A 115,343-nucleotide genomic window follows, 5' to 3' on the forward strand; every position below is an offset into this window, starting at 1 on the left:
CATTGTAAAAAAGAATGGGATATTCAATACTGGTGATGGGAAACATACTTTAACGGTTACCGATACATTTAACGTGAATGTTCAATATCCATGATTGAAATCATTTACTAGAATAAAATTGTAAAAAGCATTATAATTTTCCCTGATAAGATTTCTAGTAAAATGTAAAAGATATGGACCGAAATACGGTCCTCTTTTTTTCGAATATTGCTTTTCATGTAACGAAGGATTAAGATGTAAATTATGGAATCAATATGTATAAGGATGATGGGAAATGAAAAGAGCAAGGTTGATTTACAACCCGACTTCGGGCCGGGAAGCCATTAAGAAGAGCCTGCCAGGTGTGCTAGCAAAACTTGAAGAAGCTGGTTATGAAGCTTCTGCACATGCGACGACCGGTGCCGGGGATGCGACGAAAGCGGCTAAGATAGCGATTGAACGCGGCTATGATGTAGTTATTGCAGCAGGGGGCGACGGTACGATTTATGAGGTTGTTAATGGACTGGCCACTGCAGAGAAACGTCCGAAACTAGGAATCATTCCGACGGGAACGACCAATGATTTCGCCCGGGCGCTGCATTTACCGAAGTCGATCGAAGGGGCGGCCGAAATTATTGCAAGTGGGCATACAATGCCGGTCGATATCGGGAAAATGAACGATAAGTATTTCATCAATATTGCTGGCGGGGGCAGATTGACCGAATTGACCTACGACGTGCCGATCAAGCTGAAAACCATGCTTGGTCAGCTAGCGTACTATATTAAAGGAATTGAAATGCTTCCTTCAATTAAGCCGACGGAAGTTTCTATTGAATATGATGGAAAGCTTTTTGAAGGAGAGATCATGCTTTTCTTGGTGGCTAACACGAATTCGGTCGGCGGCTTCGAGAAACTGGCCCCTGACGCCTCTTTGAATGATGGGATGTTCACGTTGCTTATTTTGAAAAAGGCAAACCTCGCTGATATTGTCCGTGTCGCAACATTGGCAATGCGCGGTGAACATATCCATGATAAAAACGTCATTTATGAAAAAGCCAATCGAATTAAAGTACATGCCAAAAAGGACATGATGCTTAACTTGGATGGGGAATTTGGCGGGATGGCCCCAGCTGAATTCGTAAATCAGTACCGCCATTTTGATGTATTTATCCCGCAAGGAATACTGCCGGACGATCCGGCAAATAAATAGGTTGAAGAGGCCACTGAATCTGGTGGCCTTTTCAGTTTAATGAAGCAAGGAGAATTACAAACATGTATATCAGGAAAGCGACACCGGAGGATGCGGAAAAGGCAGCCGTATTGACCCGGTTAGCGATTAAGGAAATTGCAGAGGTTTTGACAGGTGAAACGGAAGAAGAAAGGATACTTTCCGTTCTTGCCGATTTGTTCAGGAAAAGTGGGAATCGGGTCAGCTATGAAAATACGCTTGTCAGTGAACATGATGGACAAGTATCTGGATTGATCATTGCTTACCATGGCAAGGATGCCGAAAGCTTGGATGAACCGATAGTGAATCAATTAAGGATGAAGATGAAAGACCCAAGCGTTACGATCGATAAGGAAGCGGAAATGAGAGACTTTTATTTGGATACAGTATCCGTCGACCCGGATTTTCAAGGAAAAGGTATTGGCAGTGCACTGATTCAATATGTTGAGGGATACGCTAAACATAAGGGATATCCAAGGGTTTCTTTAGTCGTTGAAAAGGAAAATGAAGCGGCGAATCGTCTCTATGGCAGATTGGGGTATGTGGAAATTAAAACCATTTTGATTAGCGGCCATGAATTTCGCTATATGGTAAAGGAAATAGAAGAACCTCCTGTTTAACAGGGGGTCCTTTTTACTCATTTGAAATTTGGCACTGTATGCGATTACATTTGCTGTCCATTCATGGCGGCCCAATCAGCGTAAGCACCGGTGCCATTACAGCCGGGACAGTCGTGTATATCGGAAAAATGATATTCCGTAGGTACGAAGGAGCTGTATCCACGTCCGTAACAATCCGGACAGAGGCCTTTTTCCTCCATACTTGCACGATGTTTCTCTAACCTTGTAGCATTCCAGGCCGATATAGAGTTAAATAAACCCATTTCCTCACCTCATCTGTTTTTCCTTATTTTTCTTTTTTTAGTGAACTTTTATTCATGGAACTATGAAAAATCCGTAATTCCTTCCACTATATTTTTATGAAAACCAAGGTAAATTGGTGAGTGGTTTTGTGACAAGGCCTCTATTGTGGTAAAATACAGGCTAGCATAAAAAAGAAAAGAGAAGATGATATGAAAAAAACAGCACCAGTTGCTAAAAATGATATTATAGAGGTTTTATTTGAAGATTTAACACATGAAGGGGCTGGCGTCGCTAAAGTCGATGGCTACCCGATCTTTGTTCAGAGCGCCCTTCCAGGTGAAAAAGCAAAAATTAAAGTGATGAAAGCTAATAAGGGTTATGGCTTCGGCCGCTTGATGGAGATTATCGAAAACAGTCCTTACCGTGTTGAGGTCACGACCGAAGATTACCCTAAATACGGTGGTTGTCAGCTTCAGCATATGAGCTATGAAGGACAGTTGGAATTCAAGGAAAAGCAAGTGCGTGAAGTGATGACACGCATCGGGAAACTTGAGGATGTGAAGGTTCACCCGATCATCGGGATGGAGAATCCAACTCATTATCGCAATAAAGCGCAAGTGCCTGTTGGTGAAAAGGATGGCAAGCTAATAGCAGGGTTCTTCAAACCGCGGACACATGAAATTGTTGAAACGAAAGAAAGCATTATCCAAAATGAAGTGATCAATGAAGCCGTTCAAGTTGTTAAAGAGATTTTCAGTAAACTTGGTATCCCTGCTTATAATGAAGAGGCACATAAAGGTGTTTTGCGGCACATCATGGCCCGTTATGGCAAGCAAACAGGCGAATTAATGATTGTTCTTGTTACAAGAACGAAAAGTATCCCTTTCATCGAAACCATCGTGAAGGAAATCGTTGAACGTCTTCCACAAGTGAAATCCATTGTACAAAACGTGAATTCCAAGAAAACGAATGTTATCTTGGGCGATAAAATGACTGTACTATGGGGCGACGAAGTGATCCATGATATGATCGGTGATGTGAAATTTGCGATTTCAGCAAAATCCTTCTACCAAATCAATCCAGACCAAACGAAAGTCCTTTATGATAAAGCTCTTGAATATGCAGGGCTGACCGGTGAAGAAACGGTGATAGATGCTTATTGCGGCATTGGAACCATCTCTTTATTTGTAGCTAAAAAGGCGAAAAAAGTGATTGGTGTCGAAGTGGTCGAAGATGCGATTGAAGACGCACGCCGCAACGCTGAATTGAATGAAATCTCAAATGCAGAATTCATGGTCGGTGACGCAGGTAACGTTATTGCTGAATGGTATCAAAAGGGCAACACTGCGGATGTCATCGTTGTGGATCCGCCTCGCAAAGGTTGTGAAGAATCCCTTCTGAATACGATCATCGAGATGAAACCTAAAAAAGTCGTATACGTATCATGCAACCCAGGCACTTTAGCGCGTGATCTTCATATATTGGAAGAAGGCGGATATAAAGCAGTTGATATCCAGCCTGTCGATATGTTCCCAATGACGACACATGTTGAAAATGTAGTGTTATTAGAGTTGAAATGATTGAGTGTGGGCCCGGTCTAATTGACTGGGCCTACAGTTTTTTTATGGCTTGTACAATTTGGACGTTGATTTCCGTTCAAGGCACTCGCTTTCCGCGGGTCTCCCTAGACTCGCTTTTCCCTACAAACTGTGGTCCCGGTCTAAATGACCGGGACCTTTTTACCGTAATTAGTTTGAAGGGAAGGGAGGGAGATTTTTTTTTTGCATGTTTATTCTTGACGCTTTGACTTGGACATATAGTAAGAAATATATGAATTGGGAGGCAAGGTGATTTTATTAATTTTCAAAAAGCGGTGGCTGTAATCGTTGGTAGCTTTTTGGTGGGCATTGGAATCAATGGTTTTTTAGTTCCCCATCATTTAATAGATGGCGGCGTTATTGGGATTGCACTTATCCTTCATTATTTCTTTGGTTTTCAAACGGGGCTATCCATGTTGATCCTTAGTATTCCAATATTTTTATATGCCTGGTACTATGAACGGTCTTTTTTCTATAGCAGCGTTCACGGATTGCTTTTGACATCCCTTTTTATGGATTGGCTTAATCCATTGAAAAAGGTCTTTTCCATTTCGATACTTACAAGCTCTTTGATTGGCGGTGCCATCATAGGGATGGGCATAGGACTCATGCTTCGATATGAGACAAGCAGCGGGGGAACGGATATGTTAGCTAAAATCATCTCAAAATCTACCTCCATGGATATTGCTTTGGCGATTATCGTCATAGATACACTAATCATTTCAGCTGCAGCATTCACCTTAGGTATCGAAATATTTCTTTTTTCATGTGTGACGATCGTCATCATTGGACTGATCACTTCGCTTATGAAAGTGAGGAAATGAAAAATATAATCAGTTCCTTAAGATATGGGCTACGTCATCTATTGCCCTTTGCAGCTTTTCGCTATTTTTGCTAAACATCTCTTTAGCTTCCTTTGATTCAGTTCCAAGGGCAAACAACTCTAAGTCCGCTTGGCATTTTTTCAAGGTCGCGAGCAAAAGAGGTTTTTCTTGAGGGGAAGGAACTTTAAGCTTATCATCATAAAGGTCCACAGTTAATTCTCCGTTAGAATTAGCTTGACCAAGAAACACATTTTCTAGGAGTACACCCAACTTATCCAGTTCAGTATGAAGCCAATTTCGGTTCAGACCAATCGTGGAAAGTGGTTCATCAAGTATGCTGCCGTCCATAATGATGGTTTGTGGCTCCTTTACTGCAGCTACAGACAAGTTAAGGTCCTTGGCTGTTATAGGTTGATTATGCTTCTTTAACATGACTGAAAAATCCCCGTTGGCTTCCAATAAGGCAAACTCAACTTCAGAAATATTGAAGACATCCTTCTTCCGGAGCAATCCTAACAATTCATCGATGGTATATTTCTCTTTTTTTAAATTATCTTCCATGACTTTCCCATCTTTGATGAATACCGTTGCTTTTCCTTCAATAAGGTCACGAAAAGTTTTACTTTTTAAGGATATTAATCCTGCAATGAAGGGTGCTATGGCAAAAACGAGAATGGACAGTACGCCATGTATAATATTGCCTTCCACTTTTGTAGCTAATTCTGCCCCAACATTACCAATGGTTATGCCCGTTACATATTCAAAAAAGGAAAGCTGGGACAATTGTTTTTTTCCTAACACTTTAGTGATCAAAAAAAGAACAATTAAAAAGAATAATGAACGTAAAACAATTTCTATCCAATCCGGCATTACCAAACACCCCCTGATTGATCATGGTTATTAAAAACCTTTATATTGCGGTTCTTCCCTTTCTAACTCGCCTACGCGCTTCTGTACATCCTTAATAACTTCATTCACCACCAGCATCGTTTCATGCAAGATGCGTTTAGATTCATCATCTTGTGTCCGTAGTGCTAAGCTGGATAAACCTGCTTCAACTCCTTTTAGGCTAGAGACACATTGTTTGACATTGGAAGCTATCGTCATGCAGCATCCTCCTAATCTTTAGGTCTATGGGTCGGAACACTCCAGGCTGTTATCCAGGCACTGGTTACTTCAAACATGCGAGCGACAACAGCCGAACAATCCATTCTTTTCCGCATCCGCTAACGCTTCCGAAACAATCTCCGCAGCCAAGAATGTTCATCCAGTATGAGCAGGCGTCTGGTTGAATACTTCAAACATTATCTGTCCCGTTACACAAGTAAATCATGGTTGTGGTTCACTCATATTCAATCGATACGGCATGGGCAATGCATGGTATCGTCTCACTTTGTTGAAAGGAAAGGGGAGATAATAGAGCACCTGTAGCCACGACGAGCAATCGTTTTATTTCTCCCTTTTTCATGCGATTTAATAAGTGGCCATAAACGACCGTTGCGGAACATCCTGGGCCACTTGCCCCGGACAGGACCGGTTGACCATCCCTGTATATCATTAAACCGCAATCTTTATATTGCGCTTCTTTAATCGGCGTACCGTGTTTATTAAATAATTCCAAAGAAACTTCATGTCCAATCTTTCCTAAATCCCCGGTCACTATTAAATCATAATAAGATGGATCGAGGTTTCTTTCTCTTAAATGGGCTTCAATCGTATCAACGGCGGCAGGGGCCATGGCACCTCCCATATTGAAAGGGTCAGTGAGGCCCATGTCGATGACACGGCCTATGGTAGCCGAAGTGACCCTTGGGCCTTCCCCGTCGCTGCTTAATAAAGCCACGCCGGCTCCCGTAACGGTCCATTGGGCTGTTGGAGGTTTTTGCCCCCCGTATTCAGTTGGGTAGCGGAATTGTTTTTCTACTGCGGCGTTATGACTTGATGCTCCTGTCAATAAGTACTCTGCTCCTTTGGTATTGACAAGGTAAGCACCAAGCGCCAATCCCTCCATGGAGGTGGAGCAGGCGCCAAATAAGCCGAGATAAGGTGTTCCCAGTGTTCGGCAGGCAAAACTAGTAGGCGTTATTTGATTGATAAGGTCACCTCCAAGGAAAAATTGAATCTGTTCCTTCTGAAGACCAGCCTTTTCGATTGCTTTTGTGCTCGCTTCTTCCAATAAGACTTTATGTGCCTTTTCATAGGTATCTTGATTTATCCATAAATCGGAATGGAGAAGATCGAAATCATCCGCAAGCATACCGTCTGCTTCAAATGGACCGCCGACAGTTCCTGTGGAGACGATGACAGGCTTTTGATCAAACACCCATGTGCGATGCCCCGTAAGCATTATAAACCACCCCAATGTATGAGTATTGTCAGTGCTAAGGTAAAACCAAGTAATAACATAAATGCTTCTGCCAATTTGACTATATTGGTCCCATTCCCTCACGGATATAGCTGCATTACCACCAATTCAATACACCACAAGTCCGGTAAGGACGGAAAAACGCTTGATACAGAAAAGAAATGAATGGATATAAAAAAAGGCTGGTTGCCTTAACCAACCTTTTTTATATGAATGATTATTGTTTATATTGAGGTTCCTCGTTTTGTATCTCTTCTATGCGAGGAGTGATGCTGTCCACAATCGTTTGTGTTTGTTGGGCAGCTTGCTGGTACAGTTGTTTGGCTTGCTCGTTATCTGTTGAAAGGGCGAAGGTTTCAAAGCTCGCTTGAGCACTTTTCAGCCCGGCTAAAGTTGTTTTGACATCATTTATTACCGTCATATATGAACCTCCCTAGTTTGTAACTGCTTTATTAGAGTAAGGAAAATATGATTAAATATACCTTCCAAAATTTCTCTAGGAAATGAAGTGTAATTTCATTATAAAACTTAGTTCTTCAATCTCATTCCATTAATCAAACGTTTGATTAATGAAGGGGAACAGGCAGAAGTGTTATTAATATTATCCGCGCCTTTTAGTTAAGCAAATCGGTTTTATTGTTTAATTATTGACTGAATTCAGAATTCTTAATATAATGAGAAAACATAACGTGATTACGTGAGGTGATATGACATTTATATTCGTGATGATTTATATAGTAGGGTTGTTTTTGAAATTTCATCTGAAGAAGTTGTAAAAGGACTGCTATTCCACAAAAGCAAACAAGAGTCGGAAATTGAATCGATCAAAGGTAAAATTCATAAATATGAGCAAAAACGGAGAGCTGAGGAAGCTTGGTATCAATCCCTATCACCATTTAAACGTTTTTTTACAGGGCGTGCCCCAAGTCATCACCAGGCAGTTGAGCATTTGGTGAATGTTAAAGATAGATATAAACAAATCGAGAAAATAAAACAGAAGGTCGCTTTTTTAAATGAGATGATCGGTTTACTTGAAGCTGAACCGGAAAAACGGGAAATGAATTTACCATCAGACATCATTAAAGAAATAATGGCCTGGCAGAAAGCGGAGGGAACACCAAGATGACTCTAGAAACGTTAAACGCTGGCTTGGATACGATTTGGGTGGTTCTGACAGCAGCCATGATTCTATTGATGGAGGGCGGGTTTGCTTTACTGGAGGCAGGGTTCGTCCGTACGAAGAATAATGTGAACATCATCATGAAGGTTTTTGCCGATATTACGATTGGAACGCTTTGCTATTTCGTCGTTGGTTTTGGCTTAATGTATGGAGCGGATGTATTTGGTATTATTGGAGCAAGCGGCTTTCTGCTGAAAGGTGATTTGTCGCATATCGACCTTACGATTTCCATCGATGCATTTTGGTTATTTCAAGGGGCATTCGTCATCGCCGTCATTTCCATCGTTTCGGGAGCCGTTGCAGAAAGGATCAATTTTCGGGCGTATCTTATTTTTGTCGTAATGATGACGGCATTCATCTATCCGATTGCCGGTCACTGGGTATGGGGTGGTGGCTGGTTAAGCGGGTTGGGCATGCAGGACTTCGCAGGGTCTGCGGTCATTCATGCACTAGGCGGTTTTTCTGCACTTGCGGCTGCCATTGTTATTGGGCCGAGAGCAGGAAAATTCACTTCACGGGGGACTAGCTCCATTTCACTGCCGAGCAATCTCCCACTGGCATCAGTTGGGGCATTTCTTTTATGGTTTGGCTGGTTTGGGTTTAATGCAGGAAGTACCTTGCAAGCTACTGATGGACGCATTGGCCATATTGCCATTGTCACGATGCTCTCAGCTGCATCAGGGGGAGCGGCGACCTTGCTTTATACACTTTTTAGATATGGACGTTCGGATGCACCTTCCGTCATCAATGGCTCACTTGCAGGTCTTGTCGGGATTACGGCTGGCTGTGCATTCGTTAGTGATTTGGCGGCATTGTTGATTGGTGCAGTTTCTGGAATGTTGATGTTAGCTGCGACGAATTGGCTGGAAGCCCGAAAAATCGATGATCCGGTTGGTGCCTTTCCTGTTCATGCGGCATCAGGGATGTGGGGTACGATCGCGGTAGGGCTTTTCTCCACTGAAAACGGATTGTTCGCCGGTGGGGGATGGCATTTGCTCGGAGTTCAAACATTAGGATTAGCGGTGTTATGTATCTGGGGCTTTTCATTGACATGGCTCGTTTTTAAAATTATAAATGTTTGGCTGCCTATTAGAGCCACTGAAGAAGAAGAAGAACTCGGATTGGATATCAGTTATCATGGCATCATGGCCACACATACCTCGCCGGAGTTCATCAAGGTAGAGGACTACTATAAGCAGGATGAAGAATTGACAAGGTAATGACTATAATACAAGATAGAATCAAGATAAGTAAGAGGTGAATTTTAAATGGGTGCATGCAATCTTAATCATTCGCAGCAAGATGTCAGGCTGAAATTTGAGAGTCAAAAGACATTTTTACCAAGCGAAATAAGTCAAACATTAGATCGATATCTGGAAAAAGGGAATTCGCAGGAAACATTGAATGAACTTTTTCATCTATTGAAGAAGTATGACTTGTCTCCCCAGGAGGAACAGGAATCAAGAAACGAAAAGTTGAAACGGATAATGTTGTAAACGGGAAAGAACGGGAGTGCAAGGATGACTTCCGTTCTTTTTTTGTTTTTTTTCTTATTAAACGATTTAAGGGATTGGGCGCGGGAATCTGACTCCTATTTACTTTTTATTCAGTGCCATTTTTAAAGAAGATAGCAGGAATCACATTTAAGGCAGCGAAAACATGATTGTAAACGAAAAGGTGTTCTTTTAAGAGTTTAAGTAACGCGGACAAGGGTTTAGCGGACCTTTAAAGATTTAATCAATCGTTTGATTAAATCTCATGAACTGACTACCACCTTCAATAAAAGCATGGAAAAAATAAAAAAGCGGGAGCCCATAATGAGCTCCAGCTATCTTTAAAAACCATCATCTGTAGCGGTGAAGGGGATGTTTAGGTTTCTTTCCACTGCCCGAAGTCTTTGATTAAGCCTGTTTAACCTATTCGTATGTCGCTGGTCTGCTTGACTTAGCCGGGAGATTTCTTGGTTAATGCGGTTCACTTCCCGGTTTATCCGCGTGATTTCTTGGTTTTGCCGATTGAGTTCCCTCGTTTGACGCTCATTTTGACGCTCAAGTTCCCGGATTCTTCTTTCAAGTTGTTGAGGCTGCCTTTCAATATCGAATTGCTCAGGCACCTGGCTATATGGATTTTCTTGTACCTGCTGAAAGTTCCAATCTTGCTGTGGCATATAATCAAATCGTTCAGGCTGTTGGAAATATGGGTTAAAATTAGGCTCAAAGTACTGATGATTTCCATTTTGTTGTGGATAAGGATAAAATCCGTATGAATTCATGGTCAACTCTCCTTTTTAAAATCAGGATGGATACCTTATAACTTATGTCAGTTCCGGTGAAGTGACTAGGCGTTAGCCCATATGAATGGGAAGAAGAGGTAATTAACAGAAAAAATTTCAATAAATTTGCAGAAACCATCCGGTTCCTATATCGTTTAGGATAGGAGAAATTCTTTTATCCATCTTGAAACCAATTCCAAGGATAATCCGTATATAAAGAAAAGAGTGTAAGTCAGGAGTGTAATGATAATGAATCGATTTCTTGCTGATTTTGTTCCGATATTGATTGCATTTCCAATGGTTTTGCCGGTTTGGATGATTAGCTATTTTGCATTGAATCAACCGTTTGCCCTGTCCGTTGTCATATCTTTAGCAGGAGGGGTACTTGCATACTGGCTAAGTTCCGTTTATTTTTCATCAAGATACCTCAAAAAACATGAATTGACGAGAAAAGAATATCAATATATAAAGAAAAATTTAACTGAAGCAAAACCGAAGATATGGCGGGTGCAAAAAGCACTAATCTCTGTCAGGCATATCTCTTCTTTCAAACAGAGGAAAGATATGATTAAAATGATCAGGAAAATATATAGTCTGACGAAAAAAGAACCGAAGCGGTTTTACCAGGCGGAACAATTTTATTACTCTCATCTGGATTCCGCCATGGAGCTTGCGGAGAAATATGTTTTTTTAGCACAGCAGCCAAAAAAGAATAGGGAACTCGAACTCTCCTTAACGGAGACTCGTAAAACCTTAAAGGAGCTCACTAATACGATAGAAAAGGATTTATATAAAGTGATTGCCGATGATATCGATAATCTTAACTTCGAATTGGATGTTGCTAAGCAGTCCATTAAAACGAGAAAAGAGTCACAAGTAATTGATGAAAGCAGGAGGTTAAAATGAATAACAATGATCCAAACCTGTTGAATAAAACGAATAATGCCAGTTTGATCGATGACCTTTTAGCCAATCCATTTGATGGGGTGCAGGAGCTTGAGAAAGTATCTTCCCAGGAAGCGAAACCGGTTAAACTGATTGATGTCATTCCTGAAGAGAACAGGGCAAAGGCTTATCAGCTTGCCGAACAAATCGACCCAACGAATCATCAGGCGATGATATCCTATGGTACACCCGCCCAATCAAAGCTCCTGACCTTTTCTAATTCGATGCTTGAGCATGTCCAGAAAAAAGATGTGGGTGAAGTGGGCAACATTATCAATGATTTAATGAAAAAGTTAAACGAGCTGAGCCCGGATGAGTTAAAACCGGATAAGCCCTCATTTTTTGCGCGTATGTTCGGGAAGCTCTCGGGATCTGTACAGGAGGTGCTATCCAAGTATCAAAAAACAGGGGCCCAAATTGACCGAATCAGCGTAAAACTCGATCGGAGCAAGAATATCCTGTTATCGGATATCGTAATCCTTGAAAAGCTATATGAAACGAATAAGGAATATTTCCAGGCATTGAATGTATATATTGCAGCTGGGGAAATCAAACTCGAAGAAATTCATGAGAAAACGATTCCGGAGCTAAGGAAGTCCGCTGAATCAAGCAATGATCAAATGAAGTTTCAAGAAGTCAATGATATGCTGCAATTTGCTGAACGGTTGGATAAAAGGCTTCATGATTTGAAATTGAGTCGTGAAATCACGATTCAAAGCGCACCGCAAATCAGGCTGATCCAAAACACGAATCAGGCACTAGTCGAGAAAATCCAATCTTCGATCATGACAGCGATTCCGCTTTGGAAAAATCAGGTTGCGATTGCATTGACCCTAATCAGGCAAAGGCATGCTGTAGAAGCACAAAAACAGGTTTCCAAGACTACAAATGACTTGTTATTGAAGAACTCCGAGATGCTGAAAACGAATACCATTGAAACTGCAAAAGAAAATGAGCGCGGACTTGTCGATATTGAAACATTAAAGAAAACTCAAGCTAACTTGATATCCACGCTTGAGGAGACCATGCGGATTCAAGAAGAAGGAAGGCATAAACGCCGGCAAGCCGAACAGGAATTGGCATCAATGGAAAATGAACTGAAACAGAAACTATTAGAGATAAAGGGATAAGGGGAGATAACATGGAAACTATCGAAGCTATAAAAACGAGAAGAAGCATTGGAATCGTTAAGCAAGATCCGGTACCTAAGGAAATGATTGAGCAAATCATTGAAGCTGGAACGTATGCACCCAATCATCATCGAACGGAGCCTTGGCGTTTTTTTGTATTGACTGGAGAAGGAAGAAATAAACTTGGCCAGGTATTCGAAGAAATCACAAGAATGGAAAATGCGGATGATACCCCTGAAATTTTAATCAGCAAGCTCGAACGGCAAAAAAAGAATCCATTAAGGGCTCCAGTCATCATCGCGGTGGGCATAGAGCCTAGTGATAAGAATAATGTCCTTGTGGCAGAAGAATATGCGGCAGTGAACAGTGCCATCCAAAACATGCTACTTGCAGCACATTCTCTAGGTCTGGGAGCAGTATGGAGAACGGGGAAAATAACGTATCATGAAAAGGTCCGTGATTTTTTCAATTTATCCTCTAAGGGAGAGGTATTGGCTTTCATATACTTGGGTTATCCTGACATGGAGCCGAAACCTGCCAAGAGAACATCGATTGATGAATTGACCACATGGATCGGATGAAAGATTGAGAGGGCTGCATCAGTTTATAGATACTGATGCAGCTTTTTTTATTGCCTTCAATATGGCTTCCTTAAATCTGCATTTAATGAAAGCGATTTGGCTTTGTCAGGCTTCGTTTCAAGTGACGATTGATGAATTAGGTTGTACAATACATAGGAAGAATAAATTTTGATGAATTAGGATGTGTCTATAGATGAGAACGATTGATCCATTTGAGATACTCGATGGAAAAGCGATAAAATATTTGGATGTATTTGGCGTTGAGGATGGCATTGCTTTAAAGAGTAAGTACGAAGATAAATCGTATTGGATATATGATTATTATTGCATGCATCAGACTTGTGATTGCCAGGAAGTATACCTTGAATTCGTTGAGGAGCTTAAAGGAAATAAACAGGCGGGACAGCATTTTGGAGTGAGGGTTTCTTTCGGGGATAATCAATTTGTCCTGGAGGATTATAATATTTCCAAGCAAAAGGCGATGGATATCGCGGAAGATACGCTGAAGCACAGTAAAGGTGTAATGGAGTTATTTAAACAGCGGTATCAGCAAATGAAGGAAAAAGGCACGCAAATTATCATGGAAAGTGCAAAGGCAGCTAAAATGCCGCATGTTCATGCAGAACCGATCATTGGCAGAAATGAACCTTGTCCATGCGGAAGCGGGAAAAAATACAAAAAATGCTGCGGTGCAGCTTAACATTTTGGAAGCTGACTCGATTCGGAGTCGCTTCTTTTTTAATTGGAAAAGCGCATGCTTGGAAAAAAACTGAATAATGAATAAAAAAACGTGGTATTTATAGAACGTTTGTTCTATAATAAGAGTACCAGATAATAACACAAAAAGAAATAAAAACTAGTTATTTAGACGGAATTTTCCGAAAACTTCTTTTTTATTTTCATAAATCTGGTATATATAAGAGAGAAGAGTTTTTTGATCTCATCTCTTTCAACGGTAGACGGCAACCAGACGGGATGAAAATCCCAACACTGATGGCAGTTTAACTTATTGAACGAAGGAAGGGGTAATCAAATGACAAGAGAAAAAAGATTAATACCTTACAAAGTTCTTGAAGTAATGGAAACGGTGAAAGAGAAGATTCCTGAGGGTGTCGAACTTGTGAAAGCACCGGCGATTTGGGAAAAAAGCAGTTATGGTGAGGGCGTGGTAGTTGCCGTCATCGATACAGGCATTGACAAGGGACATCCAGACCTCAAGGAAAGAATCATTGGCGGGAAGGATTTTACCAATACCGGGGATTATCAAGATGATAACGGACATGGGACACATGTCAGCGGTACGGTTGTGGCTGCCATTAATAATGCTGGTGTAGTAGGAGTGGCTCCGAAAGCAAGCATATTAGCGTTAAAGGCCCTAAATGGTCAAGGACAAGGCGATATAGATTGGATTAATGGGGCTCTAGAGTATGCAATCAATTGGCGGGGACCTAATGAAGAAAAGGTTTCGGTCATTTCACTTTCACTTGGCGGACCTCCGGATGAGACTGAACACAAACTCATTCAAAAGGCCCTTCAGAACGATATCCTTGTTGTTTGTGCAGCTGGAAATAGCGGTGATGGGCGTCATGAAACGGATGAATTGGATTATCCAGGAGCATATCCCGAGGTAGTGGAAGTCGGAGCTGTGGATTTAAGCAGAAATTTAGCGGATTTTTCAAATACAAATGATGAAATTGACTTGGTGGCGCCAGGGGTTGATATTCTCTCTACGTATCCAGGAAATAAATATGCCAGGTTGAGCGGAACGTCAATGGCTACGCCTCATGTAAGCGGTGCAGCAGCTCTCTTGAAAGTGATTGCTGAAAAGGAATTTGAGCGCAATTTAACTGAAGCGGAATTATATGCACAGCTGGTGAAAAGTACGGAAGATCTGGGAATAAGCAAAAAAGCACAGGGAAATGGATTGCTTAACTTAACGATAACGGAACAAAGAGCTGAAAAATCAATTAAGATTACGATAGAATCAGAAAACCTTAAGTTACCGAGTAAATCGGTTGTCATGGAATATTAGAAAAGAAAAAGGTGCCTCAATAAATTGGGGCACCCTTCCATAATGATTATTTTTTAGTTTTCCTTAGAGCTGCTAAAAGCGCTACAATGGAAAGGATTAGTGATATGACAGCCAGGGTGATGATCAGCGTTTGGTTGCTATCACCTTCTGTTGTTGCTGACTCCTTTGAATTGTCAGTTGTCGTGGAATCATTAGTGTCAGCTTCATCTTTGTGACCATGGTCCGCAGGTTCTGCATCAGCCTTGGGCGCAACCGTAATTTCCGTTACAGAATGCGGTAGGTCTGAGCCTTCTTCACCGCTCCATTCAACAATTTCACCATCTTCGTAATATTGAAATGCATCCCAGGCAACATTCGTTTCTTCTTTAGGATTTTGTGCTACGAAAGAGAATTGCTGGAATTGTCCAGCTGCTATTCCTTCGTCAGTTGCTGCCCAAGTTACCGTTTTTACATGCCCATCTTTGTCACCTTCTGTCGTTACTTTCCATCCCGGTACAGGCTGATAGCTTTCAAAAGTAACTCCTTCAGGTACTTTTAAAGTCACCTTTGTAGTGGCAGTTTCTTTTTCGACGGGTACTTTAATTGTATAAGTTTCCCAAGCCTCAGGTGCTGATGAACTAGGCTTGACTGTAACGTGAGCATACGCTGAACCGGAAAAAATGAATAGTGCAGCAAATGTAAAAATAAGAAGCTTTGAAATGTTTTTCATTGGTATTAATCCCTCCTGTTATGAATTTCCTATGAAAATTATAAAATCAGCATTGATTGAATCCAGGCTTTCAGTTAATCCGTGAACATGGATACTCCACTTTCCTGGCATGGTTAATAAAGACTTTGATGTAAATGTACCTGTGTTTTTCTCCTTCATCTGCAGCTTTATTTCACCATTTTGCGTATCCAATGGCTGCATTGTGATTGTAAGCTGCTCTATATCAGCAATTGGCTTGCCTTCATTGGAAAGGTTTACTTGAATCAGGTTATCCCCGACTTCATTGGGGGTCACCATTAATGTAACCTCATTATTTTCTTCAGTCAGTAACTTCTTTTCGATGGGCCCGGGAGATGACATGGCAGTTTGGACATTTGTCAGCAGAGCTGCAACGACAAGTATGACGATCCCTAAACCAAACTCGATTCCCACACTATAACCAAGTTTTTTCGTTTGCTTTCTCCCTCGGAGAAAATGAAGGCCTCCTAAAACGATCATGACTAACATGAGACCGATTTTCGCTAGTAACAATTGACCATATGTTGTGTTAAACAATGAATGGATAGTCGGTATATGCTGTAAACTGCTATATATCCCGCTGACAATCAGTATGATTACAAACAGAAATGACCATTTGGAAAACCTTGAAATGATCGACCAGTAAAACGTTCTCTTATCTTCTTGGACTGCCTGACGATTAGCTAGCCCAGGCAAAATCACCAATAAGGCCATAAGGCCACCGAGCCATAAAGCCATGGACAATAAATGAAGGAAATCCATCAAAACGGCCAGAACCTGATTAGGAACGGCTGCTGTATGTCCAGTTAAAGCCTTACAAATCATCAAGCAGGCAATTATGATGAAAGAAAGGTAAGGTAGTGATTTATTCAGGGTGTTCTCGAGCATGAAATAAATCACTAAAAATAGAAGCAGCAATATTAGAATTTCAATGATCCAGACCGATCCAAAGTTTGTAGCATTCAATACTTCTTTAATATAACTAACTTTAAATGCATCAGTCCAACCTACGCCAGCATCAATCGTAACTTTTAAAGGCAGACTGCAGAAGATGGAAAATGCTAAACCTGCATATGAAAGCCAAAGGTATAGACGAGTTCTTCTGCTAGCTTCAAAAAGTCGAGAATCCTTCATTAACGATAATCTGAAAAAAAGGATTCCGGTTAGGGCAGCGAAGCATATGTATTGAAGACTTTGCAGGATTACATTGATGGAATTCGGAAAACTTGCACTCACTTCGGAATTTTCTTGGTCTGAAAGACCAGCTGAATCTCCGAATTGAAAGGGTATTGTTCCTTCGATGGGATGGCCATCACTCGAAACCACTCTCCATTTAATGTAGTAAATCCCTTCATCGATAGTGTCCTGCCACTTAGCTTCCAGTACTTTTTCACTTTGTTCCGAGATTGCACTGTCTTGGATTTGAATTTTGTCCCCATCTTGGCTGAATACCTCAAGCGAATGGAAGGCTGGTTGTATATTCTCACTGAATTGAATGCTGATTTTTTCAGGAAGAGCATCCATTGCTTCATTCGGGCTAGGATTAGAGCTTATTATTGTAGCATGACCAAAAGCCATTGCCGGGTTTAAAAGCAAAACGAACAGGCTGACTACCAGCCAAAAATATTTTTTCATCTTGGTGTGCCATCATCCTTTCATCAAATTATGTAAGCTTATTATAAAAGGAAAATGTGAAAAAACAGTGAAAATAAATTAGTTATCTAAAGGCAGTTTAAGAGGTTCGCTAGAAAAGTGATAACAATAAGGTTAGATGACCTGCCTCCCTCCCTCCATTATAACCATAGTATTGGTTGGGGATTCCGCTTTGCACCAAAGCATTAATAGGTATCCTCCGAAAAATACATTAAGAAATAATTAAGGTTCCTTTGGTAACCTGGCCCTATCATGTTTGCAGGAATTATAGGAGGGATAGGCTTTGCTAAAGAAGGGGTTAAAAGAAAAAAGCGTTAAGGTGATCTTGGTTGGTTCTCTTGTGGGGATGGGGACATCCACTTATATGCCCGAGGCATGGGCGGCGGAAGGCGCGTCTGTCATTCAGGAAGAGGCACAAACGGTAAATAGTCTTTCAAAGCTAGAAATAGAAGGGATAGAACTGGATCAAAAATTTTCGGAAGATGTACACGATTATAGTTCGGCAGTGGGGGATGATGTGGAAAAGATCACATTGCTTGCAGCAAGCCCTAACGAGAATGCAGCCATATACGTGAATGGGGTAAAAATGACAGATGGTAAAGTGAAGGATTTAACTCTTCAAACAGGTCTGAATACATTTGAAATCACTGTCAGCGATGGGGAAAATGAAACGGTTGCCTATACTCTCAAGGTCGAAAAACTTGAAAGTGATGATAACCTTTTAACATCGATTGGATTATCAAAAGGCTCATTAACATTCGATTCTAAAGTGACAGCTTATAATGCTTCAGTTGAAAATGAAGTCCAGTCCGTTACGGTAACTCCGACATTGAGTGACAGTACCGCAATTGTAAAGGTGAATGGAAAGGATGCTACCGGTGCCGGTGTAAAGGTTAGCCTTCCAGTCGGTAAGACAACGGTGAAGATTGTCGTTACAGCAGAAAATGGAGATGGAAAAACCTATACGCTTACGATTACACGGGCTGCAGCCAAGGAAACCGAATCGAATGATGCTCCTAAAGAGAGTGAAGTTCAAAAGGAGCCATCAACAGAAACAAGTAAAGCTCAACCTTCCTCGGATAAGGGGAATAAATCATCTTTAACATCAGCAGAATCCTCGGATAAGGGGAGTAAATCACCTTTAACATCAGCGGAATCCTCCAATAATCTAAAACAAAGCAGTGGTGTCAGCCAAGTGCCGAAAGCACAGCAAATTGAAAGTAATTCAACACAAAAACTTAAAACGGATTCTATAGAGAAGGTAGCGTCAGCAGATTCTTTAGGCGAGGAAGGCAATAATGCACCAGTGTTGAACAATCTGACTGTATCAACCGGAGTATGGAACAAATCTTTTGAATCTAATGAGCATACCTATCATATCGAGGTCGATAATGATATTTCTTCAGTCGAAATGGATGCATCGACAAATGCCAGCGGAGCAACGATTGAATATGACGGTGAGAGCAGTAAACAAGTGAAGATCAAGGATAAAGCGAAGACGGCCATTTCCGTTACCGTATCAAAGGATGGGGAGCGCCGGACTTACGTCCTTGTTTTCGAAAAGGATATGGAGGTGGAGATGGATGAGGAAGAAACCGTGGATGATGTCAAAACAAAAGAGATGGAAGTTGAGCCAACACAAATGAGTACGGCTGGCAAGAAAGTGAGCGATACATCCAATGATACAGAAGGCCGGGTTAATGTGAAACAGCCTGTCGAGACTGTGTCATTCTTTGGGAATATAAAGGATTTCTTCACCTCCCTGTTTAAATAGGATCGTTCTGAATCCTGCAAAAAAGGACAAGGTTTAGGCTTGTCCTCGGATTCATAATTTTATGGGCAACATGATTTGGACCTCGGTTCCATGGTTTAGTTCGCTGTTAAAGCGGACCTTTCCCCGATGCGCCTCGATGATTCGGCAACTGACTGTCAGTCCTAATCCGGTTCCTTTTTCTTTAGAAGAATAGAAAGGTTCTCCAAGATGCTTTATCCGGTTTTTTTCAATTCCGCTTCCATTATCTTTGATGGTGATGGAAAGGTTATTGTCCATGCGTTCGAAATCAATCCAAATGTGATCGGCGGATGCCTCCATCGAATTCTTGAGCATGTTTATGAAAACTTGTTTTAATTGGTTTCCCTCACATAAAAGAAGTGGTATTTCGTTTTTAACAGATATTGATATTTGGGTGGGGTACGAGTCCGCCTCTGGTTTCAACAAGGTTTTGACATCATTCATCAGGTCGATGATTTGATGTTTGCTGAATGGAAGTTCCTGTGGTTTTGCCAGAACGAGTAACTCGCTTACAATAAGATTGATCCGGTCCAACTCACTTAACATGATTGTGTAGTATTGTTCATAGGGATGGTCGCTCTTTTTAAGCAGCTGGACGAAACCTTTTAAAGAAGTCAGCGGGTTTCGTACCTCGTGGGCCACACTTGCGGCAAGTTCGCCGACTATCGATAATTTTTCGGTTCTTCTTAAGCGTGCTTCGGTTTCCCGGATTTGAGTGACCTCTTTAGCATAAGTAATGATTCCGACTAAATCCTCGCCAACCATCATCGGAACAAACGTACAAGAAAGTAAGATGGACTTCCCGTACTTCGTCAGGAATTCTATATCTTTCCCTTTTTTGATCCCCTTATGGTTTTCCATGACATATTGGCAAGATGTACGGATCAATTCCGCGTCTTCTGCTGAGAAGTTCAAATTAATGAATGAGGCTCCATGTATTTCTTCCTGTTGAAAGCCTGTTACCGTTTCAAATCTAGGATTCACGGTCGTGATCATTCCGTTTAAATCAAGCATCAGCATCGGATATGGGTTGTGTTCAAACAATGATTTATAGCGTTGTTCACTTTCGAATAATTGATTCTCCGCGACAACCCTTTCAGAAATATCCCTGCCAATGACGACTAAGCCTTTTCGTGAACCATCCTCATTGAACAGGGGAACTTTGATCGTATCAAATGTCTTGTGATTGCCATCGGGAAGAGGGATGATTTCCTCACACCGTGTGATTTCCCCTTTTAGCCACGTTTCTTCATCGGAAACTTCACAGTAGATCAACGACTCTTTATAAAATTCCGAGTATTCTGCGAGCTCACTGTCTCTTTTTCCCTTATAATCTACATGCTCCAATTGAAATAATTGCAGCCCGAAAGTATTGGATTCAAGCCATCGGCCATCACCATCCTTGAAGTTAACGAAATCCACCATTGAATTGATGAGTGTACGCCGACGTTGTTCCGCTTCTTTTAATCGTTTGAATTCTTCCCTTTTAGCTAAATAAAGATATAAGACCAAGCCTATTGATAAAAGGAAAACAAAGCCTTCCACTCTTTGAAGTTGAATAAAAACCTCTTTATTTTGGATATTTGTAGTTAAAAAATAGTCGAACACGACTAATGTAAGAATCCCGGATAGGATATATATTGCTAAGATGGAGCGTTTGGACATGGAGATTCTCCCTGATTTTAAGACATTTCAAAGGTAAAATTACATACACATTTTAACAAACTATCGGAAAAAAATATATGCAGAATCCTAAATAAAAAAACAGGGCCAATGTGGTCACCTGTTTTTTCTGAAGAAGGTAAGTTTCTTTTTCTTTTTTGCACGCTTATAGATAATGAAAAATAGTAAGAAGAGGAGTGCGAGTGCAGCTAGCGTATATTGGTTCATTTCAACAGATAGCAGTCCATAGGGAATCAGCGATAGGAAGAAAAAGTATATAAGGTTGCCAAGCCCCGTCGCTAATAAAAAATCCTTGAACGTGACAGTGCTGACTCCAGCTGCCAAGTTAATTAAGCTTGTTGGGATAAGCGGGAAAATCCTGCCTGTAAAAACGTACATGAAGCCATGCTCCACAACGGTTTCTTGCCACTTTTCGCCAATCTTCTTTAAGAGAAGCTCCTGAAACCAGTTTCTTGCTGCATAAAAAATGAATCCTGAGGCAACAACACTTGTAAACCAACTCCATAGATAGCCATATATGAATCCGAATATCGTGACATTGATAGTCAGGAGCAAAATTAAGGGGATGATTGTAAAAGAATTTTGTACAAACATCAATACGAATGTCACAATAAATGTAAGCAAAAGGTTTTCCTTCAATATGCTAATAACAGAATCTAGGTCACTTTTCCAAACTAATGTGAACAGCTCTGCATTAGAGTATATAAATATTGCAATTACAAGTAGACCGATTATGGTCAGGACTTTTTTCAAAGGGCCACCACCATTCTTACTAATAGTTTATCATTTTCGAGTTCATTGGTGAAAAAAAAGAGCTGCCGCATCATGCAGACAGCTCTTTTCCATTATAGTGGCTTAACGGCGCGAAGATTCCTTTTAAAGCCACTTTTCAAACTGAATTCTTTTGTTCATTCCATAAATGATTGGCGCTCCAATCAGGAGGACAACGAACTCACCGACAGCTGTAGTCATCCAGCTTAGCCAGAATGGCAAGCCAAAGGCAAGGTTCAGTTCAATTGCAATTAAAAACATTGTGAACGTGAAAAAGATAATCGTGGCGATCATCCGTCCTTTAATGCCTTTTATGAAACGAGATACATAAATGACAAGCAATAAGGCGAGCAGGGATTGCCCCACCCCAAAAATCAAATCATATGGTACCATCGGTGAAAAGAGCAGATTCGATATGAAGACTCCGCCAACGATACCGTAGATATACTTTTTATTGAATACAATCAGATGATTCAACATTTCCGGTACACGGAATTGGAACATCTCAAAAGCTATTGGTTTAAACACCAATGAGACCGCCACATACAAGGCAGCCAATAACCCGTTTATCACGAGTGTACGAACATTCATTTTACTCTCTCCCTAGTTTTTTATCGTGGGATGGTTACGAACCACGTGTAGGCGTTTACCCGATGTTTAATAGTATCTCATGTAAGCTTGTTTCGTCAATTTGTAAAGAATGGTTTTAATTTATTAGTTTCCAAGCAGGAGAAGTAGCACAATAGGATTTTGATTTATTGCAATGAAGGATGATATTATTTCAATATGTACGTCAAAGGAGTGAATATAATATGTCGATCGAGAGTGTAAAAAGCCATTTTAAAAAATGGAATCGGGAAGGCGACGTAAAGGAGTTTGAAACATCGAGTGCTACGGTGATTGAGGCAGCGGAAACCATCGGTGTTATCCCAGCGCGGATTGCTAAGACTCTTTCCTTTAAAGGGGAAGGTGAACACGCGATTTTGGTAGTTGCCGCAGGGGACGCCAAAGTGGATAATAAGAAATTTCGTCAGACATTCGGTTTCAAGGCACGAATGCTTTCGCCTGAAGAAGTGCTTGCACAGACCGGCCATGCAATCGGAGGAGTTTGCCCGTTTGGTCTGGCAAACGATTTAGCTGTTTTTCTTGATGTATCAATGAAGCGCTTCGAGTCATTGTTCCCGGCTTGCGGCAGTGCGAACTCTGCAATAGAACTTACACTCGCTGAATTGTTTGAATATTCAGGTGCGAAGGATTGGGTGGATGTTTGTAAGGGTTGGGAAGAAAAGGAGAATGAGGAAACGGCGGTAGGCAATACAGTTGATGGCATTTGATCAATGGGTGCCAAAAAATTAGATTAACATGATTGGGATTGAGTCCACTGCAGTGGACTTTATTTGTGGGGGCCGCATGCATTTCTATGATTAAAGCGGAAAACGGGCAGAAAGTGTTCCTGAGCGGAGGTTGAAAGATGTTAAATGGAAGCGAAAGAAAAAGCAATAGCAGCTATCTTAGTCTTAAAACTCTTTATGAAGAAAATATAACGGTTAAGAGCATTGCCCAGGAGCTTGAGTTTTGCCATAAAAATGATCTGGCTCTGGATATTCAGAAAGCATTGGAAAAAAAGAATTTTGATATATTGGCAGTCAAAGATCAAGGGGAAATCATCGGGTATATCGAAAGGGAAGAACTAGGTGAAGGGAGTATTTCTGAATATTTAAAAAGCTTTTCACCAAGGGAAATGGTTTCGGATTCAACCCCTTTGATCCAGCTTCTCCATATTTTCAAGAATAAAACAAGGGTGTTCGTATTAGAGAATAATTCAATTAAAATGTTGATTACCCATGCCGACCTTCAAAAGCCTCCGATCAGGATGCTGATATTCGGATATATTACCTTATTGGAAATGAGGATGAGTGATATCATCCTGGATAGATTCGGCGATGGCAGCTGGTATCCAATGATCAGCGAAGACCGTTTAGAAAAGGCAACCGAATTATATAGAAGGAGAATCGATAAAAATGAGGATATCAATATAATAGAGTGCCTGCAAATCAGTGATAAATTCGATATTATACATAAAGATAAAGAATTGAGGTGCTTCTTCCAAATCCCTTCGAAAAGTAAAGGGAAGAAGGATGCGAACGCCATCCGGAAATTACGGGATAAGATTTCCCATGCTAATGAACTGGGTCTGGACATGTCATGGATGGAAATCATCGAGGTTGTCGAGTCCTGCGGCCGACTGCTCGAAATCTCTGAATCCTATCCTTACGAAAAATAAGATCCGGCTAATCATGCTGGTTCTTTTTTAGCTCATCCAGACAGAAAAAAACTGCCCATATCAGGCAGTCTCCCCGAAAATTCAAAACTCCGGCAGTTGATCCAGGTTATTTTCCTTTATCCCATCGGGCTCACTCCGCAATATGTCACGTCCATATTTATGAAAGACGTCAACATTGGCCAGGTTGCCAGCCTTTGCTTCCGCAAGGGCTGTGGGGTAGTCGAGTTCGCGGCCGGAGTTCGTCTTGATGGCGATAATATTGTCCTCTTCATTTTTCCTTACGGCGATGATTTCTTCTTTTCCTGCTGAATCAGGTTGGTTTGCTTGCGGTGTTCCCTGCTGTTTATATGATTCATAGGCTTTTTCAAATTGGTCCATGTTTTGGACACCTCCTATTTATAGGGTGAGCCATTTTTTCTGCAATATACAAACCGGATTTCGTCCAACTTGAGCCGTTATTTCGTCCAAATGGGCCGATTTTTCGGCACTTTTTTTAAGTGAATGCTGTCTTCTTGGCCTGTTTGCAGTGGCATGGCACTTGCATCTATTTTAAGTAAGTAGTAGCAGGTTTAAGTAGTGCAAGTTTAAGTAGTAGCAAGAAATAATATCCACTGGATTAAGGGAGGAAAATGAATCATGAATGTAAAACAAGGGGCAAGCACTGTAAATGCAAAACAACAGGTTAAGACAATGAAAGCGGCGGTCGTCAATGAATTTAACCAAAAACTTGAGATTAAAGAAGTACCCATCCCGGAATTGGAGTATGGTGAGATATTAGTGAAAATTAAAGCCTGTGGCGTGTGTCATACCGATCTACATGCGGTCCATGGTGATTGGCCGGTAAAACCCAAGCTTCCGCTTATCCCCGGACATGAGGGTGTGGGTATTATAGAAAAGGTGGCAGAAGGCGTAACTTCCTTGAAAGTGGGTGACCGTGTTGGGATCCCATGGCTTTATTCGGCATGTGGCGATTGTGAATATTGTCTGACTGGAAGGGAAACGCTTTGCTTGGATCAATTGAATGCAGGTTATTCCGTGGACGGCGGGTATGCGGAATATTGTAAAGCACCTGCCAAATATGTGGTGAAGGTTCCTGAAGGGCTTGACTTTGCGGAGGTATCACCGATTTTCTGTGCAGGTGTAACGACTTATAAGGCGCTTAAGGTATCAGAAGCAAAACCTGGTGATTGGGTAGCGATTTATGGAATTGGCGGATTGGGACATGTTGCCCTGCAATACGCAAAAGCGATGGGCTTTAATGTTATTGCTGTCGATATTCAAGATGATAAGCTTGATCTGGCAACGGAACTGGGGGCGGATTACACGGTTAATGGGCTTAAGACCGATCCTGTACAGGCCATAAAGGATAAGGTTGGCGGTGTGCAGGCATCCATTTCTGTGGCGGTTACGAAAAAAGCATTCGAACAGGCTTACAGTTCAGTCAAGAGGGGCGGCACACTTGTCGTAGTCGGATTGCCGAATGATGAACTTCCAATCCCGATTTTTGATACAGTGTTAAATGGGGTAACTGTAAAAGGGTCCATCGTTGGGACGAGAAAAGATTTACAGGAAGCTGTTCAATTTGCGGCTGATGGAAAAGTCAGAACGAATATTGAAACAAGAAAGCTTGATGAAATCAATGACGTGTTTTCCATGATGGAAAAGGGAGAAATCAACGGACGTATCGTATTGACGCTAGAATAGGAACAGAGGAGGAAGCCCTGGAACGGGGCATCCTTCTTTTTATTATGTCTGGCTCTTCTCATTTAATATATAGCGCAATTTCCTTATGGATATCTGCAAGCGTTTGGCAGCTTCATTCCGGTTGCCGTAGGTTTTTTGCAGTGCCTGCATGACGAGCTCCTTTCCAATTGTCGATTGAAGCTGTTTGATTTCCGTAAGGATTTCTTCAAGCATCAGTTCATCCTTCTCATTAAAGTCAGCCACCAGCCTTTTTCGCCACTCTTCAAGAAGGTTTTCAGTTGACTGAATCCCATTAGGGGCCACATTTTTGTCAGGAGTGAACTGGTTGTTGGATAGAGAGATATCATTGGCGGTTATTACCGACTTATTGTCTGCAAGAGTTAGCGTGCGCATGACTACATTAGAAAGTTCGCGTATGTTGCCTGGCCAGTTGTATTGCTGTAATTTTTCAATGGCTTCATTCGAAAAAGAAATATCTCCATGACCATTTCTCTCAACCAAGTGACGGACAAGCAACGGAATATCCTCTTTTCGGCTCCTTAATGGCGGGATATCCAAAGTCACGACGTTCAGTCGGTAAAATAGGTCTTCCCGAAATTTATTCTTGTCCACTGCCTGCTGCAGATTTTCATTGGAGGCCGCCACTAACCGGGCGTTCGTCCGTAATGTCCCGCTGCTGCCAACCCGCATGAATTCCCGTGTTTCCAAAACCCTAAGCAATTTGACTTGAATGGCGGGACTCGCATCCGCAATTTCATCAAGGAAAAGCGTCCCGTTCCCTGCAATTTCGAAAAAACCCTTTCGTAGCTGGGTCGCTCCTGTGAAAGCTCCCTTTTCATGACCGAATAATTCGCTTTCCAGCAGGGATTCAGAGATCGCTCCACAATTGATGCCGATAAAAGGTTCATGGTTCCGGGGACTGGCAATGTGGATGAAGCGGGAAAGCACTTCTTTACCGCTTCCAGTTTCTCCTTCAATTAATACATTGACCGATTTTTGGGCCACCTTGAAAGCCGTTTCAATCAAATTCTTCATTAAAGGACTTTCACCGACAATGAGTCCTGAATCCTCGGCTAGCTTATGGATGAAATGCTGATTCAAAGCTTCATTTTCATTCAATAGGTTGTCAATCTGCCTTTCCAGTACTTCAATATCCACGAAGGGTTTTTCCATGTAATCACTCGCACCGAGCTTCATTGCATCAACAGCGGTCTTGACGGTGCTGTATCCGGTCATGATCAGTACCTTGCACCGCGGCTGCAGTTGTTTTAGATGCTGAAGGAGGGAAAGCCCATCACAATCCGGAAGCTTCAAATCTATCATTGCGACATCAAAACGCTGCTGATTCCAATCGATCTCATGAAACTCCTTGCCGCTATTCACAACTTGTACGAGGTAACCTTTCATCGTAAAAAGGCGGGATAGAAAAGTCCCAACCTCTTTCTCATCGTCTACCACAAGTAAATGAACCACCTTATCATCCCCTTTCCTCTCCTTGTAAGGGAAGCCTCAGGAAAAAAGTGCTTCCTTGTCCTGGTGTGCTCAAAACGTCGATCTTTCCGCCATGGTCTTTGGCGATGCCGAGGCTTACAGACAGCCCCAAACCTGTACCTTTTTCACGGTCTTTAGTCGTATGAAAGGGATGGAATATGAAGGGCAGGCGTTCAATTTCAATCCCCGTTCCGTTATCAGTCACCTGAACCACCATGAACTTGTTTTCTGTATAGGTAGTGATCGCAATCGATTTTTCCGTTTGGGCGGACTCATCCAATGCGTCCTTGGCATTCAATAGCAAGTTGATGATGATCTGTTCTATCTGCGGCTGGCTGCCCTTTATGAAAGGAAGGTCTTCCTGAAGGGTAAGATGGAGGGAGATTTGCTTCTTCCCAAGTTGGAACTTCAATAGGTTCAGAACCTGGTGAATGGCTTCGTTAATAGAGTAATAGTGGAATCTATACTCATCCTGCCTTGAAAAGGTAAGCAGGCTTTTCACTATTTGCCTGCATCGGTCCCCACAAATCTTGATATCGTCCAATAGCATATAATCCGGATTGGCCTGTGGGGTTTTCCGTAATAAAATTTGCGAGTTACCAAGAATGGCCGTTAATGGGCTATTCAATTCATGGGCAATCCCGGCTGCCATTTCACCAATCGCCCCAAGTTTCCCGGCATGCAATAGCTGGACTTCCATCTGTCTTCTTTCGGTGACATTTTTATAATAAGCAATGACCCCATATACTTGATGCTCCTTATTCTGAATCGGGTAGGCATGCATTTCCAAGATGGTATCATGCTGAAGGAGAATTTCCTGAAACCCTGGCTTATTACACGTAAAGGTATCTTGAATCAGAGATTGGGATTTTTCAATTAAAGCAAGCAGGTCGGAAAAGTCCCTAGCTGAATCATTGGATTGATAGACCGTTCCTTTGTGATCAAAGACGATGATCATATCCTCAACTGCCTTGAATGTATCCTCCCACTCCTGTTTGGAATGAAGAACTTCCTTATAAAGCTGGGCATTCTCCAAAGTTAACGCAAGCTGGTTGGATAGTTGCTCAAGAAATTCGAGTTCATCTTCATGCCATGTTTTCTTTTTCTTCCTGCCGAAAGTCCAAATTCCGATTTTTTTACTTTTTCCGTATAAAGGGACTAATAGAAGTGATTCGATTTCAAGGGATAATAGACGTTCCTTTTCTGGGAATTCCGGTAGCCGTTTAACTTCCACCTGAATCGGCTGTTTGTCCTTCAGGGCCGATGAGAAATCCTGAAAAGGGTGTAACAAGTTTTTGGGATCCATTTCAAGTTCGCAGTGACCATTAGGGCAAATGTGAAGCAGGGTAGGTTCTTCCTCATACAATATGACAAAATGACTGTCATCGAAGGTAATGAGCTGCTTAAGTTTTGCAATAACATTTCGGAGAATCTCTTGGATGTCGATGTCCATATTCATATTTTTAGTGATGTCATTCATGATTTCAAGCTGCATATTCTTCTTCTTCAGCTGATCCACGGTTTTCTTAAGTTCCGTGTAATACGTTTTCTTTGAAGATTTAACGCCTGTCATTAAATCTATCATTTCAAGTTTGTTCATGCTTTTCACCTCTTATAGGGCTGTAAGAAGCAGCTGATTTATCTGATCTAATGACATATCACGAGGATTTGTGATCATGCAGGCATCCTCAAGAGCGGTCATCCCAATGGGATCTATCATTTCTTTCGTAATGCCGACATCACTTAAAGTTTTGGGAGCCCCTATATCCTGTGATAATTCCCTTACGAAGCTAATGGCTGCCATTCCTGCTTGCTGCTCGGTCAATGCCCGTGTATCGATACCCATGATGTCGGCAATCTCGCGGAATCGCCTTGGTGAGGCAATTCGATTGAAATCCATGACATGGGGAAGGAGTATCGCATTGATTTCACCATGCGGAAGGAGGTACTTGCCGCCTAGGGCATGTGAAATGGCATGGGCAGCCCCCAAAATGGCATTGGAAAAGGCCAGTCCAGCCTGCAGGCTCGCCATCGCCATCGCTTTTTTTGCTTCCTCATTATGCCTGGATGCAACAGAGGGGCGTAAGTGACGGGAAACGATGGAAAGCGCGTTTTTAGCTTGTACATCTGTCAAAGGTGTCGCAGCGATTGAAACATAGGATTCAATGGCGTGGGTTAAAACATCCATTCCCGTAGCTGCTGTCAAATCCGGTCCCAAGGTGGTTAAGGTACCAGGGTCGACTATTGCAATATCGGGGACGAGTGATTTTGAAATGATCGTCATTTTTTTCTCGCGGAATGAATCGACGATCACCGAAAACTGGGATACTTCCGAACCCGATCCAGCAGTGGTCATGATCATCACCATGGGCGGGAGGGGAGAGTGGACTTTATCAACCCCTTCATAATCACTGATGATGCCGCCATTCGTTACTAAAAGGGCAACCCCTTTGGCGACATCCAAAGCACTGCCTCCACCCAACCCGATGATGGCATCACATTCTTGTTCTTTAAATGCCAAACAGCCAGCCTCGATCTCCCTGTCCTTCGGATTGGTCGTCATTTCAATGAAGGTAGCAAAAGCAAGGCCTGCATCTTGGCAGGATTTAATGACTTTATCTAACCAGCCAGCATTGGCAACCCCGGAGTCGCTTACTATCAGCGCCTTTTTGGCACCCAGCCGCAAGCAGGCCTCGCCAGCTTGTTCAATCGAACCTTTTCCAAAAATCACTTCCGGCATCACGAATTTAGTTATCGGCATCTTTGCGCCTTCTCCCTGTAGAAATTCTATCTCTTCTGTATTATTTTCCCGAAAAAGAGCGAAAATCCTGTTTGGATTACAGGTATTTTTATATAATATGACAAAATATCGAATGATAGGGAACTTTCGGCATGAGTCAAACATCCTGTTAATTTCTTTTATTTGTAAATTCGTTACTTTAGACATGCATGAATAGGGATAAACCTACCTAGTTAGTATTTTCTATGTATTGTAAAATTATGGAGGAATCTATTAAACTGGGAGGCAATCTATGAAAAAACAATTTCTGTCGGTAACCTTAATCGCAGCATTGACACTCGGGACAGCCGGGGCAACCACCGCATTAGCAGCGCCACATTCATCGCCGGTGCTATCAGCGCCACATTCATCGCCGGTGCTATCAGCGCCATCCACGGACAAGCAAGTCATTAAAAGAATCGATGCCGATAAAATCTACAAGAATATTGAATACCTCTCACAAACACCTCGGGTGGCCGGTACGGATTCTGAGTATAAAGCCGTCCAATTCATCAAAAAGCAATTTCAATCTTATGGCTATAAAGCCGATATTGAAGAGTTCAATTTTTTATCTTATACAGACCCAAATCTGGTCGAACTGTCCGTTGCCGGATTTGATGGGGAAATCCAAGCGAACCATTTAACCTATTCAGTTAATGGGGACCTATCCGGTGAAGTGGTATATGCCGGTTTAGGAACGAAAGAAGAGCTTGAGGAAACCGACGTTGCAGGGAAGATTGCCCTTATACAAAGAGGAAGCCTCACTTTTGCAGAGAAAGTATTGAATGCAGCGGAAAAAGGGGCAGCGGGAGTCATCCTATTCAATAATGCAGATGGGGAATTAAACGGGACACTCGGAGAGGATAATGACAAGTATATTCCATCCGTCACGATCACCAAAAAGGATGGAGAAGCCCTTCTGGAAAAATTGAATGCTGAAGTCAAATTGACAGCATCATTAAAAATTGAAGGAGCCTATTCCGGAGAAAAAACCTCTTATAATGTAGTGGCAACGAAAAAAGCAACAAAGAACAATAAAGCAACAAAGAACGATATCATTTATATTACTGGCCATCATGATTCCGTCGCAGGAGCACCCGGAGCGAATGATGATGCATCAGGAACATCCGTCACCCTTGAACTTGCCCGTGTTCTGAAGAATCTTCCTACAGATACGGAAATTCGCTTCGTCACCTTTGGGGCAGAGGAAAATGGATTGCTGGGTTCAAAGCATTATGTGAGCAATCTCCCTGATGATGATATCAAGCGGACCATTGCCAACTTCAATCTCGATATGGTGGGAAGCAAGGATGCCGGAGATTTGGTCATTTTGACTAATGATGGAGAAATGAACCTTGTAACCGAGCTTGCCCAGGCATCAAGTACAAGACTGAATGGTGAGCCGACTCCATATGGACAAGGCGGGAGAAGTGACCATGTATCCTTTTCTGAGGCTGGGATTCCCGCTGCTTTATTCATCCACAGTCCATCAGAGCCTTGGTATCATACTCCTGATGATACCATTGATAAAATCTCAAAAGAAAAGCTTCAAGATGTTGCTGAAATTGTCGGCACCGCTGTCTATGACCAAGCAAAAATTGAAGCTAAAAAACCTGATCTCAATCATAAAAAAGGGAAAAAGGTGAAAGTTCCGCATTTATTTGACGAAAAGGAATTCAAATAATGCAGTAAATATTCAGAGGGTGCAGCATGCACCCTCTTTTTATGTTTAAAAATGTTAAATTAGGGGTAAAAAGTCTAATCTGGAATTGGTGCGTGTGGGATGAATTCCCTAAACACTTAGCATAAATAGCTTATTTATCCCTATTTAACTCTAAGACTATAATCCTTATAATAAAAATTATGAAAAATATGACAGTCTACATAATGAGAATAGTATGTTTGAGGTGATTTTTTAAGTGTATGCAAATTCATTGAGTGAAATTCACTCAGCCCTTTCCAGTAAAATGTCCGATGTGAATGAAAAAATCAACCGTTTGGAGCAGGCAAAAAGACAAATCAAAGAAGAACAGAATGCTTGTCTTGGTGAAATCGCTAAAATTAAAAATCCGGACTTGGCAAAAAGCTGGACTGGAAACCGTGCAGAAGACTTTCAAGATTCCCGCAGTGATGCATACAAGGCAATGTCAACGATCATTCATGATGATTATGACGACTATCAAGAGAAAATCGACGGTAAAATCATGATGCTTAATATAGAGAAAAAGGCTCTGAGTGCAGCAGGTACGATAGCACATGAAGCGGATGTTCTTTTAGGCAAAGGAGAAGCCTTCATAGATCAATTGGAAAGCAAAATATCATATTTAAAAGGGTGGTTGTTTTAATGACGACAATCAAACTGAATCATCCTGCCGTAATGAAGCAAGTCGATCAGGTGAAGACGGCACTTGGTACAGTCAAGCTTGGAAATTTGCGGGCAGGCGAGCTGGGCAGCAATAAATTGGAATTCACTTCGAAATGGATCGACCGCGAAACGAACCTGGAGAAGGTCTTCGAGCAATATATCAAAATCGTCCAGAAAAACGTGGAAGATACCCGTGCCAACATTGACTTATTAAAAGAACAGGATGAAGCCATCGCCCATACGTCTTCACATGGGTATCAGCGATGAAGATATATGAAGCCGAGACATTGACGGCCGCAACAAAGTCGCGTGCCAAGCAATATGAAGACCTAAAGAAGGAAGTCGCAGCCCTGAAAAAGGAATTTCAGGGCATTGTTGGCCTTGATAACGAGTTTCAGGGAGCCGGTGCTACCGCCATCAAAAGCTTTTATGAAGCGCAAATCGAGGTGGCGGACGCCTGGATGGAGCTATTCACGACCCAAATAAGTTTTTTAGAAGGCATTCCAGCCAGTCTGGAAGAGGCGGACCTATCCGGAAATACGGTGGTTGAGGTTCCCTTTTTAGATGGCGAAGTCTCAAACGGCATCAACCAAGCGAAGTCGCTTGTCGATGAACAAGCGAACGGTCTTCAATGGATCCTGAACAGCATTGACGATATCCTGCCTCTTGATATGTTCGACCAAAAGGACTTTAATGAAAAAATCACGCTGGCCGGGCATAGACTGGATGACACCGTGACAAAGGTCGAGAATGTCGACCGGCAATTGGTCGAGGAATATGATGTGTCCATCGGGCAGGAAAACGTGGCCGTTGGCCTCTTCCGTGCCTTGCTTGATGCCACCAAACAGGACGGCCACGTTTCGCCGATGACATTCAATCAATCGGCATTCAAGAGCAGTGATGTCTATCAAGTGAAGGATGAAGTCGCCGGTCAGATGAAAGACTATCAAACCTTCAAAAAGCAGCAAGCAGAAGCCCGGAAAATCGAACAAGAAATGGAAGAACTCGAAAACCGCCCATGGTACGAAAAAGCCTGGGATACGACAAAAACCTTTACAGGGGAATTCACGGGATATTATGATTCAATCAGGGCCTCGACCGGAGTCGATCCAGTAACGGGCCGCAAGCTGTCCGATGCCGAAAGAATCGCCGCAGGCGCCATGGCAGCCGCTGGATTCATCCCCGTAGTCGGCTGGGCCGGCAGGGCCATCAAAGGCGGCAGCGCCATCTACAAAACGGCCAAAGGACTCAACGCAGCGAACCACGCGCTCGATGCCTATAAAACGACAAAAGGCTTTAGCCTCCTCCAGAAAACCGAATACGGTATATACGGACTCCTCGCAGCCAACGGCCTCGGCGAAGCAGCCACCGGCAAGGACATGTTCGGCAACCAGCTAACCGGGGAACAGCGCCAAAACGGCCTGTTGATGGCACTTGGAATCGGCGGTGTGGCAGGTGCGGCGAAAGTCGCCGATAAAGTAGCGAGTGGTACAAAGTTCGTCCCTTACAGCAAGGAATTTGCGCAAAAGCAGGTTCAGAAGGTTCAAGCCACAATAACAGACATAGCGAGATCAGGAAAAACCACGTTAAAAAATATAGGTGAAGAACTAGGTAAAAAGGAAATTCCTAAAAGTATAAGTGTGGAACAAGTATCCCTCGCAGGAGGTCCAAACCTTCCCCACGTTGTAATGGAAAAGCAGACAATTAAGGAAGCCTATCAGAAATTCACGGTGAAGGATAGCAAAGTAGAGGGTGTTTCAGGGGAGAGTTTTTCTAAGGGGATAGACAAAGGCAAAAATATTAAGGACTATAAAAAGACATTCTTTGATGAATACCCAGACCTTAAAGGTAGTGTAGTAGTTCATCATGCTATAGAGCAACAAATTCTAAAAAGGCACCCGAATTTATTTTCACTTGAGGAAATACATGCTCTAGAAAACCTGAGAGGTATACCAAAAGAAGTAAACAGTGATATACATTTATCAAAAATAAGAATAGATTGGAATAGATTTTATAGAAATAACCCTAATCCCACAAAAGAGGAAGTAATAGGCTATATGATTGAGTTAGATCAAAAATATGGTGAAAATTTTAATCCGCCAGTGAAAAGGTGAGAATGTGATAGGAAGGATGTTACTAATGAAATTATATTTTTTAGAACCAGAAGTATCAGGGGGTCATGGTGAACATACCATTTATGGAAAAGAAGAAGATATTGCAACTGAAGGTATTTCAGGAAAGGTAAAATATTTACATTATGAGTTTGAAGGATGGCTAGGAGATGACCTGTTAGAGTCAACACCAGCCTTTATTGTGTCAAGTAAACTTGAAACAGAATTAAAGAATAGTGAATTTAAAGATTACAAATTAGAAAAGTGTTTAATTACTACATCTGATGAATTTAAAGAAATGTATCCAAATAAGGAATTACCTAAATTCAGCAGATTTATTCCGCTTGGTAAAGTTGAAGTAGAAGGAGAGAACTTCAAAAATTGGTCAGGACATCACTTCTGTTTATCACCAAAAGGTGAGTTAGTTGTAACTCAAGAGGTTATGGACTTTTTTAAAAGAGTTTTAATAGATAATTGTTATATTACAACCCTAACACAGGAATAAATAATAAAACCTTAGAGATATCTAAATCTCTAAGGTTTTATTATTTGAAGGGAGAGCCGAATTCTTTTTTATAGTATTGAGATTAACCTATTGTTAGACCTACACAGCATTTTAAGAAGATATAAAGCCGTACTTAAAGTTAAAACGTATGTACAATATACCTTTTTTACTATGCCGTAAAAGGCTACTCTACCTTAATTAATTTCTGAATGTCGATGTCTAATACTTTTTTTCCTAAGATTAATAGAAAAAATATAAAGCTAAGCCTAGAAAACCGGCCATGGTACGAAAAAGCCTGGGATACGACAAAAACCTTTACAGGGGAATTCACGGGATATTATGATTCAATCAGGGCCTCAACCGGAGTCGATCCAGTAACGGGCCGCAAGCTGTCCGATGCCGAACGAATCGCCGCAGGCGCCATGGCAGCCGCTGGGTTCATCCCCGTCGTCGGCCGGGCCATCAAAGGCGGCAGCGCCCTATACAAAACGGCCAAAGGACTCAATGCAGCGGACCACGCTCTCGATGCCTATAAAACGACAAAAGACTTTAGCCTCCTTCAGAAAACCGAATACGGGATATACGGACTCCTCGCAGCCAACGGCCTCGGCGAAGCCGTCACCGGCAAAGACATGTTCGGCAACCAGCTGACCGAGGAACAGCGCCCGAACGGGCTGTTGATGGCACTCGGAATCGGTGGTGTGGCAGGTGCGGCGAAGGTCGCTGATAAAGTAGCGAGTGGTACAAAGTTCGTCCCTTACAGTAAGGAATTTGCGCAAAAGCAGGTACAGAAGGTTCAAGCCTTCGGCAGGGAAATCGGTAAAGTGAAAGTGCCTCTCCGTATAAGGGTCGAAGAATTAGCGACGGCCTATGGAAATAACTACAAGCATGTTACTTTTGATAATACGACGGTTAAGGATATTGTACAGAAGTTTGCGGTGAAGAGTGATGGTGGTAAGGGTGTAAACTATCAGAAGTTCATGGTGAAGGATAGCAATGTAGAGGGTGTTTCAGGGAAGAATATTACTAATGGTATAGATAATGTTAACTTAAAGAACATTGATGAGTTCATTGCAGGTACTAAAACTTTTGAAGATGTTATTAATGATTTTGCAAAACTATACAGTGAAAAAATTCTAACAAATAAAACTTGGTCATGGAATAAGTCATTCCATGGTGGAGAATATTTGACTGCTCGCCAACGAAAATTGATAAAGGAAAAAGCGATTGAAAATGGCGTGATTCCTAATGTAAATGTTATTAAAGTTGAGGGAATGAGGTATGGTTTTGCAGATTTCAAGACTGCTGGAGTTGTTGTTGAGATTAAGGAGTTACCAGAAAGGCTTTGGTTATCATCGGACGATGAACAATTTGATTGGCTGGATAATGCAATAGGTGGAAGACCAGAAGGGATGACATGGCATCATACTGAAATACCGGGTAAGATGGAGTTAGTTCCTTTTAAAATACACAATATTACTATTCACAATGGTGGTAGATCTACTGGAATGTGGGCAGACGCTCCGAGATAGTATAGTAAAGAAAGGGTAAAACTATGAAAATAATACAGGACACTATAGTAAAACCATTACCTTCAGAAGAATTAATCAAAAAACATGAAAAGTTTTGGCGACTAACATTACCAGAGTCTTTCTTAAACTTTATTAAAACGTATAATGGAGCAGAGGTTAAGGAAGCTACATTTGAGAGTAACAATCGTAGTTATGCGTTAGAAAGGTTTTTGTGTATGCTGGATGACATTGAGAATAATCCGAAAGGAATCTATGATATAGATGTTGTATTTTCGCAAATAGGAGAAAGGTTATCTGATAACGAAGATTTATTAGGTGCAGATGTATTGCCAATAGCTAGTATATTTGCAGGTGACTTTGTTTGTTTAGATTTTAGAACCAATAAAAATAACCCATCTGTAAGTGTATGGTCACATGAAGAGTCGGGTGAGTTTGAACCTGTTTTTTACAATGTTGCAGATAGCTTTAATGAATTCTTAGAGTTACTAGAATAGAAACAATGAATTTTGATTGGGCAAAAAACGGATAATTACTTTGTAAATTGAGAATCCATGAGTTGGACCATCGAAGCTATAACGATATTTATTTAAGAAAATAAGAACGATAACTAGGCGAGATGACATTTTAAACGATTGAAGTATTGTCACAGGGAACAATCAAAAAATTAACGAGATGAAACAATCTCGTAGGTTTAAACATAAGATTAAGCACTTGTTTGTCTTTTTGGCAACAAGTGCTTTTACATTTTACGCTGAAATTTTTCCCCCTACCAGTAAGAAATATATACAAAAGCAGGTACAGAAGGTTCAAGCTACAATAACAGACATAGCGAGATCAGGAAAAAACACGTTAAAAAATATAGGTGAAGAACTAGGCAAAAAAGAAATTCCTAAACGGATAAGTATGGAACAAATCTACCTCGCAGGAGGACCAACCCTTCGCCAAGTTGTGATGGAAAAGCAGACAATTAAGGAAGCCTATCAGAAATTTACGGTTAAGGATAGCAAAGTAGAGGGTGTTTCAGGGGAGAGTTTTTCTAAGGGTACGGATGATCTAAAGTTTAAGAATGTTGGGGAGTATTTTAATAGTATCAATAATATTGGAAAACGAGATGATTTAACGAGTGAACAGAAGCTTGTAAAGATTCACGAAGCATATGCCGCATTAGAAGTAAAAGGTGATGTTACTGTTGTTAAAGGCACAAAATTCCTTCGTCCAGAAGGGTTTGGTCGAAATGGTAGAATGATTGTGGATTGGCCAGATAAAATGGGGTTTGTAGAAGAATCCATCCAGCCAATTGATAGAAATAGTCCGTTACCAGAAAGATGGGATAGAGTAGGTGGAAAAGGTGGAGAGAATTTCACCACTTTACCTCATAATGGTATTCCATACACATATGATCAAAGTGCAATACCGTATATAGAAAACCCTGCTGCAAGGCACGTTGGGCATTTTAATAATGAATCTTATTTTGAATCTATTGATGCAGTCAAAAGTGGAAATCTTGAAGAGTTAAATCGAATTGTAGTGGCCAATGGAAGAAGAGCAATTTCTGATTCAGAATTTGCTGATTTTAAGGCTTATTATGACGATTTCCAAGATAGAGTACAAAAATTTATTGGAAATACAGATACTACTTACGGAGTGAAAGGTACTGCTGCTTCCTGGACTAGTAGCTCTACAGGTGAGAAGTTAATGAATGGTGGAGCAGAACAAATTGTAACGCCATTAAATGGTGAGATGCTAGAGATTATAGGAGTTATACCTAAATACTAGGAGGGCTAGACGTGACAAAACAAGAGTTCTTAAATAGATATGAAGCTGAAAAACTAAATATTGGTGAATATATTATGGTACTAGATACTATAACGGATGAGTCGCTAGTAATAGGATGTGCACATGATCAAGGAGTGTGGAAAGTTTATAAAACAAGAGAGAGAGGAGGTCACTATATAATTAAAGAAATTTCTAGTGAAAATGAAGCATTTGATTTTCTTTATGAGTTAATATTAAGTAGACATAACAGAATTAATAATTAAAATTTGCATTAGCTGGGAAAGTGTAAAAACACCACTTATTATTCAATTTATATTTTGCATACAGGAATGACCGAACTTGTAGCAAAACATGTACAGGTAATTGAAAAACAAAGCATATTTGAAGTGTACAAAAAAAGAAAAGGCCATTTTGAAGAATCGACTCTATGATGGTTGTACCATCATAAGCTAGTGTTTGCACCACCATATTCTGACAAGATAAAATAAGACACACGAGCTTAGGCGAGATGACATTTTATTGTATGGCGGGTACAAAGACATGGAATGTATAGTAAACTAACGAATGCACACAAGCTCGTACGTTTTAAAAGTATTACTTGTCAGGAGACACAAAAGCTGTCATACTTTTTTTACAATGCAATGAAACTTACAAACTTAAAACGAACATTGAAAATTATAAAATTTACAAACTTAAAGCACTTGATTGTCACTTATGGCAACGAGTGCTTTTTTGCGTTTTGTTTTAGAAACAAGTAGGTACACGTATAATTTTATAAGTGTACTAAGTGTTAAATTTATACACTGTAATTGGCTTTATACAGTGTACGACACTACTAGAGAAAAAACGATAAAAAAAATTAAGGGTTGTATTATTTTTTGAAGTCATCGTACAGTACGTTTTAACGGATTTACGTTACGAACACGTTATCCGCAAAAAACGGGTAAACGTTACAGGGACTGTAATTGCTGTAACGGAATGAGAGAATAACAACTGTTAAGGACCAAAATGGAATATTTGAGTGGATTGTTGAGCCGACCAAAGGAGTTACACATAGAAGATTTATTCCTAATGGGCAAATTACAGGTTCTCCAAATCAAAGACCATAAAGTTAAGGTGGTTCAAATGGATATTTCTGTAGATATTTTCAAGAAAAACAAAATAAAGTACGATTGGAGAACACTATATGTGGGATTAGAACTTAATCTAATAGAATATAGTGACATAGTTAATTATGCAGTTGGATTTTTAGCTAACCATCCAGAAATTAGCAATCAAAACATTATTCAGCTAGCTTGGGGTGTGGATGATTTTGATTACGAGAATTTACTAGTAGATATATTAAAAGAGTCACATATCAATTATTTGAACCTGGACGCCGATGTTTGGCAATTTTAAAAAAGAAAATGGAGATTTGGTATACTGGCTTATTTAAAAATGAAACATCAAGATGATTACGAGGGATTATTAAACAAGGTTGCTGAAGTGTATGCTGATTTTAATTATCCCGAAGACATGGATAGCTTTATTAATTATCTGGAACCAAAAGACGGCTTTAATCCTTCACAATACTCGAAAGAAGAGAATGTAGTCAGATTAATAAACTTATTTAATGACTTTCTGAACAAAGAACACCAATATTTACAAAATGATAATACCTTTTAGGCTTTTGACCTTGATTAGCAAAATGCTAGTCAAGGTTTTTTTATGATTTAATCATTTAGGTTAAAAGCCTCATATTTGATTCAAAAGTTCATAATGGTAAATAGACTTACGAGATTGGTTGTAGTGACATTTAAATAAATCAACCACACTAACTACTCGATTTATATTTAGAATGACAAAGCTCGTAATATACTAAAGGTAATAATATATAGGCGAATAGGCAAGTTAACACAAAATTAAATATGTGGATTTTTTGAATGGAACAAAACGAAAATAATTTGTTTGAAAATTGAGACATCATAAAGGTTGTACCATCATGAAGTTTTGTTGAAATACTTTGATTGGGTTACAGGACCTTAACTTAATTTTTATTGGAGGAGAAAACTAATGAAAGATTGGGAGAATAATGAATTATTTGATGCAATTCAGGAGACATATGAAGAGTTGTTAGATGAAGATAGGGGATATAGGTATGCTATAGCAAAACTAGCTGATGAATTTGATACGAATAAAAAAAGTAATAGAAGGACTAAGAAATGCAGAGGTTGATTATAATTCCTCAGCAGAATAGCATGTGAAAGAAAAATATTTAATGATGCAGTGTTAACCTTGAGTGTCTAAAGCCATTCAAGGTTTTTTAATAAAATGGACAGTTTTAAATCTTTGTATGATACCTACGATGGTTAGCAGGTAATTTGGAAATGCGAAATGATTTTGCTCTTGTATTTAATTGGAAAGATATTATAGTGGTTGTAGTATAGGTGTTAGCATACATAAAAACAAAGTATGAATTTAATCAATCAGTAGGGCAATTGTTAAGCAAGGGTACTGAGAAATGGTACTTAAACAAAAAGTAGGTGTAATGAATGGTAGGCAGAAGAATGGTAGACAGATGGGAAGACGATAACAAGATTTTTATGAGTTTAGCCATTAAGAAAAGATTATTACCGAGTCTGTATGGCGGTAATATTGGCGACATGCTTGGTGTCCCAGTTCCCAAAAAGGGGAAACTGCAGAAAGTTTTGGGTCAACAGGAGGTAGAATAAAATCCGTACTTTTGTTCTACTTAGGAGGAATAGTATGAATATAGATGATGCTAAGAAAATAATTCAAAATGAAGAATTAGAAAATTATTGTTTTTTTTGTAAGGAGACTTCCAATGAAGGTGAAGTAGTTAGTGAAAAAGATGGTCATGAGTGGAGGGTATACGCAAACGACGAGAGAGCAACAAAAACAGGGGAGAAAATATACAAAGCAGAAATTGAAGCCTTACATGATTTTATCGAGAGGATAAGAGGAGACAAAGCAATGAGAATGTACTTTAAAAGTTTATTGTAAATATGAAAAGATATTAAAAGAGGCTCCAAGTGTTATTAAACAATTTCAAATTAACTAAAGCTGAACATAGTGAAGCGATGAAATGCTGATTTATTTTTGAAATGAGGATTCGCTAATGAATAACTTGAATAATGGAATATTGATAATAGAGGGATTTGAAGTAAAACAAGCTACAAATTTAGATTTTTTTGAGAAGTCATTTGCAACAAATCCTAATTTTGAGGTTAGGAAAAGGCAGTCTGATGAAGCAACTGTTGGTTCTTTAAGGCCTATACAGTTGGGAAGTAAAAAATTTTCTGTTAGAATATCTTTCGAAAATAACATAATACAGGGAATACGTTTAAAAGTTAGTGATCCATCCATTAACCAATGGGACTATGAAGAAAAACTATCTCAGCATGGTGAATGGCTTACAGAGCAAATTGGGTATCCAGAAGGTATATTGTCTGAAAATGTATTTGAATGGGGTAAGATTACCCAATGGTATGATCCAAGGTCATGTGATGCAGGAATCAGCATAATTTATTTCCAAAGATAAACTGAAGAAAAGTGTATAACTGAAGCGTGTAAGAATATAACTCGAATTATTTCTTCAAAGTTGAGCATAAAAAAGAAAATGTATAATAAGGATAGGGGAAAATCCGGTCATACTAAGCGAGGAGATCTTAACAAATTACTGTTAAGGTCTTTTTGTTTTTAGTCTCGAGAAAAGAAATCTTGCAATTGATAATTATTATACTGGAAACAAAGCAAAGTCTAGAGAGTTGATAATACGTACTATAATGCAATTTTATAAATGATTTTTGTATTGATAACCCAAGAGGTTCTGTAAACAAAATAAATTCTATTAATCAATTTAAAAAAAGTAGGGAACAAGCAATCCTCATAGTACTGAAAATGCTATTGCTAATTGGTATTCTCAATATAAAGCTTTTCAATCAAAGCCTGAATTGGTTGCTTTATGCAATGAAATAGGAATGGCTATGGTGTTATAAAATACTAAATGACATTGCTTCTAGGCTTGGAGAGAATACAAAAGCTAATGGGGAAATTAAGTTATTTACAGAATTAGATACTTGTGACAGTTGAGGTAAAGTCATAGCAGAGTTTGCTGGCTAAATTTAAAAATATTGAATTAGAAGTCATACACAACAATGGTAATAGAATTATTTCTTAAACTTAATTTTTATTGGAGGAGAAAACTAATGAAAGATTGGGAGTATAATGAATTATTTGATGCAATTCAGGAGACATATGAAGAGTTGTTAGATGAAGATAGGGGATATAGGTATGCTATAGCAAAACTAGCTGATGAATTTGATAACTTAGGCAAGATAGAAGATGTTATTGTTGATACAGCTATTGGAGAAATTGCAATCGGCCATGAAAAAGTTTTTGTTGGGCGCATTGAAGGTATAACAAAGAGGTTAAGCATGTTTAACCCACAAGAAGCAGAAGATGAGTTAACATTAGAGGAAATAAAAGACTTATCGAGACGAATAAATAAAGTAATAGAAGGATTAAGAAATGCAGAGGTTGATTATAATCCTTCAGCAGAATAGCGATATTTATTAAGGATTGATTACATTAGCGGGTTATATAAAAGTAAAAAGCTCATGGTGGTTGAACCATCATGGAGTATTGTGTGCAATGATAGAAAAATCATAAAATTCTGAAATCTCCTTTGAAGAATATAGTAAAATAATGAATTCAATTAAATGAAAATGAGGTGTTTAATTTGGATGGATTAACAGGTGATATTTTAGTGAAAGGAAAAATACTTAATGGAAATACAAATAAACAGGCTTTTTGTATAAATTTTCAAAATGAACTACTATCAAGCGATATACTGAATGCTATGTTTGTTTTTAAAGACGCAATTATGTTAGATGGAATTTATTTTTGGGTTGTAGTTAACTTTCAAAATGATAAAGTTTCTCGTATTGAACTCGACAATGCTGATGAAAGTTTGAAAAATATTTACAATAATTGGTCTGATTATAAAGCTAAAAAAAAGAAAGCGATACATGATAAATGGGTAGAAGAGATATTAGGAAAACCAGATATTAAAAAAGGAGACTCATTAATTTATAATAGAACTTGGGGAGAAGTCACTTCATTTGAAGATAAGAAAAGTGGACAAGTAGAGATCTGGATCAGTTATAAAAAATGACACAGAAAACTGAATCTAGCTATAATAAAATAAAACCTTGAGTGGCCAAAGCCATTCAAGGTTTTTTAATGAATTGAAATGATACTCCAATTAACGTGAAAGCCCTGGAGGATATCAGGGATATTACTTAAATAAAGGAGGTTGGTAAAATGACACGAAATGAATATGAAAATAAGATAAAAGAGTTAGGTATAGATTTGCAAGAACTTAATATTGTTATTGGAAGAAAAACTAATGTACCATTTTCAACAGGTTGTTACTTTGAAGATGGAGATTGGATATTGTGTGATGTGGACGAAAAACAAAATATTTCAATTATCGAAAAGAGTAATGAGGATCGAATTTTCAAATATTTATATATGATAACGTTGGGGAAAATAGGGAAGTAGAATTATAGGTGATAACAAATATTAATTTTAATCCCTAGTCTAGTCTAATCATCCCAAAGCTCCAATTGCATGGGTAAAGGATTCAAAGAGAACATGAGCTTTGAATCCCTGGGTTATAAGACAGATGCATATCATTTAAGCGAAATAAGGCGGTATCGTTCCTGATATTTATTTACAATCTGATACCTTTATTTTTAAGGCATCAGAAGCTACAGGTCAAGATGGTAAACATATATAAGAGATTCTGATACTGAATATAAAATTCTAAATGATATTGCTTTTAGGATAGGTGATAATACTCAGGTTTCTGGGGATATAAAATTATTTACTGAATTAGATACTTGTACTAGTTGTAATAGAGTTATTGCGGAAGTTTCAGCTAAATACCCTAATATAAGTTTAGAAGTTATACACAACAATGGGGAAAGAATTAAACCATAAAAATCAATTTTTATAGGAGGGATTTGAGTGGAAGATTGGGAGTACAATGAAATATTCGAGGTAATTAATGAGGACTATAATGACTTTTTATCCCTAAATAGAGGATATGAATATGCAATTGCAAGGACGAAAAATGAGTATGTAAACCTTGGGAAAACAGAAGATTTTATCGTTGATACTGCTGTAGGTGAAATATTGCTATCACAAGACAAGGTTTATATTGGATATATTGAAGGTATTACAAAAAGGTTAAGCATGTTTAATCCACAAGAAGCAGAAGATGACTTAACATTAGAGGAAATAAAAGACTTATCGAAACGAATAAAAAAAGTAATAGAAGGACTAAGAAATGCAGAGGTTGATTATAATTCCTCAGCAGAATAGCATATGAAAGAAAAATATTTAATAATGCAGTGTTAACCTTGAGTGGCTAAAGACATTCAAGGTTTTTGAATAATGGACAGTTTTAAATCTTTGTATGATACCTACGATGGTTAGCAGGTAATTTGGAAATGCGAACTGATTTTGCTCTTGTATTTAAATGGAAAGATATTATAGTGGTTGTAGTATAGGTGTTAGCATACATAAAAACAAAGTATGAATTTAATCAATCAGTAGGGCAATTGTTAAGCAAGGGTACTGAGAAAGGGTACTTAAACAAAAAGTAGGTGTAATGAATGACAGGCAGAAGAATGGTAGACAGATGGGAAGACGATAGTAAAAGTTTTTTGAGATTTAATCTAAAAAAAAGAATGTTACCAAGTCTGTATGGCGGTATTGTTGGAGACTTGCTTGGTGTTCCAGTTGAATTTAAAAAAAGAGGGACTTTTGCTATTAATGGTATAACGGGATATGGAACCTATAATCAGCCGCCAGGCACTTGGTCGGACGATACTTCATTAACTTTATGTTTAATTGAAAACTTAATTGAAGAAAGCGATTCAGCAGAGCTAATGCAAAAATTCGTTCAATATATGGAATCTGGCTATTGGACACCACATCATGAAATGTTTGATATTGGCAGAACGACCAGTGAAGCCATAATCAAGTTTAAAAATGGAACGCCAGCGCCAGAATGTGGCGGAAATGCCATGTTTGATAATGGGAATGGGGCGTTGATGAGGATCGCTCCAGTGGCATTTATCCTCTTTAATAACTTTAATTTCATTGAAAAAATCCAAACCATTAAAAAATATATGGAAGTTACACATTCTCATCCGCGTTCTGTGGTAGGTTCCATTATTTATGTCGAGTTTTTACTTAGACTTTATTATAATAATTCTCCTGAAGTTTCAAAAAGGGAGATAAAAGAACTTTTTGATGAGAATTTTGAAAAAGATCATATATACCAAAAAGAGCTGCAATCCTATTCAAGAATTTTTGAAGAAGATTTCTTTTCATTACCACAAGAAGAAATTCAGTCAGGTGGTTATGTCGTTCATACGTTGGAAGCAGCCATTTGGTGCTTAGGAAATTCAGATTCGTTTAGCGATGCCGTTTTAAAAGCAGTGAATCTAGGGGATGATACGGATACAGTAGGTGCCATTACGGGAACATTGGCAGGTATGTACTATAAAATGGACGACATTCCTAAAGAATGGCTTGAGAAAATCACCAGAAAAGAAGATATTGATCAATTAATCGAGAAATTCCTTAGTTTTTGTGCAGATAAAGCAATTAAAGAAGAGTATGGGGATTGATGTAAATCACCCACCCTATAAAAGTCCTTTATAGGGTTTTTTTATGTCCAGAGTCCAGTTTATGCTATGTTAAACGGGAAGCGAAGCAGTTTATTTTTGGTGATGGAAAATTAATAATGGAGTGGGAAAATGATAAGAAAAGGTGAGTATACGATCTATAATGGGAAAGAGTATAGATTCATAGAATCTGATACAGTGGAAGCTATTGAATTAATTAGTAATGATAAAAATGAAATGAACAATGGCTTTACTTATTACAAAAATAATATATACACGAAAATAGTAGGTGTAGATGAAGTTAAAGAATTATATTCTATTAATCCCTATGCTGTATATAAGGGAGAGATCTTTCCAGCATCTGAAGAAAGAAAAAACGGAAAATTATTGTTGGATACAACAAACACTGAACTTGCTAAAAAGATGGGGTTTGAACGAACCGATAAATATATGTACTCCAAATCTGTGGAACGGGATGAAGTGGAGATAATCGAGGAGAGGAAACCCTATTCATTAGATTAGTTTCCTCATTTCAAACACGATTAATATTTATTGCACTATACCCTCTAATGAGCTTTGGAACTGTTTTGTTAAGGGTCTTCTTTATAGGCGAGTAGATAGGAGGATAAAATGGATAAGAAAAAGCAGTTAATCGATCAAATAAAAGTTGTAATATATAATCTTGAAAAAGAATTTTGTAATGAAATTACTAGCGGCGTTTTACAACTTATATTTAAAAGATATAAGAATGCATTGGATGTAATGGAGAATAATGAAGATATAAGAGAATTAAATATTATTGGTGGCGTGAGGGCTTATATGGATAGTTATAGTGACTATCAAAATCCGTTATTAGGAGAATTACATAAAGCTGAAAAATTAAATATAGAATTATTTAATACTTGATAAAGTTAATTAAAATTAGTTTATAGGTTGAATCTATGATCCGTGAGTTGACAATTTTAAGGTTGTAAATAGAATAACAACTTATTATATAAGTAGTTGTTAGCTGCTTACTTTTGAAAAATTAGTGAATTCCCTGATGAGGCCGAATTACTTCTCAATGCAGGTCAAGAATTGTTCATTAAAGAAGCGTGAAGATGCAAATGGTATGCATCTTATACTAGACTTTATTAAAAAGTAGGTGTAATGAATGACAGGCAGAAGAATGGTAGACAGATGGGAAGACGATAACAAGATTTTTATGAGTTTAGCTATTAAGAAAAGAGTATTACCGAGTCTGTATGGCGGTATTATTGGAGACATGCTTGGTGTCCCAGTTGAATTTAAAAAAAGAGGGACGTTTACTATTGATGATATAACGGGATATGGAACGTATAATCAGCCACCAGGCACTTGGTCGGATGATACTTCGTTAACTTTATGTTTAATTGAAAACTTAATTGAAAAAAGCGATTCAGCGGAGCTAATACAAAAATTCGTTCAGTATATGGAATCTGGTTATTGGACACCACATCATGAAATGTTCGATATTGGCAGAACGACCAGTGAAGCCATAACCAAGTTTAAAAGTGGAACGCCAGCGCCAGAATGTGGCGGAAATGCAATGTTTGATAATGGGAATGGGGCGTTGATGAGGGTCGCTCCAGTAGCATTTATCCTTATTAATAACTTTAATTTCATTGAAAAAATCCAAACCATTAAAAAGTATACGGAAGTAACCCATGCACATCCGCGTTCTGTGGTAGGTTCCATTATTTATGTCGAGTTTTTACTTAGACTTTATTATAATAATTCTCCTGAAGATGCAATAAGACAAACAAAAAAACTTTTTGATGAGAATTTTGATAAAGATCATATATACCAAAAAGAGCTGCAATCCTATTCAAGAATTTTTGAAGAAGGTTTCTTTTCATTACCACAAGAAGAAATTTTGTCAGATGGTTATGTCGTTCATACGTTGGAAGCAGCCATTTGGTGCTTAGGAAATTCAGATTCGTTTAGCGATGCCGTTTTAAAAGCAGTGAATCTAGGAGATGATACGGATACAGTAGGTGCCATTACGGGAACAATGGCAGGTATGTACTATAAAATCGACGACATTCCTAAAGAATGGCTTGAGAAAATCACCAGAAAAGAAGATATTGATCAATTAATCGAGAAATTCCTTAGTTTTTGTGCAGATAAAGCAATTAAAGAAGAGTATGGAGATTGATGTAAATCACCCATATTACATAAAAAAACCCCTATAAAAGACTTTTATAGGGGTTTTTTATGTCCAGAATCCAGTATATGCTATGTTAAACGGGAAGCGAAGCAGTTTGAATTTGGGTGATAGAAAAATTAAATAATGGAGTGGAGAAATGATAAGAAAAGGTGAGTATACGATCTATAATGGGAAAGAGTATAGATTCATAGAATCTAAAAGCAAAGGATTTATAGAACTAATAAGCAATAACAAGGAAGACATGAACTATGGATTTACCCATTATAAAAAGAATATTTTTACAAAAGTTCTTTCTTTAAATGAAGTAGAAAAGCTATTTTTAATTCATTCTTTTGCAAAATATAAAGGAGAATTATTTGGAGCTTCTAATGGTGGAAATGGGAAAATTATTCTAGCAACTCCTCATTTAAAACTAGCTGAAAGATATGGCTTTAAACGTACAGATAAATATCTTTATTCTAAAAATGTAAATTTAGATGAAGTTGAAATAATAGAAGAGCGAAAACTGTTTTCGTTAGATTAAAAATAAATCGTAACAATCAGTAAGACTTACGAAGAGATACAGGATACAAGTGTTATCAAAATGAAAAATTTAAAATAACTTAAGAATAAGATTACAGATCAAAAAAATTTCAATTTTTTGGAAAGGAACGGAAGGGGATTAAGGGATGAGTAATCTGAAAAAGGGAGAGTTAGAAATAGAAGGTGTTTTTATTTTTCCTAACTGTAAATTGGATGATATAAAAACAAAAGAATCTTCAAGTATGTTTAAATCTATAACCCTTGATAGTCATAATAAATCTTTAAGGTTTTTAAAGGCACCTAAATTAGGTAGCAAATATTTTAATGTCCGATTATCATTTGAAAATAATTTAATATCGGGAATTAATTTGAAAGTAAATGATCCATCCATTAACCAATGGGACTATGAAGAAAAACTATCTCAGCATGGTGAATGGCTTACAGAGCAAATTGGGTATCCAGAAGGCATATTGTCTGAAAATTTATTTGAATGGGGTAAGATTACGCAATGGTATGATCCAAGGTCATGTGATGCAGGAATCAGCATACTATATTTTCAAAGATAAAAAGAAAAAGGTGTATATCTGAATCGTGTAAAAAGATAACTCATTTTATATTTCTTGAGGTGAAGCATCTAAAAGAAAATGTACATAATTTGAGGGGGAGGAAAGCAATTTGAAAAAAACAGAATTGGAGAAATTATTAATTAAAGATAATGTTCCAAAAAATCTATATAGCCTTAATGGTGGACTACCTAATGAGGTGCTTTGCTTAAATAAAAGAGATAATATTTTGGAAGTCTATTATAGTGAACGTGGGTTGAAATCACATTTAAAGAAATTTGATACAGAAGATGAAGCATGTGAATATTTTTATAAAACAGTTTTGGAACTTCTGAATTAATATTCATTTTTCAATACAAGATATTAAATGAGAACAAGTTAGACGAGGTGAAGCTAAAGATGAAATATGCCATATATAATCATAAGGATTACCTCTTGAATATCCGTAACGACAGGTTAAGACTAAGAACCCATGAACCTGAACAAGGATTTCGTGAACTTATTGATCAAACAGGGAATATGACAAATCTGTTTATCAAGGATGTGACTAAAGAGGAAGTTGATTTAGTTTATGAACTAAAGTTTTTGGTAGCTTACAAAGGTAAAGAGTTTGAGCCATATTCATTGGGCAGGCATATCTTGGATGAAAATGAGATTTCGTTATTTAGTATGGATAGTAATGATGTAGACTGCTATGGATTCGAAAAGCAAGAGCAATTTGTTTTTAAAAAGGACGTGCCTCTTGACGACATAGAAGCGATTATTGAGATGAAAAAACCAATATTAATATTTGAAGATTTACCTGAAACCAGGAAGGTTATACCAAGGGGAGAAACTAGAGACTATATAATGAAGCTGGATAGTTTATACAATGGAAATTCCTAAAGAACTAATATAAATAAGGGTCTAGCGGGCTTATTAAGCTGGAATCTATTCAGGTGGAGAGAATCAAATTTTTGTGTCGGAACCTTGGGAAGTAAGTATTTAAAAGTGGTGGATGAAGTTCCAATAAAATGACTGTATTATGGGGGATAAACTTGGAGCAAACATTATTAGTTATTAAAGATGCTTATGTTCGTTTGGTGAAAATATTAACAAAAGAAAAAAAAGATTTAGAACATATAATACGACAAGCTAAAGCCTCAATTGAGTTGATTGAAATATGCTTATTGGATTGTGAATCAGCAGAGCAATATCGTAAAACTATGATGGAATTGAGTGGCATCTATCATGATATAAATAAACCTAGAGTGGGTTTATCTGATTATTTTATTTGGGATGATAACTATGACAAGAGAATCGTTGCTAATAACGAATTAGATGGAATAAAAGATATTTTATTAAAAGAATTTAAAAGGGACAATTAATTTTATCAAGAGTATTTCCCGCTAATAAAAGACTTTAACATAAGTTGAAATGATTGTTTCCCGATGAATGAAATGCAATTTAATTTTGATGATAATTACTACCTCAAAATGGAGGAACCTATGATAAGAAAAGGAAAGTATGCAATACATAATGGTAGCGAGTATAGTTTTAGTCTACTGGAAGATAAGTCTATAAAGTTAATAAGTAATAAACATGCTGATCTATCTCAAGGTTTCAAACATTTAGATGAAAAAATCTATATAAAAAATGTTTCTGTAGAAGAGGTAGAAAATTTATTTAAGATAAATTCGAAGGCAAAATATAAGGGAGAGATGTTTCAAGCATCTGAAGATAGAAAAACAGGTAAAGTGCTTTTGGATACCACCAACACTGAACTTGCCAAAAAGATGGGGTTTGAACGAACAGATAAATATATGTACACCAAATCTGTGGAATGGGATGAAGTGGCGATAATCGAGGAGAGGAAACCCTATTCATTAGATTAATTTCCTCATTGAAAAGCCCTTAAGGTTAAGGGCTTTTCAATGAGGGGTATCAAACTACAGGCAACGAATCAGCCCCAGTTGATTTGGTAACGACAGTATACTGCAGTTACCAAATCGCCCGAAGGTGCCTGGATTATAATAGCCTAAGCAGAGCCTGTGCACCTGTTAGGATAAGCCCTATTATAAAACCGCAGACCGCTCCGTTCACCCGAATCCACTGTAAATCTTTTCCTACACCATTTTCCATCATATCAATCAGCGTTTCGTTGTCTAGCTTATCTAAATTTTCTTGTACAAGATTGCCGATCTGCGTATGATTATTTTCAATGAGAACAGTAATTTGTTTCTGTATCCAATTATCGATGTGGGTGCTATTTTCCTTTATGTTGTCCAGTACGTGATGAATCATTGGAGTCAGATAAGTATCCATGAAATGTTCATCTTCGACGAAATCCAATGCTTCTTGTTGAATTTGTTGTAGACTTCCCTTTATTGTCGCCTCAGGCTCCCATTTTGTCAGAAGTTGATTTTTCCATTTTTCAACTCCTTCTAACAGTTCCGGGTTATGGTTAATGCCTTGTATCTCTTTCCTGATATATAAGATTAAAGCCTCTCTATTTGGTTCTTTCTCGTTTTGTAAATTATTTACGACACTTAATAATAGGTTTTGTATGATATTCCCAAGTTTCTCTTCGTTAAGTAGACTTTGAATGGACTTAACGGCGAACTGAAGCATACCTTCCAGTTCAATCTTACTGAGTACATCCATGGAAACAGTGCCAAGTCGGTGACTGGTTTCTTTTTTTCCTAACCAATCTTCAGCTTTTTTCAAAACATGATCCAAAGCCTTCTTATCAAACTCTTCGTTAAGTAACTGTGAAGTTACTAAATGTAGCAACTTGCTCATGTCTATGCTAGAAAGTGATGATTTAATTTTTTTTGCAACGAAAGGTGTAATCTTTTCTATATCTATATAACCAATCATTTGCTTGATTAGTTTAATCAGGACTTTTCTAAAAGTATCACTTTGAATCTCTTTTCCTAAAATAGGGATCAATTTTTCAGTAAAAGAAATATGTTTTACTTTGTCCTGAATGCTTTCCTTAGAAAGCCAGTCGTTTTTTAACATCGAAACAAGTGCATTTGTCATTCTTTTACGATTGTTGGGCAAAAGCGCTGTATGGGGGATTGGTAATCCAAGCGGATGGCGGAATAATGCAGTGACTGCAAACCAATCTGCCAATCCGCCGACTAAACCAGCCTCAAACCCTCCATGTAATAAATCTAAAGGCAATGAACCTTGAAATGGAGTGGTTGCAATATAACCCGCCCCCATGATAATTAGTGAATATCTAGCTATTTTTCTTGAAGATTTTATTTTTGGTGACATTATATTCCCTCATCCTTAAAATGATAGTCAATTACTATAACCCGAATCATTAGCAAATTTTATAACTTACTTTCATCTAGTAGTATAGCAGGTAGTTCAAAAAAATAACCACAACAAGGCAGTAAGTTCATTAATTTTGGGCATTGAATATTTGTTATTTTCCCTTGAATGTTCAATATTCAGATGGTTAATGCACAAAAAAAGCCGATTCACTCAATCGGCTCAATTTACTAATTTAATTAAGGAGGCAAAAAACTCTCCGGATTATTTGTTTTGGTTCATCTCCAACATATTATGATGCGTCTGTTTTTATCGAATTATTTTTAACGGTCCCTACTTTTTTCTTATCTTTCATGCGACTGAAAATAAAGGCTAGAACGGAGCCTGATATATTATGCCAAACACTGAAGATGGCACTAGGTACAGCGGCCAAAGGCGAGAAGTGGGCTGTGGCTATAGCTACACCTAAACCAGAGTTCTGCATACCAACCTCCATTGCAACAGCTTTCTGTTTGGCTAAATCCATTCCGCATAAACGAGCAAAGAAAAAGCCGAGTAAAAAGCCAAGAACATTATGAAGAACGACTACTGCAAAAATCAGCAAACCTGTTTTAGCCAGCTGAGCTTGGCTGCCAGCTACTACGGCAGATACAATCAGGACGATTGAAATGACTGATACTAGAGGTAAAGCCTTTGCACCGGCCTCTGCTTGTTTGCCGAAAAACTTTTTAACGATGAATCCAAGCAGCAGTGGGATGATCACCACTTGAATGATCGAAATGAATAACGACCCAATACTGATATTGACCCATTTACTTGCCAAGAGCAGAATAAGCAGGGGAGTTACGATAGGTGCTAGAATAGTGGAAACAGAAGCAATGGCAACTGCAAGCGCAACATTTCCTCTCGCAAGAAACACCATGACATTTGAAGCTGTTCCACTAGGGCAACATCCTACCAAAATAACACCAACAGCCACTTCTTTGGGCAAATCGAACCCTATTGCTAATACAAATGCCAATAAGGGCATAATGATAAAATGTCCTGCTACCCCTAGTGCGACTTCTTTCGGCCGTCGGAATACTTCTTTAAAATCCGATGCTGATAATGTAAGTCCCATGCCAAACATGACAATTCCCAATAATGGAACAATATAGGCTCCAATCCATATAAAATGATTAGGTAAGATATACGCAATAACTGCAAATAAAATGACCCATAAGGTAAACGTTTTACCAGCAAATCCGCTGATTTTCTCTACTACTCCCATAGTGACCTCCTAGATGTTTTAAAATAAAACAATTATAATTTATATTCAGAATATTTAAAACCCTTTTGGGCAATAAAAATATCATTACGGCTGAACTAGTATGAATATGACGATTTACTATAGGAAAAAAGCGGACAGGGTTTTTAGATTCTGTTCGCTTTTTTACTTTATCTTTTTAAAAAAATAAGAGGGTGCTGTATATTAGTGGCAAACTAGTTTATAAGGAACTGAGTTAGAATTAGTATTTGTTGTTTTACATGTTTAATTATTGCTATTGTATGTTTAGCCAGGGCTATAAAAGAAGTGGAGATGTGGTTTCTTTGATACATATATTAATTGCGGATGATGATCGGCATATTCGGGAGTTGCTTAAATTTCACTTGGAAAAGGAAGGGTACATGGTATTCGAAGCGAAGGACGGGAATGAAGCTTCCTTGCTACTGGAGAAGGAACGGATCCATCTGGCTGTTGTCGATATTATGATGCCGTATAAAAACGGACTGGATCTTTGTAAGGAAATCCGGGATCAATATGATCTGCCCGTAATTTTATTGACAGCTAAAGATCAACTTATCGATAAGGAAAAGGGGTACTTTGCAGGTACGGATGATTACCTAGTAAAGCCGTTTGAGCCAAGGGAACTTCTATTTCGGATAAAAGCGCTAATGCGAAGGTACCGTCTGGTGAATTCTGAATCGATATCATTGAATCAAACTGTGATTGACCGTAAAAGTTACGAAGTGCGAATAAAGGGGAATACGCTGCTCCTGCCGCTTAAGGAATTTGAGCTGCTGGCTCAGCTGGGGAGTTTTCCAGATCAGGTCTTTACGCGTGAGCAGCTTATTGAACTGGTTTGGGGTGCTGATTTTGCAGGGGATGATCGAACGGTTGATGTCCATGTTAAACGGTTGAGGGAACGTTTTGCCGGGCGGACCGATGACTTTGTCATAACGACTGTCCGTGGATTAGGTTATAAACTGGAGGTCAACAAGAAGTGAAAACACTCTATTTCAGGATAGTTATTCAAACCATTTTGATCATGGTGCTTGCCAGTGTCATCGCTTTTTTAATTTCCAATGTTTATTATCATCAGGTTCAAAAACCCAACAATGGTGAGAAAATAAGCAAAGTCGCAAGTGAGATTGTCTCCTTATATGAGGAGAATCCTGATCAGGATATTGATGCGTATTTAAACCATATTGCAGGTTTGCACTATCAAATGTATCTATTTAATGAGCAGGGTGAAGGAACTTTATATGGTGAGCCGTTTCGGGAAGCGAGTTTGGATCGCGACACGATATCAGGAGTTTTGAACGGGAAAACCTATCAAGGGATCGCCAATTATAATAATGGGTTATTTATTACCGGATTTTTTGAAGATGTTTTAATTAATAGCATTGGGGTCCCAATTAATGTGGATGGCGAGAAATATGCCTTGTTTGTAAGGCCGAATATAGAGCTGCAGTTTGGAGAGTTCCGCTTTTACCTTTCTGTTTTGCTCGTACTTACGCTCCTGCTCAGTTTTTTATTTGTTATTATTAACACGCGTTTCATCGTTAAGCCAATTACGAAATTAACAGAAGCTACAAAGAGAATCGCTGATGGGGATTATAGTAGTGAATTGAATGTCACCCGCAGTGATGAAATTGGGGATTTGGCTCAACATTTCTCGAAAATGACTCAAAGCATACAGCGGTTAGATGATATGAGACAGGAATTCGTTTCAAATGTTTCTCATGAAATTCAATCTCCGCTTGCATCCATCCAAGGTTTTTCTCAAACCCTCCAATCGGAGGAATTAACAAAAGAACAAAGAAATCAGTACTTGTCCATCATTGAAAAAGAAAGCAGGCGCATGTCATCGTTAAGCAAACAGCTGCTCATGCTTGCTTCGTTGGATAAAGCAGAAGATCCGCTGCAACGGACAAATTTTGATTTAGCGCAGCAAATCCGGCAAGTGTTGTTGATGCTGGAATGGAATTGGCGGGAAAAAGATATGGTGATCGAAATGGATTTGCCGTCAACCGTCATTTCTGCAGATGAAAAACTTTTAAATCAAGTTTGGACGAATTTGATAACCAATAGCATTAAATACTCGGAAAGCGGCAGTTCGATCGATATTCGGATTAAAAGAATAGGCAGTGCTGTTGAAGTGATTATCGCGGATACGGGCATCGGAATTCCAGAAGAAGACCTCCCTTATATCCTTGATCGCTTTTATAAAGTCGACAAAGTGAGGAACAGGAGTGAAACCGGAAGCGGCTTAGGACTTTCGATTACGAGGAAGACGGTTGAACTTCATGGGGGAATGATCGAAGTTCAAAGCGAACTTGGTAAAGGGACCACTTTTTATATACGGCTGCCCCTTATGTAATCAGTTGTTCATCTTCCATTCATATTGATTGTTTACAATCGGGTCATACCGATTCAATGATCGGTAAACAAAAGGAAAGGGAGATGAAATGATGTTTTTGGCAATACGTGAACTAAAGCATTCAAAATTACGTTATCTGCTGATTGGACTGATCATGATATTGGTCGCTTTGCTTGTGTTTATCATTTCAGGATTAGCTAATGGACTTTCTTCAGATAATGCTTCATCCATACAAAACATGAAGGCCGACTATTTTGTTATGGAGCATGACTCTAAAAATAAATTGAACCGATCGATCATATCGATGGAAAATCTAGATGAAATCCGGGCTTCTTCGGATGTTAAAGCAGCCGAAGGACTTGGGCAAATGATGATCACATTGAATAAAGTCGGCTCTTCGGAGAAAACGGATGTCACGATTTTTGCGACCGATGCCAGTGGTATTTTAGCACCGAAGGTCATAGAAGGAACGAGCTATGACAATAAGAAACAAGGTGAAGTCGTTGCAGATCGTTCTTTGAAGGAAGTCGGTTATAAATTGGGTGATTCACTCAAAGATGACCTATCTGGTAAGATTTTCACCATTGTTGGTTTTACTGAAAAGCAGTCTTATAGCCATACACCGGTAGTTTACATGAATGTTACGGGGTGGCAGGAGATTAACCCAGCATTGAAAAATCAAGGAAAAGACTCAATCAGCACAATAGCCGTGCAAATGGATTCGAAGTCAGAAGAGAATGTACGTGAATCATTGCCTGAAGGCGTAACGCTCATTTCGAAAGAAGAATCACTTCAAAGTATACCAGGGTTCAAAGAGGAACAGGGCACATTGACGATGATGATTGTCTTCTTGTTTGTCATTGCAGCTTTCGTTTTGGCAGTATTCTTTTATGTGATTACCTTACAGAAGACGAATCAATTTGGTGTCCTTAAGGCACTCGGGGCAAATACGGGCTACCTGGCAAAAAGCATCGTTGGTCAAGTAACGCTGCTTGCCGTGACATGCATCGCCATCAGTGTTGCACTGACATATGTCGTCACTTTAATCATGCCAGAAGGAATGCCATTTGAATTGAGTACCGACTTGGTCATTAAATACTCCGTGTTACTTTTGGTTGTATCCATATTGGGTTCGCTGCTATCACTATACCGAGTAGCGAAGATAGATGCGATCGAAGCAATTGGGAGGGTATCATGATGGGGGATAAACTATTATTTGAAAACGTCAGTAAGATTTATGGGGAAGGCGTTAATAAGGTGATAGCCCTTGATAATATTTCCCTGAATGTGAGAGCGGGGGAATTCGTCGCCATCGTGGGTCCTTCAGGCTCAGGAAAAAGTACTTTCCTATCAATAGCAGGTGCGTTACTATCCCCGAGCAAAGGTCGCTTACTGCTGAATGGTGGGGATATTACAACACTATCCCCAAAAGAATTGACTCGAGTGCGCCTTGAAAAGATCGGGTTTGTATTCCAATCGTCGAATCTTGTGCCATATCTCTCCGTACGAGATCAGCTTCTGCTACTTTCTGAACTGATTGGCAAGCGAGATAAAAAAACTGTGAAAAAAGCGGACGAATTGCTTAGCCACCTTGGACTTGGACATCGGGCAGATCACCTGCCAGAAGCACTGTCGGGCGGTGAGCGGCAGCGTGTAGCCATCGCCCGTTCGCTGATGAATGATCCAGAAATCATTTTAGCGGATGAACCAACGGCAAGTCTTGATTCCAAAAGAGGCAGGGATGTTGTTGAAATGCTTGCACATGAGGTGAAATCAAGAAATAAAGCGGCCATCATGGTAACGCACGATGAAAGAATGTTAGATTTATGTGATCGAGTGGTCAATATTACAGATGGCAAGGTATTTGGATGAAGTTATACGTAAAAGGCCGCCGCCTCTCCAAAGGAATTAGGAGTGGCGGCGGCCTGAATTGCTTGAAGGGAATGGTTAATACAGTAAGCGGTTGGAATACTAGTCGTTACCTTTATATAAACGATTTGCAATTATGTATAATACTTTGCTTGTATCCCAGATGGTTATCTTCGGATTAATCATGTTTTTTTATTTTAAAAAACAAGCAGTGATAGGTTGCTTTCACACCTGATTGATTTCGGTATTGTGTGTCGTAAATGTTGATTAACTCTCGAAAAAAGGAAGGGCGCTGGCAATAGTTTTCTTTGTTGCTGTTAGCAGCACCAATCTTTTTAATTGAAGTGAAAAATTCACGTACTGTCTGAAAGTACTCCAGTTCAAGCTTTTCTATTTTTGTTATCTCGATTGGGACTGCTGATGAATAGGGGATTGCAGCTTCACAAATCTGAGATAATTCTTCCAGAGTGTAAAACATTTGGCCTGGTGAACTATCCATGGAAAGCTGAAGCTTTTCCTTCGCATGTTCATATGACCTATGAAGCTCTTGAAAGGTATCTATTCCGAACGTTGAAAATATCAGGTTTCCTTCGGCCGTTAATCGTGTAAACAGTTTTTCAAGGGTTGCAGGAAGAGCATTCAGCCATTGAAACGTTGCATTGGAAATAATCAAGTCGTAATTTTCATTAAGCGCCATTTCTTCAATATCCGTACATAAAAATGTAACACGGTCCTCCTTTGTCATTCCTTTCGCCACTTCAACCATTCCTGGTGCAATATCAACAGCCGTAATGGCGGCATTAGGGAATGTTTTGAGGAGTAACCTGGTTAAGTAACCGGTGCCGCAGCCGATTTCAAGAATATTGATTTTATGATTGGTGTTTTTTTGAGGAAGCAAATCCACTAATTGTTTTGCCATGTTTTTTTGAACATTGGCATACGCATCATATGTTTTCGCGTGTTCACTGAACCGCTTGCTTAACAATCGTTTATCAATCATGAACGTACTCCTTTTGAATAAATGTTTTTATATGCTCCATACATTCCTGAGGTTTTGTGAGAAATGGAATATGGCCAGCACCTTCAATAATATGAAGCTCGGCTTTCCCACCCAGATTTTCTTTAATGAAGGATGAGGCTTCAAGTGGACAAATTTTGTCTTCCCTCCCATGAAGCAATATAAAGGGGGCTTCAATCCGGTCGAGTCTTGCTCTAGCATCTTTCTGAAGTAAATAATCCAGACCAATCAGAAGCGAAAACACATCATCTCCATGAAACTCGCGTTGAATTGTGTTGATGAATTGATTATGAAAACCTGCTTCTTTTTCAGCATCGGAAAACATTGCTTCATAGAAGGAAGACAAAGTCTTCTCTTTATTGCGCTGCAGTTGTTTCTTCATGCGCTCGACCATTCGTGGATCCCAGCCAAATGAATAATTTTTTCCTGTAGTGAACCGACTGGTTGCGCCAAAAAGGATAAAACCGTTTATTTTTTCTCGATACGAACTTGAAAGTTCAAGTGATACTAGTGATCCTAATGACCAACTCAGTAAATAAACAGGACCATCGAGGGAAGCGATTGAGTCCATGACTCGTTCTTCAAAGTCATTTAGTGCTTTCATATCTCTCCAATCTATAAATGAAAGGTGAAATATTTCTGACAGCGGTTTGATTAACGGTTGAAACGCATCTTTTTCCATTCCCCAGCCAGGAAGCACGACTAAATTCGGCTGTTTCATTCAACAACACCCATTTCTTTTCCAATGATCGAAACTTTTTCAACTGCCCAATCAAGATCTTTTTTATCGTGGAGAGCCGTTACGGTAAACCGGATTCTCGCTTCATTTTCAGGAACGGTCGGCGGCCTGACAGCGATAGCGGCAATTCCTTCTTTCTGCAAACGTGCGGCAAATTCCATCGCTTTTTCGTTTTCCCCGATGACGATAGGAACAATTTGTGATTGGCTTCCGCAAATATTAAACCCGTAATATGTGAGTTCTTGTCTAAAGTGTTCTGAGTGTGTTTGGAGCAGTGAGCGGCGTTCTGGTTCTTGCTGTACAAGTTCAATCGCTGTTTTTATAGCACCGAGTATGGCCGGGGGGAGTGCAGTTGAATATATGAATCCGCGCATGCGATTTTTTAAATAGTCGATGAGCCATTTTTTCCCGACAACATAGGCCCCGAATGAACCGAGCGCTTTACTGAATGTTCCCATTTGGATATCTATTTTATTTTGAAGATGGAGGTGACCGGCATAGCCTTCACCGTTTTTACCGTAGATGCCGCTTCCATGTGCTTCATCTGTCATTAACAGTGCGTTATAACGTTCCTTTAACCGAACAAGGTCTTCAAGAAAAGCAAAGTCACCATCCATACTGAAGACCGTATCCGTCACGATTAATTTACGTGCTTCAATCGGTGATTTTTTCAAAGATGCTTCTAAGTGGTCTAAATCATTATGACGATAGCGTATATGCTTTGCACGGCTTAAAAGAGCTCCATCGACAATGCTTGCATGATTCAATCTATCGCTATAAATAATATCGTTACGGGACAGCAGGGTGGAGATTATTCCAAGGTTCGCGTTATATCCACTGTTGATGATGAGTCCTGCTTCGGCTTTCTTCCAATTGACAAGAGCTTGTTCCGCCTGCTCGTAAAGAGGATGATTGCCAACAATTAAACGTGAAGCCGTTGCTCCTGCACCATATGTAAGTACTGCATCAACCATAGCCTTTTTCAGCCGCTCATCTCCTGCATATCCTAAATAGTTATTAGAAGCCAGATTAAGCATCCTGCACCCGTTGATCGTAAGCCAAGGCTGCTCGGCACATACGGTTGATACGAGTTCACGCTTTTGCGAAATCTCTTCTAAATGAGCGAGTTCTTTTTTTATTTTTTCTTCCCAACAAGGTAATTGTTTTTCACTGTACATGGCCATTCTCCTTTTTTATATGTCAACTAAAATTGATATAAGTTAACATATAAAACATTCTAATCATGACTCAATGAAACTGTCAAGCTTTGAAAAGGAGCATGAGAATAAATTAATAATCCATTAATCTCGGAGAAATCAAGGGTCAAAAAAAGCTGGTTGGTTATTTTGATCCAAGCCAGAACATTTAAGGAGAATCGGGCAGCGGCTTTGTTAAGCTAATGAATAAAAAAGCTTAGTGAAAATAGTGACTTTGTATGTATTAAGCTCGTTCATTGAAGATAATCTAACTTACTAGGTAGTCTTTTTGTTAAACCTTCAAATCTTTGAAGGATTAAATGGAATTCCATGTTACTATAGAGCAGTGAAATTAACGGAATTCACATTAACCATTAGATAAAGGAAGGGTAATAAATATGAAAAAGATTTCTTTGGATGTTTTCTTTATATTAATAGGAGCTTTTATTTTTGCTTTGGCAATAAATCTTTTCGTCATTCCCAATGAGCTTGGTGAGGGAGGAGTCACGGGGATAACCATCATTTTGTTTTATCTTTTTGAATGGTCACCAGGGCTGTTAAGTTTGATCATTAACGCTTTCCTGCTCATTGTCGGTTATAAATTTTTGTCGAAATTAACAACGGTATATACAATCGTAGCCGTTGCATTTAATTCACTTTTCCTTCATTTAACCGAAAGTTGGACGATATCTTCAGATGAATTGGTCATCAATGCAATATTTGGCGGGGTTTTTGCCGGTGCAGGAATTGGCATGATCATTCGTGTTGGGGGCACTACTGCCGGTACGACGATCCTGGCCCGAATTACGAATAAGTATTTGGGATGGAGCTTAAGCTATGGACTTCTGTTTTTCGATTTAATCGTTGCGTTCTCATCTTATTTCATCATTGGTGCAGAAGGTCTGATGCTCACTATCCTTATGCTTTATATTGGAACAAAAACGATGGAATTCATCATTGAGGGATTGAACCCGAAAAAAGCGATTACCATCATTTCAAATGAAGCGGACCAGATTGCAAAACAAGTTACCGAATTGATGGACCGGGGGGTCACTGTTTTTAGCGGTCATGGATACTATACAAAGGCATCCAAGGATATTTTATATATCGTTATAAGTAAGCAAGAGGTGCTAAAGTTAAAGAGAATAGTGCAGTCAACGGATAGCAATGCTTTTATAGCCATACATGACGTTCGGGACGTATTTGGTGAAGGATTCCTGGATATCTCGAAGTCCTGATGCTAGTAAGGTATAAGCGAAATGAAAAGGCCTAATTAGGCTTTTTTATTTTGCATTGCGAAAAATCTGTAAATTCGGAATAATTTGTTATATTATGTAAGTAAGAAACCACACACCCTGAGGAGTGCAGCCATTAAATGTGGAGGTGTCCAAGATGATCCTTTTAAAAGTGGATGACAGAAAGTTTGGGAATAGCAATATCAAGTACAGTGTCGTTGATAAGGAAACAAATGAATTGATCATTAGCGGTGTGTTTAAGGAATTTGGACAAGCAAGCGATAAATATTATGAATTGAAGGATGAATACGGTCCTTCCAATGTGAAAATGATATTGAAGTGAAAAGAGGGGGACCGACGGGTTTCCCTTTTTTCGTATAATGCCAGGAATGAAAATGGCCCGTACGATAAATAATCGGATAAAGGAATAATCAAAGGTTTCTGAATCATATAATTAGATTAAGAGAGTTCTTAACATCCTTTTTTTACAATATACTACAATTTTATTGTAAAGTATGGAATTTGGTGGTAATATTAAGCGCATAAATGTAAACGTTTGCAACGTTTTTTTGTGAGGAGGTGATGTAAAAGAAGTACGCTAGACTATGAATTTTATTGAATTAAAGGCTTTTATTTTACTAATTTTATGCAAACGTTTTCTTAAAATTGCATGAATATTATGAGAAAAAGGGAGAGTGGGTAGGCATGAGGCGTAAAAAATGGTACGGGGGAATTCTTACTGTTTTATTAATTTTTAGTGTGATTTTGGCTGGATGCTCTTCTTCAACTGGCGGAAACAGCGACTCAAAGGATGTCGTGACGCTCGATATATTTCAATTCAAGGTAGAATTCAAGTCGCAATTCGAGACATTGGCAAAACAATATGAAAAAGAAAATCCAAATGTGAAGATCAAGGTATCGACAGTCGGCGGCGGAAATGATTATAAATCTGCCATAACGGCAAAGTTCGCTTCAGGTGAGGAGCCGGCGGTTTTTAACATTGGCGGACCGGTAGATGTCGCACAATATAAAGATAGATTAACAGATTTAAAGGACACGAAGGCTGCTGCTGCAGCGCTTGACGGTACTTTGGATGGCGTGGAAGAGGACGGGCAAGTCCTTGGACTTCCATTTAACCAAGAAGGATACGGCTTGATTTATAACAAACGAATATTTAAAGAAGCCGGAATTAATCCTGATGAAATTACAAGTTATGAAGCCTTAGAGGCGGCAGTTAAGAAAATCGATTCACAAAAAGACAAATTGAAAATCGATGCAGTTTTCGCATATCCGGTAAAAGAGAAGTGGGTGACAGGAAACCATTTATCCAATGTATTCTTATCACCGGAGTTTGATGGGAATGTGTTAGAAGCAAGTAAGGCACCAACGGTTAAATTCACGGATGGTGACAAGTTTAAGCAATTGGTCGATATCCAAAATGAGTATTCCGTCCAGCCGACAGCAAGTCTTGATTACTCCCAACAAGTGGAGGAGCTGTTCTCGCTTGAAAAGGTTGCAATCATTCAGCAAGGTAACTGGGTGTATAACACAGTCTATGATATGGACCCTGAGTTAGCTGAAAAGGGAATTGGCATCATCCCGATTCCAAATGGAGACAATGCAGGCATGCCGGTCGGCGTACCGAACTATTGGGCAGTGAACAAGAAATCGGATGAAAAGGTACAGGAAGCGGCGAAGAAGTTCCTCGACTGGATGTATACATCCGAAGCAGGGAAAAAAGCCGTTTTGGAAGATTTTAAATTCATTCCTGCTTATGAAGGATATGATGTAGAAAAAATTGCAGATCCAATTTCAAAAGAAATTTATAAATACTCTCAAGAAGGAAATACGATTGGTTGGGTGTTTAATGGATATCCGGTCGGTTGGAACGATGATCTTGGTGCAAGTGTCCAAAAATACGTAACTGGTAAATTGACTTGGGAGGAACTTGTCCAACAGAACATTGAAAATTGGGAGAAGATTCATAGCAAATAAGTGTTGGGAAATGCAAGTGACCAATCGGCATGAAAAACGTGTCGATTGGTTGTTCCTTATTATAGAAAAGCCGCTGAGGTAATTTGCCTCAACAAGGGATACATCAAATAACACAGTCATGATCTAAACCCATTAACTATTAAATCATTTCAAGGAGGTCGGTTTCGTTGAGAAATCGGGATGCCGCATATTGGCTGTTTTTGACACCTGTTCTTGCTGCACTCATTTTGGTTGTGATCGTGCCGCTCATATACGGATTTTATTATTCCTTTACGAACTGGAACGGTTTAGGGACTCCGGATTTCATTGGTCTTAAGAATTATATAGACTTGTTTACGGATAAAGGGTTCCTTGATACATTTTGGTTCACCATTAAATTTTCCGTAGCGGCAATTGTGGTAATCAATATCATCGGATTAAGTTTGGCCCTCATCGTGACTTCGAAAATTAAATCAAGCAACATATTGCGGACGGTTTTCTTTATGCCCAATTTAATTGGCGGCTTGATTCTCGGCTTTATTTGGCAGTTCATTTTTATTAAGGTCTTCGGTGCGATTGGTGATTTGACTGGGATCGAAGCATTTAATGGGTGGTTATCAACGACTGATACAGGTTTTTGGGGATTGATCATTTTAACGTCTTGGCAGATGGCCGGATATATCATGATCATTTATATTGCCTATCTGCAGGCTGTTCCTGAAGACTTGATAGAAGCGGCAAAAATTGACGGAGCGAACAGCTTCCAGCGTTTTCGCCATATAACTTTTCCACTAGTGGCACCTGCTTTTACCGTCAGTTTGTTTTTGACGCTTTCCCACTCGTTCAAGATCTATGATCAAAACCTTTCTTTGACGAATGGAGCTCCCTATAATTCAACTGAAATGGTTGCGATGAACATTGTAAAATCCGCCTTCACCGAAAACGATATGGCATATGCACAGGCAAAAGCCGTTATCTTTTTCGTAATCGTGGCGGTCGTTTCGCTGACACAAGTCTATTTCAATAAAAAACGGGAGGTTGAGCTGTAATGAGGGGAAAATGGAAATTGTGGCTGATTGGATTCATCGGATTCATTTTGGCCATATTATGGCTCACTCCGTTTTATTTAATGCTTGTCAATGCTTTTAAAATGAAACGGGATATATTTGCCGATACACTGGGACTGCCTGAAACCTGGACATTCGAAAACTTCACTCAAGCATTCGAGCAATTGGATTTCCTTCGGACTTTATTCAATTCTTTATTGATATCGGGCGTCAGTGTAGTCATCATCATCATCTTTTCTGCGATGGCAGCATACGCTCTTTCCCGAAACAAAAGTAAAATAAGTTCCCTGCTTTTCTTTGTGTTTGTAGCAGCCATGCTGATCCCGTTTCAGTCTGTGATGATACCGCTCGTTGCCCAATTCGGACAGCTGGGGATGTTGAACAAGGCCGGACTGATTTTCATGTATTTAGGTTTTGGCTGCAGTCTTTCCATATTCCTGTATCATGGTACTTTAAAAGGGATTCCCCTCTCACTTGATGAGGCAGCAAAGATTGATGGTGCAAACCGCTTTCAAGTATTTTGGTATATCATATTTCCATTATTAAAACCGATGTCCATTACAGTTGGGATCTTGAATGTCATTTGGATATGGAACGACTATTTGCTGCCATCCCTTGTTATTGGCGGCGCAGGATCGGAGACCATCCCACTTAAATTATTCTTCTTTTTCGGTCAATATACGAAGCAATGGCATCTTGCCTTGGCTGGACTTACCTTATCCATCATTCCAGTCATCATTGCGTACTTTTTTGCTCAGAGGCAAATTATCAAAGGAATTGCAGATGGAGCAGTTAAATAACTATTTAAATATAGGGAATATTAAACCATGTGCGGTTAACGGGGAGTGTTGATGAATTTGTCTGTTACTATAAAAGACGTTGCCAAAAAAGCAAATGTCGCTCCATCAACGGTATCGCGTGTAATCCATAACAGCCCGACAATCAGTGAAAAGACAAAGCGTAAAGTACGCAAGGTATTAAAGGAAATGGGCTATCATATGAATGAAAATGCCCGGAACTTAGTCACGAAGTCAACTAAGGCCATTGGGATCGTCATGAAAAGTTCGGCAAGGGAATCACTTTATAATCCCTTTTTTCCAGAAGTGATCCGAGGCATCGGGGATTTCTGTAATAAAGAAGGGTACAGTCTTTCCCTGACAACCGGCGAGACGGAGGATGCCATCTTTGAGGATGTCGTGAAAATGGTTCAGGGCAGAAGAGTGGATGGCATGATTGTTTTGTACTCTAAAAAGGACGATAAAGTGGTGCCGTATTTATTAAAGCAGGGCTTCCCGTTCGTTTTGATCGGGAAGCCAAGTACGAACATGAGCGGAATCACGTTCATTGATAACGATAATGTTCAAGCGGCCAGGGAAGTATCGGAGTTTGTAATAAGTCTTGGACATGAGCGAATCGCCTTTTTAGGGGGCAGTCCCGAGTTTGAGGTGATCCAGGACCGCTTGACAGGTTTTCAACAAGCGATGGAACAGGCCGGGCTGGATGTGCGACAGGAATATATCAAATTGATTCCTTTAAATCGAACGGATGGAATAAATGCCATTGACGAATTGCTGGAATTGAAAGAGGCACCAACCGCATTTTTGGTTATGGATCTTTTATTGGGTGTTCTCTTGCTTGGAGTGTTAGCTGAAAAGAACTTGAAAGTGCCGCAGCAAATAAGCGTCGTCTGTTTTAACCACTCAGAATTCATAGAATTTTTAAGTACGCCGCTGACAACGGTTGATATCCATACGTATCAGTTAGGGTATGAGGCGGCAAAATGCGTGTTCGATCTAATTGCAAATCCGGAAATGATGGAAAAGAGTATCAGTATTCCTACCAAAATCATAAAGCGGGAGTCGCATTTTGTTGCCGAAAAGGAAATTAAATGAAAAATGTAGAAATGTTTTACCAATTAAAGCTTGATTTTTGCTAACATAAATTTACAATATAGATTATCACTATTATTTTTGAAAATTCATACTTACTGAAGTCAATAAGTATGTTCTTATATTTTGATCACACCTAACGCAAACGTTTGCGTTATGGATAAAGAGGTATAGTTAAACCATGCAAAGCAAGTTGCCGTGAAATGAATCTTGAATGGAGGAGGTTGTTCATGAGAGTCCTGGTATGGAATGAGTTTCGCCACGAGAGAACAAAGCCTGAAGTAGCCAAAGTATACCCAGATGGTATCCATGGTGCAATTGCCGGCTTTTTACAAAGTGAGCAGGTCGAGGTGAGGACCGCTACTCTCGATGAAGAAGAGCATGGATTAACGGAAGAAGCACTGGAACGAACCGATGTACTTCTTTGGTGGGGGCATGTTGCACATGATGAAGTTCAGGATGAAATCATTGCAAGGGTCCACAAGCGAGTACTCGAGGGCATGGGTCTCATCGTCCTCCATTCCGGTCATTTTTCAAAAATCTTCAAACGACTTATGGGCACGACTTGCGATTTGAAATGGCGGGTCGCGGATGAAAAGGAACGGCTTTGGGTTGTCGATCCCAGTCATCCTATCGTTGATGGAATCGGAGAATATATAGAGCTTGAGAAGGAAGAGATGTACGGGGAACATTTTGATATTCCTGCACCAGATCAATTAATATTCGTCAGTTGGTTTGAAGGCGGGGAGATATTCAGAAGCGGCTGCACGTATCAGCGGGGAAAAGGGAAGATTTTCTATTTCCGTCCAGGTCATGAAACATATCCTACTTTCCATAATCCGGAGATTCAACGAGTAATTAAGAATGCCGTTGATTGGGTCAAGCCGGAATCTGGAGTCGTAACGAACTATGGGAAAGCCGAACCGTTGGAATCCATCTCAGGCAAAGAGATGAAGTGAAGGAGAGAACAAAATGGGCAAAGTGAAGGTAGGAGTCATTGGATGCGGGAGTATCGCAAAAAACAGGCATTTTCCGGAGTATGATGCACATCTGGAAACGGAGATCATTGCCGTTTGTGATATTGTGCAGGACCGGGCGAATGCAGCAGCACAAAGGTATGGCGCCCAAGCATATACTGATTATATAGAACTTTTGAAGAATGAGGAGATTGAAGCGATCAGTGTATGTACACCGAATTACCTGCATGCACGCATCACGGTTGCGGCCCTGGAAGCTGGTAAGCATGTCCTTTGTGAGAAACCAATGGCTACTTCTTTGGTGGACGCTGAAAAAATGAATGCAGCAGCAGCGAAAAGCGGCAAAATACTAATGATTGGTCATAATCAGCGTTTTGTTCCTTCTCATCAAAAAGCGAAACAGCTTATTGAGAGCGGGGAGCTAGGGAAGGTCTATAGCTTCCGGACGGCTTTTGGACATTCAGGGCCTGAAACCTGGAGCGTGGACGGACTGGAAAGCTGGTTTTTTAAGAAGGATCAGGCAGTCATTGGTGCAATGGGAGATTTAGGCGTTCATAAAGCTGATTTATTACGGTATATCCTTGGAGAAGAATTTGTTGAAGTGGGAGCCTTTGTGGAAACGACTGCCAAGAAAAATACAGACGTTGATGACAGTGCGGCCTGTATCCTCCGGACGGAGAGCGGTATCATCGGAACTCTTACCGCCAGCTGGTCTTATGCAAAAGAAGACAATGCTACGGTCATTTATGCGGAAAAAGCGGTATTGCGCCTTGAAGACGATCCGAAATACTCACTTATCATCCATCATGATAATGGAAAGACAGAAACCATCCAATTAGGAAGCATCCAGACTAATGACTCAGAAGGACAGCATGATTCCGAAGTGATCAGCCACTTTGTAAAATGTGTGGTGAACAATGAGGAGCCTCTTGTCTCAGGAGTTGAAGGATTAAAATCATTAAAAGTCATTCTTGGCGCGATGGAATCAAATGCATCCCGAAAAATCATCCGCTTATAAAGGGGTTAAAAGTCATCATGTACAAATTAAAAATGGGTATTATCGGTGCTGGCGGAATTGCCCAAAAAAGGCATATCCCAGCTTTTCAAAAATTTCAAGATAAAGTGGTTTTATACGCCATTCAGGATATAGATGAAATGAAGGCGCGAGAAGTGGCGCGTGAATTTCATATCGAAAAGGTTTTCACCAATTATGAAGAAATGTTTGCTGAAGTGGATGCTGTTACGATTGCAACGCCAAACAAGTTCCATGCGGAGATTTCCATTGCTGCTCTGCAAGCGGGTGTTCATGTGTTATGCGAAAAGCCGATGGCCATTACAACCGAGGAATGTTTAGCAATAACCGAGGCTGCAAACATATCGGGTAAAGTGTTATCGACTGCTTATCATTACCGCTTCATGAAGGAAGCTCAGGCTGCCAAAAAAATGATTCAGGCCGGTGAGATCGGTGAACCGTATGTAGCGCGTGTACAGGCAATCAGACGACGCAAAGTCCCTGGATGGGGAGTTTTTACAAGCAAGGAATTGCAAGGCGGAGGAAGCGTGATCGATTACGGCTGCCATTTGCTTGATTTGGCATTATGGCTGATGGATGACCCAGAACCGATTGAAATCGTAGGTTCGACATATAATTATGTCAGTAAGGGTGTCGATCAGGTCAATTTATGGGGGAATTTCGATGCCTCGGTTTTTGAAGTGGATGACCATGCCACTGCATATATCAAATTTGCCAACGGAGCATCGCTATTATTCGAAACATCCTGGGCCGCGAATATCCGTGAAGAAGCAACTGTTTTGAGTTTATCCGGAACGCAGGGCGGACTTGATGTGTTCCCTCTAGTCTTGAATCAGGCTAAGCACGGCATGCTTTTAAATAGTGAAGCAGTATGGATGCCAGGGGAAGATACACCAGACCTGCAACAGGCAGAGAACTTTATTAATAGCTGCCTGGGGTTGGCAGAACCATTGGTAAAACCATCGGAAGCCATGAAAGTTTCAAAAATAATCGAAGCCATTTATCAAAGCTCGGCAAGTGGGAAGGTCATGAGTATAAATTAATGAAAAGGTGAGGTGGGGCATGTGAAATTAGGGATCTTTACAGTGCTATTTGCTCAAAAATCATTCGAGGATATGCTTGATTATGTCGCGGATTCCGGATTAAAAACAGTTGAAATCGGTACAGGCGGGTATCCAGGGAATATCCATTGTCCACTCGATGAACTGCTGGAAAGTGAAGAAAAGCGCCAAAAATACCTCGAATCCGTTCAAGCAAGAGGGTTAACGATCAGTGCATTCAGCTGCCACGGCAATCCAATCTCTCCAGATGAAGCATTCGCTAAAGAAAGTGATGAAACACTGATTAAAACAATCAAGCTTGCTTCCTTACTGAACGTCCCGGTCGTCAATACCTTTTCCGGTACAGCCGGTGATCACGAAGGAGCTAAATATCCAAACTGGCCCGTCGCCCCATGGCCGAATGAGTATACAAATGTGCTGAAATGGCAATGGGAAGAAAAATTGATCCCCTATTGGAAAAAGGCGGCCGCCATTGCCGATGAGCACAATATAAAAATCGGCCTTGAACTGCATGGGGGCTTTCTCGTACACACTCCCTACACCTTGTTAAAACTGCGGGAAGCTACATCTGATGCAATAGGCGCCAACCTTGATCCAAGCCATCTTTGGTGGCAGGGCATCGAACCAGTCGGGGCCATCAAAATCCTCGGGAAAGCGGGAGCAATCTACCACTTCCACGCAAAAGACACATACTTGGATCAGGATAACATCAATATGTATGGGTTAACCGACATGCAGCCATATGGAAATATCCAGAGCCGTGCCTGGAACTTTCGCTCTGTAGGATGCGGCCACAGCCTGCAAGAGTGGTCCGACATCATGAGCGCCCTTCGCACATACGGTTACGATTACGTCGTCAGCATCGAACACGAAGATCCGCTAATGTCAGTTGAAGAAGGATTCCAACGGGCCGTAACCAATCTGAAAACTGTACTCATCAACGAAAGCCCAACTGATTTATGGTGGGTATAATTTAGAGCCGATAACGAGCAGCCTAATGCAGGTTGCTTTTTATTTTTGGCCCTTACTCGTAGAAAAGAGGAATTCACGAGTAAAACAGTATAATTCACGAGTAAAAGTGCAAAACTCACGAGTAAAAGCGTGATATTCACGAGTAAAAGTGCGAAATTCACAAGTAAAAGTGCGAAACTCACGAGTAAAAGCGTGGAATTCACGAGTAAAAGCGTGATATTCACGAATAAAAGAGGAATTCACGAGTAAAACAGTATAATTCACGAGTAAAAGTGCAAAACTCACGAGTAAAAGCGTGAAATTCACGAGTAAAAGTGCGAAACTCACGAGTAAAAGCGTGAAACTCACGAGTAAAAGCGTGAAATTCACGAGTAACAGCATGAAATTCACGAATAAAAGAGGAATTCACGAGTAAAACAGTATAATTCACGAGTAAAGTGGAACTAATAATACGACAAAATTTCTTTTTCACTTCAATTGTGTTGAAGACAAACATATTATGACCTTTTCCGCCCTTACGTTTAAACGTGTTCTTCACTGTCTACAGAAATCTTTCGCCTTTCTTAACATACGTGTAGTCATTGTGAAAGAAGTATAGGAGGAATAAAAGCTCCATAAAAGAAATCAGCTGTATCCAATGCAGTAGCTGGTTTTTAAAAAAATTCAAGTTGACAGTCACCCTACTACGTGTTACATCATACCTTATAGTAAGTAACACTGGATACCAACATCACTGAATAGTGAAGTTGCAAAATATTATTAAGAAAAGGAGTTGACACCTCTGCTACTCGGTGTTACAGTTTAGTTGTAATAAGTAATACTAAATAGTGTGGTTACCCAAAAGCTATTCAATAAAAGTTCAGCAGTATCCAATGCAGATAGCTGGTTTTAAAAAAAATTCAAGTTGACAGTCACCCTACTACGTGTTACATCATACCTTATAGTAAGTAACACTGGATACCAACATCACTGAATAGTGAAGTTGCAAAAATATTATTAAGAAAAGGAGTTGACACCTCTGCTACTCGGTGTTACAGTTTAGTTGTAATAAGTAATACTAAATAGCGTGATTTACCAAAAGCTATTCAGTAAAAATTCCCCTCGGAACTACGTTATAATATAAGTCACAAAATAGAGGAGGCTCTGAACATGGAAAATTTAACTGAAATGCTGAAAGGTTCGCTGGAAGGCTGCGTGCTGGAAATCATCAGCCGCCATGAAACCTATGGCTACGAGATTACCCGCCGCCTGAACGAGCTTGGGTTTACTGAAGTCGTGGAAGGGACGGTCTACACCATCCTCGTACGATTAGAAAAGAAAAAACTGGTGAACATAGAGAAGAAACCGTCAGATATGGGGCCGCCCCGCAAGTTTTACTCACTTAATGAGGCTGGCCGCCAGGAACTTGAATTGTTTTGGGAAAAATGGGATTTTGTATCATCAAAAATCAATGTCTTAAAGTCAATCTAGCTTCATAAGATATTTCGTACGCTATTTTTGGAGTGTCTTGTTCAGCTTTATAAACAAGGAGGAAAAATAACATGATGGAATTGTTCAAAAAAATGATTGGTGATAAAAAAGAGTATAAAATGATGATGGCACGGGTTGAAGCCCTGCCAGAGGACTACCAGTTTGTATTTAAGAAAATTCAAAACTACATGTGGAATTTCTCAGCGGGCAACGGGATGGATATGCTGCACATGCAGTATGAATTAATCGAGTTGTTCGAAGCCGGTGCGGCGGAAGGCAGACAAGTGCTGGAAATCACTGGGGACGACGTGGCGTCCTTTGCCGACGAACTAGTGGCAAATGCTAAAACCTATTTCGCCAAGTATCGTGAAGATTTGAATGAAAGTATCATGAAGCGATTGGGAAAAAATAAATTCAATAAATAATTCCGACTGAATAGCTGGTTACAAATGTGAATTGCCACCTTCGCTATTCAGTATATTTTTAACTCGGTAATAAGTAATACAGAATATCAGTCAGACTAAATAGAGGAGAATAGGCAATCTAGTTCCGCTAGGCGCTCGACCGGATAATTACGAAACTTACAAGCGGCCTTGCCGCGCTATTAAAAGGAGGAAAAAAAGTATGAGCAATGCAGCGATTTCTGTAAAAGGGTTAAAAAAATCCTTTAAAGACAATGAAGTCTTAAAGGGGGTGGATTTTGAGGTGCGGCGTGGCGAAATTTTCGCACTGCTGGGCTCAAATGGAGCGGGCAAGACGACGACGGTCAATATCCTCTCTACTCTGATGAAGGCCGATGGCGGCGAAGTAGGTATTTGCGGCTTTGACGTCCAGCGTCAACCGGATCATGTTCGCCAGAGCATCAGCCTGACAGGGCAGTTCGCAGCTTTAGACGGTATGCTCACCGGGCGGGAAAACCTGATGATGATCGCCAAGTTGCGGGGAGTTTCCAATCCCGCTCAAGTCGCTGACAATCTTCTTGCAAGATTCAGCCTGACCGATGCGGCCAACCGCCGGGCGGACAAATATTCCGGCGGGATGAAGCGTCGGCTTGACATCGCCATGAGCCTGATCGGGACGCCAGCAGTCATTTTTCTCGACGAACCGACGACAGGGCTTGACCCCGAAGCGCGGATTGAAGTCTGGGATACCGTCAAGGAGCTTGCCGGCGGCGGCACGACAATCTTGCTGACGACCCAGTACCTGGAGGAAGCCGAACAACTGGCGGACCGTATCGCCATCCTGCATGGCGGAAAAATCATCTCGACCGGGACGCTTATCGAACTCAAGGAGATGTTCCCGCCAGCGAAAGTGGAGTACATCGAGAAGCAGCCGACACTGGAGGAAATTTTCCTCGCAATCATTGGCAAAAAGGAGAAGATGTAAATGAAAAGTAAAACAGGGGTATTACTAGGACGTTTAATGCGCAACATCATGCGCAGCCCGGATACAATTATCACGGTGGCGATTACGCCGATTATGATGCTGCTGCTGTTTGTCTACGTATTTGGCGGCGCCATAGAGGCAGGCACGGACAATTACGTCAATTATTTATTGCCGGGAATCTTGCTGATGGCTATCGCATCCGGCGTCGCTTACACTTCCGTGCGGCTGTTTACGGATGTAAAGAGCGGACTGATGGCGCGTTTCATTACCATGCCCATCAAGCGCTCGTCGGTATTGTGGGCTCATGTGTTGACCTCGCTTGTTTCCAATGCGCTTACTATCGTGGTGGTTATCCTTGTCGCGCTCTTGATGGGCTTCCGTTCCAACGCTGATATCCTGGAATGGCTCGCGGTAGCTGGGATACTCGGGCTGTTTACGCTAGCGCTGACATGGCTGGCGGTCATTCCCGGATTGACAGCGGGGTCTATGGAAGGGGCGACAGCCTACTCGTACCCGCTGATTTTCCTGCCGTTTATCAGTTCGGCCTTTGTTCCCACCGAAACGATGCCTAAAATTGTCCGTGTGTTCGCTGAGAACCAGCCCGTGACTTCAATCGTGAATGCGATTCGTGCCCTCTTGTATGAAGGGTCTGTTGGCAACGATATTTGGATCGCGCTTGCCTGGTGCGTCGGCATAATGGTCATCGCCTACTTCTTCGCCAGTAAAGCATTTAAACGCCAGTTAGGGTAAGTACACCATTATCGGATTAGCCATATCAATAGTCAGCCGCTGCGATGAATGCATGGAAGGCTGCTTAAATATTAGGGCAACCGTCCCATGGAATCCCTCAAAATTGTTATGATTGGTGGTGGCTCAATCACTTATCCCAACGCGAGGTTTGCCATGCATGCTCCGAGTAAAACAGCAAAACTCACGAGTAAAAGCATGAAATTCACGAGTAAAACAGCAAAACTCACGAGTAAAAGAGTGAAATTCACGAGTAAAACAGCAAAACTTACGAGTAAAAGCGTGAAACTCACGAGTAAAACAGCAAAACTCACGAGTAAAAGCGTGAAACTCACGAGTAAATCGGCAAAAACGTAAAACTAATAACAAATGATTGCTGAAAATTCTTCTGAAATTAAAAAAACGATGCCCCCGGAATTCCGGGGGCATCTTCATTATCATCTTTGCCTTGGGGTGTAATCCAATTCCTTAAATAGTTCCGTCAATTCATCCTCGGTCAGGTCGCGCCATTGGCCGTTCGCCAGTCCGTCCAGATGGATGTTCATGATCCGGATTCGATGTAAATCACGGACTTCATAACCCAGTGCGGAGCACATACGGCGGATTTGTCTGTTCAGTCCTTGCATCAAAGTGATGTTAAATGTATATTTGGTCAACTGCTCAACTTTGCAAGGAAGTGTTTTCGTATCCAAAATCTCCACTCCGGAGGACATATCTTTAATGAAGGACGCGGTAATTGGCTTATCCACGGTTACGATGTATTCTTTTTCATGCTTGTTTTCTGCACGAAGGATTTCATTTACGATGTCTCCGTCATTTGTAAGAAGGATCAGACCGCTTGAGTCTTTATCAAGCCGTCCGATATGAAAAATGCGAAGCGGATGATTTACAAAATCAACGATATTCCCTTTTATGTGTTTTTCGGTCGTACTTGTAATCCCTATCGGTTTATTCAGTGCAATATAGACATTTTGCTGTTCGACTTTTATCGGCTTGCCGTCTACACGGACATCATCGCCGGGTTCAGCTTGACTGCCGAGCTCAGCTACCGTGCCATTAATCGTCACACGGCCCTCGGCTATCCATTTGTCTGCGCCTCGTCGCGAGGTAATTCCGGATTCACTGATAAATTTATTGATCCTCAACTAAAGCACACCTTTACATTCAGATTTTCTTCTTTAAAGGATAACGTAAATCATGGTGCATAGACAAGGGGAAAAGACAAGAAAGCGTTCGTTGGTGAGAATTACTGGAGGTTCTTTACATGTTCTTCGTGACAGCTGCCGGATATGCCTTTTTCTTTTTGCTTGTCAGGTAAACGCCAATAAAGACAAGGATGCCACCGAGGATTTGGATGAACGTAATCGCATGACCTAAAACTAGGCTAAGGATGGCGGTAAATACAGCAATCAGATTCAGGTAAATTCCAGCCTGGCCGGCATTGATATGACGAAGGGAAATATTCCAGAAAATAAATGAGCCGACAGACGGGAAGATTCCAATATATAAGAGACCTGTGATTGCTTTGCTGCTTAAATCAAGGTTCATTCCAGAGCCAATGGCGAATGGAGCGACGAGAATCAATCCGAGAAATACGGAAACGGCAGTAGCAGAGATGATCGGAATGTTTTTCAGTTTTTTACCGATTATTGAATAGAAGGTCCAAACGAGAATCGCCAGGATCATCAATAGGTCGCCTTTATTATAGGTGAGCTGGAAAATATCCAGAAGGTGTCCTTTTGTCAAGACCAATAAAACGCCGAATAAAGATATGATAAGTCCGAGAGCATGGAGGGATGAAATTTTCTCCTTTAACAGCAAAGCGGAAAAAAGAACAATTAAGGCAGGGTTCATGGAATTGACAAGAGCGGCATTCATGGAAGTTGTATAGGTCAAAGCCCAATAAAGGAAAAAATTATAACTGATGATTCCGAGCACACCCAAGACTAATAGTAATTTCCAGGCTTTCCATATAATCCTCCAGTGTGGCTTTTCAATCCATTGCGCTAAAGGAAACAATAAGAAAACGGCAATTAGCCATCGCGTAAATGTTAGCTGGATTGGGGAAAGTTCTGTCACAACGTATTTTCCGAAAATGTAATTACCGGCCCAGAACAAATTTGCCAATATAAGAAATAAAATAACAATAGATTTTTTCATCAGACTGCCTCTTCCTTAATTTATGGAATATTCACTAAATATAACAAAGTAGAGGTACCTAAGCAATATAGAGACCCTACAGTCAATTTAAGTACAAGGATGAACCGCAGAGCAGGATAAAAAGGCCGTTCAGCTTAAACTGAACGGCCTTTTCACATCTATAATTAAGCGAAAATGGCACTGATTTCGGCGATTTCATCCATGGTTAGATCGACGTCCAATGCTTGTAGGTTGCGGGTGACCTGTTCTGGCTTTTTCGCTCCGGGAATCAATACATCGATCGAGTGCCGAGTTAAATACCAAGCTAGTACGACATCGGCGACTTCGGTATGCTTCCTGTTGGCTATCGCCCGTACTTCTTCCACTTTTTGCAGGTTGCTTACAAAGGCTTGTCCTTGGAAAAGCGGACTTTTTGCCCGGCCGTCATCGAATGTTGATTCCTGATTATATTTGCCGCCGAGCAGACCGGACGCAAGCGGGAAATAAGGAATGAAGGAAATATCATTCTCGGCTGTATATGGCAGCAGGTCTTGTTCTGCCTCACGTTTGAATAGATTGTACTCGGATTGCAGGACATCGACATAACCGTCTTTATTCGCTTCCTTCAATTGTTCGAACGAAAAGTTCGAGACGCCGATTGACTTGATTTTGCCTGCATCCTTCAATTCCTTTAAGGCACCTACTGCTTCATCTTTAGGGGTATCACTATCAGGGAAATGGATATAAAATAAGTCGATGTAGTCTGTTTGGAGCCTTTTTAGACTCGAGTCCACGGCATCTTTCAGAAAAGCAGGAGAGTTATCAAAGACGATGTTGCCATCGACAAATTTATGTGCCCCTTTAGTGGCAAGGACTATGTCATCGCGTCTGCGGCTATCTTTAAGGATTTCACCGATAATTTCTTCTGAACGCTCAGGACCGTAAATGTAAGCCGTATCCCAAAAGTTGATTCCCTCTTCCAATGCCGTTCTCAAAACATCCCTTCCTGTATCCTCACTTAGATTAGGGAAAAGGTTATGTCCGCCAATTGCATTCGTGCCAAGGCCAATCGGATTTACATACAGATCTGTTTTACCAATACGGGTTTGCTTAGACATATTACTTATCATCTCCTTTGACCCCATCATAACAAAAAGTGGATGTCGATTTCCAAAATAAAGCAATGCAGGCGTGCACAAAATAAGCAGATGATCTGTAAAATCACCTGCTTACTTCATTATTATAGTGTTTCGATTTCCAACTCCTCAGCTGGAGCTGTTTGTCCGATTTGACTGAGCAGAACGCCAAGGGCTGTACCGACGAGAGCAGGGATGATCCACTCCATGCCGAAGGCGGAAAGGGGAAGGACATCACTCAAGGTTTGCACGGGTCCTAATTGTAAGCCGAAAGCATTCAGTCCATCCATCAAGGCGAAAACCCCTGTGAAAGTCATTGCACTGCGATAAACCTTCTTCGGGTTTTTGAAATGACGGCTGAAGAATGTCAGGACAATCAGGACGATCGTTAACGGATAAGCCATCACAAGGAATGGCACCGATACTTTCAGAATTTGATTCAGACCCATATTTGAAAGGATGAAACCGACGATTGTTACGATCAGAATGACGGTTTTATAGTTCAGCTTGGGGAAAAGTTTCGAGAAATATTGTCCGCAAGCAGTCGTCAATCCGACAACGGTGGTGAAGCATGCTAAAGTGAAAATGATGCCGAGAAGGACCTTACCGCCAGTACCAAGTAAAAGGGTCGATGCGACAGTGAGGATATCCGTTCCGTTTTCGAATGAACCATCGGCTGCCATGCGTGCCCCGATTACTCCTAAGGAGATATAAACTACAGAAAGCAAAACACCAGCGATGAGACCCGCTTTTACTGTATATCTCGTCAATTGCTTTCGTTCGGAAATCCCCCTTTGCTGGATTGAAGTAAGGATGACGATCCCAAAAGCCAGGGAAGCTAGAGCATCCATCGTGTTGTAGCCTTCAATGAACCCTTTCGAAAATGCTCCTGCAGCATATGCTTCGGTTGGAGCTTGGAATGGAGCATCAAGCTTTACGAACCCAACGACGCAGAGAATGACCATGGACAATAGTAGAACGGGTGTAATCCAGCGTCCCATGAAGGTTTCCATTTTTTCTGGATTCAATGAAATGGCATAAACGATGATGAAAAATACGGTTGTGAACATGAATAGAAATAGTGATTGATTCATTGAGTCGCCAAGATACGGCTTGAAGCCCATTTCATAGGCAACATTCGCATTCCGCGGAATGGCCAGAAACGGCCCGATGCTTAAATAGATGACAACCATGAACAACGTACTGAATAGTGGATGTACACGGGCACCGATGGTTTGTGCCCCGCCTTTAACAAGTGAGACTGCAAGAAGCACCAAAATTGGCAGGCCGACTCCGGTGGCGACAAAACCGGCAATGGCCGGCCAGAAAGAAGTTCCTGAAGATGCTCCTAAAAATGGAGGGAATATAAGATTCCCTGCTCCGAAGAACATTGAGAAAAGCATAAGGCCGATAAATAATGTGTCTGTTTTTTTCATGGTGATTTCTCCTTTTTTTTAAAAATGATAAATCTCGCCGACTGGCCTGAAAAAGGCTAATTAAAGTGTTTTGTGCAAATAAAAAACTCGCCCCTGAAAATCAGGGACGAGTTTGTGCTCGCGATACCACCCATATTCCGCACTTCAAAGAAGCTGCGGCACTCAGTCAACGTACGAATTCATACGTGATCCGTTGTAACGGCGGAAACCCGTCAAAGCCTACTGCATTTTCAGCTTTGCATCTCAGAGATGATTTTCGGATAGGCCTTGGACATCGACTTCCACCACATGTCGACTCTCTGTGGAACAGGGTTCTCATCTTACTCTTTCTCTTCATAGATTTTATAATATAAAGACAATTTAGCAAATTCTGATTATGAAGTCAACATAATTTATCATTAATCCTTTAAAAGGAGCAGGAAATTAGTCCCTCGTTGGCGAAACTTCCTTTATCCAGAGGATTTTTTGAACAAGAATAGGCTATAACTCCCTATTATCTTTCTAATCGCAACTATATTATAATAGAAGGCAGAACACTAAAGGAGACAACAGTATGTCTGAAAATAAAAAATTAAGCCTGGCGGATGCAGTCAAACAAAAACTGGCTCAAAAGCAAGCAGGATCAAGTAAAGATAAACTGGAAACAGGCGTTGTAAAGAAAACGAAACAGCTTAAAAGCCAGTTGACCAAAAAGCCGAATAACCAACGTAAGCGTACAGGGGTATAATCCTAATTTGTCAAAGGACAAGTACTGTTCGGAGCTTATCAGAGAGCAGTTACCTTTTATGAATGAGGTACTGCTTTTTTATATGGATGAGGCAGGGTGATTTTGCTTTTTACCGTTTATAGGTAAGTTGAAGGGGTGGGCTTCTGGTAATTTAGAGGGAGAAGAATGGTTCGCTCACCTCTAGAAAAAACATATTTTCTCGAATATGGAAATGACATCTCTGTATCGGTTTATTAAAAACATTACAGTTCCAATTGTTTCTGTTTTAAAATTGTAAGAGTGGTGACATGTTGTTACCATATTGTTTTGCTAAAATAACATTTTAAGGTTTTGTAAATGATTTTTTAACTAAAGGAACCTATAGATTGAATGTTAGGTCTACTAGAAGGCTTATAGAATCAGTGATTATCCTTTAATTGAAAATATGAAATATATCGGGGGAATAAAGATGGACGAACGTCTGATCGGAAAAAAATATTATGAAACGATGATTGAGGATACAAGGAAGCACCCCATTCAAGCTTTGGGTGAAATGTTTCTCGTGGAACAAAAAAAGGAAATAGCGGATTTAACCGCAATTCGATTTGCTCAAGGAGAAATATATTTTCAGCATCATGACTATGAGGCAGCCATTTTTAAATGGGAAAACATAGAAGGGGAACTTGGTTCATGGGCGAAGAAAAACATCGCTGATGCTTATTTTGAACTGGAAATGTATTCAACCGCAGAGGATATCTATAAATCCGTCGATACGGATGAAGCGGTCTTGAAAACAGAGGTTCTTTTGCAACTGTTTTCCCTGTACATAGTGGAATCGAGAAATGACCTGGCTTCCAATGTCGTGAAAGAAGCGGTCGAGTTCCAACCGGACTACCCGAATGTCACGGAAATTGCACGCGCCTTTTTTGAAGAACAAAAGGATTGGAACAGTGCGGTTGTATTAGCGGCGAATGAAAGTATCCGTACAGAATCAATGGGCTGGTTCGATGTACTGAAAACGTATATCCAGCAAGGTGTTGCCCAATCGATGGATCCGGATTATTTTTCAACTGTCCTTGGTTCGCTTTACACACTCGACCAGGAACGTTTCGAAAAGGTGACGGTTGCCCTGTGGAAAAACTATAAATATACGGACTCTTATTTCGAATGGCTAAGAGTGATTAATAACTTGATAGATACCATCGAATTGAACCATGCGGATGTATGGGATGAGCTTTCCGTCTATTACAGGGATGCATATGCAGGTCTGTTAGAAGGAACGCATCTAATCAAGGAATTAAGTCCTGTCGTGCCAAGGTTGCTGGAAAACTGGCTCAAAATCGCAGACGGGGAGCTCTCGCTGTTTGCGGCGGCATCCGCGTTGTCCTGGAATGAAATCTTCCCGGATACGATCAATGCGTTGGTCATTCAGGACGCAGAGAGCCTGCTTTCGAAATCGCCTAAATTGGGTGGCGGACTGGAAGCGGGAGAGAAACTGTTCAATTCCATTATCCAGTGGGCTGAAGATAATGATTTAAAGGTTGGCAATAAGCTTAAATGGATGGTAGACGGGCTTAAGGATACCCGGAATTTCAATCTCCTTCTTGCAGGAAGTACAGGAAATGGCAAGACATCCTTTATTCAGTCAATCGTTGGCGAGAGCATTGCCGCTGAAGATCATTCTTCCCTAGTCAGTGTCAAAGACGGGGATGATTTGGAAATCCTTGAAATTACCGATACAGATAGCAAGGTTGTCGAGGAGCTAACTGATTTGGATGAAACACGCCGTCAGCGCGGGACTATTGTCGATGTGACGATCATCAGTGACTACCTAAGAAATAATCATCTGCGATTATTGGATACACCGGGGTTCAATGGGGAAAAAAGCGTGGAATCCGATTTCCAAGGCTATTTACATGGCAGTGATGGCCTGATGTTCGTTCTTGACGCCCGGGCGCCATTCACCGGCAGCGAACGGGATCTGTTATTGGAAATTCAAATGATGGCTCCGAAACTGCCGATTCATTTCTTATTAAATAAAATGGATACGATATACAGTGATCAGGTCGCAGTCCGGATGGAAGACGAAACATGGGATAAAGTGAATGCATATTTCCCGAATGCGAAAGTATTCGCTTTCTCCAAACATTATGACAGCAGGCAGCAATTGAAGGACCTTTCAGCCTTCCTTCAATCGAATTATCAAGATGATAATTGGAAGGAAAGAAGATCTGAAAAAATTCTGGCATTCATTCGTAAAACTTTATCTTATCTGTTAGAAAAACGGGCAGCCAATGAGCGGAAATGCGAGCATTCCATCTCTTGGAATGAACAGATGGAAGTCAAGCTGAATGGGGCGGTCAATCAACTGGCTGATTTGGAAACAGAAAAAAGTGAAAATATCATAAGGTCGTATCGTCTGCTTAAGGACGAAGTGAAAAATCAGCTTTATTCAAAAATTCCTGAGTTACTGAGGGATTGCTCTAAATCGTTAACGGAAAGCAGTGATTTCAGTCAGGTCCATGTACAGTTAAACCAGGAAATGAATGAGCGGATTCAAAACTTCATTTCTGACAAGATCATGCCTCAATATTACCGTTCTCTTCAAGACTGGATTGCCAGTTCCCAAATGGAGTTCACACAAAGCCAGCAGTTTATGGATGAGATGAGTGCCGGATTCAATGAATTATACAAAGAAGAACGGATTACGCTGGCAGGCGACTTCAGGGTATTGGATGACTGGCGCCGTGATGCCGACCGGATGACAAGCAGTATCCGCATCGAAAACGTCAATATCCTTTTGCGCAGGACTCCATCTCAATTACTGCTTAAAGGTGCAGGGAAGCTGTTTGGGGCGATACCGCAAAATAAAGCCAATATGTACAATCGTTATAAGAAATACCTAGAAAGTGAAGATTACCTGGATGTTGCGGAAATGATCACGGAACGTTTCCTTACCCAATTTGGATTGTTTGAAAAATCTTTGGATCGTGACATCTCCCTTTTCTATCGCGGTTCATTTGCCTTACTTCAAAAAACGATTGAGCAAACGCAGACTGAAATAAAAGACTACCAGGCTGCATTGGAGCATATGAAAGAAAATCCGGAAGTTTACCGTGACCCTATCACTTTATTCGAAGTGAAATTAAGGCAGTTGGAGAGGCTTGAAAAGATTGAGAAAAAGCGTCTAGCCCAACTACAAAGAAAATAAAAAATAACGGGGAACATTTCAAATATTCAAAAATCTATTGACTTTACGACTATATCCCTATAAAGTGATAATTACGAAAACGTAACACATATATCTCTTATCAAGAGTGGCGGAGGGACTGGCCCTAAGATGCCCAGCAACCGTTCCATTAGGAATTGGTGCTAAATCCTGCAAAACAGAAATGTTTTGACAGATAAGAGAGGGACAAGTCTGCAAAACAGCCGATTAAACCTCTCTATATTAGAGAGGTTTTTATTTTGGGATTTACACCAACTTAACTGATAAGACTAATAAGAAAAAATGGAGGGAAACAAGATGAGAAGGTCTATTAAAGGGATATTCATTTCAGCCATCGCTTCGGCTTTGCTTTTAACGGGTTGCTCTACAGGGCAGAGTTCCACAGAATCGAAGAAAGAAGAAAAAGTATCATTTGAAAATGTTCCGGAAAGATTTGCTGATGGAGATGGAGCCAGAATCAAAGTGATTCGTAAAATTGGCGGTGATGATCATACGGCCCAATACCTGGCGGGGGCGAAGGAAGAAGGAGAAGCACTGGGGTTTCAAGTGGATACGTACACAGCCAATGGTGATACGGCTAAATTCCATGATGCGATAGCGCAGGCTTTGGAGGAAGATTATGACGGCTATATCATTTCACATGGAGATGATGCAGCAACTGTAAATGACGTTCAAAAGTTGGTTGATGCAGGTAAAAGCGTTGTCACATTCGATTCAATAAGCGATCTATCTAAAATAGAAGGCGTGACATTAACTTCACAAGATGATGAAGCTTTGGCAACACTGGCATTTGATAAACTGATAAAAGAACAGAAAGGTGAAGCGGCAATTGCATATCTTTGGGTGGACGGTTTTCCTCCAATGGTACGAAGAAATGCAGTCTATCAGGAAAAATTAAAAGAAAATCCTGGAATTAAAGAAGTCGAAAGATTCGGAGTGGCATCTGCTGATACTTCAGTTCAGACACAAAATGCTGTAGCCGCAATGCTGAATAAATACCCTAAAGGTAAATTGGATGCCATTTTCGCAACATGGGATGCCTTTGCTATCGGTGCAGCCCGGGCGATTAAAGAGGCAGGCCGTGATGAAGTGAAGATATATGGAATAGATGTTTCGAATGCAGATCTCCAGGAAATCCAATCGGCTGATAGCTCATGGTCCTACACGGCAGCAGTGGATCCCAAGTTGATCGGTGCAGTGAATATGAGGATATTGGCTAAAAAATTAGCGGGCGAAGAAACGCCGCAAACCTATGACTTGGAGGCTTCACTTATTTCACAAAAGCAAATCCAAGCGTCAAAAGAAGCGGTGAACATGGCAAATCTGTCTGGTATTGTCGATGGCTGGGGTGTATCGACGGAATTTGAAGAAGATTGGATGAAAGTTTTGAAAGATCATTATAAAAAGTAAAAAGAGACACTCTCTTTAAGTAGAAGGGAGTGTCTGTTCAATAAGGGGGAATGGACATGGGCACGCAACTAGAAATGAAGAAGATTTCGATTGAATTTCCGGGGGTGAAGGCGCTGAGTGATGTTGATTTTTCCGTGAAATCAGGGACAGCCCACGCATTGGTCGGTGCAAACGGAGCAGGGAAATCGACGTTAATGAAAGTTTTATCGGGAGCCCATGTTCATTATTCAGGTGACATTTTTATCGATGGGATGAAGCGGGATATCCGCTCACCAAAAGCGGCTCAAGAACAAGGCATTCAAATTGTTTATCAGGAAGTGGATACCGCCCTCATCCCTTATTTAACGGTTGGGGAAAATGTAATGTTGAATGATATGGTCCAAAACATGGGAAAAAAACAGATGGTCCAATGGAAAGAGCTGCACAACCAAGCCGCTTCTATTCTTGAAGATATGAAAATTCGTGTCCCTTCGAAAAAGCTGGTAAGAGACCTTACCTTGGCTGAAAAACAGATGGTCCTGATAGCAAGAGCCGTTTCGACAGAATGCAAATTCCTGATTCTCGACGAGCCAACTGCTCCGTTAAGTCATACGGAGACGACAGAACTTTTTCGAATTGTAAATGAATTAAAGCAAAAAGGCGTGGGAATCATTTTCATTTCACATCGTCTGCCCGAAATTTTTGAAATCTGTGAGGAAATTACGATCATGAGGAATGGGGAGGGTGTCACTTGTCGAAAGAAGGAAGACATAACCCGTAACGAAGTTGTAGAGAACATGCTTGGGAAAACCATGGATGAACAGTTTCCTGAAGTGAATGCTTCGATTGGCGACGTTATTCTGGAAGTGAACGGATTGTCAGATGCAGAGAAAGTTAAAAATGTCAGTTTGAATATTAAAGCAGGCGAGATAATCGGCTTGGCAGGGTTGGTCGGGGCTGGGAAAACGGAGCTGTGTAAAACCCTTTTCGGCCATACGGCCATCACAGCGGGCGAAGTCATCCTGAATGGTCGAAAGATTTCCTTGAAATCACCGCACGAAGCAGTAAAAAGCGGTCTGGCACTTGTACCTGAGGAACGCAGGAAAGAAGGGGTCCTTGTTCAGGAATCAGTCTCGGCGAACTTGACGGCAGCCAGTCTTGGCAAATTCTCCAAGACATTCAGCTTCGTGAATCGCAAGGCGGAAAAGGAAAGAGCGAAGGAAATGATCGCAAGTCTCGGCATTAAAACTCCTTCAGGGGAAGTGAATGTCGAAAACCTTTCAGGTGGCAATCAGCAAAAAGTAGCCATCGGGAAATGGCTTATGGCCGATGCGGATGTATACATATTCGATGAACCAACGAAAGGGGTCGATGTTGGAGCCAAGAAGGATATATTCGAATTGATTGCAGAGCTTGCAAGGAATGGGAAAGCGATCATTTATGCATCATCCGAGCTTTCTGAAATCATTGGCATTACCAACCGGACATATGTGTTATATGACGGGAGCACTGTCATCGAATTAGAAACAAGTAAAACGAATGAAGAAGAACTACTATTCTATTCAACAGGAGGAAAATAGAATGAGCATACCCATTCCTGTTACACAGACAGCGAAAGCGAAGAAAAAGGTGGAACTATTCGACTTTTTCTATAAATACGGCACAATATTGACGATTATCATTCTGATTGGAATTTTTGCCGTGTCCAATCCATCTTTCATTCAAACTACAAATCTGGTCAACATCCTGCGTTCCATTTCAATCGTGACCATCATTGCGATCGGCATTACGATATCCCTGACCGTAGATGGCTTCGACCTTTCCGTCGGCTCCGTCGCATCATTGGCCAATGCCATCGTCATCTCGATGTTTGTCTGGTTTTCACAGGATACATTAATTGCTATATTAGCTGCGATCGGTGCCTCACTTGTCGTAGGGGCCTTGAATTCATTCATGATCGTTAAATTGAGAATTCCCGACATGCTGATGACATTGGCTACCATGTTCATTATCCAGGGAATTGCCCTTACCTATACAAAAGGGGCCACGGTTTCACAAAATATGGTCATGCCCGACGGGACATTCGCAACAGGACTAATCAGCCCGTTTTTCGCCAAAATTGGCCAGGTACCATGGATAATCCTGATCATGGCCGTCATTGTGATAGCGACTCATATCTTTTTGACTTATACGAAGCACGGTCGTTATATGTACATTATTGGGGGAAATAAGGAAGCGGCGAGACTTTCCGGGATATCGGTTAATAAATACAAAATCCTTGCCTATCTGCTTTCGGCTCTATTTGCTGCAATCGGGGGGATTGTCCTTGCTTCAAGGGTCATGACATCGGAGATCAATTCAGGGTCACCCTATTTAATGGATGCCGTCGCGGCAGCCTTCATTGGTTCCTCCGTTTTAGGGGCGGGGAAGCCGAATGCCTTTGGAACCTTTGTCGGAGCAGTCCTGATCGGAATCCTTCAAAATGGGCTGATCATGATGTCCGTTCCGTATTATGCGATGGATATCGTCAAAGGAACAGTGCTGGCCCTTGCGCTCGCTGTAACCTATTACAAGCAAAAACACTAAAATGAATTCGTTACGTTACTATACAGAAATCCAAAATGATGGAAAAATCCTGTTGGAATGCAACAGGATTTTTCCTTTTTAAAAAAGGGACGGGTTAAGGATATCTTCATCATTTTACTTACGCTAAAATGGGGGCAGGAGTACTTTTTGATCCCTCATTGTTGGAGTATAAACATTGACCACAATTGTAATTTTTATAGGAAACTTACTTTACCTTTCAATAAAATTGATAATGATCTATTGTAAAGTATGAACATTCATATCCTACTTAACCAAAGGAGAGTGTAAACTTATGAGCGAAACCTGTGTTCCGACTGGCGTGAAACCAAATGACACTGGCTTTGGATATACGTTGTCCTTAATAGGCGGAAAATATAAAATGATCATTATGTATTGGCTGTCTGAAAATAAGGTTATGCGGCATAATCAGCTGAAGCGGAGTATCGGCACCATTTCCTTTAAAACGCTAAGCATCATGTTAAAGGAGCTGGAGGCAGACGGCCTTATCATACGCAAGGAATTTCCCCAAATACCTCCAAAAGTAGAATATTCATTATCAGAACGTGGTCTATCTCTCATTCCATTGTTAAATATGATGTGCGAGTGGGGAGAGAAAAACAGTTTGCCAGCTCAGGAGACTGTACGGCCGTAGGTGTAGCTATTTTGATTAAATCAAAAGAAGTATTTCCCTAACAAGGAAATACTTCTTTAATGAAACTGCCTATTAAAGGTTGTCGACAAAATTCAAATAATCTTGTGCGCTTTTTTCCAATTCGCTTGCGGACGGCTGATTTTCAGCACCATAAAACGCAAAGAATGAACGATAGTCTGCATTGCAGTACAGGAAGGTAGTTTCAAAGGGAGATAATAAATGTTCAAGTGTATAGCGATATCTTCCGCCTTCCCTATAATCCTCTTTGTTAATTCCGGCAGATACAGCTAAAGCAGCTTTGCGATTCTTTAATTTATCGCCTCCATTTGAACCATATGCCCAACCATAAGTAAAAACATCGTCAAGCCATCTTTTTAGGAGGGGCGGACAATTGAACCAATAAAAAGGGAACTGTAAAACAAGATTACTATGCGATTCGATTAATTGCTGTTCTTTTTCCGCATTAATGTTTCCGTCAGGGTAAACCTTATACAATTCGTGTACTGTATACTTTTCCGGATATTTCCTTAGCGCTTCTACCCACCGCTTATTTATGACGGATGTTTCTAGACTTGGGTGTGATACGATAACAAGAGTTTTCAAAGATTTCTCCTCCTTAATTTTTATTTATTTTAAGTATAAAGTGCACTCTGCAAGTACGTAAGTATGCACTTTTAGTATAGGTACTTACCTAAAGGAGAGTGTTAAATCAGGTATAACTAAAAAAACGGTTAGTTGAATTTGTAATATTTTATTAAATTAATACCTTGCAATATAAAGTAATATAAAATATTTAATTACAATATGTGAAAAAAAGGATATTAATAAGGAAGTCTTAAAAGGTCATATAGACAAGCTCATCCTGTCACTTTTACATAGGAGGGATATGTACGGCTTTGAATTAGCCAAAATTGTTCGTGATATGAGTGATGACCAATTTGAATTAAAAGAAGGTACACTTTATCTGTTTTTAAAGAGATTAGAAAAGAATGAATGGATTTCTTCTTACTGGGGGGATGAGCAAGGACCAGGAGGATGAAGAAAATATTACAGACTTACATCAGTGGGTGAAGAAGGATTTAAACAAAAGCGCCTGGAATGGGAAGTTGTAAGAGATGTGATTGATTCCTTTTAGATTGGGGGAAATAAGGAAGCGGCGAGACTTTCCGGGATATTGGTTAATAAAAACAAAATCCTTGCCTATCTGCTTTCGGCTCTATTTGCTGCAATCGGGGGATTGTCCTTGCTTCAAGGGTCATGACATCGGAAATCAATTCAGGGTCACCCTATTTAATGGATGCCGTCGCGGCAGCCTTTATTGGTTCCTCCGTTTTAGGGGCGGGGAAGCCGAATGCCTTTGGAACCTTTGTCGGAGAAGTCCTGATCGGAACAAAATGGGCTGATCATGATGTCCGTTCCGTATTATGCGATGGATATCGTCAATGGAACAGTGCTGGCCCTTGCGCTCGCTGTAACTTATTAAAATGAATCCGTTACGTTAATATAGTGATAAATCTGTATGTAGAGGATTTAAGAGGCTGATAGCTAGCGGTGAGTTTTAGCTATAAGAGATAGGGGAAGAGGGTTCTTTTTAACCCTCTTTCCACACTAATTTCCAATATCCGAATTTTAAAAAAGTAATTACACTCACTATATTTTGTTTTTATAAATGACTTTGTTAACATCGTGTCTTACTGTTTTGTGACCTTCTTTAATTCCTTTCCCCATGGCAATAAGCATAACATCTAAATACCTATCAGAAATTTTTAAGGCTGACTTTAATTGTTCGGAATCATACCCGGACATTGTAATGGTTTCAAGACCTGCCTCGTTCGCCAATAAAACTAACGACATTGACGCCAGGCTTGCGTCTCTTATTAATTCAACCTTTAAATCTTCTTTTGATTTATTTAGATAATAATTGATTGCCGCGTTTGTTAGATAATCTCTTACTGATGCATCAAAATAACCTTTTTGAAATTCATCCTCATGTATCATTATGATATTTTCTTTTTCAAATGCTTGATAATCACCTAGTATAACAATCAGTACTGAGGCTTCAATTACCTGTTGTTGATTAAAAGCGATGGGCAGTAACAAATTCTTTAAATATGGTTCATCTATAACCAGGTATCGTGTTGCTTGAATATTGTTTCCGTTAGGCGATTTACTGGCTCCTTCAATAAGTGTCGCCAACGTTTCTGGACTAATTTTATAATCGGGATCATACTGCCTTACGGAACGTCTTTTTTCTATAGTCTCTCTTACACTCATCGTGTTCACTCCCAATGTTATATTTGCTTTATAATCAGAGTATAATGGACCCATGATGTAGAAGAAAATAACGCACAATAAAGTGGCATAGCCACCTTTATGTGCCTATTCAGGAGGAATGAGGAATGAAGAGCCTAAATACGGGAATAAATATTTTCATGAATACTGTAGGAGGAAAGTGGAAATGCTTAATCCTCTTTTTTCTGAGTCAAAAACCAATGAGGACAAAAGAGTTTTATATTCTAATACCGGCCATTACCCAGAAAGTCTTAACCGACCAATTAAAGCAGCTGGAAAGAGATGGGCTTGTCCGGAGAGAAGTATATAAAGTGGTACCACCAAAAGTAGAATACAGTTTAACTGAGTTAGGTCAATCATTTGTACCTGTATTAAATACAATGTGTGAATGGGGCACTACATATGCAGTCGAACAAAACCTAGAAAGACAAGATCAAATCTGTCGTCATCATAAATAAGTAAGATCTGCATCAACTAGGAGTATGGATTTTTTTTTGACAAGTTCAGTGATGCAAGCAGAATTTATTCAAGCTATCAGTATAATTGTAAGTAATACGTTATTAGAGGGAATGTCTTGAAGATGACTTTTGGCAGTCTCTCTAGAGATTGTATTAAACTAACAGGTGCTTTACTTTAAAGTAGTTGATTTGCCCCGCCCCGCTCTTTTTCTTATGGGTTTAAATGTAACGGTTAGTTGCATAAGATTTTTTTTGCTTTATAATTAGTACCAGGTGTTAATATCAAGTTATAAAATGATGCAATTCATACACACGAGGTGGCTATTCTATGTTCAAATCCAAAGCACGTATTACTGCGATAGGTTCGTATGTTCCTGAAAAAAGGTTAACAAATAAAGACTTAGAAAAAATGGTTGAAACCAATGATGAATGGATTGTTAAACGTACTGGTATTAAAGAACGAAGAATTGCACATGAAGAGGAGTTTACTAGTGATATAGGTTATAAAGCTGTAAAGGATTTAATGGAGCGGTATGATAAATCTGTCGAAGATGTTGATATGATCATTGTCTGTACCTTTACACCTGATTTCAACACTCCAAGTGTAGCATCTTTAGTCCAAGCAAAGCTAGGTATTAAGAATACTGGAGCTATTGATTTAAACGCTGCCTGTGCAGGATTTACTTATGGGCTGCATGTAGCTAATGGATTGGTAACATCTGGTTTAAACAAGAAAGTTCTTGTTATTGGAGCTGATACTTTATCTAAACTTATGGACTATGAAGATCGAGCCACTTGTATTTTATTTGGAGATGGCGGAGGAGCAGTTCTTGTAGAATATGATGAAAAACAGCCAAGTTTTATTTCTTCACATTTATATTCGGAAGGAGAAGGCGGAAAACATTTATATAGTACAAACCTATCGACACGCATAAATGGTGAAGACTTAAATGATAGCGGCAACCTTGTACAAAATGGACGTGAGGTTTATAAATGGGCTGTCACGACCGTTCCAAAAGGAATGCAAACTGTGATGAAAAATGCTGAATATCAATTGAATGATGTTGATTGGTTCGTACCGCATAGTGCAAATTTAAGAATGATTGAGTCAATATGTGATAGAAGTGGCTTTCCAATTGAACGTACTTTATATAGCTTAGTGGAGTATGGAAATACTTCTTCAGCAACAATTCCATTAGCTTTGGAAATAGGATTAAAAGAAGGGAAGCTAAGTGGTGGTGAGAAGGTTTTATTATATGGTTTCGGCGGTGGGTTAGCTCAAGCCGGATTGCTTATCAATTGGACCTTATAACACTTTTTCTACAACTAATAACTGAGTTTGTACCGGAAGAAGGCCTCTCATTGGGGGCCTTCTTAAAGTATGATTCTTTGCAGAATTATATATTCAAGGCAAGGTAAAAAATATCTTTAAAACGATTCAGTAACATGACCTTCATTTGAACTACAAATAATGAGGAAATGATATCTATAAAGAACAGTTTCCGTTATGTTTTTTACTCACGGAATCATCCTGAAGAATGGGGAATTGCAAAAGCCGCAAGAGTAATAAATGCTTCGTGAAATTATGGAAGCGATCTTACAAGGCCTTTCTCTGCCACTTTCGTGTTAACTGGCTGCAATTTTTTGAAATTTTGACTTTCTACAGCAGTTCCGGAAAATTAAACGGACTCCCTTGATATATCAAGGTTTTCTTCGGTGTCACCCATAAGTTGCATAGTAATGCGCTTATTACTATCTTTACTTTGCATAATTCATCTCAATATACTAGGAGCAGGAAAGGCGATGAACTCATTATGATTTTTAGCGAACGATTAAAAAAGGAACGGGAGAAAAGAAATTGGTCACAAAATGATCTTGCAGAGAAGATTCATGTGAGTCGCCAATCTGTGTCCAAATGGGAAACGGGAAAAAATTATCCAAGTATTGAAGTACTCATTAATTTAAGTGATTTATTTCAAATTACGGTAGATGAATTATTAAGGAGTGACGAGGAATTGAAAGAGAAAATAATAAGGGAAAGTAAGCAGTTAGCATTTCCAAAAAGGAAAATGTTTTTTGATATCGTATTTTTAATAGGAGCATTTTTGTTAGTGTCCAAATTAATTATTTTTGGACTTAATAAATTTGCCGGCACAGATATTACCATTTTAAAAAGCATGCCAGTTTTAGCGAATTTTTTACCATTTGCTTTGATGGTTATTGGCGGTATTGGTTCAGATTATTTGAAGGATAAATATGTAGATTGAAAGAACTCTGCTTATAAAACTGATTAATGAATCATAAAATGGAATCTTGTATTTCCTTTATTGGGGGCAGGAAAACATTTTTGATTGAACTTGATCATAAAAGAACAGAACCTTTGGATTTCAGGTTCTGTTCCTATTTCTTATTTGAACTTTTGCACTTCTTCTTGTCCCTCGAATTTGTTATCTTTCAATATGCCGATTTCTTCAATATGGTTTCGTGCCGTTTCATCCCCTAATTTATAAATGAGGGCATAAAGCCTTTTCATGGCTGCATCGTATTTATCATTTGCCCGGTCATGATGATAGAGAAGGTAGGGCACATGTGAACGGGCATATGCCTCCAGGTCATCTGTCCGGTGTTCCTCCAAGCATTGTTTCAATTCTGCAAGTTCCTCATCGGTTGCGTGTACAGTGAAGCTTGGATTCTCTTCAAGTTTTTGTGCGAGTACGTCGCCGCTGACCAAATCGACATGATAGGTCTGTTTTTCCTGCATCATTCTGCGATCATCCTTTCAAGCGTTTATCTATTCTGTACCACTATTTGTAAAAAGTTAATCATCAATGTAAACATTTCCTTAATGAAAAAGATAGGAAATAGAGGTATCGGATTTCTTATCAAATGGTATAAGATGAATTTACAGAATAATATGGAAAATCAAGGAGTGATATAGTGAAGAGGTCAATCATGGTTATTTTTTTGGTGTTGATTGCTTCAGGCTGCGTAACAAGGAATTATGATTCCAATATGGATTTAGGGAAAAGTCAGTTGAATGAGGAAAATTATTTAGAAGCCCATGAGGCATTTGTATTAGCTTATAAAGAAGCAAAAACACCGGAATCAAGGGAGTTAATGGATCTTTCAGGTTTTCTGGCGAGTGGAATGAAGAAATACGACGAACAGGATTTTGATTCGGCCAAAAGCGATTTTGAAGAAGCAACCGCATATAAAGCAAAATACCGGGAAGGTAAACTAATGGTTTCAAAGGCGGTGGAAATGCAACCGGTATCAGAATCCGCCACGATTGAAGAAGTAGAGGGAAATGACAAGGCGGAACCGGCGGAGGAAGCAACTGTGGACGGAACCATTGGATCCAAACTAGAAGATGAGGCGGCAACGGATACAATAGGCAAAGAAGAGAGCAAGGCTTCGGTTGGAACATTAAGTAAATCTCAGGCAGAGAAGCTTGTGATGGATTATGTGGACATGGAAAATTTTCCGAATTTGGATATCGAATATGATCATGATGCTGAAAAGGGAGATTACATTTTTCATGTTTTCGAGGTGGATGAACCTAGTCAGAAAAGTGGCCACAAAACCACTTGGGGCTGGTATGGAGTGAATAAGAAGACTAAAGAAGTTTATGAAGTCTTGTAGGATAACTGTATGGTCGAATTGAAGGCCCCTGTTGAGGCCTTTTTATTTTGCAGTGCAGCAGCAAATTACAGGATTCGATATAATTTTATAATTTTTGTGAAAATGTTGCCCTATTCTTATTTTCTTAAGAATTTTTTAATATTTCCTGTTTATGATTGAGTCAAGTAAAGGATAAAGGAAAATCATAGGAGGGATAAAGATGGAGAATTATAATGGTGATGAGCAGGTCAGAGTGAAGGCAGAACGGAAAAAGGGAAAGTCTCTTTGGCTAACTAGCCTTGTTTCCGGAACGGTTGCTTCTATGGTTACATCGTCTGTATTTCTATTTGGCGGGGACTTTATAGATCAAGGGAGTAGTTCAGTGAATGAGTCAACCGAAACGGCAGGTGTACAGCAAACGGAAAGTGTTGAAAAAGATAAAAGTGTCACGGCGGAAAAGTTATCGACGAGTACTGATTCAAATGATAGGGCCGAGATGGTCGAATCAGCATCCAAATCGATAGTCGGGGTCGTGAATTTACAGGAGATGCAAAACCAGTACCCGTACGAGCGGCAAAGCACGGAGAGCGAAACGGTTGAAAGCGGCACCGGCTCAGGGGTCATCTATAAAAAAGCTGATGGGAAAGCCTATATCATCACGAACAATCATGTTATTGAAGGAGCTAAGGAAGTCGAAATTTCATTGTATGATGGACAAAAGGCAACGGCAGCTGTTGTAGGGGCTGATGCTTTGACGGACTTAGCGGTTTTGACAATTGATGCCTCGATGGCACCTGAGGGAATTAAATTCGGGAATTCCGATAGCATGCGTCCAGGTGAAGAAGTATTGGCAATTGGCAATCCTCTTGGACTTGATTTTTCACGATCGGTTACACAAGGGATCGTCAGTGCGACCGGACGCTCCATTTCAGTCGATACCTCGGACGGGGAGTGGGAACTTGATGTCCTTCAAACAGATGCAGCGATCAATCCCGGCAATAGCGGGGGTGCATTGATCAACACCGCTGGGGAAGTGATCGGCATAAACAGTTTGAAGATTTCCGAAAACGGTGTGGAAGGCTTAGGGTTTGCCATACCAAGTAATGATGTGATTCCGATTGTTACGGAGCTGATTGAAAATGGAAAAATCACGCGCCCATATTTAGGAGTCAGCTTGGCCAGTATGGAAGAACTGCCGCAATATTACATTCAAAATGTTCCAGAAGCCGTAAAGTCCGGCGTAATGGTGACGAGTATAGAAGCGGGATCGGCTGCGGCGAATGGAGGGCTTAAGCAACAGGATATCATCGTTGAGATTGATGGAACGAAAATTGATACTGCTGCAGCATTAAGGAAATACTTATATTCAGATAAGAAAATCGGCGATAAAGTAAAGGTTAAAGTATATCGAGGCACTGAAGAGAAAACGGTAACGATCACCTTGCAAAAACCATAGAAAGAGGTAAGGCCCCTGATTATTCAACAGGGGTCTTTTATTGGAAGTTTTTTTATAGTATTCAAAAGGTTAATATCGGAAAAATAGATAGTGTATTTGCCCTGTTTTTGCAGTTTGTTCATATAGTCTTGAATACCTAAAAGTGAATGGTGGCGCCTTCTATTTGTCAAGGTTTTCATCGTGGATATGTTAAAAAATAGAAAAGATTTGACAAATTTGTGAAATGTCATAAAATAGAAAGAAAGGGGATGAAATTATGGAAGCTAATCAGAAGATGTTAGATGCAGTGAAATGGGTATCGGGCACAGGTTGTGTAATCGGAATTATTATTTTTGCTTTAAGTTTCTTTGTAAGCGATTACAATAAGGATTATATATTTACCGCTGTTGGAATCGCCATCACATTAAGCGCAGCTGCCATTTTTCTAGTTGGTATATTTTTTGTCCTGACAGAAGAAATGGTAATGAATACACATAAAGGCAAAAGAATTGAACCGGAAACGACTAAAATCATAAAAATGAAAACAAAGGCTAAAGCTCCAACAAACAGAAGTACAGAATTCAGTAACTAAAACGAGGAATATAGGGCAATATACTGTTTTTCTAAACAGAACTAGTTGTTCTTTTGCCTAACTTGCTGAATTTGAGTCAACTTGATCTCAATCAATGAATACGCTTTCATTTTATGCATATCAGAATCGAATTACCGATTTGTTACATTTTAAACTATATCCACGAGAAAAGGACACTTTTAAGAAGTCCTTTTTTCGTGGATTTTTTTCTATGTACTTTTAATTAAAAATTCAAAAGGGATACAGGTATCAATATGGGGTTATAGGGCAGTGGGTTTTGCTAAAGGGGATTTGATAGAACCACTTCTACCAAGCCTATTGCTAAACGGCTGTTTTAAAAATACTGACAGGCCATAAGGATTGCGAAAGAACCCAATTTCATTTCAAACTCGTCGTTTCCTTATATATATATAATATTGACCTGTGTTGGATCATAAGGATATTGAAGCATGGAGACAATATCGTGTCCAATGTGTCTACCATTTACCAACCTCCATGGCCGAGTGAAAAAAATCCGTTTTAAATCATGTTTTCTAACGATAAATACCTAATTGACAGGATAGGTAATATAATTCATAATCTTTAAGAGTTTTGAGGCAATATACACAGTGAATATAATGTGAAATTTTTATTTCATTATATTAGAGTAATATTAAATGGAAAGAGGATCGGTACTATCTGCAATCCTGTACTGATAAGTGAATTTTCAAAGGCAAGATATGAAACATTTATTATATTTCATTTGCTGAAGATTTTCGAACATTTCAGTTCATTTACCATCTTCTTACTGCTCTTTAATGAACTTTATGTGACAGATGTCACTTTGTATTGTCTTTTTTTAGACTTGGGATTAATATTGGTATGTCGGGGTTTGTGAACATGGTAACACTTTGTCCGAATAATTACCAATTGGAATTTTATTATGTAAGAAAGGGGTAGTACTATGAAAATAAAATGGGCTCTATTAACTATACTTTTTACTATTGCCACTGTGCTAACCGGTTGCGATAACCCATTAATGGTCTTGGACCCTAAAGGGCCGGTAGCTGCAACACAAGCAGATGTTATTATGATTTCGATATGGACAATGGCCTTTGTCGTCCTTGTCGTTATGGTACTGTATATCTTCATGATAATGAAATATCGTGCTTCCAAACAACGTGATGATTATGAACCGCCTCATATTGAAGGAAGTAAGGTTCTTGAAATAATTTGGGTTGCGATCCCAATTCTAATCGTCGCTTTCCTATCCGTTGTTACTGTTAAAACAACAAATGAAGTTGAGGCAACACCTAAAGGATACGGTGATCAGGAACCTTTAATTATTTATGCTTCATCTTCCAACTGGAAGTGGCATTTTAGTTATCCGGAAGAAGATATCGAAACAGTCAACTATCTGTTTTTACCTACTAACCGACCAATTGAATTTAAACTTTACTCATTCGGTCCAATCTCAAGTTTCTGGATTCCGCAACTTGGAGGACAAAAATACGCGATGTCGGACATGGTTAATACGTTGCACTTAGCAGCTGATGTACCAGGAGAGTATATGGGTCGAAATTCAAACTTCAGTGGTTCAGGTTTTGCTCAGCAAACGTTCAACGTTAATGTACTGTCTGCAGAAGAATACGATAAGTGGGTAGATGAAATTAAAGCTACTGCTAAACCGATTACTGAGGAAAAATTCAATGAATTATTAAAACCTGGTCATGTGGGACAATCCACTTACACTGGAACTCACTTAGAGTTTTCTCCAGCTCCTGAAGGGGAAAATGCTGGTCATGACCACGGATCTTCTGATAAGGAAGAAAATGATTCCAAGGATTCACACGAGGAACATTCAGAACACAGCAACATGAATCATGATCACTAAGAATTAATTTCGTTCGATAAAACAACTAGGTTTACAAGATAAGGAATATTTTCCTGAAAGGAGTCACAAAAGTATGGATTACTTTGATCGATTTGCCGTACCTCATCCAAGTCCTGCGATTTATGCATCCATGGTTGCCATTGGTTTAACCATGATTGCGGTTGTTGCCGGAATTACCTATTTTAAAAAATGGGGTTACTTATGGCGTGAGTGGTTAACAACGGTTGACCATAAACGTATTGGTATCATGTACATCTTGGCAGCACTGCTTATGCTTTTCCGTGGTGGCGTCGATGCTCTTATGATGCGTGCTCAAACGGCTATTCCAGATAACGGTCTTTTGGATGGACAGCATTATAATGAGGTATTTACAACACACGGGGTCGTCATGATCCTGTTCATGGCTATGCCATTTATCATTGGGTTAATGAACATTGTCACACCATTGCAAATTGGAGCGCGTGACGTAGCATTCCCACGTCTGAACGCAGTAAGCTTCTGGTTATTCTTCATGGGGGCAATGCTATTTAACATCTCTTTCGTAGTCGGTGGTTCTCCTGATGCAGGTTGGACATCTTACTTCCCGCTGGCAAGTAACGATTTCAGTGAATCAGTAGGTTCGAACTATTACGCGATTGCAATTCAAATAGCTGGTATCGGTACATTACTGACTGGTATCAACTTTATCGTAACAATCTTGAAAATGAGAGCACCTGGCATGAACTTAATGAAAATGCCAATGTTCACATGGTCTATCTTGATCACAAACTTCATTATCGTTTTCGCTTTCCCTGTATTGACAGTGGCACTTGCGTTGATGACAATGGATCGTCTATTCGGAACTCAATTCTTTACGATGGCCAATGGCGGTAGCGATATGCTTTGGGCGAACTTGTTCTGGGTTTGGGGACATCCTGAAGTTTATATAGTAATCCTTCCGGCTTTCGGTATTTACAGTGAAATCATTTCGACATTTGCACGTCGTAACCTGTACGGGTATAATTCGATGGTTATCTCCATGGTAGCTATTTCTACTCTATCTTTCATTGTATGGGCTCACCATTTCTATACAATGGGTCACGGTGCAATGGTTAATGGTATCTTCTCGATTACCACGATGGCAATTGCCGTCCCGACCGGTGTTAAGATTTTCAACTGGTTGTTCACACTTTGGAAAGGTAAAATCGTGTTTACCGTTCCTATGCTATACTCTTTAGCTTTCATTCCGATTTTCACGCTCGGTGGGGTAACAGGGGTTATGCTTGCAATGGCAAGTGCTGACTACCAATACCATAATACAATGTTCTTAGTAGCTCACTTCCACTACGTTTTAATCCCTGGTACTGTATTTGCCGTACTTGCTGGTTTTACGTACTGGTGGCCAAAAATGTTCGGTTTCATGTTGAGCGAAAAAATTGGGAAATGGTCGTTCTGGTTCATTACAATCGGCTTTAATGTAACATTCTTCCCGATGTTCATCACTGGTTTAGATGGGCAGGCACGTCGTATGTATACGTACTCTGAATCAACAGGGTATGGTCCATTGAATATGCTCTCTTTCGTTGGAGCGATTGGCTTGGCAATAGGTTTTGCACTTATTGTGTACAATATCTATTGGAGCACTCGTTATGCGTCAAGAAATATTTCAAACGATCCATGGGATGCACGTTCACTAGAGTGGGCTACACATACACCAATTCCTGAATATAACTTTGCAATTGTGCCAACAGTTGATTCTACAGAAGCTTTCTGGGATTCAAAGAAAAAAGGCTTTAAGTTATTTGGCGGTAAAGTAGAAAAGATCCATATGCCAAATAACAGTGGTGTGCCGTTTATCATGAGCTGTATCTTCTTCGTTTGGGGCTTTGCGATGGTATTCAGCATGTGGATCATTGCAATCATTGCAACGATCGGTATCTTTGCTTGTATGATTCACCGTTCATTCGAAAAAGATCACGGACGTTATATCTCTGTTGAAGAGATCGAAGAAACTGAAAATAAATTGCGAGGTGCTAAGTAATGAAAATAGATAACTCGCTGCCACTAGAATATAGCACGGAAGAAAATCGCTTAAAGATTTTTGGATTCTGGATTTTCCTAGGAGCAGAAATAGCTCTTTTCGCTACACTGTTCGCCACTTATTTTGTATTGGTTGATGGAACTGGAAATGGTCCAACAGGGGAACATCTTTTTAAACTCCCAACCCTGATGTTCCAAACAATCTTTCTTTTAACAAGTAGTTTTACCATAGGTCTTGGAATCAATGCAATGAGACTTGGCAGACAGAAAGCAACGATTGGTTTCTTCATTATCACCCTTATTCTTGGTTTAGGCTTCTTGGGAGTCGAAATTTATGAATTCGTGGAGTATGTACATGAAGGAGCAACCATTCAAACAAGTGCTTTCTTATCTAGTTTGTTTACATTACTAGGTACGCATGGAGCTCACGTTACACTTGGTTTATTCTGGGGAACCTTCATCGTCATGCAGATCAAAAAGCGCGGTATGACTCCAGAAACAACAAACAAGGCTTTCATCTTTTCACTTTACTGGCATTTCTTGGACGTTGTCTGGATTTTCATCTTCAGTTTCGTCTATCTGAAAGGAATGATGTAATATGAAAGAATTATTCCCACGGGGCCAAGTTATGGGATTTGCGTTTTCTCTAGTCCTGACTTTGGTCGCACTATCAGTTATCATGTTTGATCTCTCACTGAAAATGGCCATGATCATCCTGCTTGTTACAGCTTTCATGCAAGCTGCACTGCAATTAGTTATGTTCATGCACGCAGGTGAGTCTGAAGATAAAGCATCGATTTACACAAACGTTTATTATGGATTGTTCGTTGCATTGGTTACAATTTTCGGTACAATGCTAACAATGATTTGGGGATATCAATAATCGATTCCGGAAAAGCTGGGCGTCTTGATGACGCCCAGTTTTTTTGTATTTTAATAAGTATAAATTTGTTAAGAAGGATGTGGATGAAATCTTTTGTTTAGTATAACCATTTCGGAACATTATATTTATTAAGGGGAAATTGCGTTTAAGTACAATGTTTTACCAAAGTAAAACGTTAATAGAACGGACACATCTTCTAAGAAAAACTGCCAGCCCTATTGATATAATAAGTTATATAAGAAAGAAATAATTTATAAATGTAGCGGAGATGATGAATTGACATTGCCGGTTTTGATTTTGACAATTATCTTAAGTTTGTTAAAAATATTGGTTTCCTGTCTTCCAACCGATGCTGTTAATTGGATTATCAGCAAATTTAAAATACACTCAGAAATTAGTGGCGGGAATGCGATCGTATCCTTTGACGGAAAACGTTTGGAAGGTGAAGAAAAAATTCAAGTTATTAATCATTTTAATAACGCCAGATTTTTGAAGAAAAATCATATATTCCCGGGTAACGAGCAATTATTTTTACATCCAGAGGACAGTGGGACTCCATTAGTCATTGATACTAAAAAAGGCAAAATTGATGTTAAGTTATTTGTGTACATTTACAATGACCACGTGGATGTAGTTAATCAATACAAGAAGAAACTCATTTCTTATAGTCTGTTTTCCGATAGCCTTCAAGAACGTTCCGTGCCATTAATAAGTAACTTAGCTTAAAAGAACCAAAAATCAATTATTATCAAGTTTGTAGACAAAAGGGGTTCTATCTAAATTTTAAAGCAAAGTTGATTGGAACGGAGGGTACGAGACTCCTGCGGGAAAAGCGAGTCCAAGGGAGACCCCGCAGGCGCAAAGGTGCCGCGGAGGCTCCCGGACCGCCCGCGGAAAGCGAGTGCCTGGAGTGGAAATTAACGTTTAAATTGTCTACAGCTGAGACGGTCTTTAAAAGACCATTTCAATTGGATATTTTTTCATTATAAAAAATTCTAGTACACAAACTGACAACTTAATTTTAGTATCTTTTGAAAAAAACAATTAAAAGTGTATTTTTTAATAGGAGGGAATTGCTGCAAGAGGGTCTTTAATCGTGCATATGAAAAATATTTTGGATATTATTTAATGGTAATAAAAAAGCAGGTATCTATTACGATGCCTGCTTTTTTATGCTTTCCATTGCTTTTCAACTTGATGAAGGGCTTGTTGTAAAATTACTTCATGATCTGTACCCGGTTTAGTAAGGACGTTAGTTTGATAAGATTTTCCTTGGAAATCAACTGTTACTGTAACTTTTACCATTATGCATCTTTCCTTTCTTGATTCAGAATTAAATGAGGTGGTTGTACCTATTTCTTTTATACCCATGGCAGAAGAATAATCAAACATTTCAAAAGCAGTAAAATTGAAAGAATTAATATTCAAAATTATCTGATATTTTTATGGATGTGTCAACATTTTTTTTTTTTTTTTTTGACCTGCCCCATTTCCCGTTTAAATAGAAAATGACCTGGCTTGTACACATGACAGCCAGGTTGTTTTTGTAAACGAACTATATTCATATTTTAGTTAAAATAATACCGATTAATGCTGCAAGAACACCGGCAATTTGATAGGTTTTTAGTTTTTCCTTGAATAAATAACATCCAGCGAATACGACAACTAAACAGTTCAGGCTGACGACAGGGAAAATGATGCTTGCAATCCCGGTGTTCAATGCAAAGAAATAACATCCATAGCCTATCATGCTTAAAAAACCTACTAAGGAACCGATTTTGACTTCCTTTAGCTTGATTTTTTCTTTTTTAAAGGCCAGAGCTGAAAGAAGATAAAGCATTCCGCCTCCATACATTGATACAAGGATATCAAGGGAGTTTAAATGAAGACGTGTTGATGTCGTCATTAGAATTCCGAGCACACCAAATGATAAGATGGAGAATAATGTGTGCATGATCCAAGGGACATATTGATGGTTACCTTTGGCGTTAGGTGTATACTGGATAACTAATGTAGCGAGAAACATGCAGACGATTCCACTCCACTGCAAGGAAGAAATATGTTCGTGAAAAATTAAAGCTGCACAGAGTATGGGGAATATTGCATTCGCTGCGATTAATGGTGATGTCAAGCTTGCCGGCCCTTTTTCAAAGGCGCTTGCCATCTGGATGTTACCATTAGCGTTCAGTACACCAATTGCTGCACCAAGCATGATGGACAGCCAGTTCAGCTGTAAACCATCCATAAATACTCCATAAATAATGGACAAAATAAAAGCTGAAAAATAAAAGAAAAATTGGATATGTATCTTGGAATATCCTTTTCCGCTGCTCCATTTGAAAATGCTGTTATTGATTCCGAAACATAAGCTTGTGATGAGTGCTGCAAAAATCCACATGTGTATATTCTCTTCTTTCTTATAGGTTGAACTGCTTTTTCCATTTTAAACTGAATATATAAAGGAATCAAACCCAATTTAAGAGAGTTGCATTGACAGATTGACTATTTTTTTTTATATTTACTAAGACAATTTTAAAATATTTCCCGATAAACGGGAGAGGTTCATAGCATCACCCTCTTAAAAAAACTATGGCTTTGATATTTTTCGCGAATCAACCATATCTTTGAGGAGATATGGTTTTTGTTATATAGAGGCCCATTTTATGAATCTCCCTGAAACGTGGGATTAGGAGGACTTTTCATGTCTGGAAGAAAAGAAGAAGAATTAAAAAAAGATATTACACTGCTTGGGAATCAAGGAACAAAATATACATTTGACTATGCGCCTGAAATCCTTGAGTCATTCGATAACAAGCATCCGAACCGGGATTATTTCGTCAAATTCAATTGCCCGGAATTCACTAGCTTATGTCCGATAACGGGCCAGCCGGACTTTGCTACCATTTACATCAGCTATATTCCCAGTGTGAAAATGGTGGAAAGCAAGTCTTTGAAACTTTATTTATTCAGCTTCCGCAATCACGGTGATTTCCATGAAGACTGCATGAACATCATCATGAATGATTTAATCGAATTGATGGATCCTAAATATATTGAAGTCTGGGGCAAGTTCACGCCTAGGGGCGGAATTTCCATCGACCCTTACACGAATTATGGGAAACCAGGTACTAAGTATGAGGAAATGGCGAATTACCGCTTGATGAACCATGACTTATATCCGGAAACTGTGGATAATCGCTAAAGAATAGGAGAGACAATGGGCATATGCCCGTTGTCTTTTTCCTTGTTTTTAGCCATTCTTTATCAGTCGTCCTGATGATTTGTCCTTTTTAAAAATACAAGTGTCCTCCTATAATGGAATTTCCACTTGATTGTTTCGAGAAAAAGCGTAATAATAGGGAGAGTTGATTTTGACAGAATATTTACGAAAATAGGGGATGTCGAGATGAAAGTTGCAAAGTTTGGTGGAAGTTCACTTGCGTCAGGTGAACAGTTGAGGAAGGTATTCGAAATTGTTGTTTCTGATCCAGAGAGGAAGATTGTGGTCGTTTCGGCTCCAGGAAAACGCAATTCCGATGATATAAAGGTGACGGATTTATTGATTGAAGCTGCGGAACAGCAGCTGCGCGGGGATAACGGAGAGCATTTGATAGAAGATGTTGTATCCCGCTATGCGAGCATTGCTGAAGAGCTGGATATATCCGAGAGTGTCATCACTGGGATTCATGAGAATTTAATGGCACTGCTGCATGCAGACCAAACTAACCCGAAGCGCTATCTGGATGCCTTGAAGGCCAGCGGCGAGGATAATAATGCGAAGCTGGTCGCAGGTTATTTTCAAAGCCGTGGTGTAGAGGCACAGTATATCAATCCAAAGAAGGCCGGCTTGATCGTAACGGATGAAGGTGGATTCACCAAGGTGCTGCCAGAGTCTTATGATCGGTTATATGCTCTGCGTGATGAGCCAGGAATCGTTGTATTCCCAGGGTTCTTTGGATATACGTTAGATGGTGATGTGTTAACCTTCTCAAGAAGCGGTTCAGATATTACTGGTTCGATTCTTGCGAATGGGGTCAAAGCTGATTTGTATGAGAACTTTACGGACGTGGATGCCGTTTATGCGGTGAATCCAAATGTGGTTTCCAATCCGAAGGGAATTCGGGAACTAACCTATCGTGAGATGCGTGAGCTTTCTTATGCAGGTTTCTCGGTATTTCATGATGAGGCGCTGATTCCTGCATTCCGTGCGGGAATACCTGTCCATATCCAGAATACGAACAATCCGGCGGCACAAGGGACCCGCATTGTGAATACACGGGATAATACGAACGGGCCCGTTATTGGGATTGCAAGTGATAAAGGATTTTGCAGTATTTACATTAGCAAATATTTGATGAACCGGGAAGTTGGTTTTGGCCGGAAACTGCTGCACATCCTCGAAGATTATGGAGTTTCATATGAGCATATTCCATCAGGCATCGATGATGTGACGCTTATTCTAAGGCAGGACCAGATGAAAGGTGAAGCCGAGAATAAAATCATTTCCCGAATCAAGAAAGAGCTGCATGCCGATGAAGTGAATGTGGAGCATGATCTGGCCTTGATCATGGTTGTAGGGGAAGGGATGCGTCATAATGTCGGTACAACGGCAAGAGCGTCAAAAGCCTTGGCCGAAGCAAAGGTGAATATTGAGATGATCAACCAGGGCTCTTCTGAGGTAAGCATGATGTTCGGTGTGAAAGGGCACAACGAAGAGACGGCGATTCAGGCATTATATCACGAGTTCTTTTGAGGATAATAGATCAGTGACCTCCTTTTAGAAGGGGGTTTTTTTGTGATCAATCTTTTAGTCACTATACATACGGCTGGACTTTTCATCTGGTACTTTAGGATAGTGGCAATGACCGTATGGGGATATTGAATCTGAGCTAAAAGACGCGGATACTTATTGCAGTGAATTGGTATGGTATATTCGTACTATAAAGCTGGGAAAGACTATAAAGTTAAGACAAATGCTGCTTCTGGATGTTATCCCCAATTGGTTTAAAATATTCACTTTGAGTTGATCTCGCTGAATAGAATCATGTTTAGAAAGCCATCCTTATCACCTCAAGTTTAATACTTCTATATTTAATACAAAAAAGACTGTAGGAATAAGTTCTATCTGTATATTAAAACAAAGTTGATTGGAGCGTAAGGTGCGAGACTCCTGCGGGGAAAACGCGTCAAGGGGAGACACCGCAGGCGTAAGCCGAGGAAGCTCCCGGACCGCCCACGGAAAGCGAGTGCCTGGAGAGAGATCAACGTTCAAATTGTAAAAGTCATAAAAAAACTGTAGGCAAACTCGATTTTCATCGAGTTTGCCTACAGTCTGAGCCTCAAAATGGAAGATTGGAGGCTTTCCTTTTATGTTAGTCCATAATGGTCAGGAGTTGATCAATCGCGTTCCTTGGACGCGGGGCAGGGATCATATCGGGATAGCCAACGTGAAGGCTGCCCACGATCTTCTCGCCAGGTTTCACGCCTAAAGCTTCACGAAACTCCATGCTATGTATCATGCCGTATGTTTCCCATATCATCCCGATTCCCTGTTCCCAGGCAAGCAGGCTGAAATTCTGAATCAAGGCACTTGTAGCCGCATAATCTTCTTCACGTGTCATGGGATTCGGATTCTCTTCCATGATCACTGCGACAAACATCGGTACACCTATAAGTTTATTATATCCTCGCTGTCCGGCTGCTTTTTTCTTTTCAGGGTCCTTCTCTTTGCCTTCCATGAATGCACGGGTTGCTTCTGCTAGTTTTAAGCGGCTATCACCCAGAACCACGACGAAGCGCCACGGTTGGGTCAATTTATGGTTCGGTGCCCATGTTGAAGTTTCCAATAATGATTGGATGGTATCAATAGGAACAGGAATGTCCTTAAATCGTTTGATGCTGCGCCGTTCTTTAATGATATCTTCTAGTTTCATGATCATCCTGCTCCTTTAATCATATATGTAAATTTAATAGTTGAAAAAAATAATCCCCGGCTGCCTAATATGCTTCCAACGTGAATAAATTACTTGAATAAAGAGGGGGCAATATTCTAGTGACTTGCATTCGCTAATGAGCATATAATTTTACTAGGCACAGAGAAGCCGGGGCGACATTGTATCTATGTACAATATCAAAAGGGTACGATAAGAGAATATCGTAATTGCTTATCAAATTTCAGAGATCAATAATGAAATTGAAAATCATTATCAATTAGAATTTTCGCTTATTTCCTGTTATTTGTCAAGGGTATTTATAAAAAAAATTCAAGATATTTACCAATGCTTTAAAACAGTTAAAATCTTTTAAAAAATCTGTATAAAAATGTATAATGAGAGGATGAAAAGATGCTATTTACATATGGAGAATCGAAGGTGTCATAGATGAAAAAATTGTCCTCATTTCTTAAGCCTTACTGGCTTTTGATCATTCTTGCTTTATCCTTAATGATTGTCGAGCTCGGGGTAGAGCTGTTACAACCTTTATTTATAGCAAAAATAATTGATGATGGCATTTTGCAGAAAGATTTATCGGTGGTGATTAAATGGGGAAGTGTCATGGTTGGGCTTTCTGTTTTTTCATTTCTTGGCGGGATTGTTAATTCCTTTACGGCATCACATGTAAGTCAAAGCTTTGGACATGATGTCAGGAAAAGCCTTTTTGGTAAAATACAGGCGTTTTCTTTTGCGAATTTGAATAATATCCCGACTTCCTCGTTGATAACAAGGATGACGAATGATGTGACCCAACTTCAAAATACGGTTTTTATGGGCTTGCGTATCATGGCGAGGGCGCCATTGATCGTAATCGGCGGAGCGATAATGGCTATTGCGGTCGATTTGAAATTATCCCTTGTTTTGGTCATTTCAATTCCGGTTCTTGTTTTCTTCTTGGGATGGGTTATGAAACGGGCGGCTAAGCTGTTTAAGCTCGTCCAGAAAAAACTCGATAATGTCAATGGTGTCATGAGGGAAAATCTGATAGGCATGCGCTTGATCAAAGCTTTTCTTCGTAAGGAGCATGAAATCGGCCGATTTGATGATGCGAATGAAGAGTTGAAAAGAAAGACTGTGTCTTCCCTTCGTTTAATTGAAACGACGATGCCTGTGCTGATGCTGGTCATGAATGTGGCGATTCTGATCATTCTCTGGCTTGGAAGTGAATTTATAACAACGGGAGATATACAGGTAGGGGAAGTTGTGGCGATTGTCAACTATGCCACGAGGATTGCGGCATCCCTTTCCGTTTTTTCATGGCTGATCATGGTCATTTCCCGTGCAAAGGCTTCAGCGGAACGTGTGACGGAAATATTTGAAACCCCGATAGATATTGATGAAGGTAAGGCGGTAAGCAAGAGTGGGGCCGTCAATGGGGGAGGCATTAAGTTTCTGGATGTATCTTTCCGCTATCCTGGAACCGAAACCCCGATATTGAAAAACTTGACCTTCTCCATCGATCCGGGAGAATCGCTTGCCATCATAGGAGCGACAGGATCAGGGAAAACATCACTGTTTCAGCTGATTCCGAGATTATACGAAGTTGAAAGCGGCTCCATTCAAATTGATGGCCAGGATCTGAAAGATATTCCCTTGAATTCGCTGCGGAACAGGATCGGCTATGTACCGCAAGAGGCCCTGCTATTTTCAGGTACCATAAAAAATAATGTCGCTTGGGGAAAAGAAGGTGCCTCGATGGAGGAAATCATGGCTGCAGCCATGCATGCTCAGGTCCATGAGACTGTAATGAAACTTCCGAAGCAATATGAAACCCAGTTAGGGCAAAAAGGAGTGAATCTGTCGGGAGGGCAAAAACAGCGCTTATCGATCGCAAGAGCATTGGTGCGCAAACCGAAGATTCTCCTTCTGGATGATAGTACAAGTGCGCTGGATTTGAAGACGGAAAGTAAATTGCTTGCCGCTTTAAAGGGCTATACATGCACAACGCTCATCATTACACAAAAAATCAGTACAGCCATGGAGGCTGACAAAATCTTGTTGCTGGAAAGCGGTCAAGTCCTTGCGCTGGGGAAACATCAGGATTTGATGCAAACAAGCGATCTTTATCGAAAAATCGTTCACTCACAGTTTGGGGAGGAGGGGATTTCGCTTGAGTCGAAGAATATCTCCCGATAAGGCAAAGTCTAAACCGGTCAACTCCTGGAATACGATAAAAAGGATCATTCCCTACTTAGCAACGAATAAAAGCCTGCTATTTTGTGTCCTTTTCATGGTTCTGATAAGCTCGGTTTTGGGATTGCTTGGCCCCTTTCTTGTTGGGATGGCCATTGATGATTATATTGTCACAAGAGATAGCGGGGGGCTGATCAGCCTTCTTTTCGGACTTCTCGGAGTCTATATATTCTATTCCCTATCCATGTGGCTTCAGAATTATTGGATGATCGGAATCGCGCAGGATACGGTTTATGAAATGCGCAATCAATTATTTAAAAAGCTTCACCAGCTGTCCATTCCCTTTTTTGACCGGCGTCAGCATGGGGAATTGATGAGCAGGGTCACGAATGATATAGAAAATGTCAGTTCCACTTTGAATAGTTCCGTCATCCAGATTTTTTCAAGTGTGCTGACACTGGTCGGGACGATTGGAGTTATGCTATATTTGAGCCCTTTATTAACCGTTTTAACCTTATTCATCGTTCCTCTCATGTTCTTCGGTCTGAGGTGGATAACGAACAGGACGGGAAAGCTTTTTAAAGCACAGCAGAAGAACCTTGGAGAACTGAACGGGTTTATAGAAGAAACGATTTCCGGACAACGGATCGTAAAGGCTTTCTCACAGGAAGATAAAGTGATCCGTGATTTTATCATCCGGAGTGAAAATTTAAAGAAAGCCGGATTTCTATCACAATCATACTCAGGGCTGATTCCAAAACTGATGAATTTACTGAACAACTTAAGTTTCACGGTAATAGCCGCTGTCGGCGGATTTTTGGCGCTGAGTGGCATAGGTACGGTTTCCATCGGGGTAATTGTCATCTTCACCGAGTACTCAAGGCAATTCACCCGTCCGCTCAATGACCTGGCTAACCAATTCAATACACTCCTCTCAGCTGTTGCCGGCGCTGAGCGGGTTTTCGCCATACTTGATGAAAAAGAAGAGGAAGTGGATGAGAAACAGGCTTCTGAACTTCGTGATGTCCGCGGTGAGGTGGACTTTGAGGGTGTTTCCTTTTCGTATAATGATGAAGAGCAAACGATATATGATGTTAGTTTCCATGCAAAAAAGGGGGAGACCATCGCGCTTGTAGGTCCCACGGGGGCAGGTAAGACCACGATCATTAATCTTCTTGCCCGTTTTTACGAGCCGAACAGCGGCCGGATATTGATTGATGGCCAGGATATCCAACAGGTGACGAGGTCCAGTCTCCGTAAGCATATGGGCTTCGTTTTACAGGATTCCTTCTTGTTTCAAGGTACGATTCGTGAAAATATCCGCTACGGCCGGCTGGAGGCAGAAGATGAAGAAGTGGTGAATGCAGCCAAGCTTGCCAATGCCCATTCCTTTATCATGAAACTGCCAGATCGATATGATACCATCTTGAATCAAGATGGCAGTGGAATAAGTCAGGGGCAGCGCCAGCTATTATCGATTGCCAGGGCAATTTTAGCCGATCCCATTTTATTGATTTTGGATGAAGCGACAAGTAGCATAGATACGATAACCGAGCTTAAAATCCAGGAAGCATTACACCGCTTGATGGAGGGAAGGACAAGTTTTGTCATTGCCCACAGATTGAATACAATTCAGCAAAGTGATCAAATCCTTGTACTTGATGAAGGAAGGATCATTGAAAAAGGATCCCATGATGAATTGTTGCGGCAGAGGGGTTTTTATTACGATCTAAACCTCAGTTCATTAAGGGAAAATCAGATAGGATAAAGAAAAAATGTGTGCCATCAGGCGCACATTTTTTGTGTTGGTCCCATAACAAGGACAACTTCCGTTTCATTTAATGATGCTCAAAAAGGGATTTTTTACCTGGTGCGATTTTTATAAAGAATGTGTGAATTCATAAATGCATATTGGTGGGATAATAGGTAATTATCGACAAAATAATGGAAAACACTTTACAAATTGACTAAATTGCTATTGCTAATAAACCTTATGGTAACATATAATTCAGAATATATATAAAATTCTTTAAATTTAATGGGTACGGGGAGAAATATAGCCCTGGCCCCTTATAAATGAAGGTTTTTTATAGTTGCATACTAGATCAATAGAGAGGAGATGGAAAAAAAATGAAAGCGCTTAAGTCGGTTATTCTTTGGGGGGTCATATCTGCATTGGGTGCGGTGAGTTTTGGTTTCGTCGCGCTAAACCGGGGGGAAAGCATCAATGCCATGTGGATTGTCACTGCGGCACTCTGTGTATATTCAATTGCATACCGCTTTTATAGTAAATTCATTGCACGGAAAGTGTTTGAGCTAGATGACAATCGCCAGACTCCATCGGAAGCGAATAATGATGGGAAAGATTATGTCCCTACAAACAAATGGGTGTTGTTTGGCCACCATTTTGCAGCAATTGCCGGAGCAGGACCTCTCGTAGGTCCCATCCTTGCAGCGCAAATGGGATATTTGCCAGGGACGCTATGGCTTGTAGTCGGAGTTGTATTGGCTGGTGCCGTACAGGATTTCATCATTCTCTTCGGTTCGATGCGCCGAAACGGCAAATCTTTGGGAGAGATGATCAAAGAGGAGATTGGCCCGATTACAGGCTTGATAGCGATGATCGGTATTCTCGGTATCATGATCATTTTATTAGCGGTACTTGCCCTGGTTGTCGTAAAAGCGCTGGTGGGCAGTCCGTGGGGGATGTTCACGATTGCCTCGACGATACCGATCGCTGTTCTCATGGGCATTTACATGCGTTATATAAGGCCGGGACGGGTTGGAGAAGGATCGATTATCGGAATCATACTTTTGATGCTCGCTTTATATTTCGGCCGCTTTGTAGCCGAAAGCGCAACATTGGCGCCAATGTTCACTTTCAGCGGGGAAACGATTGCCATCATGTTGATAGTATATGGTTTCGTTGCCTCCGTTTTGCCTGTATGGATGTTATTGGCACCGCGCGATTATTTAAGCACATTCTTGAAAATCGGTACGATCATCGGACTTGCACTTGGTATCTTTATTGTCATGCCGAGCCTTGAAATGCCTGCCGTCACTCAATTCATCGATGGAACAGGACCTGTATTTTCCGGAAATTTATTCCCGTTCCTATTCATTACGATCGCTTGTGGAGCGGTATCGGGATTCCATGCCCTCGTTTCCTCAGGTACAACTCCTAAAATGATTGAACGCGAATCGCATGCACGCCCAATCGGATACGGGGCGATGTTGACTGAATCCTTTGTAGCCATCATGGCGATGATAGCCGCCTGTGTATTGACGCCAGGTATCTATTTTGCCATTAACAGCCCGGGGGCCGTTGTGGGAACGGAACCAGCGCAAGTGGCTGCTACGATATCCGATTGGGGTTTCCTTGTGACACCTGAGATGATTACCGGCCTTGCAGACGATGTTGGGGAAGAGACCATTATATCCCGTACTGGAGGAGCTCCAACCTTTGCTATCGGCATGGCTCATATCTTCTCGCAAGTGATTGGAGGGGCGTCCCTGATGGCGTTCTGGTATCATTTCGCGATCCTGTTCGAGGCATTGTTCATATTGACCACCATTGATGCAGGAACCAGGGTGGGACGTTTTATGATACAGGATATCATCGGCACCTTTTATAAACCATTTGCCGAAACGAATAAATGGCTGCCCAATATAATTGCGACTGCCATTTGTGTAATCGGTTGGGGGTACTTCCTTTATCAAGGGGTCATTGATCCTCTTGGCGGGATCAATACCCTTTGGCCATTGTTTGGAATTGCGAATCAGATGCTTTCCGCCATTGCGTTGCTGCTTGGGACGACGGTCCTTTTCAAAATGGGCAAAAAAGCGTACACATGGGTCACTCTTGTGCCCACTACATTCTTGTTGATAGTGACCATGACGGCAGGGTGGCAAAAGCTGTTCCACGAAAACCCGGCAATTGGCTTTTTAGCACATAAGGATAAATTTAAAGCGGCTTATGATAGCGGGGAAGTTCTTGCTCCGGCAGCCAATCTGGCCGAGATGAAGCGGGTTATCGTCAATGATTATGTGGATGCTGCCCTATGTGCCATCTTCATGGTCGTGGTGATCACGGTCCTGATTTCTGCCATTAGGTTATGGATAAAAGTCTTGAAGAACCAGAAAATAGATTTACATGAAACGCCTTATGTATCAAGGTCGTCATAAGGGAGGGAAGGCAATGTTGAAAAGAATAATTACAATTCTCAGCTACAGAAAGCAATTCGTCAGTTTGCTCGTCGGCGTGCCAAGTTATGATACGTATGTGGCGCATATGAGAATGCATCATCCAGAAGAGCCCGTGAAAACCAGGAAAGAATTTTTCTGCGAAGCCCAGGATGAACGGTATAACGCAAAGGGCGGGAAAGTGTCCCGTTGCTGTTAATGAATATTTATTGAAGGGTCCTCAATAGGAGGGCCCTTTTTTTAGTGGTTTTTTCAAGGTGGGACATAAGTGGAGGGTGAAATGTAACACCCATGGAGTCGTAAAGATGTGGAAAAGTAATGATTAAACTAAAAAAATCACATTTACTGGTCCTTTATTCATGGAGATGTTATATAATCTAACATTTATTAGTAAAATATAAAAATTAAGTTGAATTATTAGAAAATTAAGTATATGATAAAAAATATAACATAATAGTGTTAATAAACATAACATAAACAAAAAACAAGGGGGAAAAAACAGTATGCAAATGGCAGATTCGGTATTCATGTTTTTGGCGACAATGATGGTTTGGTTAATGACACCAGGGATTGCCCTATTTTATGGAGGGATGGTAAAAAGTAAAAATGTCCTGAATACGGCAATGCATAGTTATATGCCATTGGCTGTCATTTCGATTCTTTGGGTGCTGATTGGATATTCATTATCATTTTCACCTGGTAATACACTTCTGGGCGGTCTGGACTGGGTTGGCTTAAAGGATGTAGGCTTTGCACCTGGACCATACAGCGAAACAATTCCTCATAGTTTGTTCATGTTATTCCAAATGACTTTTGCCGTTTTAACCGTCTCGGTCATTGCAGGTGGCATTGCCGAGCGGATGAAGTTTTCAGCATTCCTGATTTTTACGATCCTTTGGTCTTTATTCGTATACGCTCCCGTTGCACACTGGGTATGGGGAGGCGGCTGGTTGGCGGAACTGGGGACACTTGACTTTGCAGGCGGCAACGTTGTTCATATTTCTTCAGGGGTTGCAGGTCTGGTTTTAGCGATCATGTTAGGTAAAAGGAAAGAGTCGGGAGACAGTGCACCGCATAATCTTCCTTTAACATTCCTTGGCGGATCATTAATTTGGTTCGGTTGGTACGGCTTTAACGTCGGAAGCGCACTGACAATCAATGAAGTGGCGATGAATGTATTCGTCAATACAGCTGTTGCAGCCGCTGCTGGTATTATAGGCTGGCTGATCGTTGAGTATATGGCTAATAAAAAGGCAACATTGCTGGGTGCGGTATCCGGAGCTATTTCTGGCTTGGTTGCCATTACACCTGCTTGCGGATTCGTAACCCCAGCCTCTTCCATCATCATCGGGGTCATTGGCGGTGCAGTATGTTTCTGGGGCGTATACTTCCTGAAGAATAAACTGGGTTACGACGATGCACTTGATGCTTTTGGATTGCACGGGATCGGCGGGACATGGGGTGGCATCGCTACAGGTTTATTCGCGACCACTTCCGTTAACGAAAACGGTGCAGATGGTTTATTCTATGGAGATTTCAACTTGTTGTGGAAGCAGCTTGTAGCGATCATTGCGACATATATCTTCGTTGCAGTGGTCACTTATATCGTTGCTAAAGTCATTAACCTTTTCATGCCGTTGCGTGTCAGTGAAGAAGATGAGTCAATGGGGCTTGATCTTACACTTCATGGAGAAAAAGCTTATCACGAATCCATTTAAGAGGGGGTTGCTCATATGTCCGAGGTTTTAACGAAAATAGAAATCATTACACGTCCGATCAAGTTTGAACAATTCAAAGCGGAACTGGCAAAAATAGGGGTAAGCGGAATGACTGTATCGGAAGTAAAAGGAACGGGTCTTCAGAAAAGTTATGTGGAAACCT

115 protein-coding genes, 7 pseudogenes, 3 riboswitches and 1 other annotated feature (2 of these 126 cut by a window edge) are annotated in these 115,343 nt (G+C 40.2%); of the genes and pseudogenes, 92 read left to right on the forward strand and 30 right to left on the reverse strand.

Annotated features, from left to right (window positions below; translation table 11 throughout):
* The 3 genes from ABOA58_RS02185 to ABOA58_RS02195 form a co-directional block, all read left to right on the forward strand.
* Positions 1-94, forward strand: partial view of a LiaF transmembrane domain-containing protein gene (locus ABOA58_RS02185; protein ID WP_350301025.1) — the 3' portion only. It extends 833 nt beyond the left edge of the window; 94 of the gene's 927 nt are visible here — the last part of the coding sequence; its start codon lies off the left edge, out of view; the stop codon is at positions 92-94.
* Between the two features lie 180 nt (positions 95-274).
* Positions 275-1,189: a diacylglycerol kinase gene (locus tag ABOA58_RS02190; protein WP_241590133.1), complete on the forward strand. Its 915-nt coding sequence runs from the start codon at positions 275-277 to the stop codon at positions 1,187-1,189.
* 62 nt (positions 1,190-1,251) lie between these two features.
* A complete protein-coding gene (locus ABOA58_RS02195; protein ID WP_350301026.1) occupies positions 1,252-1,827 on the forward strand; it encodes a GNAT family N-acetyltransferase in 576 nt (191 codons plus the stop codon).
* Positions 1,828-1,871: 44 nt separating this feature from the next.
* Here the strand turns inward: ABOA58_RS02195 and ABOA58_RS02200 are convergent, their stop codons facing one another.
* Positions 1,872-2,090, reverse strand: coding sequence for a methionine aminopeptidase (locus ABOA58_RS02200; RefSeq protein ID WP_101225004.1), 219 nt, complete (start codon positions 2,088-2,090; stop codon positions 1,872-1,874).
* Between the two features lie 189 nt (positions 2,091-2,279).
* Here ABOA58_RS02200 and rlmD point away from each other — a divergent pair, with 189 nt between their 5' ends.
* Both rlmD and ABOA58_RS02210 read left to right on the forward strand, forming a co-directional pair.
* Positions 2,280-3,650: a 23S rRNA (uracil(1939)-C(5))-methyltransferase RlmD gene (gene rlmD / locus ABOA58_RS02205; RefSeq protein ID WP_350301027.1), complete on the forward strand. Its 1,371-nt coding sequence runs from the start codon at positions 2,280-2,282 to the stop codon at positions 3,648-3,650.
* A 320-nt stretch (positions 3,651-3,970) separates the two neighbouring features.
* Positions 3,971-4,492 carry a YitT family protein gene (locus ABOA58_RS02210; RefSeq protein ID WP_413015119.1) on the forward strand — a complete coding sequence of 174 codons (522 nt, stop codon included), beginning with the start codon at positions 3,971-3,973 and terminating at the stop codon, positions 4,490-4,492.
* 9 nt (positions 4,493-4,501) lie between these two features.
* On the opposite strand, the gene ABOA58_RS02215 is transcribed toward ABOA58_RS02210, so the two are convergent.
* The 4 genes from ABOA58_RS02215 to ABOA58_RS02230 all read right to left on the reverse strand — a co-directional run bounded on the left by ABOA58_RS02215 (position 4,502) and on the right by ABOA58_RS02230 (position 7,278).
* Positions 4,502-5,362 carry a DUF421 domain-containing protein gene (locus ABOA58_RS02215; RefSeq protein ID WP_350301029.1) on the reverse strand — a complete coding sequence of 287 codons (861 nt, stop codon included), beginning with the start codon at positions 5,360-5,362 and terminating at the stop codon, positions 4,502-4,504.
* Positions 5,363-5,392: 30 nt separating this feature from the next.
* Positions 5,393-5,599, reverse strand: coding sequence for a DUF1657 domain-containing protein (locus ABOA58_RS02220; RefSeq protein ID WP_101225000.1), 207 nt, complete (start codon positions 5,597-5,599; stop codon positions 5,393-5,395).
* Between the two features lie 235 nt (positions 5,600-5,834).
* Complete coding sequence (gene spoVAD, locus ABOA58_RS02225) at positions 5,835-6,839, reverse strand: stage V sporulation protein AD (RefSeq protein ID WP_350301030.1); 1,005 nt, start codon at positions 6,837-6,839, stop codon at positions 5,835-5,837.
* 235 nt (positions 6,840-7,074) lie between these two features.
* A complete protein-coding gene (locus tag ABOA58_RS02230; RefSeq protein ID WP_101224998.1) occupies positions 7,075-7,278 on the reverse strand; it encodes a DUF1657 domain-containing protein in 204 nt (67 codons plus the stop codon).
* Positions 7,279-7,806: 528 nt separating this feature from the next.
* On the opposite strand from ABOA58_RS02230, the gene ABOA58_RS02235 reads away from it, so the two are divergent.
* From ABOA58_RS02235 to ABOA58_RS02245, 3 genes are read left to right on the forward strand one after another with little or no spacing between them, the layout of a single operon-like run.
* Entirely contained in the window at positions 7,807-7,983 is a 177-nt protein-coding gene (locus tag ABOA58_RS02235; protein ID WP_241663407.1) for a hypothetical protein, read from the forward strand.
* Positions 7,980-9,257 carry an ammonium transporter gene (locus tag ABOA58_RS02240; RefSeq protein ID WP_350301031.1) on the forward strand — a complete coding sequence of 426 codons (1,278 nt, stop codon included), beginning with the start codon at positions 7,980-7,982 and terminating at the stop codon, positions 9,255-9,257. The genes ABOA58_RS02235 and ABOA58_RS02240 overlap by 4 nt, the downstream gene beginning before the upstream one ends.
* Before the next feature lie 48 nt (positions 9,258-9,305).
* On the forward strand, positions 9,306-9,533 hold the full coding sequence (locus ABOA58_RS02245; protein ID WP_350301032.1) for a hypothetical protein: 228 nt from the start codon (positions 9,306-9,308) through the stop codon (positions 9,531-9,533).
* 338 nt (positions 9,534-9,871) lie between these two features.
* On the opposite strand, the gene ABOA58_RS02250 is transcribed toward ABOA58_RS02245, so the two are convergent.
* Positions 9,872-10,204: a hypothetical protein gene (locus ABOA58_RS02250; protein WP_350302769.1), complete on the reverse strand. Its 333-nt coding sequence runs from the start codon at positions 10,202-10,204 to the stop codon at positions 9,872-9,874.
* A gap of 354 nt (positions 10,205-10,558) precedes the next feature.
* Between ABOA58_RS02250 and ABOA58_RS02255 the strand changes: the two genes are divergently transcribed.
* The 5 genes and pseudogenes from ABOA58_RS02255 to ABOA58_RS02275 all read left to right on the forward strand — a co-directional run bounded on the left by ABOA58_RS02255 (position 10,559) and on the right by ABOA58_RS02275 (position 14,997).
* Positions 10,559-11,215, forward strand: coding sequence for a 5-bromo-4-chloroindolyl phosphate hydrolysis family protein (locus ABOA58_RS02255; protein ID WP_350301033.1), 657 nt, complete (start codon positions 10,559-10,561; stop codon positions 11,213-11,215).
* The gene (locus tag ABOA58_RS02260) at positions 11,212-12,384 is read left to right on the forward strand and encodes a toxic anion resistance protein (RefSeq protein ID WP_309079306.1); all 1,173 of its coding nucleotides are present in this window, start codon (positions 11,212-11,214) and stop codon (positions 12,382-12,384) included. The genes ABOA58_RS02255 and ABOA58_RS02260 overlap by 4 nt, the downstream gene beginning before the upstream one ends.
* An 11-nt stretch (positions 12,385-12,395) precedes the next feature.
* Complete coding sequence (locus ABOA58_RS02265) at positions 12,396-12,965, forward strand: nitroreductase family protein (protein WP_350301034.1); 570 nt, start codon at positions 12,396-12,398, stop codon at positions 12,963-12,965.
* Between the two features lie 622 nt (positions 12,966-13,587).
* Positions 13,588-13,665: pseudogene (locus tag ABOA58_RS27730) on the forward strand (SEC-C metal-binding domain-containing protein); the annotation flags it as partial.
* Positions 13,666-13,998: 333 nt separating this feature from the next.
* Complete coding sequence (locus tag ABOA58_RS02275) at positions 13,999-14,997, forward strand: S8 family peptidase (protein ID WP_034306043.1); 999 nt, start codon at positions 13,999-14,001, stop codon at positions 14,995-14,997.
* 46 nt (positions 14,998-15,043) lie between these two features.
* On the opposite strand, the gene ABOA58_RS02280 is transcribed toward ABOA58_RS02275, so the two are convergent.
* Positions 15,044-15,706, reverse strand: a complete 663-nt coding sequence (locus ABOA58_RS02280) for a YcnI family copper-binding membrane protein (RefSeq protein WP_350301036.1) — start codon at positions 15,704-15,706, stop codon at positions 15,044-15,046.
* A gap of 18 nt (positions 15,707-15,724) precedes the next feature.
* Positions 15,725-17,359 (reverse strand): copper resistance protein CopC, encoded by a 1,635-nt coding sequence (locus ABOA58_RS02285; RefSeq protein ID WP_350301037.1) that lies wholly within the window; start codon positions 17,357-17,359, stop codon positions 15,725-15,727.
* A gap of 301 nt (positions 17,360-17,660) precedes the next feature.
* On the opposite strand from ABOA58_RS02285, the gene ABOA58_RS02290 reads away from it, so the two are divergent.
* A complete protein-coding gene (locus tag ABOA58_RS02290) occupies positions 17,661-19,151 on the forward strand; it encodes a cadherin-like beta sandwich domain-containing protein (RefSeq protein WP_350301038.1) in 1,491 nt (496 codons plus the stop codon).
* A 51-nt stretch (positions 19,152-19,202) separates the two neighbouring features.
* On the opposite strand, the gene ABOA58_RS02295 is transcribed toward ABOA58_RS02290, so the two are convergent.
* The 3 genes from ABOA58_RS02295 to ABOA58_RS02305 form a co-directional block, all read right to left on the reverse strand.
* Complete coding sequence (locus tag ABOA58_RS02295; protein ID WP_350301039.1) at positions 19,203-20,834, reverse strand: PAS domain S-box protein; 1,632 nt, start codon at positions 20,832-20,834, stop codon at positions 19,203-19,205.
* 114 nt (positions 20,835-20,948) lie between these two features.
* The gene (locus ABOA58_RS02300) at positions 20,949-21,605 is read right to left on the reverse strand and encodes a TVP38/TMEM64 family protein (protein WP_350301040.1); all 657 of its coding nucleotides are present in this window, start codon (positions 21,603-21,605) and stop codon (positions 20,949-20,951) included.
* Positions 21,606-21,728: 123 nt separating this feature from the next.
* Entirely contained in the window at positions 21,729-22,214 is a 486-nt protein-coding gene (locus ABOA58_RS02305; protein ID WP_048686195.1) for a QueT transporter family protein, read from the reverse strand.
* 6 nt (positions 22,215-22,220) lie between these two features.
* Positions 22,221-22,265, reverse strand: a riboswitch (PreQ1 riboswitch).
* A gap of 170 nt (positions 22,266-22,435) precedes the next feature.
* Between ABOA58_RS02305 and ABOA58_RS02310 the strand changes: the two genes are divergently transcribed.
* A complete protein-coding gene (locus ABOA58_RS02310) occupies positions 22,436-22,957 on the forward strand; it encodes a YbaK/EbsC family protein (protein ID WP_350301041.1) in 522 nt (173 codons plus the stop codon).
* 137 nt (positions 22,958-23,094) lie between these two features.
* Positions 23,095-23,907, forward strand: coding sequence for a hypothetical protein (locus ABOA58_RS02315; RefSeq protein ID WP_350301042.1), 813 nt, complete (start codon positions 23,095-23,097; stop codon positions 23,905-23,907).
* An 81-nt stretch (positions 23,908-23,988) separates the two neighbouring features.
* Here ABOA58_RS02315 and ABOA58_RS02320 read toward each other — a convergent pair whose 3' ends face one another.
* On the reverse strand, positions 23,989-24,285 hold the full coding sequence (locus ABOA58_RS02320) for a DUF3892 domain-containing protein (protein WP_101224982.1): 297 nt from the start codon (positions 24,283-24,285) through the stop codon (positions 23,989-23,991).
* Positions 24,286-24,597: 312 nt separating this feature from the next.
* On the opposite strand from ABOA58_RS02320, the gene adhP reads away from it, so the two are divergent.
* Positions 24,598-25,611 carry an alcohol dehydrogenase AdhP gene (gene adhP / locus ABOA58_RS02325; RefSeq protein WP_350302770.1) on the forward strand — a complete coding sequence of 338 codons (1,014 nt, stop codon included), beginning with the start codon at positions 24,598-24,600 and terminating at the stop codon, positions 25,609-25,611.
* A gap of 42 nt (positions 25,612-25,653) precedes the next feature.
* On the opposite strand, the gene ABOA58_RS02330 is transcribed toward adhP, so the two are convergent.
* From ABOA58_RS02330 to ABOA58_RS02340, 3 genes are read right to left on the reverse strand one after another with little or no spacing between them, the layout of a single operon-like run.
* Positions 25,654-27,084 carry a sigma-54-dependent transcriptional regulator gene (locus ABOA58_RS02330; RefSeq protein ID WP_350301043.1) on the reverse strand — a complete coding sequence of 477 codons (1,431 nt, stop codon included), beginning with the start codon at positions 27,082-27,084 and terminating at the stop codon, positions 25,654-25,656.
* 4 nt (positions 27,085-27,088) lie between these two features.
* Positions 27,089-28,702 carry an ATP-binding protein gene (locus ABOA58_RS02335; protein WP_350301044.1) on the reverse strand — a complete coding sequence of 538 codons (1,614 nt, stop codon included), beginning with the start codon at positions 28,700-28,702 and terminating at the stop codon, positions 27,089-27,091.
* Between the two features lie 12 nt (positions 28,703-28,714).
* The gene (locus ABOA58_RS02340) at positions 28,715-29,863 is read right to left on the reverse strand and encodes an iron-containing alcohol dehydrogenase (protein ID WP_350301045.1); all 1,149 of its coding nucleotides are present in this window, start codon (positions 29,861-29,863) and stop codon (positions 28,715-28,717) included.
* A 271-nt stretch (positions 29,864-30,134) separates the two neighbouring features.
* On the opposite strand from ABOA58_RS02340, the gene ABOA58_RS02345 reads away from it, so the two are divergent.
* The 30 genes and pseudogenes from ABOA58_RS02345 (at position 30,135) to ABOA58_RS02490 (ending at position 51,020) form a co-directional block, all read left to right on the forward strand.
* Positions 30,135-31,565 (forward strand): M28 family peptidase, encoded by a 1,431-nt coding sequence (locus ABOA58_RS02345; protein ID WP_350301046.1) that lies wholly within the window; start codon positions 30,135-30,137, stop codon positions 31,563-31,565.
* Between the two features lie 235 nt (positions 31,566-31,800).
* Complete coding sequence (locus tag ABOA58_RS02350; protein ID WP_350301047.1) at positions 31,801-32,226, forward strand: YwqH-like family protein; 426 nt, start codon at positions 31,801-31,803, stop codon at positions 32,224-32,226.
* The gene (locus ABOA58_RS02355; RefSeq protein ID WP_350301048.1) at positions 32,226-32,513 is read left to right on the forward strand and encodes a YwqI/YxiC family protein; all 288 of its coding nucleotides are present in this window, start codon (positions 32,226-32,228) and stop codon (positions 32,511-32,513) included. Before ABOA58_RS02350 ends, ABOA58_RS02355 begins: the two co-directional genes overlap by 1 nt.
* Positions 32,510-34,360 (forward strand): ribonuclease YeeF family protein, encoded by a 1,851-nt coding sequence (locus ABOA58_RS02360; RefSeq protein WP_350301049.1) that lies wholly within the window; start codon positions 32,510-32,512, stop codon positions 34,358-34,360. The genes ABOA58_RS02355 and ABOA58_RS02360 overlap by 4 nt, the downstream gene beginning before the upstream one ends.
* 25 nt (positions 34,361-34,385) lie before the next feature.
* Positions 34,386-34,862, forward strand: coding sequence for a hypothetical protein (locus ABOA58_RS02365; protein WP_350301050.1), 477 nt, complete (start codon positions 34,386-34,388; stop codon positions 34,860-34,862).
* A 272-nt stretch (positions 34,863-35,134) separates the two neighbouring features.
* Positions 35,135-36,394: pseudogene (locus ABOA58_RS02370) on the forward strand (pre-toxin TG domain-containing protein); the annotation flags it as partial.
* Positions 36,395-36,417: 23 nt separating this feature from the next.
* Positions 36,418-36,888 (forward strand): SMI1/KNR4 family protein, encoded by a 471-nt coding sequence (locus ABOA58_RS02375; protein ID WP_350301052.1) that lies wholly within the window; start codon positions 36,418-36,420, stop codon positions 36,886-36,888.
* Between the two features lie 217 nt (positions 36,889-37,105).
* Positions 37,106-38,170, forward strand: a complete 1,065-nt coding sequence (locus ABOA58_RS02380) for a hypothetical protein (RefSeq protein ID WP_350301053.1) — start codon at positions 37,106-37,108, stop codon at positions 38,168-38,170.
* Between the two features lie 11 nt (positions 38,171-38,181).
* Positions 38,182-38,433: a hypothetical protein gene (locus ABOA58_RS02385; protein WP_350301054.1), complete on the forward strand. Its 252-nt coding sequence runs from the start codon at positions 38,182-38,184 to the stop codon at positions 38,431-38,433.
* 862 nt (positions 38,434-39,295) lie between these two features.
* Positions 39,296-39,835, forward strand: a pseudogene (locus tag ABOA58_RS02390) (DUF2247 family protein).
* Positions 39,836-40,222: 387 nt separating this feature from the next.
* Positions 40,223-40,339: pseudogene (locus ABOA58_RS02395) on the forward strand (Imm3 family immunity protein); the annotation flags it as partial.
* Positions 40,340-40,716: 377 nt separating this feature from the next.
* The gene (locus ABOA58_RS02400; RefSeq protein WP_350301055.1) at positions 40,717-40,881 is read left to right on the forward strand and encodes an ADP-ribosylglycohydrolase; all 165 of its coding nucleotides are present in this window, start codon (positions 40,717-40,719) and stop codon (positions 40,879-40,881) included.
* A 34-nt stretch (positions 40,882-40,915) separates the two neighbouring features.
* Positions 40,916-41,173, forward strand: a complete 258-nt coding sequence (locus ABOA58_RS02405) for a hypothetical protein (RefSeq protein ID WP_350301056.1) — start codon at positions 40,916-40,918, stop codon at positions 41,171-41,173.
* Between the two features lie 115 nt (positions 41,174-41,288).
* Positions 41,289-41,711, forward strand: a complete 423-nt coding sequence (locus tag ABOA58_RS02410) for a hypothetical protein (RefSeq protein ID WP_350301057.1) — start codon at positions 41,289-41,291, stop codon at positions 41,709-41,711.
* A 452-nt stretch (positions 41,712-42,163) separates the two neighbouring features.
* A pseudogene (locus ABOA58_RS02415) lies at positions 42,164-42,350 on the forward strand (deaminase domain-containing protein); the annotation flags it as partial.
* A 28-nt stretch (positions 42,351-42,378) separates the two neighbouring features.
* Positions 42,379-42,735, forward strand: coding sequence for an Imm3 family immunity protein (locus ABOA58_RS02420; RefSeq protein WP_350301058.1), 357 nt, complete (start codon positions 42,379-42,381; stop codon positions 42,733-42,735).
* 176 nt (positions 42,736-42,911) lie between these two features.
* Positions 42,912-43,346, forward strand: coding sequence for a hypothetical protein (locus tag ABOA58_RS02425; protein WP_350301059.1), 435 nt, complete (start codon positions 42,912-42,914; stop codon positions 43,344-43,346).
* A 149-nt stretch (positions 43,347-43,495) separates the two neighbouring features.
* Complete coding sequence (locus ABOA58_RS02430; RefSeq protein ID WP_350301060.1) at positions 43,496-43,735, forward strand: hypothetical protein; 240 nt, start codon at positions 43,496-43,498, stop codon at positions 43,733-43,735.
* A gap of 285 nt (positions 43,736-44,020) precedes the next feature.
* Positions 44,021-44,176 carry a deaminase domain-containing protein gene (locus tag ABOA58_RS02435; RefSeq protein WP_350302771.1) on the forward strand — a complete coding sequence of 52 codons (156 nt, stop codon included), beginning with the start codon at positions 44,021-44,023 and terminating at the stop codon, positions 44,174-44,176.
* A 27-nt stretch (positions 44,177-44,203) separates the two neighbouring features.
* Positions 44,204-44,560, forward strand: coding sequence for an Imm3 family immunity protein (locus tag ABOA58_RS02440; RefSeq protein ID WP_350301061.1), 357 nt, complete (start codon positions 44,204-44,206; stop codon positions 44,558-44,560).
* A 293-nt stretch (positions 44,561-44,853) separates the two neighbouring features.
* Positions 44,854-45,876 carry an ADP-ribosylglycohydrolase family protein gene (locus tag ABOA58_RS02445; protein WP_350301062.1) on the forward strand — a complete coding sequence of 341 codons (1,023 nt, stop codon included), beginning with the start codon at positions 44,854-44,856 and terminating at the stop codon, positions 45,874-45,876.
* A 129-nt stretch (positions 45,877-46,005) separates the two neighbouring features.
* A complete protein-coding gene (locus ABOA58_RS02450; RefSeq protein ID WP_350301063.1) occupies positions 46,006-46,395 on the forward strand; it encodes a hypothetical protein in 390 nt (129 codons plus the stop codon).
* Positions 46,396-46,503: 108 nt separating this feature from the next.
* Positions 46,504-46,779, forward strand: coding sequence for a hypothetical protein (locus ABOA58_RS02455; protein WP_350301064.1), 276 nt, complete (start codon positions 46,504-46,506; stop codon positions 46,777-46,779).
* Between the two features lie 247 nt (positions 46,780-47,026).
* Positions 47,027-48,049, forward strand: coding sequence for an ADP-ribosylglycohydrolase family protein (locus ABOA58_RS02460; protein WP_350301065.1), 1,023 nt, complete (start codon positions 47,027-47,029; stop codon positions 48,047-48,049).
* A gap of 148 nt (positions 48,050-48,197) precedes the next feature.
* Positions 48,198-48,584, forward strand: coding sequence for a hypothetical protein (locus tag ABOA58_RS02465; RefSeq protein WP_350301066.1), 387 nt, complete (start codon positions 48,198-48,200; stop codon positions 48,582-48,584).
* Positions 48,585-48,729: 145 nt separating this feature from the next.
* Positions 48,730-49,149 carry a hypothetical protein gene (locus ABOA58_RS02470; RefSeq protein ID WP_350301067.1) on the forward strand — a complete coding sequence of 140 codons (420 nt, stop codon included), beginning with the start codon at positions 48,730-48,732 and terminating at the stop codon, positions 49,147-49,149.
* 109 nt (positions 49,150-49,258) lie between these two features.
* Positions 49,259-49,486 carry a hypothetical protein gene (locus ABOA58_RS02475; protein ID WP_230161384.1) on the forward strand — a complete coding sequence of 76 codons (228 nt, stop codon included), beginning with the start codon at positions 49,259-49,261 and terminating at the stop codon, positions 49,484-49,486.
* A gap of 59 nt (positions 49,487-49,545) precedes the next feature.
* On the forward strand, positions 49,546-50,031 hold the full coding sequence (locus ABOA58_RS02480; protein WP_350301068.1) for a hypothetical protein: 486 nt from the start codon (positions 49,546-49,548) through the stop codon (positions 50,029-50,031).
* 152 nt (positions 50,032-50,183) lie between these two features.
* A complete protein-coding gene (locus tag ABOA58_RS02485) occupies positions 50,184-50,513 on the forward strand; it encodes a hypothetical protein (protein ID WP_350301069.1) in 330 nt (109 codons plus the stop codon).
* A gap of 120 nt (positions 50,514-50,633) precedes the next feature.
* Positions 50,634-51,020, forward strand: coding sequence for a hypothetical protein (locus tag ABOA58_RS02490; RefSeq protein WP_350301070.1), 387 nt, complete (start codon positions 50,634-50,636; stop codon positions 51,018-51,020).
* 133 nt (positions 51,021-51,153) lie between these two features.
* Here ABOA58_RS02490 and ABOA58_RS02495 read toward each other — a convergent pair whose 3' ends face one another.
* Together ABOA58_RS02495 and ABOA58_RS02500 are read right to left on the reverse strand one after the other, a co-directional pair.
* On the reverse strand, positions 51,154-52,410 hold the full coding sequence (locus ABOA58_RS02495) for a DUF445 domain-containing protein (protein WP_350301071.1): 1,257 nt from the start codon (positions 52,408-52,410) through the stop codon (positions 51,154-51,156).
* Between the two features lie 292 nt (positions 52,411-52,702).
* Positions 52,703-53,680: a bile acid:sodium symporter family protein gene (locus ABOA58_RS02500; protein WP_137018575.1), complete on the reverse strand. Its 978-nt coding sequence runs from the start codon at positions 53,678-53,680 to the stop codon at positions 52,703-52,705.
* Between the two features lie 320 nt (positions 53,681-54,000).
* On the opposite strand from ABOA58_RS02500, the gene ABOA58_RS02505 reads away from it, so the two are divergent.
* The 4 genes from ABOA58_RS02505 to ABOA58_RS02520 all read left to right on the forward strand — a co-directional run bounded on the left by ABOA58_RS02505 (position 54,001) and on the right by ABOA58_RS02520 (position 57,926).
* Positions 54,001-54,678 (forward strand): response regulator transcription factor, encoded by a 678-nt coding sequence (locus ABOA58_RS02505; RefSeq protein WP_350301072.1) that lies wholly within the window; start codon positions 54,001-54,003, stop codon positions 54,676-54,678.
* Complete coding sequence (locus tag ABOA58_RS02510; protein ID WP_350301073.1) at positions 54,675-56,054, forward strand: sensor histidine kinase; 1,380 nt, start codon at positions 54,675-54,677, stop codon at positions 56,052-56,054. The genes ABOA58_RS02505 and ABOA58_RS02510 overlap by 4 nt, the downstream gene beginning before the upstream one ends.
* Positions 56,055-56,145: 91 nt before the next feature.
* A complete protein-coding gene (locus tag ABOA58_RS02515) occupies positions 56,146-57,252 on the forward strand; it encodes an ABC transporter permease (protein ID WP_350301074.1) in 1,107 nt (368 codons plus the stop codon).
* A complete protein-coding gene (locus ABOA58_RS02520; RefSeq protein WP_350301075.1) occupies positions 57,249-57,926 on the forward strand; it encodes an ABC transporter ATP-binding protein in 678 nt (225 codons plus the stop codon). The genes ABOA58_RS02515 and ABOA58_RS02520 overlap by 4 nt, the downstream gene beginning before the upstream one ends.
* Before the next feature lie 175 nt (positions 57,927-58,101).
* Here ABOA58_RS02520 and bioC read toward each other — a convergent pair whose 3' ends face one another.
* Genes bioC through bioF form a run of 3 tightly spaced genes read right to left on the reverse strand, consistent with a single transcriptional unit; the run spans position 58,102 to position 60,858 of the window.
* Positions 58,102-58,923 carry a malonyl-ACP O-methyltransferase BioC gene (gene bioC, locus ABOA58_RS02525; RefSeq protein WP_350301076.1) on the reverse strand — a complete coding sequence of 274 codons (822 nt, stop codon included), beginning with the start codon at positions 58,921-58,923 and terminating at the stop codon, positions 58,102-58,104.
* Positions 58,916-59,662: an alpha/beta fold hydrolase gene (locus tag ABOA58_RS02530; protein ID WP_350301077.1), complete on the reverse strand. Its 747-nt coding sequence runs from the start codon at positions 59,660-59,662 to the stop codon at positions 58,916-58,918. Before ABOA58_RS02530 ends, bioC begins: the two co-directional genes overlap by 8 nt.
* Positions 59,659-60,858, reverse strand: a complete 1,200-nt coding sequence (gene bioF, locus ABOA58_RS02535; protein ID WP_350301078.1) for an 8-amino-7-oxononanoate synthase — start codon at positions 60,856-60,858, stop codon at positions 59,659-59,661. The genes ABOA58_RS02530 and bioF overlap by 4 nt, the downstream gene beginning before the upstream one ends.
* A 416-nt stretch (positions 60,859-61,274) precedes the next feature.
* Here bioF and ABOA58_RS02540 point away from each other — a divergent pair, with 416 nt between their 5' ends.
* The 14 genes from ABOA58_RS02540 to ABOA58_RS02605 all read left to right on the forward strand — a co-directional run bounded on the left by ABOA58_RS02540 (position 61,275) and on the right by ABOA58_RS02605 (position 74,690).
* Positions 61,275-62,114 (forward strand): YitT family protein, encoded by an 840-nt coding sequence (locus ABOA58_RS02540; RefSeq protein WP_350301079.1) that lies wholly within the window; start codon positions 61,275-61,277, stop codon positions 62,112-62,114.
* Positions 62,115-62,268: 154 nt separating this feature from the next.
* Positions 62,269-62,454: a hypothetical protein gene (locus tag ABOA58_RS02545; protein WP_350301080.1), complete on the forward strand. Its 186-nt coding sequence runs from the start codon at positions 62,269-62,271 to the stop codon at positions 62,452-62,454.
* Between the two features lie 362 nt (positions 62,455-62,816).
* Positions 62,817-64,106: an ABC transporter substrate-binding protein gene (locus ABOA58_RS02550; RefSeq protein WP_350301081.1), complete on the forward strand. Its 1,290-nt coding sequence runs from the start codon at positions 62,817-62,819 to the stop codon at positions 64,104-64,106.
* A gap of 167 nt (positions 64,107-64,273) precedes the next feature.
* Positions 64,274-65,134 carry a carbohydrate ABC transporter permease gene (locus ABOA58_RS02555; RefSeq protein ID WP_098370419.1) on the forward strand — a complete coding sequence of 287 codons (861 nt, stop codon included), beginning with the start codon at positions 64,274-64,276 and terminating at the stop codon, positions 65,132-65,134.
* Complete coding sequence (locus tag ABOA58_RS02560; RefSeq protein WP_101224962.1) at positions 65,134-65,952, forward strand: carbohydrate ABC transporter permease; 819 nt, start codon at positions 65,134-65,136, stop codon at positions 65,950-65,952. Before ABOA58_RS02555 ends, ABOA58_RS02560 begins: the two co-directional genes overlap by 1 nt.
* 57 nt (positions 65,953-66,009) lie before the next feature.
* On the forward strand, positions 66,010-67,044 hold the full coding sequence (locus ABOA58_RS02565) for a LacI family DNA-binding transcriptional regulator (protein WP_350302772.1): 1,035 nt from the start codon (positions 66,010-66,012) through the stop codon (positions 67,042-67,044).
* Positions 67,045-67,271: 227 nt separating this feature from the next.
* The gene (locus ABOA58_RS02570) at positions 67,272-68,000 is read left to right on the forward strand and encodes a ThuA domain-containing protein (protein ID WP_350301082.1); all 729 of its coding nucleotides are present in this window, start codon (positions 67,272-67,274) and stop codon (positions 67,998-68,000) included.
* A gap of 13 nt (positions 68,001-68,013) precedes the next feature.
* Entirely contained in the window at positions 68,014-69,036 is a 1,023-nt protein-coding gene (locus tag ABOA58_RS02575; protein WP_350301083.1) for a Gfo/Idh/MocA family protein, read from the forward strand.
* A 17-nt stretch (positions 69,037-69,053) separates the two neighbouring features.
* Positions 69,054-70,094: a Gfo/Idh/MocA family protein gene (locus ABOA58_RS02580; protein WP_034305944.1), complete on the forward strand. Its 1,041-nt coding sequence runs from the start codon at positions 69,054-69,056 to the stop codon at positions 70,092-70,094.
* Between the two features lie 21 nt (positions 70,095-70,115).
* Positions 70,116-71,084 (forward strand): sugar phosphate isomerase/epimerase family protein, encoded by a 969-nt coding sequence (locus ABOA58_RS02585; protein ID WP_350301084.1) that lies wholly within the window; start codon positions 70,116-70,118, stop codon positions 71,082-71,084.
* 1,149 nt (positions 71,085-72,233) lie between these two features.
* Positions 72,234-72,554, forward strand: coding sequence for a PadR family transcriptional regulator (locus tag ABOA58_RS02590; protein ID WP_033796096.1), 321 nt, complete (start codon positions 72,234-72,236; stop codon positions 72,552-72,554).
* Between the two features lie 71 nt (positions 72,555-72,625).
* Positions 72,626-72,979 carry a DUF1048 domain-containing protein gene (locus ABOA58_RS02595; protein ID WP_350301085.1) on the forward strand — a complete coding sequence of 118 codons (354 nt, stop codon included), beginning with the start codon at positions 72,626-72,628 and terminating at the stop codon, positions 72,977-72,979.
* A 199-nt stretch (positions 72,980-73,178) separates the two neighbouring features.
* The gene (locus ABOA58_RS02600; protein WP_350301086.1) at positions 73,179-73,940 is read left to right on the forward strand and encodes an ABC transporter ATP-binding protein; all 762 of its coding nucleotides are present in this window, start codon (positions 73,179-73,181) and stop codon (positions 73,938-73,940) included.
* Entirely contained in the window at positions 73,941-74,690 is a 750-nt protein-coding gene (locus tag ABOA58_RS02605) for an ABC transporter permease (RefSeq protein WP_350301087.1), read from the forward strand.
* Between the two features lie 434 nt (positions 74,691-75,124).
* On the opposite strand, the gene rluF is transcribed toward ABOA58_RS02605, so the two are convergent.
* From rluF to brnQ, 4 genes are all read right to left on the reverse strand, one after another.
* Positions 75,125-75,832, reverse strand: a complete 708-nt coding sequence (gene rluF, locus ABOA58_RS02610; RefSeq protein WP_350301088.1) for a 23S rRNA pseudouridine(2604) synthase RluF — start codon at positions 75,830-75,832, stop codon at positions 75,125-75,127.
* 115 nt (positions 75,833-75,947) lie between these two features.
* Positions 75,948-76,847, reverse strand: a complete 900-nt coding sequence (locus ABOA58_RS02615; RefSeq protein WP_350301089.1) for a DMT family transporter — start codon at positions 76,845-76,847, stop codon at positions 75,948-75,950.
* Between the two features lie 164 nt (positions 76,848-77,011).
* The gene (locus ABOA58_RS02620; protein WP_350301090.1) at positions 77,012-77,944 is read right to left on the reverse strand and encodes an aldo/keto reductase; all 933 of its coding nucleotides are present in this window, start codon (positions 77,942-77,944) and stop codon (positions 77,012-77,014) included.
* Between the two features lie 122 nt (positions 77,945-78,066).
* Positions 78,067-79,398: a branched-chain amino acid transport system II carrier protein gene (brnQ, locus tag ABOA58_RS02625; protein ID WP_350301091.1), complete on the reverse strand. Its 1,332-nt coding sequence runs from the start codon at positions 79,396-79,398 to the stop codon at positions 78,067-78,069.
* A 99-nt stretch (positions 79,399-79,497) separates the two neighbouring features.
* Positions 79,498-79,744, reverse strand: a binding site (T-box leader).
* Between the two features lie 207 nt (positions 79,745-79,951).
* Here brnQ and ABOA58_RS02630 point away from each other — a divergent pair.
* The 6 genes from ABOA58_RS02630 to ABOA58_RS02655 all read left to right on the forward strand — a co-directional run bounded on the left by ABOA58_RS02630 (position 79,952) and on the right by ABOA58_RS02655 (position 87,960).
* Complete coding sequence (locus tag ABOA58_RS02630; RefSeq protein WP_164468807.1) at positions 79,952-80,125, forward strand: hypothetical protein; 174 nt, start codon at positions 79,952-79,954, stop codon at positions 80,123-80,125.
* Positions 80,126-80,573: 448 nt separating this feature from the next.
* Positions 80,574-83,315, forward strand: coding sequence for a GTPase domain-containing protein (locus tag ABOA58_RS02635; protein ID WP_350301092.1), 2,742 nt, complete (start codon positions 80,574-80,576; stop codon positions 83,313-83,315).
* 94 nt (positions 83,316-83,409) lie between these two features.
* A riboswitch (SAM riboswitch) is annotated at positions 83,410-83,515 on the forward strand.
* 115 nt (positions 83,516-83,630) lie between these two features.
* On the forward strand, positions 83,631-84,743 hold the full coding sequence (locus ABOA58_RS02640) for a sugar ABC transporter substrate-binding protein (RefSeq protein WP_350301093.1): 1,113 nt from the start codon (positions 83,631-83,633) through the stop codon (positions 84,741-84,743).
* 56 nt (positions 84,744-84,799) lie between these two features.
* Positions 84,800-86,302 (forward strand): sugar ABC transporter ATP-binding protein, encoded by a 1,503-nt coding sequence (locus ABOA58_RS02645; RefSeq protein ID WP_350301094.1) that lies wholly within the window; start codon positions 84,800-84,802, stop codon positions 86,300-86,302.
* 1 nt (position 86,303) lies between these two features.
* Positions 86,304-87,308 carry an ABC transporter permease gene (locus tag ABOA58_RS02650; protein WP_350301095.1) on the forward strand — a complete coding sequence of 335 codons (1,005 nt, stop codon included), beginning with the start codon at positions 86,304-86,306 and terminating at the stop codon, positions 87,306-87,308.
* Between the two features lie 292 nt (positions 87,309-87,600).
* Positions 87,601-87,960 carry a winged helix-turn-helix transcriptional regulator gene (locus tag ABOA58_RS02655; RefSeq protein WP_350301096.1) on the forward strand — a complete coding sequence of 120 codons (360 nt, stop codon included), beginning with the start codon at positions 87,601-87,603 and terminating at the stop codon, positions 87,958-87,960.
* Positions 87,961-88,032: 72 nt separating this feature from the next.
* On the opposite strand, the gene ABOA58_RS02660 is transcribed toward ABOA58_RS02655, so the two are convergent.
* A complete protein-coding gene (locus ABOA58_RS02660; protein ID WP_350301097.1) occupies positions 88,033-88,563 on the reverse strand; it encodes an NAD(P)H-dependent oxidoreductase in 531 nt (176 codons plus the stop codon).
* A 199-nt stretch (positions 88,564-88,762) separates the two neighbouring features.
* Here ABOA58_RS02660 and ABOA58_RS02665 point away from each other — a divergent pair.
* Positions 88,763-89,095, forward strand: a pseudogene (locus tag ABOA58_RS02665) (PadR family transcriptional regulator).
* A pseudogene (locus ABOA58_RS02670) lies at positions 89,096-89,443 on the forward strand (ABC transporter permease); the annotation flags it as partial.
* Between the two features lie 167 nt (positions 89,444-89,610).
* On the opposite strand, the gene ABOA58_RS02675 reads toward ABOA58_RS02670, so the two are convergent.
* Positions 89,611-90,234, reverse strand: a complete 624-nt coding sequence (locus ABOA58_RS02675) for a nitroreductase family protein (RefSeq protein ID WP_350301098.1) — start codon at positions 90,232-90,234, stop codon at positions 89,611-89,613.
* A gap of 125 nt (positions 90,235-90,359) precedes the next feature.
* On the opposite strand from ABOA58_RS02675, the gene ABOA58_RS02680 reads away from it, so the two are divergent.
* The 3 genes from ABOA58_RS02680 (at position 90,360) to ABOA58_RS02690 (ending at position 92,977) form a co-directional block, all read left to right on the forward strand.
* Entirely contained in the window at positions 90,360-90,710 is a 351-nt protein-coding gene (locus tag ABOA58_RS02680) for a winged helix-turn-helix transcriptional regulator (RefSeq protein WP_034305903.1), read from the forward strand.
* A gap of 328 nt (positions 90,711-91,038) precedes the next feature.
* Positions 91,039-92,022 (forward strand): ketoacyl-ACP synthase III, encoded by a 984-nt coding sequence (locus ABOA58_RS02685; RefSeq protein WP_350301099.1) that lies wholly within the window; start codon positions 91,039-91,041, stop codon positions 92,020-92,022.
* Between the two features lie 502 nt (positions 92,023-92,524).
* A complete protein-coding gene (locus ABOA58_RS02690) occupies positions 92,525-92,977 on the forward strand; it encodes a helix-turn-helix domain-containing protein (RefSeq protein WP_350301100.1) in 453 nt (150 codons plus the stop codon).
* A 140-nt stretch (positions 92,978-93,117) separates the two neighbouring features.
* Here the strand turns inward: ABOA58_RS02690 and ABOA58_RS02695 are convergent, their stop codons facing one another.
* Positions 93,118-93,474 (reverse strand): hydrolase, encoded by a 357-nt coding sequence (locus tag ABOA58_RS02695; protein ID WP_350301101.1) that lies wholly within the window; start codon positions 93,472-93,474, stop codon positions 93,118-93,120.
* Between the two features lie 188 nt (positions 93,475-93,662).
* On the opposite strand from ABOA58_RS02695, the gene ABOA58_RS02700 reads away from it, so the two are divergent.
* From ABOA58_RS02700 to ABOA58_RS02735, 8 genes are all read left to right on the forward strand, one after another.
* Positions 93,663-94,352, forward strand: a complete 690-nt coding sequence (locus ABOA58_RS02700; RefSeq protein ID WP_350301102.1) for a hypothetical protein — start codon at positions 93,663-93,665, stop codon at positions 94,350-94,352.
* 199 nt (positions 94,353-94,551) lie between these two features.
* Entirely contained in the window at positions 94,552-95,787 is a 1,236-nt protein-coding gene (locus ABOA58_RS02705) for a S1C family serine protease (protein WP_350301103.1), read from the forward strand.
* 256 nt (positions 95,788-96,043) lie between these two features.
* Positions 96,044-96,358 (forward strand): hypothetical protein, encoded by a 315-nt coding sequence (locus ABOA58_RS02710; RefSeq protein ID WP_241590067.1) that lies wholly within the window; start codon positions 96,044-96,046, stop codon positions 96,356-96,358.
* Positions 96,359-97,301: 943 nt separating this feature from the next.
* Positions 97,302-98,231, forward strand: coding sequence for a cytochrome aa3 quinol oxidase subunit II (gene qoxA, locus ABOA58_RS02715; RefSeq protein ID WP_350301104.1), 930 nt, complete (start codon positions 97,302-97,304; stop codon positions 98,229-98,231).
* A 73-nt stretch (positions 98,232-98,304) separates the two neighbouring features.
* A complete protein-coding gene (gene qoxB / locus ABOA58_RS02720; protein ID WP_101224932.1) occupies positions 98,305-100,251 on the forward strand; it encodes a cytochrome aa3 quinol oxidase subunit I in 1,947 nt (648 codons plus the stop codon).
* Complete coding sequence (gene qoxC, locus ABOA58_RS02725; protein ID WP_241590064.1) at positions 100,251-100,847, forward strand: cytochrome aa3 quinol oxidase subunit III; 597 nt, start codon at positions 100,251-100,253, stop codon at positions 100,845-100,847. Before qoxB ends, qoxC begins: the two co-directional genes overlap by 1 nt.
* A 1-nt stretch (position 100,848) precedes the next feature.
* Complete coding sequence (qoxD, locus tag ABOA58_RS02730) at positions 100,849-101,133, forward strand: cytochrome aa3 quinol oxidase subunit IV (RefSeq protein ID WP_048684982.1); 285 nt, start codon at positions 100,849-100,851, stop codon at positions 101,131-101,133.
* Between the two features lie 276 nt (positions 101,134-101,409).
* Positions 101,410-101,859 (forward strand): YfmQ family protein, encoded by a 450-nt coding sequence (locus ABOA58_RS02735; protein ID WP_350301105.1) that lies wholly within the window; start codon positions 101,410-101,412, stop codon positions 101,857-101,859.
* A gap of 444 nt (positions 101,860-102,303) precedes the next feature.
* Here ABOA58_RS02735 and ABOA58_RS02740 read toward each other — a convergent pair whose 3' ends face one another.
* Both ABOA58_RS02740 and ABOA58_RS02745 read right to left on the reverse strand, forming a co-directional pair.
* Positions 102,304-102,561 (reverse strand): BA3454 family stress response protein, encoded by a 258-nt coding sequence (locus ABOA58_RS02740; RefSeq protein ID WP_350301106.1) that lies wholly within the window; start codon positions 102,559-102,561, stop codon positions 102,304-102,306.
* Positions 102,562-102,694: 133 nt separating this feature from the next.
* A complete protein-coding gene (locus tag ABOA58_RS02745) occupies positions 102,695-103,531 on the reverse strand; it encodes an EamA family transporter (RefSeq protein WP_137017866.1) in 837 nt (278 codons plus the stop codon).
* A gap of 153 nt (positions 103,532-103,684) precedes the next feature.
* Positions 103,685-103,730: riboswitch (PreQ1 riboswitch) on the forward strand.
* A gap of 104 nt (positions 103,731-103,834) precedes the next feature.
* Here ABOA58_RS02745 and queF point away from each other — a divergent pair.
* Together queF and ABOA58_RS02755 are read left to right on the forward strand one after the other, a co-directional pair.
* A complete protein-coding gene (gene queF, locus ABOA58_RS02750; protein WP_034305880.1) occupies positions 103,835-104,335 on the forward strand; it encodes a preQ(1) synthase in 501 nt (166 codons plus the stop codon).
* Positions 104,336-104,539: 204 nt separating this feature from the next.
* Complete coding sequence (locus ABOA58_RS02755) at positions 104,540-105,886, forward strand: aspartate kinase (RefSeq protein ID WP_350301107.1); 1,347 nt, start codon at positions 104,540-104,542, stop codon at positions 105,884-105,886.
* A 619-nt stretch (positions 105,887-106,505) separates the two neighbouring features.
* On the opposite strand, the gene ABOA58_RS02760 is transcribed toward ABOA58_RS02755, so the two are convergent.
* Positions 106,506-107,066, reverse strand: coding sequence for a nitroreductase family protein (locus tag ABOA58_RS02760; protein WP_350301108.1), 561 nt, complete (start codon positions 107,064-107,066; stop codon positions 106,506-106,508).
* A gap of 447 nt (positions 107,067-107,513) precedes the next feature.
* Between ABOA58_RS02760 and ABOA58_RS02765 the strand changes: the two genes are divergently transcribed.
* From ABOA58_RS02765 to ABOA58_RS02790, 6 genes are all read left to right on the forward strand, one after another.
* Complete coding sequence (locus tag ABOA58_RS02765; RefSeq protein WP_350301109.1) at positions 107,514-109,262, forward strand: ABC transporter ATP-binding protein; 1,749 nt, start codon at positions 107,514-107,516, stop codon at positions 109,260-109,262.
* Positions 109,237-111,027 carry an ABC transporter ATP-binding protein gene (locus ABOA58_RS02770; protein WP_350301110.1) on the forward strand — a complete coding sequence of 597 codons (1,791 nt, stop codon included), beginning with the start codon at positions 109,237-109,239 and terminating at the stop codon, positions 111,025-111,027. Before ABOA58_RS02765 ends, ABOA58_RS02770 begins: the two co-directional genes overlap by 26 nt.
* Before the next feature lie 362 nt (positions 111,028-111,389).
* Entirely contained in the window at positions 111,390-113,444 is a 2,055-nt protein-coding gene (locus tag ABOA58_RS02775) for a carbon starvation CstA family protein (RefSeq protein WP_350301111.1), read from the forward strand.
* A gap of 13 nt (positions 113,445-113,457) precedes the next feature.
* On the forward strand, positions 113,458-113,661 hold the full coding sequence (locus ABOA58_RS02780; protein WP_133351748.1) for a YbdD/YjiX family protein: 204 nt from the start codon (positions 113,458-113,460) through the stop codon (positions 113,659-113,661).
* 304 nt (positions 113,662-113,965) lie between these two features.
* Positions 113,966-115,180, forward strand: a complete 1,215-nt coding sequence (locus ABOA58_RS02785; protein WP_350301112.1) for an ammonium transporter — start codon at positions 113,966-113,968, stop codon at positions 115,178-115,180.
* 15 nt (positions 115,181-115,195) lie between these two features.
* Positions 115,196-115,343, forward strand: partial view of a P-II family nitrogen regulator gene (locus tag ABOA58_RS02790; protein ID WP_063235326.1) — the 5' end (the start) only. Its footprint extends 215 nt past the window's final position; the window shows 148 of its 363 coding nt (coding positions 1-148); its start codon is at positions 115,196-115,198; its stop codon lies off the right edge, out of view.

The organism is Peribacillus frigoritolerans, from assembly GCF_040250305.1.
In the GTDB taxonomy this organism is placed as follows: Bacteria; Bacillota; Bacilli; order Bacillales; family DSM-1321; genus Peribacillus.

Coding starts and splice junctions, on each gene's coding strand:
- ABOA58_RS02755 (WP_350301107.1), top strand. CDS start 104,540: ATGAAAGTTGCAAAGTTTGGTGGAAGTTCACTTGCGTCAGGTGAACAG.
- ABOA58_RS02445 (WP_350301062.1), top strand. CDS start 44,854: ATGACAGGCAGAAGAATGGTAGACAGATGGGAAGACGATAGTAAAAGT.
- ABOA58_RS02200 (WP_101225004.1), bottom strand. CDS start 2,090: ATGGGTTTATTTAACTCTATATCGGCCTGGAATGCTACAAGGTTAGAG.
- ABOA58_RS02605 (WP_350301087.1), top strand. CDS start 73,941: ATGAAAAGTAAAACAGGGGTATTACTAGGACGTTTAATGCGCAACATC.
- ABOA58_RS02595 (WP_350301085.1), top strand. CDS start 72,626: ATGATGGAATTGTTCAAAAAAATGATTGGTGATAAAAAAGAGTATAAA.
- ABOA58_RS02650 (WP_350301095.1), top strand. CDS start 86,304: ATGAGCATACCCATTCCTGTTACACAGACAGCGAAAGCGAAGAAAAAG.
- ABOA58_RS02550 (WP_350301081.1), top strand. CDS start 62,817: ATGAGGCGTAAAAAATGGTACGGGGGAATTCTTACTGTTTTATTAATT.
- ABOA58_RS02495 (WP_350301071.1), bottom strand. CDS start 52,410: ATGTCACCAAAAATAAAATCTTCAAGAAAAATAGCTAGATATTCACTA.
- ABOA58_RS02545 (WP_350301080.1), top strand. CDS start 62,269: ATGATCCTTTTAAAAGTGGATGACAGAAAGTTTGGGAATAGCAATATC.
- ABOA58_RS02635 (WP_350301092.1), top strand. CDS start 80,574: ATGGACGAACGTCTGATCGGAAAAAAATATTATGAAACGATGATTGAG.
- ABOA58_RS02355 (WP_350301048.1), top strand. CDS start 32,226: ATGACGACAATCAAACTGAATCATCCTGCCGTAATGAAGCAAGTCGAT.
- ABOA58_RS02705 (WP_350301103.1), top strand. CDS start 94,552: ATGGAGAATTATAATGGTGATGAGCAGGTCAGAGTGAAGGCAGAACGG.
- ABOA58_RS02780 (WP_133351748.1), top strand. CDS start 113,458: ATGTTGAAAAGAATAATTACAATTCTCAGCTACAGAAAGCAATTCGTC.
- ABOA58_RS02240 (WP_350301031.1), top strand. CDS start 7,980: ATGACTCTAGAAACGTTAAACGCTGGCTTGGATACGATTTGGGTGGTT.
- ABOA58_RS02295 (WP_350301039.1), bottom strand. CDS start 20,834: ATGTCCAAACGCTCCATCTTAGCAATATATATCCTATCCGGGATTCTT.
- ABOA58_RS02760 (WP_350301108.1), bottom strand. CDS start 107,066: ATGAAACTAGAAGATATCATTAAAGAACGGCGCAGCATCAAACGATTT.
- ABOA58_RS02255 (WP_350301033.1), top strand. CDS start 10,559: ATGAATCGATTTCTTGCTGATTTTGTTCCGATATTGATTGCATTTCCA.
- ABOA58_RS02315 (WP_350301042.1), top strand. CDS start 23,095: ATGTTAAATGGAAGCGAAAGAAAAAGCAATAGCAGCTATCTTAGTCTT.
- qoxB (WP_101224932.1), top strand. CDS start 98,305: ATGGATTACTTTGATCGATTTGCCGTACCTCATCCAAGTCCTGCGATT.
- bioC (WP_350301076.1), bottom strand. CDS start 58,923: ATGATTGATAAACGATTGTTAAGCAAGCGGTTCAGTGAACACGCGAAA.
- ABOA58_RS02410 (WP_350301057.1), top strand. CDS start 41,289: ATGAATAACTTGAATAATGGAATATTGATAATAGAGGGATTTGAAGTA.
- ABOA58_RS02530 (WP_350301077.1), bottom strand. CDS start 59,662: ATGAAACAGCCGAATTTAGTCGTGCTTCCTGGCTGGGGAATGGAAAAA.
- ABOA58_RS02745 (WP_137017866.1), bottom strand. CDS start 103,531: ATGTGGATTTTTGCAGCACTCATCACAAGCTTATGTTTCGGAATCAAT.
- ABOA58_RS02570 (WP_350301082.1), top strand. CDS start 67,272: ATGAGAGTCCTGGTATGGAATGAGTTTCGCCACGAGAGAACAAAGCCT.
- rlmD (WP_350301027.1), top strand. CDS start 2,280: ATGAAAAAAACAGCACCAGTTGCTAAAAATGATATTATAGAGGTTTTA.
- ABOA58_RS02375 (WP_350301052.1), top strand. CDS start 36,418: ATGAAAATAATACAGGACACTATAGTAAAACCATTACCTTCAGAAGAA.
- ABOA58_RS02360 (WP_350301049.1), top strand. CDS start 32,510: ATGAAGATATATGAAGCCGAGACATTGACGGCCGCAACAAAGTCGCGT.
- ABOA58_RS02620 (WP_350301090.1), bottom strand. CDS start 77,944: ATGTCTAAGCAAACCCGTATTGGTAAAACAGATCTGTATGTAAATCCG.
- ABOA58_RS02630 (WP_164468807.1), top strand. CDS start 79,952: ATGTCTGAAAATAAAAAATTAAGCCTGGCGGATGCAGTCAAACAAAAA.
- ABOA58_RS02540 (WP_350301079.1), top strand. CDS start 61,275: ATGAAAAAGATTTCTTTGGATGTTTTCTTTATATTAATAGGAGCTTTT.
- brnQ (WP_350301091.1), bottom strand. CDS start 79,398: ATGAAAAAAACAGACACATTATTTATCGGCCTTATGCTTTTCTCAATG.
- ABOA58_RS02310 (WP_350301041.1), top strand. CDS start 22,436: ATGTCGATCGAGAGTGTAAAAAGCCATTTTAAAAAATGGAATCGGGAA.
- ABOA58_RS02590 (WP_033796096.1), top strand. CDS start 72,234: ATGGAAAATTTAACTGAAATGCTGAAAGGTTCGCTGGAAGGCTGCGTG.
- ABOA58_RS02420 (WP_350301058.1), top strand. CDS start 42,379: ATGAAAGATTGGGAGTATAATGAATTATTTGATGCAATTCAGGAGACA.
- ABOA58_RS02405 (WP_350301056.1), top strand. CDS start 40,916: ATGAATATAGATGATGCTAAGAAAATAATTCAAAATGAAGAATTAGAA.
- ABOA58_RS02575 (WP_350301083.1), top strand. CDS start 68,014: ATGGGCAAAGTGAAGGTAGGAGTCATTGGATGCGGGAGTATCGCAAAA.
- ABOA58_RS02490 (WP_350301070.1), top strand. CDS start 50,634: ATGATAAGAAAAGGAAAGTATGCAATACATAATGGTAGCGAGTATAGT.
- ABOA58_RS02775 (WP_350301111.1), top strand. CDS start 111,390: ATGAAAGCGCTTAAGTCGGTTATTCTTTGGGGGGTCATATCTGCATTG.
- ABOA58_RS02265 (WP_350301034.1), top strand. CDS start 12,396: ATGGAAACTATCGAAGCTATAAAAACGAGAAGAAGCATTGGAATCGTT.
- ABOA58_RS02580 (WP_034305944.1), top strand. CDS start 69,054: ATGTACAAATTAAAAATGGGTATTATCGGTGCTGGCGGAATTGCCCAA.
- ABOA58_RS02460 (WP_350301065.1), top strand. CDS start 47,027: ATGACAGGCAGAAGAATGGTAGACAGATGGGAAGACGATAACAAGATT.
- ABOA58_RS02560 (WP_101224962.1), top strand. CDS start 65,134: ATGAGGGGAAAATGGAAATTGTGGCTGATTGGATTCATCGGATTCATT.
- ABOA58_RS02645 (WP_350301094.1), top strand. CDS start 84,800: ATGGGCACGCAACTAGAAATGAAGAAGATTTCGATTGAATTTCCGGGG.
- ABOA58_RS02655 (WP_350301096.1), top strand. CDS start 87,601: ATGAGCGAAACCTGTGTTCCGACTGGCGTGAAACCAAATGACACTGGC.
- ABOA58_RS02220 (WP_101225000.1), bottom strand. CDS start 5,599: ATGACGATAGCTTCCAATGTCAAACAATGTGTCTCTAGCCTAAAAGGA.
- ABOA58_RS02245 (WP_350301032.1), top strand. CDS start 9,306: ATGGGTGCATGCAATCTTAATCATTCGCAGCAAGATGTCAGGCTGAAA.
- ABOA58_RS02280 (WP_350301036.1), bottom strand. CDS start 15,706: ATGAAAAACATTTCAAAGCTTCTTATTTTTACATTTGCTGCACTATTC.
- ABOA58_RS02675 (WP_350301098.1), bottom strand. CDS start 90,234: ATGAGTGTAAGAGAGACTATAGAAAAAAGACGTTCCGTAAGGCAGTAT.
- ABOA58_RS02335 (WP_350301044.1), bottom strand. CDS start 28,702: ATGAACAAACTTGAAATGATAGATTTAATGACAGGCGTTAAATCTTCA.
- ABOA58_RS02600 (WP_350301086.1), top strand. CDS start 73,179: ATGAGCAATGCAGCGATTTCTGTAAAAGGGTTAAAAAAATCCTTTAAA.
- ABOA58_RS02230 (WP_101224998.1), bottom strand. CDS start 7,278: ATGACGGTAATAAATGATGTCAAAACAACTTTAGCCGGGCTGAAAAGT.
- ABOA58_RS02190 (WP_241590133.1), top strand. CDS start 275: ATGAAAAGAGCAAGGTTGATTTACAACCCGACTTCGGGCCGGGAAGCC.
- ABOA58_RS02275 (WP_034306043.1), top strand. CDS start 13,999: ATGACAAGAGAAAAAAGATTAATACCTTACAAAGTTCTTGAAGTAATG.
- ABOA58_RS02455 (WP_350301064.1), top strand. CDS start 46,504: ATGGATAAGAAAAAGCAGTTAATCGATCAAATAAAAGTTGTAATATAT.
- ABOA58_RS02430 (WP_350301060.1), top strand. CDS start 43,496: ATGACACGAAATGAATATGAAAATAAGATAAAAGAGTTAGGTATAGAT.
- ABOA58_RS02690 (WP_350301100.1), top strand. CDS start 92,525: ATGATTTTTAGCGAACGATTAAAAAAGGAACGGGAGAAAAGAAATTGG.
- ABOA58_RS02785 (WP_350301112.1), top strand. CDS start 113,966: ATGCAAATGGCAGATTCGGTATTCATGTTTTTGGCGACAATGATGGTT.
- qoxC (WP_241590064.1), top strand. CDS start 100,251: ATGAAAATAGATAACTCGCTGCCACTAGAATATAGCACGGAAGAAAAT.
- ABOA58_RS02640 (WP_350301093.1), top strand. CDS start 83,631: ATGAGAAGGTCTATTAAAGGGATATTCATTTCAGCCATCGCTTCGGCT.
- ABOA58_RS02710 (WP_241590067.1), top strand. CDS start 96,044: ATGGAAGCTAATCAGAAGATGTTAGATGCAGTGAAATGGGTATCGGGC.
- queF (WP_034305880.1), top strand. CDS start 103,835: ATGTCTGGAAGAAAAGAAGAAGAATTAAAAAAAGATATTACACTGCTT.
- ABOA58_RS02250 (WP_350302769.1), bottom strand. CDS start 10,204: ATGCCACAGCAAGATTGGAACTTTCAGCAGGTACAAGAAAATCCATAT.
- adhP (WP_350302770.1), top strand. CDS start 24,598: ATGAAAGCGGCGGTCGTCAATGAATTTAACCAAAAACTTGAGATTAAA.
- ABOA58_RS02500 (WP_137018575.1), bottom strand. CDS start 53,680: ATGGGAGTAGTAGAGAAAATCAGCGGATTTGCTGGTAAAACGTTTACC.
- ABOA58_RS02195 (WP_350301026.1), top strand. CDS start 1,252: ATGTATATCAGGAAAGCGACACCGGAGGATGCGGAAAAGGCAGCCGTA.
- ABOA58_RS02695 (WP_350301101.1), bottom strand. CDS start 93,474: ATGATGCAGGAAAAACAGACCTATCATGTCGATTTGGTCAGCGGCGAC.
- spoVAD (WP_350301030.1), bottom strand. CDS start 6,839: ATGCTTACGGGGCATCGCACATGGGTGTTTGATCAAAAGCCTGTCATC.
- ABOA58_RS02465 (WP_350301066.1), top strand. CDS start 48,198: ATGATAAGAAAAGGTGAGTATACGATCTATAATGGGAAAGAGTATAGA.
- bioF (WP_350301078.1), bottom strand. CDS start 60,858: ATGTACAGTGAAAAACAATTACCTTGTTGGGAAGAAAAAATAAAAAAA.
- ABOA58_RS02470 (WP_350301067.1), top strand. CDS start 48,730: ATGAGTAATCTGAAAAAGGGAGAGTTAGAAATAGAAGGTGTTTTTATT.
- ABOA58_RS02400 (WP_350301055.1), top strand. CDS start 40,717: ATGGTAGACAGATGGGAAGACGATAACAAGATTTTTATGAGTTTAGCC.
- ABOA58_RS02340 (WP_350301045.1), bottom strand. CDS start 29,863: ATGCCGATAACTAAATTCGTGATGCCGGAAGTGATTTTTGGAAAAGGT.
- ABOA58_RS02685 (WP_350301099.1), top strand. CDS start 91,039: ATGTTCAAATCCAAAGCACGTATTACTGCGATAGGTTCGTATGTTCCT.
- qoxA (WP_350301104.1), top strand. CDS start 97,302: ATGAAAATAAAATGGGCTCTATTAACTATACTTTTTACTATTGCCACT.
- ABOA58_RS02320 (WP_101224982.1), bottom strand. CDS start 24,285: ATGGACCAATTTGAAAAAGCCTATGAATCATATAAACAGCAGGGAACA.
- ABOA58_RS02285 (WP_350301037.1), bottom strand. CDS start 17,359: ATGAAAAAATATTTTTGGCTGGTAGTCAGCCTGTTCGTTTTGCTTTTA.
- ABOA58_RS02345 (WP_350301046.1), top strand. CDS start 30,135: ATGAAAAAACAATTTCTGTCGGTAACCTTAATCGCAGCATTGACACTC.
- ABOA58_RS02480 (WP_350301068.1), top strand. CDS start 49,546: ATGAAATATGCCATATATAATCATAAGGATTACCTCTTGAATATCCGT.
- ABOA58_RS02700 (WP_350301102.1), top strand. CDS start 93,663: ATGGTTATTTTTTTGGTGTTGATTGCTTCAGGCTGCGTAACAAGGAAT.
- qoxD (WP_048684982.1), top strand. CDS start 100,849: ATGAAAGAATTATTCCCACGGGGCCAAGTTATGGGATTTGCGTTTTCT.
- ABOA58_RS02520 (WP_350301075.1), top strand. CDS start 57,249: ATGATGGGGGATAAACTATTATTTGAAAACGTCAGTAAGATTTATGGG.
- ABOA58_RS02260 (WP_309079306.1), top strand. CDS start 11,212: ATGAATAACAATGATCCAAACCTGTTGAATAAAACGAATAATGCCAGT.
- ABOA58_RS02680 (WP_034305903.1), top strand. CDS start 90,360: ATGAAGAGCCTAAATACGGGAATAAATATTTTCATGAATACTGTAGGA.
- ABOA58_RS02215 (WP_350301029.1), bottom strand. CDS start 5,362: ATGCCGGATTGGATAGAAATTGTTTTACGTTCATTATTCTTTTTAATT.
- ABOA58_RS02515 (WP_350301074.1), top strand. CDS start 56,146: ATGTTTTTGGCAATACGTGAACTAAAGCATTCAAAATTACGTTATCTG.
- ABOA58_RS02765 (WP_350301109.1), top strand. CDS start 107,514: ATGAAAAAATTGTCCTCATTTCTTAAGCCTTACTGGCTTTTGATCATT.
- ABOA58_RS02305 (WP_048686195.1), bottom strand. CDS start 22,214: ATGAATGTTCGTACACTCGTGATAAACGGGTTATTGGCTGCCTTGTAT.
- ABOA58_RS02365 (WP_350301050.1), top strand. CDS start 34,386: ATGAAATTATATTTTTTAGAACCAGAAGTATCAGGGGGTCATGGTGAA.
- ABOA58_RS02615 (WP_350301089.1), bottom strand. CDS start 76,847: ATGAAAAAATCTATTGTTATTTTATTTCTTATATTGGCAAATTTGTTC.
- ABOA58_RS02450 (WP_350301063.1), top strand. CDS start 46,006: ATGATAAGAAAAGGTGAGTATACGATCTATAATGGGAAAGAGTATAGA.